Origin of the sequence: Mesorhizobium sp. CCNWLY176 (assembly GCF_037153935.1) — a bacterium.
GTDB lineage: Bacteria > Pseudomonadota > Alphaproteobacteria > Rhizobiales > Rhizobiaceae > Mesorhizobium_M > Mesorhizobium_M zhangyense.
In genome coordinates this window covers 277871-388401 of record NZ_JBBBDZ010000005.1, presented here as the reverse complement: position 1 = coordinate 388401, position 110531 = coordinate 277871, and the positions used below count along the sequence as shown (strand labels likewise).

At 61.9% G+C, this 110531-nt stretch carries 114 protein-coding genes and 1 tRNA gene (2 of these 115 running past the window's edge); 51 read left to right on the top strand and 64 right to left on the bottom strand.

Features of this window, described 5'->3' with window-relative positions; translation table 11 throughout:
* From WBQ96_RS11685 to WBQ96_RS11675, 3 genes are all read left to right on the top strand, one after another.
* Positions 1–658, top strand: the 3' portion of a protein-coding gene (locus tag WBQ96_RS11685) for an ABC transporter permease (protein WP_091909761.1). The gene continues 164 nt to the left of window position 1, outside the view; 658 of the gene's 822 nt are visible here — the last part of the coding sequence; its start codon lies beyond the left edge, outside the window; its stop codon occupies positions 656–658.
* 22 nt (positions 659–680) lie between these two features.
* Positions 681–1754 (top strand): ABC transporter ATP-binding protein, encoded by a 1074-nt coding sequence (locus WBQ96_RS11680; protein WP_336550279.1) that lies wholly within the window; start codon positions 681–683, stop codon positions 1752–1754.
* Between the two features lie 277 nt (positions 1755–2031).
* On the top strand, positions 2032–2403 hold the full coding sequence (locus tag WBQ96_RS11675; protein ID WP_336549567.1) for a VOC family protein: 372 nt from the start codon (positions 2032–2034) through the stop codon (positions 2401–2403).
* A gap of 14 nt (positions 2404–2417) precedes the next feature.
* Here the strand turns inward: WBQ96_RS11675 and WBQ96_RS11670 are convergent, their stop codons facing one another.
* Genes WBQ96_RS11670 through WBQ96_RS11660 form a run of 3 tightly spaced genes read right to left on the bottom strand, consistent with a single transcriptional unit; the run spans position 2418 to position 4922 of the window.
* Positions 2418–3500, bottom strand: coding sequence for an ABC transporter substrate-binding protein (locus WBQ96_RS11670; RefSeq protein ID WP_336549569.1), 1083 nt, complete (start codon positions 3498–3500; stop codon positions 2418–2420).
* Positions 3501–3530: 30 nt separating this feature from the next.
* Entirely contained in the window at positions 3531–4229 is a 699-nt protein-coding gene (betI, locus tag WBQ96_RS11665; protein ID WP_336549570.1) for a transcriptional regulator BetI, read from the bottom strand.
* Positions 4230–4235: 6 nt separating this feature from the next.
* A complete protein-coding gene (locus WBQ96_RS11660) occupies positions 4236–4922 on the bottom strand; it encodes a class I SAM-dependent methyltransferase (protein ID WP_336549571.1) in 687 nt (228 codons plus the stop codon).
* A 273-nt stretch (positions 4923–5195) separates the two neighbouring features.
* Here WBQ96_RS11660 and WBQ96_RS11655 point away from each other — a divergent pair, with 273 nt between their 5' ends.
* The 4 genes from WBQ96_RS11655 to WBQ96_RS11640 are packed head-to-tail and all read left to right on the top strand — an operon-like array spanning position 5196 to position 9845.
* The gene (locus WBQ96_RS11655) at positions 5196–6815 is read left to right on the top strand and encodes a phytoene desaturase family protein (protein WP_336549572.1); all 1620 of its coding nucleotides are present in this window, start codon (positions 5196–5198) and stop codon (positions 6813–6815) included.
* Positions 6802–8358, top strand: a complete 1557-nt coding sequence (locus WBQ96_RS11650; protein WP_336549573.1) for a phytoene desaturase family protein — start codon at positions 6802–6804, stop codon at positions 8356–8358. Before WBQ96_RS11655 ends, WBQ96_RS11650 begins: the two co-directional genes overlap by 14 nt.
* 12 nt (positions 8359–8370) lie before the next feature.
* On the top strand, positions 8371–9591 hold the full coding sequence (locus tag WBQ96_RS11645; protein WP_442920817.1) for an aminomethyltransferase family protein: 1221 nt from the start codon (positions 8371–8373) through the stop codon (positions 9589–9591).
* Between the two features lie 2 nt (positions 9592–9593).
* Entirely contained in the window at positions 9594–9845 is a 252-nt protein-coding gene (locus WBQ96_RS11640; protein ID WP_336549577.1) for a hypothetical protein, read from the top strand.
* Between the two features lie 263 nt (positions 9846–10108).
* Here WBQ96_RS11640 and WBQ96_RS11635 read toward each other — a convergent pair whose 3' ends face one another.
* The 3 genes from WBQ96_RS11635 to WBQ96_RS11625 form a co-directional block, all read right to left on the bottom strand.
* A complete protein-coding gene (locus WBQ96_RS11635) occupies positions 10109–10408 on the bottom strand; it encodes a GNAT family N-acetyltransferase (RefSeq protein ID WP_165118696.1) in 300 nt (99 codons plus the stop codon).
* Positions 10405–11046, bottom strand: a complete 642-nt coding sequence (locus WBQ96_RS11630) for an alpha/beta hydrolase (protein ID WP_336549579.1) — start codon at positions 11044–11046, stop codon at positions 10405–10407. The genes WBQ96_RS11635 and WBQ96_RS11630 overlap by 4 nt, the downstream gene beginning before the upstream one ends.
* Positions 11047–11117: 71 nt before the next feature.
* Entirely contained in the window at positions 11118–12050 is a 933-nt protein-coding gene (locus tag WBQ96_RS11625; protein ID WP_336549581.1) for a VOC family protein, read from the bottom strand.
* Between the two features lie 218 nt (positions 12051–12268).
* Between WBQ96_RS11625 and WBQ96_RS11620 the strand changes: the two genes are divergently transcribed.
* Positions 12269–13807: an alkaline phosphatase family protein gene (locus WBQ96_RS11620; protein WP_336549582.1), complete on the top strand. Its 1539-nt coding sequence runs from the start codon at positions 12269–12271 to the stop codon at positions 13805–13807.
* A 60-nt stretch (positions 13808–13867) separates the two neighbouring features.
* On the opposite strand, the gene WBQ96_RS11615 is transcribed toward WBQ96_RS11620, so the two are convergent.
* Together WBQ96_RS11615 and WBQ96_RS11610 are read right to left on the bottom strand one after the other, a co-directional pair.
* Positions 13868–14821 (bottom strand): PRC-barrel domain-containing protein, encoded by a 954-nt coding sequence (locus WBQ96_RS11615; RefSeq protein ID WP_336549585.1) that lies wholly within the window; start codon positions 14819–14821, stop codon positions 13868–13870.
* A 423-nt stretch (positions 14822–15244) separates the two neighbouring features.
* Positions 15245–15421: a hypothetical protein gene (locus WBQ96_RS11610; protein WP_336549589.1), complete on the bottom strand. Its 177-nt coding sequence runs from the start codon at positions 15419–15421 to the stop codon at positions 15245–15247.
* A 121-nt stretch (positions 15422–15542) separates the two neighbouring features.
* Between WBQ96_RS11610 and WBQ96_RS11605 the strand changes: the two genes are divergently transcribed.
* Complete coding sequence (locus WBQ96_RS11605) at positions 15543–17087, top strand: sensor histidine kinase (protein WP_336549591.1); 1545 nt, start codon at positions 15543–15545, stop codon at positions 17085–17087.
* Positions 17088–17095: 8 nt separating this feature from the next.
* Here WBQ96_RS11605 and WBQ96_RS11600 read toward each other — a convergent pair whose 3' ends face one another.
* On the bottom strand, positions 17096–17560 hold the full coding sequence (locus WBQ96_RS11600; RefSeq protein WP_336549592.1) for a hypothetical protein: 465 nt from the start codon (positions 17558–17560) through the stop codon (positions 17096–17098).
* Between the two features lie 23 nt (positions 17561–17583).
* The gene (locus WBQ96_RS11595) at positions 17584–17919 is read right to left on the bottom strand and encodes a DUF883 family protein (protein WP_336549593.1); all 336 of its coding nucleotides are present in this window, start codon (positions 17917–17919) and stop codon (positions 17584–17586) included.
* Between the two features lie 119 nt (positions 17920–18038).
* On the opposite strand from WBQ96_RS11595, the gene WBQ96_RS11590 reads away from it, so the two are divergent.
* Positions 18039–19127 carry an AI-2E family transporter gene (locus tag WBQ96_RS11590; protein ID WP_336549594.1) on the top strand — a complete coding sequence of 363 codons (1089 nt, stop codon included), beginning with the start codon at positions 18039–18041 and terminating at the stop codon, positions 19125–19127.
* Between the two features lie 39 nt (positions 19128–19166).
* On the opposite strand, the gene WBQ96_RS11585 is transcribed toward WBQ96_RS11590, so the two are convergent.
* Positions 19167–19928, bottom strand: a complete 762-nt coding sequence (locus WBQ96_RS11585) for a Crp/Fnr family transcriptional regulator (RefSeq protein WP_165118676.1) — start codon at positions 19926–19928, stop codon at positions 19167–19169.
* 144 nt (positions 19929–20072) lie between these two features.
* On the opposite strand from WBQ96_RS11585, the gene WBQ96_RS11580 reads away from it, so the two are divergent.
* A complete protein-coding gene (locus WBQ96_RS11580) occupies positions 20073–20462 on the top strand; it encodes a response regulator (RefSeq protein ID WP_246245759.1) in 390 nt (129 codons plus the stop codon).
* On the opposite strand, the gene WBQ96_RS11575 is transcribed toward WBQ96_RS11580, so the two are convergent.
* The gene (locus WBQ96_RS11575) at positions 20448–20996 is read right to left on the bottom strand and encodes an RNA polymerase sigma factor (protein WP_091910293.1); all 549 of its coding nucleotides are present in this window, start codon (positions 20994–20996) and stop codon (positions 20448–20450) included. The two genes, WBQ96_RS11580 and WBQ96_RS11575, sit on opposite strands and share 15 nt — an antisense overlap.
* A 5-nt stretch (positions 20997–21001) precedes the next feature.
* Complete coding sequence (locus tag WBQ96_RS11570; protein ID WP_165118674.1) at positions 21002–21199, bottom strand: NepR family anti-sigma factor; 198 nt, start codon at positions 21197–21199, stop codon at positions 21002–21004.
* 221 nt (positions 21200–21420) lie between these two features.
* On the opposite strand from WBQ96_RS11570, the gene WBQ96_RS11565 reads away from it, so the two are divergent.
* The 4 genes from WBQ96_RS11565 to WBQ96_RS11550 all read left to right on the top strand — a co-directional run bounded on the left by WBQ96_RS11565 (position 21421) and on the right by WBQ96_RS11550 (position 24149).
* The gene (locus WBQ96_RS11565; RefSeq protein WP_336549600.1) at positions 21421–22215 is read left to right on the top strand and encodes a response regulator; all 795 of its coding nucleotides are present in this window, start codon (positions 21421–21423) and stop codon (positions 22213–22215) included.
* A gap of 126 nt (positions 22216–22341) precedes the next feature.
* A complete protein-coding gene (locus WBQ96_RS11560) occupies positions 22342–22506 on the top strand; it encodes a DUF1328 domain-containing protein (protein ID WP_018429836.1) in 165 nt (54 codons plus the stop codon).
* A 193-nt stretch (positions 22507–22699) separates the two neighbouring features.
* The gene (locus WBQ96_RS11555; RefSeq protein ID WP_336549620.1) at positions 22700–23740 is read left to right on the top strand and encodes a sensor histidine kinase; all 1041 of its coding nucleotides are present in this window, start codon (positions 22700–22702) and stop codon (positions 23738–23740) included.
* 82 nt (positions 23741–23822) lie between these two features.
* The gene (locus tag WBQ96_RS11550) at positions 23823–24149 is read left to right on the top strand and encodes a hypothetical protein (RefSeq protein ID WP_165118668.1); all 327 of its coding nucleotides are present in this window, start codon (positions 23823–23825) and stop codon (positions 24147–24149) included.
* 34 nt (positions 24150–24183) lie between these two features.
* Here the strand turns inward: WBQ96_RS11550 and WBQ96_RS11545 are convergent, their stop codons facing one another.
* The 4 genes from WBQ96_RS11545 to xylF form a co-directional block, all read right to left on the bottom strand.
* A complete protein-coding gene (locus WBQ96_RS11545) occupies positions 24184–25824 on the bottom strand; it encodes a CHASE domain-containing protein (protein ID WP_442920814.1) in 1641 nt (546 codons plus the stop codon).
* A gap of 108 nt (positions 25825–25932) precedes the next feature.
* Positions 25933–26721: an ATP-binding cassette domain-containing protein gene (locus WBQ96_RS11540; protein ID WP_165118664.1), complete on the bottom strand. Its 789-nt coding sequence runs from the start codon at positions 26719–26721 to the stop codon at positions 25933–25935.
* Positions 26722–26743: 22 nt separating this feature from the next.
* The gene (locus tag WBQ96_RS11535; protein WP_165118662.1) at positions 26744–28063 is read right to left on the bottom strand and encodes a sugar ABC transporter permease; all 1320 of its coding nucleotides are present in this window, start codon (positions 28061–28063) and stop codon (positions 26744–26746) included.
* 193 nt (positions 28064–28256) lie between these two features.
* Complete coding sequence (gene xylF, locus WBQ96_RS11530; RefSeq protein ID WP_336549631.1) at positions 28257–29300, bottom strand: D-xylose ABC transporter substrate-binding protein; 1044 nt, start codon at positions 29298–29300, stop codon at positions 28257–28259.
* A 286-nt stretch (positions 29301–29586) separates the two neighbouring features.
* Here xylF and WBQ96_RS11525 point away from each other — a divergent pair, with 286 nt between their 5' ends.
* Positions 29587–30828, top strand: coding sequence for an ROK family protein (locus WBQ96_RS11525; protein WP_336549632.1), 1242 nt, complete (start codon positions 29587–29589; stop codon positions 30826–30828).
* 3 nt (positions 30829–30831) lie between these two features.
* Here the strand turns inward: WBQ96_RS11525 and phoB are convergent, their stop codons facing one another.
* The 7 genes from phoB to WBQ96_RS11490 all read right to left on the bottom strand — a co-directional run bounded on the left by phoB (position 30832) and on the right by WBQ96_RS11490 (position 40619).
* Positions 30832–31521 carry a phosphate regulon transcriptional regulator PhoB gene (phoB, locus tag WBQ96_RS11520; RefSeq protein ID WP_091909675.1) on the bottom strand — a complete coding sequence of 230 codons (690 nt, stop codon included), beginning with the start codon at positions 31519–31521 and terminating at the stop codon, positions 30832–30834.
* A gap of 122 nt (positions 31522–31643) precedes the next feature.
* Positions 31644–32351: a phosphate signaling complex protein PhoU gene (gene phoU / locus WBQ96_RS11515; protein WP_336549637.1), complete on the bottom strand. Its 708-nt coding sequence runs from the start codon at positions 32349–32351 to the stop codon at positions 31644–31646.
* A gap of 33 nt (positions 32352–32384) precedes the next feature.
* Positions 32385–33209, bottom strand: a complete 825-nt coding sequence (gene pstB / locus WBQ96_RS11510; protein ID WP_165118654.1) for a phosphate ABC transporter ATP-binding protein PstB — start codon at positions 33207–33209, stop codon at positions 32385–32387.
* A gap of 14 nt (positions 33210–33223) precedes the next feature.
* A complete protein-coding gene (pstA, locus tag WBQ96_RS11505) occupies positions 33224–34540 on the bottom strand; it encodes a phosphate ABC transporter permease PstA (protein WP_336549640.1) in 1317 nt (438 codons plus the stop codon).
* Complete coding sequence (pstC, locus tag WBQ96_RS11500) at positions 34537–36003, bottom strand: phosphate ABC transporter permease subunit PstC (RefSeq protein ID WP_336549642.1); 1467 nt, start codon at positions 36001–36003, stop codon at positions 34537–34539. The genes pstA and pstC overlap by 4 nt, the downstream gene beginning before the upstream one ends.
* Before the next feature lie 66 nt (positions 36004–36069).
* Positions 36070–37107 carry a PstS family phosphate ABC transporter substrate-binding protein gene (locus WBQ96_RS11495; RefSeq protein WP_336549644.1) on the bottom strand — a complete coding sequence of 346 codons (1038 nt, stop codon included), beginning with the start codon at positions 37105–37107 and terminating at the stop codon, positions 36070–36072.
* A gap of 245 nt (positions 37108–37352) precedes the next feature.
* A complete protein-coding gene (locus tag WBQ96_RS11490) occupies positions 37353–40619 on the bottom strand; it encodes a response regulator (protein WP_336549646.1) in 3267 nt (1088 codons plus the stop codon).
* Between the two features lie 164 nt (positions 40620–40783).
* Here WBQ96_RS11490 and WBQ96_RS11485 point away from each other — a divergent pair, with 164 nt between their 5' ends.
* From WBQ96_RS11485 to WBQ96_RS11450, 8 genes are all read left to right on the top strand, one after another.
* A complete protein-coding gene (locus WBQ96_RS11485) occupies positions 40784–41029 on the top strand; it encodes a hypothetical protein (protein WP_336549647.1) in 246 nt (81 codons plus the stop codon).
* 162 nt (positions 41030–41191) lie between these two features.
* The gene (locus WBQ96_RS11480; protein ID WP_336549649.1) at positions 41192–42244 is read left to right on the top strand and encodes a dipeptidase; all 1053 of its coding nucleotides are present in this window, start codon (positions 41192–41194) and stop codon (positions 42242–42244) included.
* Positions 42245–42295: 51 nt separating this feature from the next.
* Complete coding sequence (locus tag WBQ96_RS11475; RefSeq protein WP_336549651.1) at positions 42296–43936, top strand: ABC transporter substrate-binding protein; 1641 nt, start codon at positions 42296–42298, stop codon at positions 43934–43936.
* Positions 43937–43958: 22 nt separating this feature from the next.
* Entirely contained in the window at positions 43959–45026 is a 1068-nt protein-coding gene (locus tag WBQ96_RS11470; RefSeq protein ID WP_336549653.1) for an ABC transporter permease, read from the top strand.
* A complete protein-coding gene (locus WBQ96_RS11465) occupies positions 45023–45940 on the top strand; it encodes an ABC transporter permease (RefSeq protein WP_336549655.1) in 918 nt (305 codons plus the stop codon). Before WBQ96_RS11470 ends, WBQ96_RS11465 begins: the two co-directional genes overlap by 4 nt.
* On the top strand, positions 45937–46770 hold the full coding sequence (locus WBQ96_RS11460; protein WP_336549657.1) for an ABC transporter ATP-binding protein: 834 nt from the start codon (positions 45937–45939) through the stop codon (positions 46768–46770). The genes WBQ96_RS11465 and WBQ96_RS11460 overlap by 4 nt, the downstream gene beginning before the upstream one ends.
* Positions 46758–47519: an ABC transporter ATP-binding protein gene (locus WBQ96_RS11455; protein WP_336549660.1), complete on the top strand. Its 762-nt coding sequence runs from the start codon at positions 46758–46760 to the stop codon at positions 47517–47519. Before WBQ96_RS11460 ends, WBQ96_RS11455 begins: the two co-directional genes overlap by 13 nt.
* 158 nt (positions 47520–47677) lie before the next feature.
* Positions 47678–49189: an ATP-binding protein gene (locus WBQ96_RS11450; protein WP_336549662.1), complete on the top strand. Its 1512-nt coding sequence runs from the start codon at positions 47678–47680 to the stop codon at positions 49187–49189.
* Positions 49190–49216: 27 nt separating this feature from the next.
* Here the strand turns inward: WBQ96_RS11450 and WBQ96_RS11445 are convergent, their stop codons facing one another.
* Entirely contained in the window at positions 49217–49393 is a 177-nt protein-coding gene (locus WBQ96_RS11445) for a hypothetical protein (RefSeq protein WP_336549664.1), read from the bottom strand.
* 154 nt (positions 49394–49547) lie between these two features.
* Positions 49548–50471 (bottom strand): hypothetical protein, encoded by a 924-nt coding sequence (locus tag WBQ96_RS11440; RefSeq protein WP_336549665.1) that lies wholly within the window; start codon positions 50469–50471, stop codon positions 49548–49550.
* A 421-nt stretch (positions 50472–50892) separates the two neighbouring features.
* On the opposite strand from WBQ96_RS11440, the gene WBQ96_RS11435 reads away from it, so the two are divergent.
* On the top strand, positions 50893–51045 hold the full coding sequence (locus WBQ96_RS11435; protein WP_165118623.1) for a hypothetical protein: 153 nt from the start codon (positions 50893–50895) through the stop codon (positions 51043–51045).
* Between the two features lie 553 nt (positions 51046–51598).
* On the opposite strand, the gene WBQ96_RS11430 is transcribed toward WBQ96_RS11435, so the two are convergent.
* Positions 51599–52018 (bottom strand): hypothetical protein, encoded by a 420-nt coding sequence (locus WBQ96_RS11430; protein ID WP_336549669.1) that lies wholly within the window; start codon positions 52016–52018, stop codon positions 51599–51601.
* Between the two features lie 232 nt (positions 52019–52250).
* Between WBQ96_RS11430 and alkB the strand changes: the two genes are divergently transcribed.
* The 4 genes from alkB to WBQ96_RS11410 all read left to right on the top strand — a co-directional run bounded on the left by alkB (position 52251) and on the right by WBQ96_RS11410 (position 54892).
* The gene (alkB, locus tag WBQ96_RS11425; RefSeq protein ID WP_336549671.1) at positions 52251–52901 is read left to right on the top strand and encodes a DNA oxidative demethylase AlkB; all 651 of its coding nucleotides are present in this window, start codon (positions 52251–52253) and stop codon (positions 52899–52901) included.
* A 90-nt stretch (positions 52902–52991) separates the two neighbouring features.
* Entirely contained in the window at positions 52992–53741 is a 750-nt protein-coding gene (locus WBQ96_RS11420; protein ID WP_336549673.1) for a 2OG-Fe(II) oxygenase, read from the top strand.
* Positions 53742–53791: 50 nt separating this feature from the next.
* Positions 53792–54307 carry a methylated-DNA--[protein]-cysteine S-methyltransferase gene (locus WBQ96_RS11415; protein WP_336549674.1) on the top strand — a complete coding sequence of 172 codons (516 nt, stop codon included), beginning with the start codon at positions 53792–53794 and terminating at the stop codon, positions 54305–54307.
* Between the two features lie 69 nt (positions 54308–54376).
* A complete protein-coding gene (locus WBQ96_RS11410) occupies positions 54377–54892 on the top strand; it encodes a methylated-DNA--[protein]-cysteine S-methyltransferase (RefSeq protein WP_336549676.1) in 516 nt (171 codons plus the stop codon).
* Positions 54893–55148: 256 nt separating this feature from the next.
* Here the strand turns inward: WBQ96_RS11410 and pcaF are convergent, their stop codons facing one another.
* From pcaF to WBQ96_RS11395, 3 genes are read right to left on the bottom strand one after another with little or no spacing between them, the layout of a single operon-like run.
* Complete coding sequence (gene pcaF / locus WBQ96_RS11405) at positions 55149–56357, bottom strand: 3-oxoadipyl-CoA thiolase (RefSeq protein ID WP_336549678.1); 1209 nt, start codon at positions 56355–56357, stop codon at positions 55149–55151.
* Between the two features lie 3 nt (positions 56358–56360).
* Entirely contained in the window at positions 56361–57032 is a 672-nt protein-coding gene (locus tag WBQ96_RS11400; RefSeq protein WP_336549680.1) for a 3-oxoacid CoA-transferase subunit B, read from the bottom strand.
* Positions 57032–57748 carry a 3-oxoacid CoA-transferase subunit A gene (locus WBQ96_RS11395; protein WP_336549682.1) on the bottom strand — a complete coding sequence of 239 codons (717 nt, stop codon included), beginning with the start codon at positions 57746–57748 and terminating at the stop codon, positions 57032–57034. Before WBQ96_RS11395 ends, WBQ96_RS11400 begins: the two co-directional genes overlap by 1 nt.
* Positions 57749–57949: 201 nt before the next feature.
* Here WBQ96_RS11395 and WBQ96_RS11390 point away from each other — a divergent pair, with 201 nt between their 5' ends.
* A complete protein-coding gene (locus tag WBQ96_RS11390) occupies positions 57950–58717 on the top strand; it encodes an IclR family transcriptional regulator domain-containing protein (RefSeq protein ID WP_336549685.1) in 768 nt (255 codons plus the stop codon).
* 208 nt (positions 58718–58925) lie between these two features.
* Here the strand turns inward: WBQ96_RS11390 and WBQ96_RS11385 are convergent, their stop codons facing one another.
* The 11 genes from WBQ96_RS11385 to pcaD form a co-directional block, all read right to left on the bottom strand.
* Complete coding sequence (locus WBQ96_RS11385; protein WP_336549687.1) at positions 58926–59642, bottom strand: ABC transporter ATP-binding protein; 717 nt, start codon at positions 59640–59642, stop codon at positions 58926–58928.
* Positions 59623–60387 (bottom strand): ABC transporter ATP-binding protein, encoded by a 765-nt coding sequence (locus WBQ96_RS11380; RefSeq protein WP_336549689.1) that lies wholly within the window; start codon positions 60385–60387, stop codon positions 59623–59625. The genes WBQ96_RS11385 and WBQ96_RS11380 overlap by 20 nt, the downstream gene beginning before the upstream one ends.
* Positions 60384–61388: a branched-chain amino acid ABC transporter permease gene (locus tag WBQ96_RS11375; protein WP_336549691.1), complete on the bottom strand. Its 1005-nt coding sequence runs from the start codon at positions 61386–61388 to the stop codon at positions 60384–60386. The genes WBQ96_RS11380 and WBQ96_RS11375 overlap by 4 nt, the downstream gene beginning before the upstream one ends.
* Positions 61389–62252: a branched-chain amino acid ABC transporter permease gene (locus WBQ96_RS11370; protein WP_336549692.1), complete on the bottom strand. Its 864-nt coding sequence runs from the start codon at positions 62250–62252 to the stop codon at positions 61389–61391.
* A gap of 64 nt (positions 62253–62316) precedes the next feature.
* Positions 62317–63489 (bottom strand): ABC transporter substrate-binding protein, encoded by a 1173-nt coding sequence (locus WBQ96_RS11365; RefSeq protein WP_165118597.1) that lies wholly within the window; start codon positions 63487–63489, stop codon positions 62317–62319.
* 150 nt (positions 63490–63639) lie between these two features.
* Entirely contained in the window at positions 63640–64812 is a 1173-nt protein-coding gene (pobA, locus tag WBQ96_RS11360) for a 4-hydroxybenzoate 3-monooxygenase (protein ID WP_336549695.1), read from the bottom strand.
* A 28-nt stretch (positions 64813–64840) separates the two neighbouring features.
* A complete protein-coding gene (locus WBQ96_RS11355) occupies positions 64841–65893 on the bottom strand; it encodes a 3-carboxy-cis,cis-muconate cycloisomerase (protein WP_336549697.1) in 1053 nt (350 codons plus the stop codon).
* A 3-nt stretch (positions 65894–65896) separates the two neighbouring features.
* Entirely contained in the window at positions 65897–66514 is a 618-nt protein-coding gene (pcaG, locus tag WBQ96_RS11350; protein WP_336549698.1) for a protocatechuate 3,4-dioxygenase subunit alpha, read from the bottom strand.
* On the bottom strand, positions 66514–67269 hold the full coding sequence (gene pcaH / locus WBQ96_RS11345; RefSeq protein WP_336549700.1) for a protocatechuate 3,4-dioxygenase subunit beta: 756 nt from the start codon (positions 67267–67269) through the stop codon (positions 66514–66516). The genes pcaG and pcaH overlap by 1 nt, the downstream gene beginning before the upstream one ends.
* Positions 67266–67676: a 4-carboxymuconolactone decarboxylase gene (gene pcaC / locus WBQ96_RS11340; protein ID WP_336549702.1), complete on the bottom strand. Its 411-nt coding sequence runs from the start codon at positions 67674–67676 to the stop codon at positions 67266–67268. The genes pcaH and pcaC overlap by 4 nt, the downstream gene beginning before the upstream one ends.
* Positions 67677–67680: 4 nt before the next feature.
* On the bottom strand, positions 67681–68481 hold the full coding sequence (pcaD, locus tag WBQ96_RS11335) for a 3-oxoadipate enol-lactonase (RefSeq protein ID WP_336549705.1): 801 nt from the start codon (positions 68479–68481) through the stop codon (positions 67681–67683).
* Positions 68482–68576: 95 nt separating this feature from the next.
* On the opposite strand from pcaD, the gene pcaQ reads away from it, so the two are divergent.
* Entirely contained in the window at positions 68577–69494 is a 918-nt protein-coding gene (pcaQ, locus tag WBQ96_RS11330; protein ID WP_336549707.1) for a pca operon transcription factor PcaQ, read from the top strand.
* 124 nt (positions 69495–69618) lie between these two features.
* On the opposite strand, the gene WBQ96_RS11325 is transcribed toward pcaQ, so the two are convergent.
* Complete coding sequence (locus WBQ96_RS11325; protein WP_336549709.1) at positions 69619–71457, bottom strand: calcium-binding protein; 1839 nt, start codon at positions 71455–71457, stop codon at positions 69619–69621.
* A 331-nt stretch (positions 71458–71788) separates the two neighbouring features.
* Here WBQ96_RS11325 and WBQ96_RS11320 point away from each other — a divergent pair, with 331 nt between their 5' ends.
* The 3 genes from WBQ96_RS11320 (at position 71789) to yidC (ending at position 75501) form a co-directional block, all read left to right on the top strand.
* A complete protein-coding gene (locus WBQ96_RS11320; RefSeq protein WP_336549711.1) occupies positions 71789–72742 on the top strand; it encodes a helix-turn-helix transcriptional regulator in 954 nt (317 codons plus the stop codon).
* Positions 72743–73468: 726 nt separating this feature from the next.
* The gene (locus WBQ96_RS11315) at positions 73469–74758 is read left to right on the top strand and encodes a class I SAM-dependent methyltransferase (protein ID WP_337035891.1); all 1290 of its coding nucleotides are present in this window, start codon (positions 73469–73471) and stop codon (positions 74756–74758) included.
* 41 nt (positions 74759–74799) lie between these two features.
* Complete coding sequence (yidC, locus tag WBQ96_RS11310; protein WP_336549715.1) at positions 74800–75501, top strand: membrane protein insertase YidC; 702 nt, start codon at positions 74800–74802, stop codon at positions 75499–75501.
* 78 nt (positions 75502–75579) lie between these two features.
* On the opposite strand, the gene WBQ96_RS11305 is transcribed toward yidC, so the two are convergent.
* The 5 genes from WBQ96_RS11305 to WBQ96_RS11285 form a co-directional block, all read right to left on the bottom strand.
* A complete protein-coding gene (locus tag WBQ96_RS11305; protein ID WP_336549717.1) occupies positions 75580–77205 on the bottom strand; it encodes a sulfatase-like hydrolase/transferase in 1626 nt (541 codons plus the stop codon).
* 219 nt (positions 77206–77424) lie between these two features.
* Entirely contained in the window at positions 77425–78174 is a 750-nt protein-coding gene (locus WBQ96_RS11300) for a hypothetical protein (RefSeq protein WP_336549719.1), read from the bottom strand.
* Between the two features lie 155 nt (positions 78175–78329).
* A tRNA-Glu gene (locus tag WBQ96_RS11295) sits at positions 78330–78404 on the bottom strand.
* Positions 78405–78515: 111 nt separating this feature from the next.
* On the bottom strand, positions 78516–78914 hold the full coding sequence (locus tag WBQ96_RS11290) for a VOC family protein (RefSeq protein WP_336549721.1): 399 nt from the start codon (positions 78912–78914) through the stop codon (positions 78516–78518).
* Positions 78911–79300 (bottom strand): fimbrial protein, encoded by a 390-nt coding sequence (locus WBQ96_RS11285; protein ID WP_336549723.1) that lies wholly within the window; start codon positions 79298–79300, stop codon positions 78911–78913. The genes WBQ96_RS11290 and WBQ96_RS11285 overlap by 4 nt, the downstream gene beginning before the upstream one ends.
* 32 nt (positions 79301–79332) lie before the next feature.
* Here WBQ96_RS11285 and WBQ96_RS11280 point away from each other — a divergent pair, with 32 nt between their 5' ends.
* The gene (locus WBQ96_RS11280; protein WP_336549725.1) at positions 79333–80361 is read left to right on the top strand and encodes an RluA family pseudouridine synthase; all 1029 of its coding nucleotides are present in this window, start codon (positions 79333–79335) and stop codon (positions 80359–80361) included.
* A gap of 179 nt (positions 80362–80540) precedes the next feature.
* Positions 80541–81452, top strand: coding sequence for an RNA polymerase sigma factor RpoH (rpoH, locus tag WBQ96_RS11270; protein WP_165118565.1), 912 nt, complete (start codon positions 80541–80543; stop codon positions 81450–81452).
* 63 nt (positions 81453–81515) lie between these two features.
* Here rpoH and WBQ96_RS11265 read toward each other — a convergent pair whose 3' ends face one another.
* Both WBQ96_RS11265 and WBQ96_RS11260 read right to left on the bottom strand, forming a co-directional pair.
* Positions 81516–81893: a cell division protein ZapA gene (locus WBQ96_RS11265; RefSeq protein WP_336549728.1), complete on the bottom strand. Its 378-nt coding sequence runs from the start codon at positions 81891–81893 to the stop codon at positions 81516–81518.
* A gap of 7 nt (positions 81894–81900) precedes the next feature.
* Positions 81901–82173 carry a DUF4164 domain-containing protein gene (locus WBQ96_RS11260; RefSeq protein WP_165118560.1) on the bottom strand — a complete coding sequence of 91 codons (273 nt, stop codon included), beginning with the start codon at positions 82171–82173 and terminating at the stop codon, positions 81901–81903.
* Between the two features lie 260 nt (positions 82174–82433).
* Here WBQ96_RS11260 and tkt point away from each other — a divergent pair, with 260 nt between their 5' ends.
* From tkt to WBQ96_RS11235, 5 genes are all read left to right on the top strand, one after another.
* On the top strand, positions 82434–84431 hold the full coding sequence (gene tkt / locus WBQ96_RS11255; RefSeq protein ID WP_336549730.1) for a transketolase: 1998 nt from the start codon (positions 82434–82436) through the stop codon (positions 84429–84431).
* A gap of 26 nt (positions 84432–84457) precedes the next feature.
* Positions 84458–85468 (top strand): type I glyceraldehyde-3-phosphate dehydrogenase, encoded by a 1011-nt coding sequence (gap, locus tag WBQ96_RS11250; protein ID WP_336549732.1) that lies wholly within the window; start codon positions 84458–84460, stop codon positions 85466–85468.
* 184 nt (positions 85469–85652) lie between these two features.
* The gene (locus tag WBQ96_RS11245) at positions 85653–87476 is read left to right on the top strand and encodes a potassium/proton antiporter (RefSeq protein WP_336549734.1); all 1824 of its coding nucleotides are present in this window, start codon (positions 85653–85655) and stop codon (positions 87474–87476) included.
* A 99-nt stretch (positions 87477–87575) separates the two neighbouring features.
* Positions 87576–88772: a phosphoglycerate kinase gene (locus WBQ96_RS11240; RefSeq protein ID WP_336549736.1), complete on the top strand. Its 1197-nt coding sequence runs from the start codon at positions 87576–87578 to the stop codon at positions 88770–88772.
* A 146-nt stretch (positions 88773–88918) separates the two neighbouring features.
* The gene (locus WBQ96_RS11235; RefSeq protein ID WP_336549738.1) at positions 88919–89944 is read left to right on the top strand and encodes a class I fructose-bisphosphate aldolase; all 1026 of its coding nucleotides are present in this window, start codon (positions 88919–88921) and stop codon (positions 89942–89944) included.
* 44 nt (positions 89945–89988) lie between these two features.
* Here the strand turns inward: WBQ96_RS11235 and ybgC are convergent, their stop codons facing one another.
* On the bottom strand, positions 89989–90477 hold the full coding sequence (ybgC, locus tag WBQ96_RS11230; RefSeq protein WP_336549740.1) for a tol-pal system-associated acyl-CoA thioesterase: 489 nt from the start codon (positions 90475–90477) through the stop codon (positions 89989–89991).
* Positions 90478–90585: 108 nt separating this feature from the next.
* On the opposite strand from ybgC, the gene WBQ96_RS11225 reads away from it, so the two are divergent.
* On the top strand, positions 90586–91818 hold the full coding sequence (locus WBQ96_RS11225) for a glycoside hydrolase family 5 protein (RefSeq protein ID WP_336550281.1): 1233 nt from the start codon (positions 90586–90588) through the stop codon (positions 91816–91818).
* Positions 91819–91824: 6 nt separating this feature from the next.
* Here WBQ96_RS11225 and WBQ96_RS11220 read toward each other — a convergent pair whose 3' ends face one another.
* From WBQ96_RS11220 to WBQ96_RS11160, 13 genes are all read right to left on the bottom strand, one after another.
* Positions 91825–92166 carry a hypothetical protein gene (locus WBQ96_RS11220; RefSeq protein ID WP_336549743.1) on the bottom strand — a complete coding sequence of 114 codons (342 nt, stop codon included), beginning with the start codon at positions 92164–92166 and terminating at the stop codon, positions 91825–91827.
* 36 nt (positions 92167–92202) lie between these two features.
* A complete protein-coding gene (ruvB, locus tag WBQ96_RS11215) occupies positions 92203–93234 on the bottom strand; it encodes a Holliday junction branch migration DNA helicase RuvB (RefSeq protein ID WP_336549745.1) in 1032 nt (343 codons plus the stop codon).
* Positions 93231–93629 carry a PIN domain-containing protein gene (locus WBQ96_RS11210; protein ID WP_336549746.1) on the bottom strand — a complete coding sequence of 133 codons (399 nt, stop codon included), beginning with the start codon at positions 93627–93629 and terminating at the stop codon, positions 93231–93233. The genes ruvB and WBQ96_RS11210 overlap by 4 nt, the downstream gene beginning before the upstream one ends.
* Positions 93626–93919, bottom strand: a complete 294-nt coding sequence (locus WBQ96_RS11205) for an AbrB/MazE/SpoVT family DNA-binding domain-containing protein (protein WP_336549748.1) — start codon at positions 93917–93919, stop codon at positions 93626–93628. The genes WBQ96_RS11210 and WBQ96_RS11205 overlap by 4 nt, the downstream gene beginning before the upstream one ends.
* A gap of 66 nt (positions 93920–93985) precedes the next feature.
* Positions 93986–94606, bottom strand: a complete 621-nt coding sequence (ruvA, locus tag WBQ96_RS11200; protein WP_336549749.1) for a Holliday junction branch migration protein RuvA — start codon at positions 94604–94606, stop codon at positions 93986–93988.
* Between the two features lie 13 nt (positions 94607–94619).
* Positions 94620–95033 carry a type II toxin-antitoxin system VapC family toxin gene (locus WBQ96_RS11195; RefSeq protein ID WP_165118535.1) on the bottom strand — a complete coding sequence of 138 codons (414 nt, stop codon included), beginning with the start codon at positions 95031–95033 and terminating at the stop codon, positions 94620–94622.
* A complete protein-coding gene (locus WBQ96_RS11190; protein WP_165118533.1) occupies positions 95033–95275 on the bottom strand; it encodes an AbrB/MazE/SpoVT family DNA-binding domain-containing protein in 243 nt (80 codons plus the stop codon). The genes WBQ96_RS11195 and WBQ96_RS11190 overlap by 1 nt, the downstream gene beginning before the upstream one ends.
* A gap of 64 nt (positions 95276–95339) precedes the next feature.
* Positions 95340–95852: a crossover junction endodeoxyribonuclease RuvC gene (ruvC, locus tag WBQ96_RS11185; RefSeq protein ID WP_336549753.1), complete on the bottom strand. Its 513-nt coding sequence runs from the start codon at positions 95850–95852 to the stop codon at positions 95340–95342.
* Between the two features lie 222 nt (positions 95853–96074).
* On the bottom strand, positions 96075–96608 hold the full coding sequence (gene rcdA, locus WBQ96_RS11180; protein WP_165118870.1) for a protease adaptor protein RcdA: 534 nt from the start codon (positions 96606–96608) through the stop codon (positions 96075–96077).
* A gap of 340 nt (positions 96609–96948) precedes the next feature.
* Positions 96949–97362, bottom strand: coding sequence for a hypothetical protein (locus tag WBQ96_RS11175; RefSeq protein ID WP_165118529.1), 414 nt, complete (start codon positions 97360–97362; stop codon positions 96949–96951).
* A gap of 150 nt (positions 97363–97512) precedes the next feature.
* Positions 97513–99153, bottom strand: a complete 1641-nt coding sequence (locus WBQ96_RS11170) for an acyl-CoA synthetase (protein ID WP_336549755.1) — start codon at positions 99151–99153, stop codon at positions 97513–97515.
* Between the two features lie 141 nt (positions 99154–99294).
* Entirely contained in the window at positions 99295–100497 is a 1203-nt protein-coding gene (locus WBQ96_RS11165; protein ID WP_336549757.1) for an OpgC family protein, read from the bottom strand.
* Positions 100498–100631: 134 nt separating this feature from the next.
* On the bottom strand, positions 100632–101408 hold the full coding sequence (locus WBQ96_RS11160; RefSeq protein ID WP_336549759.1) for a sulfite exporter TauE/SafE family protein: 777 nt from the start codon (positions 101406–101408) through the stop codon (positions 100632–100634).
* A gap of 212 nt (positions 101409–101620) precedes the next feature.
* Here WBQ96_RS11160 and WBQ96_RS11155 point away from each other — a divergent pair, with 212 nt between their 5' ends.
* From WBQ96_RS11155 to WBQ96_RS11120, 8 genes are all read left to right on the top strand, one after another.
* Complete coding sequence (locus WBQ96_RS11155) at positions 101621–102289, top strand: thiamine phosphate synthase (RefSeq protein WP_336549761.1); 669 nt, start codon at positions 101621–101623, stop codon at positions 102287–102289.
* A gap of 14 nt (positions 102290–102303) precedes the next feature.
* Positions 102304–103377 carry a tetratricopeptide repeat protein gene (locus WBQ96_RS11150; protein ID WP_336549763.1) on the top strand — a complete coding sequence of 358 codons (1074 nt, stop codon included), beginning with the start codon at positions 102304–102306 and terminating at the stop codon, positions 103375–103377.
* A 127-nt stretch (positions 103378–103504) separates the two neighbouring features.
* Complete coding sequence (gene efp, locus WBQ96_RS11145; RefSeq protein ID WP_336549765.1) at positions 103505–104071, top strand: elongation factor P; 567 nt, start codon at positions 103505–103507, stop codon at positions 104069–104071.
* A 23-nt stretch (positions 104072–104094) separates the two neighbouring features.
* Positions 104095–104895, top strand: a complete 801-nt coding sequence (locus WBQ96_RS11140) for an inositol monophosphatase family protein (RefSeq protein WP_336549767.1) — start codon at positions 104095–104097, stop codon at positions 104893–104895.
* A 98-nt stretch (positions 104896–104993) separates the two neighbouring features.
* Positions 104994–105698 carry a PAQR family membrane homeostasis protein TrhA gene (gene trhA / locus WBQ96_RS11135; RefSeq protein ID WP_336549769.1) on the top strand — a complete coding sequence of 235 codons (705 nt, stop codon included), beginning with the start codon at positions 104994–104996 and terminating at the stop codon, positions 105696–105698.
* 107 nt (positions 105699–105805) lie between these two features.
* Positions 105806–106828 (top strand): MotA/TolQ/ExbB proton channel family protein, encoded by a 1023-nt coding sequence (locus WBQ96_RS11130; protein ID WP_336549771.1) that lies wholly within the window; start codon positions 105806–105808, stop codon positions 106826–106828.
* Positions 106828–107856, top strand: coding sequence for a peptidoglycan -binding protein (locus tag WBQ96_RS11125; protein ID WP_336549772.1), 1029 nt, complete (start codon positions 106828–106830; stop codon positions 107854–107856). The genes WBQ96_RS11130 and WBQ96_RS11125 overlap by 1 nt, the downstream gene beginning before the upstream one ends.
* Before the next feature lie 235 nt (positions 107857–108091).
* On the top strand, positions 108092–108574 hold the full coding sequence (locus tag WBQ96_RS11120) for a hypothetical protein (protein WP_336549774.1): 483 nt from the start codon (positions 108092–108094) through the stop codon (positions 108572–108574).
* A 62-nt stretch (positions 108575–108636) separates the two neighbouring features.
* On the opposite strand, the gene WBQ96_RS11115 is transcribed toward WBQ96_RS11120, so the two are convergent.
* On the bottom strand, positions 108637–108990 hold the full coding sequence (locus tag WBQ96_RS11115; RefSeq protein WP_336549776.1) for a DUF1304 domain-containing protein: 354 nt from the start codon (positions 108988–108990) through the stop codon (positions 108637–108639).
* 178 nt (positions 108991–109168) lie between these two features.
* Here WBQ96_RS11115 and WBQ96_RS11110 point away from each other — a divergent pair, with 178 nt between their 5' ends.
* Positions 109169–110531, top strand: the 5' portion of a protein-coding gene (locus tag WBQ96_RS11110; RefSeq protein WP_336549778.1) for a carboxypeptidase M32. Its footprint extends 122 nt past the window's final position; only the first 1363 of its 1485 coding nucleotides appear in the window; its start codon is at positions 109169–109171; its stop codon lies off the right edge, out of view.

Sequence of the window (110531 nt, the reverse complement as noted above, 5' to 3'; positions counted from 1 at the left end):
ACTGCCACACACGCCGGCGCTGTTGGACGCGGCCTGGAACAGCCTGATGGTCGGTGTTTCCGCTGCCATCCTCTCGACCGTGCTCGGCATATGCGCGGCGCGCGCCATCACGCGCTACCGCTTTCCCGGCCGCCGCACCATCAACGGCCTGCTGATGGCGCCGCTGGTTCTGCCGGAAATCATCGTCGCGGTTTCCATGCTGCTGGTGATGCTGCAGCTGGGCCTCAGCCTGTCGCTGGTCACCGTGGTGCTCGGCCATGTGCTGGTCTGCATCCCCTATTCGCTCAGCGTGCTGACCTCCGGCTTCGAAGGTTTTGACCGCAGCCTTGAGGAAGCCTCCGCCGACCTCGGCGAATCCGCCTTCGGCACATTTCGCCGGGTGACGCTGCCGATGGTGGCGCCCGCGATCATCTCCAGCCTGCTCGTCTCCTTCACCATCTCGCTCGACGAATTCATCATGGCCTTCTTCCTCACCGGCACGGAATCGACCTTGCCGGTCTATATCTGGGGCCAGTTGCGCTTCGCCTCGAAGCTGCCCGGCGTGCTGGCGCTCGGCACGCTGCTTCTGGTCGGCTCCTTCGTCCTTCTGACCCTTGCCGAAATCCTGCGCCGCCGTGCCGCGCGACGCACCCAGAACACGGGAGGCGTCTTTGCCTGAACGTTCCAAATCCGAACGGCCGATGATCGAGATTTCGCATGTCACGCGCAGTTACGGCGCCTTCAAGGCACTGGACGACGCCTCGCTGACGATCCGGGAAGGCGAGTTCTTCTCGCTGCTCGGCCCCTCCGGTTGCGGCAAGACCACGCTTCTCAGAATGATCGCCGGCTTCGACAACCCGACCAGCGGCAGCATTGCGGTGGACGGGCAGGAGATGCTGGGTATCCCGGCCAACCGCCGCCCGACCAACATGGTGTTCCAGAGCTACGCCATCTTCCCGCATCTCAATGTCGAGCAGAATGTCGGCTACGGCCTGAAGCGCCTGCGGCTTGACGCAACGGAAGAAAAGCGCCGCGTCGAGGAAGCCTTGGCACAGGTGTCGTTGACCGGGCTCGGCAAGCGCGGCGCGACCGAACTCTCCGGCGGCCAGCGCCAGCGCGTGGCGCTGGCCCGCGCGCTGGTCATGCGGCCGAAGGTGCTGCTGCTCGACGAGCCGCTGTCGGCGCTCGACAAGAAACTGCGCGAGCAGATGCAGGTCGAACTGCGCCGGTTGCAGCAGGCCGTTGGCATCACCTTCATCCTCGTCACCCATGACCAGTATGAGGCGCTCGCCATGTCCGACCGCATCGCCGTGATGTTCGGCGGAAAGATCGCGCAGGTCGCCTCGCCCAAGGAAATCTACCAGCGCCCGGTCAACCGGCAGGTCGCCGATTTCCTCGGCGGCATGAATTTCGTGAAAGCCGAGATCGTCGAGGAGAACGGCGCGTCCATGACCGTCGACACGCTCGGCTTCGGCCGCGTGAAAACCGACAAGCCGGCAGCCTTCGTGCGCAACGGCAAAGCCGCCACACTCGGCATCCGCCCCGAACGGCTGCGCGTGCTGTGGGACGACGCCAAGGACAAGCACGAGGTCGCCGGCACGGTCGTCGACCGGCATTATTTCGGTGAGATCACCCATCTCATCGTCGACATCCCCGGACTGGAAAAACCGCTGTCGGTGACCGAAACCAACAATTTCGGCGCCGACGACATCCCAGTCGGCGCGCCCATCCGCCTCGCTTATGATCCCGACGCGCTGGTGGCGATGGCGGATTGATTGCGGCCTCTCTTTTCCGGTTTTGCCCTTCGAACTCCCCTCTCCGTCTCGGCTTCGCCGAGCCACCTCTCCCCGCAAGCGGGGCGAGGAACCCAAGTTTTGATAGGCCGCTGCATTTCAGGATTTAGGTTCCTCGCCCCATGAAATGGGGAGAGGTGGCTCGGCGAAGCCGAGACGGAGAGGGGATTACTGCGGCAGCCAGTTGCGTTACCACGCCTGACGGACGATCCTGACAAGGAGCCCCATCGCTACGCGGTCAATCATTGATGGACACGCCATGACCATAACCGGCATCGACCACGTCCAGATCGCCATGCCGACCGGTGAAGAAAACGCGGCGCGGCGTTTCTACGGCGAACTGCTCGGCATCCCCGAAGCCGCAAAACCCGCCCCGCTCGCGGCGCGTGGCGGCTGCTGGTTCGAACAGGGGGCGGTGAAAATCCATCTCGGCGTCGAGGCCGGCTTCCAGCCTGCCCGCAAAGCACATCCGGCATTGCTGGTGGACGATCTTGCGACCTTGTCAAAGAAACTCCACGCAGCCGGATTCCCAGTGACCCCGGATGACACGCTGGAAGGGGTCGAGAGATGTTTTGTCAGCGACCCGTTCGGCAACCGCATCGAACTTATTCAGGACGAAGCGAGCCGCTGACAGCGGGTCGTGCCTCAATACCCCGCCTTGATCTTCTCGAACTCGGCGATCATCTTCTGCTTAAGTTCGCTCGGCACCGGCGACTGGAACAGCGTCTTGTCGATGAACTTGTCGACATCGGCATAGCCTTTTTCCGCCAGCACTTCGGGATCGACGGTCGCCATGCCCTTGGCATTGGCATGGCCGTAACCCCAGTCGCCGACCATATATTGCGCAACCTTGGGATCGTTCACCGCATTGAGATAATCATAGGCCTTTTCTTCCGAGCCCGGAGCATCCTTGTAGCGGACATAGCCGCAGACCCAGGTGGAAATGCCTTCTGCCGTGTCACGCTTGTTCTTGATCGGCGCGCCGGCGGCTGCCGACTGCACCGCAGCGTCGTTCCAGGCCCAGGCGAGATCGACCTCGCCGCCGCTCAACCCCTGAACGATCTCGGTGGTGTCGGTCCAGTACATGCGGACATTCTTGTGCACTTCGCGCAGAAAATCGGACGCCTGCTTGAACTGCTCGTCGGTCATCTGCGTCCAGTCCTTCAGGCCGATGACGAGGCTGGCCAGCGCATAAGCGTCGTCGACATTGTCGCCGATCGAGACGCGGTCCTTGAATTTCGGATCGGCAAAGGCTTTCAGCGACTGGATGTCCTTCTCGTCGACCTTTTCGGAATTGTAGGTGAGCGCGGTATTGCCCCAGTCCCACGGCATGAACCAGGCCTTGCCGTCCTCCGTGGTGGCAAGGTTCTTCATCGCCATGATGCCGGGGTTGAGATCGTTCCAGCCGGTGATCTTCGACGTATCCAGCGGCTGCAGCAGGCCGGCCTCGCGCCATTTGGTCACGCTTTGCGAGCAGGGATGGCCGAGATCGGCCTTGAAGCCGGCGCGTACTTTCTCAAAGGCTTCATCCTCATCGCCGAAGAAGGTGAAGGTCGGCGAGTCCCCATTTTTCTCGACATAGCCGGGATGGAAAGACGGCTCCTCGTAACCCGACCAGTCGAAGATGATCAGGTCCTTGTCTGCCGCAGTGGCCATGCCCACAGCATAGGCCGAAAGCGCGCCGGCAAGCGCAAGCGTAGTTGAAAGCCTTCCGATAAGTCGCGTCATCGTTCCATCCTCTGTCTTATGATTATGGGGTCATGCGATCCTGCGCGCGCCAGCCTCCTCGCGCGAAAAATGCTTCGGAAAAACCGAAGCGAGATAGTCGGTCGCGGCCTGATGGGCGGTCTCGCGCGTCACGTTTTCGGCAGCCATCATCAGGCGCAGCCACAGTCCCTCGAGCATAGCGCTCAGGCCGAGCGCCGTTGCCTCCGGATCGAAATCGTAGCTGCCGTCATCTTTGAGACGCACGCAGAGATCGACCACCGTCTGCTGGTAATCCTTGTCACGCGAGCCGCTCAGCGCCTGATAGGTCGGGCGCGACTTGGCCTCGCCCCAGAAGGCGCACCATGCGGCGAGCTTGCGCTTGTTGCAGACCGAGCGGTCGAAATCGGCGGCCACCAGCGCCTGAAGCTGACGCGCCGGATCGTCGCCGGCCTTGGTAAGCGCGGCACGCCAATGCGCGGAATATTCGTCATACATGTGCTGCAAGGTGGCGATCAGCAGCTTTTCCTTGCTCTCGAAATGGAAGTTGACGATACCGCGCGAAAGGCTGGCGCCATCGGCCACATCGGCCATGGTGGTGTCGGAATAGCCGCGCTTGGCCAGCGAATCGATCGTCGCCTCGATGAGCTGCAACTGCCGCGTTTCCTTGGACGCCTTGCGCCCGCGCTTTTCGGCCTCGGGGCCTGCTTCCTTCACCGTCGCCGTCTTCATTGCTGCTACCATGCTCCGCATCGCCGGCTAACGTCCCTCGTCCGGCTTCCATCCGCGCAGATGAGTGGGACGGTGCTCGCCGCTGTCAAGAACCTTCTGCATGGCTTCCCAGGTCTTGATGTTCTTGTCGACATAGTCGCAGCCCACCGCAGCTGCGACCGGCTCGTAGAGCGGACCCTTCAGCCGCGCCAGCTCGCCGCGCGCCACTTCGCGATACCAGGGATTGCGGTCGGTTACCGCAATGTCACGGAAACCCGCATCCTCCATCGCTTTTCGATAATGCGCCGGCGAGCGCATGGTGAAGGAAAGTCCCTCAGCGGCGATATAGGCTTTCATCTCCGGCGACGGCTCGCCATCATGGCCGATCATCCAGTTCGACGCGGCAAACACACCGCCCGGTTTAAGCACGCGGAAGATTTCGGCAAACAGCGCATGCTTGTCCGGCACATGCAGAAGCGCATCCTTGGAAAACACCATGTCAAACGAGCCATCGGCAAAAGGCAGCGGTCCCGGCGGCGCCTGCACGAACTTGGTCCGCGCCGAAAGGCCGCGTTCGGCTGCGCGCTTTGTGGCGACGGCAATGACGGGTTCTTCCACATCGAAGCCGGTGACATGCCCGGCGTCATGGCTCTCGACGAAATGCAACGCAATGCCGCCCGCGCCGCAGCCGATATCCAGTATCCGCCTGCCGCCAAGCGAAAGGCCTTCGACCACGCGGTCGGCTTCCCCCGGCCCGCCCGGCGACAGGTAGCCCTCGCCCCACAGCGCCTCCAGGAAGGAATGGCGGTGTCGTCATATTCCGGCGCGGCGTCTGCCGTCTCGATCATTGTTCCCCGTCCAAGCCAAAGGTTTTCAACGTCGAAATTCTTTTGAAGCCTACTCCACTCGCGTCAAAACGCAATGTCATTTGTTGAACATTCATTCAAAATCTCTGGACAGGCGCGGCCCGTCCGTGCCAGATTTGCGGAAAATAAAGCGGGAACCTGCATGAAGAAATGGGACGCCATCGTCATCGGCGCGGGGCACAACGGGCTGGTCAACGCCTGCTATCTCCAGCGCGCCGGGCTCGACGTGCTGGTGGTCGAAAAGAACGACTGGATCGGCGGCGCCGCCGTCAGTAGGTCGCTGACGCCGGGCTTCCTCTACTCCAACTGCTCCTATGTCTGCTCGCTGTTCCGGCCCGAAATCATGCGCGACCTGGAACTGCCACGCTTCGGCCTTCAGGTGATCTCTTATGAGGGCGGCGCGGTGTTCACTAGGGATGGCGACTATCTCGCCAACTACCGTGACCACCATGCCCATCGCCGCGAATTCGCCCGCTTCTCCGCCCGCGACGCCGAAGCCTACGATCGCTACGCCCGCGACGTGACGCGGCAGTGCCGCTTCATCCAGCCGCTGCTGATGCGCACCGCGCCCGACCCGACAAGCTTTCGCCCGCGCGACATTTCCGAACTGCTTTACCTCGGCAAGAAATTCGCCGGGCTGGGAGCGGCTGAAATGGCCGACACGCTGCGCTTCTGGACCATGTCGATCTCCGACTTCCTCGACGAGTATTTCGAGACCGAGGTGATCAAGGCCAATTTCGCACTGTCGGGCATCATCGGCACGGCGCTTGGACCCATGTCGCCCGGCACGGCTTACGTTCTGCTGCACCACTATATGGGCGAGGTCGACGGCTCGGTCGGCGCCTGGGGCTATGCACGCGGCGGCATGGGCGCGGTGACCAAGGCACTGGCCGACAGTTTTCGCGCATCAGGCGGCACGATCCGCACCGGAGCCGAGGTCGAGCAGGTTCTTGTCAGGAGCGGCAAGGCGCGCGGGCTTGTGCTGGCCGACGGTGAAGAAATCTTCGGCAACCTCGTCATCTCCAACGCCGATGTGAAGCGCACCTTTCTCAAGCTGGTCGAGGAAAAGGAATTGCCCGAAATCTTCCTGCGCCGGGTGAAGAATTTCAAGATGCGCGGCTCGTCGGGCAAGGTGAACATCGCGCTGGATTCGCTTCCCGAATTCCCGGCGCTGCCGAAGGATTCGCCCTGCTATCGCGGCGACATGCATTTCACCGACTCGGTCGAGCGCATGGAGCGCGGCTATGACGACTGGAAGGCCGGGCGCTGGTCGGCCGACCCCTTCCTCGACATGGTCATCCCGACGACGCTCGACCCGACCATGGCCCCGCCCGGCCAGCACTTCATGAGCTGCTTCGTGCAATATTGCCCGCCCAAGGTGGAAGGCCGCGACTGGACCGACGCCGACCGCGATGCCTTCGGCGAAACGGTGATCTCGCAGATCGCCGACTACTCGCCCGGTTTTCGCGACCGCATCGTGCATATGGAAGTGCGCACCCCGCGCGAACTGGAGGCCGAAGTCGGTCTCACCGAGGGCAACATTTTTCAGGGCGAACTGACCTTCGACCAGTTGTTGTTCAACCGCCCGGTGCCGGGTTACGCGCAATACCGCTCGCCGGTCGACGGGCTCTATATGTGCGGCTCCTCCACCCATCCCGGCGGCGGCGTGATGGGCGCACCGGGCCGCAATGCCGCTGCCGAAATCCTGCGCGACCTCTCGCGCGGCACCAGACATATGAGCCCGGCCCATGACGTCATTTGATGCAATCGTCATCGGCGGCGGCCACAACGGGCTGGTCGCGGCGGCGACGCTGGCCAAAAGTGGGCGCAAGACGCTGGTGCTGGAAGCGGCAAACGAAGTAGGCGGCGCTGCCCGCACTGAAGAGTTCGCGCCGGGCTTTCGCGTCTCCTCCGCGCATCTGCTGAACCGTCTGCACCCGGACGTGGTGAAGACGCTGGAGCTTGAAAAGCACGGCCTGTCCTTCGGCCCGATCGCGCCCAGCGTGGCGCTGTCGCGCGACGGCAACCCGCTGACATTGCACGGCGCCTATGGCGAGACACTCACCGGCACGTCAGCCTCCGAACAGGCCGCGTGGCAGGATTTCCGCGCACAGCTTCTGCGTTACGCCGGCATATTGAAGCCGCTGCTGGCGCGCCGTCCACCCGACCTCGGCAACATGTCGCTGATGGAGAGTTCCGCCTTCGCCATGACCGGCCTGTCGCTGCGCCGGCTTGGCAAGGAGGACATGCGCGACTTCCTGCGCATGCTCCTGATGAATGTCTCGGACGTCGCCGACGAGCATCTGGCGGACGACCGCCTGAAGGGTCTGCTCGCCTTCGACGCCACGCTCGGCAGCCATCTCGGGCCACGTTCGCCGACCTCGTTGCTCGGCCTCTACTATCGCCTCGCCGGCGAGATTAGCGGCCAGCCCGGCGCTCAGGCGCTGCCAGCCGGCGGCATGGGCGCGGTCATCGCCGCGATCTTGAGTGCGGCGAAATCCGATGGCGTCGGCGTCCGCACCGATGCCCCGGCAATGAAAATCCTGATCGAAAGGGGCCGCGCCGCTGGGGTGGTTCTCGACAGCGGCGAGGAAATCCGGGCCAAAACAGTCATCTCGGCGATCAACCCGCGCTCCACTTTCATCGACCTGGTCGGCACCCGCGAGATCGACACCGGTTTCGTGCGACGGATCAAAAACATCCGCATGAAGGGCAATGTCGCCAAGTTGCATCTGGCGCTCGACAGGCCACCCGAATTCTCCGGCGTCGATGCCGCCGGCCACCGTGGCCGCCTCGTCATCGCGCCGTCGTCCGACCATGTCGAGCGCGCTTTCAATCCGGCGAAGTATGGTGAGTTCTCACCAGAGCCGGTGATGGAGATCACGCTGCCAAGCCTTGCCGACACATCGCTTGCGCCGGACGGTGCCTGTGTGCTTTCGGCGATCGTGCAATATGCGCCTTACGCGCTGAAGGAGGGCTGGGAGACCGGCAAGCCGAAATTCCTCGCTGCCATCATGGCGCAGCTCGAGCATTACGCGCCCGGCATCGGCAAGCTGGTGCGCCATGCCGAACTGTTGACGCCGGCCGACATCGAAACGCGCTACCGCATGCCCGGCGGCCACTGGCACCATGGCGAATTGCAGGCCGATCAGATGATGATGTCGCGCCCAGCCTTCGGCGCCGCTGGCTATGACACCCCGATAGACGGGCTATACCTCTGCGGCGCCGGTTCGCATCCGGGCGGCGGCATCTCCGGCGTGCCGGGACTGAACGCCGCGCGGCGCATCATCGAGATGAGGGGGTAGGCCATGAACCAGATGCCAAAGCTGTCCTCCGCACGCCTCACCGCCCAGTCCCATTTCCGCACGCTGCGCCTCGGTACGCCGTTCCAGCCGCGCATCGACGCGTTGATGAAGACCAACGACTGGTACGACTGGGGTGGCTACCGCGCACCGGCGTCCCTGTGGGACGAGGAACTGGAATATTTCGCCATCCGCAGCCAGGCCGCGCTGTTCGACATCTCGCCGATGGTAAAATACCGCATTGAGGGGCCGGACGCGGAAGACTTTCTCAACCGCGTCACCTTGCGCGACGTGGCCAAGCTGAAGCCCGGCCGCGTTCATTACACTGCATGGTGCAATGATGAAGGCCACGTTCTCGACGACGGCACCCTTTTCCGGCTGGCGTCCGATCGCTTCCGCCTGTGCTGCCAGGAACGGCATTTGCCATGGCTGCTCGACAGCGCCATCGGCTTCGATGTCATCATAACAGAAGAGACCGAGGCCATCGCCGGGCTAGCCCTGCAAGGCCCGACTTCCTTTGCCGTCCTGCGCGAGGCCGGGCTTGCCGGGGTCGAAAAACTGAAAATCTTCGACCTCGCCGAATTTCCCCATGAGAGGGGCAGCATCACCATCTCGCGCACCGGCTTCACCGGCGACCTCGGCTATGAACTTTTCGCGCCGGCTGAACTGGCCCTCTCGCTATGGGACCGTCTCTGGAACGCAGGCGAGTTGCGCGGCATCCGCGCCATCGGCTACACAGCGCTCAACCGCGCAAGGCTGGAGGCAGGGTTGATCGTCGCAAACGCCGATTTCGTCACCGCTGAACACGCGATCCGCCCAGATCGCGTGCGCATGCCCGACGAGATCGGGCTCGGCTTCATGCTCGATCTGGAAAAGGGCCATTTCAATGGTCGCCGCGCCATTGCGCAGGCACGCGCCAAGGGCTCGATGCGCCATATGCTGGTCGGGCTGGAGATCGAGGGCAACATTCCAGCCGAGCACGCCATCGTCTATCACAGGCAGAAGAAAGAGGTCGGGCTGGTCAGCGCCGCGATCTGGTCGCCGATGGCCAAGCGCAACATCGCGCTGGCGAGCCTCACGCGGCCCTATGGCGACACGATCACCGACGATCTCTGGGTCGAGATTTATGCGATGCGCGAACTCAGATATGAGCGGCTGATGAAGCGGGCCAGGATCGTGCCGCGACCCTTCATCAAGCTCGACCGACGCACTGCCAGCCCACCGGCGGATTTCTAACCATGGCCGAGCCCGACGCCGAACTTGCCGAGCAGTGGGCGCTGGTCAACACGCCGCTTGGCGAAGTCTGGTCGGGCCGCACCCGCTATGCGGCGGCGATGTATTTCCACAAGCGCGGCGACATGAGCGCCGAAACGCTCGAAGTCTACCGTATCTGCGCGCGCCTCGACGCCGAAGACCCCCTGCCGATCATCCGCGACCGCGGGGTGGGCAAGGAGTGGCTGAAGACGGTGGAAGAAAGGAAGTTACGCTGAGGGGCAGCTTTTACCGTCTCCTGTAAACTTCGACCCAGAACCCCCTCTCCGTCTCGGCTTCGCCGAGCCACCTCTCCCCCGCTTCGCAGGGGCGAGGAATAGCTAACCGTGAAGGCTGCGACATCACAGAACCTGGGTTCCTCGCCCCCATGAAATGGGGGAGAGGTGGCACGCGAAGCGAGACGGAGAGGGGGAATTCGTCAAGAGAGGACGGGGACGCTTTCGCTCCGGACCTGGCCTGCCCCTCCATCAGAGACACAGCCTCAGCTCTTCAACACATCCGCCCATTCCGGGTGCCGCTTGAACTGCGCATTGGCAAACGGGCAAAGCGGGATGATCTTCTTGCCCGCCGCGCGCGCTTCCTCAACCGCGCGCGTCACCAGCCGCAAGCCCGCGCCTTGCCCGCGAAACGCATCCGGCACTTCGGTATGATCGATGATCATCAGATGCTCGCCAGCCTTGCTGAAGGTCATTTCGGCCTCCGCGCCGCCGGGGCCGCGCAGGAAATAGCGGCCCTTGGAGCCGGTCTCTTCCAGTTGGATTTCGGGTGTCTGGTCGGTCATGTCCGGGCTCCTGCCGTATTTGCCGTGGGGCGATAGGGTGCGAGAAATGCGCGTGCCGCCACGATTTCGTTCTGCCGCATCTCATGGCCGCCTTCGTGCCATTCCAGCGTGACATCGGCACCGTCCGTGCGCAGATAGCTGTCGAGTCGCGCGGTCAGGTTCGGCGGGCAGATCGGGTCGTGATGGCCGGCGGTGATGAGGATGCGTTTGCCGGCAAGGCTTCCCTTAACCTCCGGTTCGAATGGGATCAGCGGGTGCATCAGCACCGCCGCATCGAACAGCTTGGGCTCGGCAAACAGCAGCGACGCCAGAATGTTTGCGCCATTGGAAAAACCGATGCCGATCACCGAAGACGGTTTTGCTTCCTTGATATGAGCCTTGACGAAACCGGCCATTTTTTTGGTCCGCTCGGTCAGATCATCCATGTCGTAGACGCCTTCACCGGTGCGGCGGAAGAAGCGCGCCGCTCCATGTTCGGAGACGTCGCCGCGCGGCGAGATTGCCGCCACGCCGGGCAACAGGTCGAGCGCCAGCCCCAGCATCTGGTTTTCGTTGCCGCCCGTCCCATGGAACAGGAAGGCGAGCGGCCCGCCCGACGTGCCGGGCAATGAGGTGTAGGTATAGGCATCCTTGGACATGATGTTCCTCGCATTATGGGCATAGCCTATCCGAGCCGGAAAAATCCGGCTCGGACTTTTTTGAGCAACCGTCAGTCGCCAAGCGGCTGCAGGTTCTTTTCGAGATAGTCGCGCAGATGCGCATGCTGGCTCGGCAGTTTCAGTGCCTCACCGAGATGGGCCGTATCCTCGTCGCGGTCGAAGCCCGGCTCGTTGGTCGCCACCTCGAACAAGACGCCGCCCGGCGTGCGGAAATAGATCGCCCAGAAATAATCGCGGTCGATCACCGGCGTCACCTGGTGGCCCGTGTCCATCAGCGCCTTGCGCACCTCAAGCTGCTTGGCCCGGTTCTCGACGGCAAAAGCCACGTGATGCACGGAGCCGGCGCCGAGATTGGCAAAGCCGACGCCGGGAAGGCTCTCGATGTCGACGACATCGGCGCCGTTACCGCCCTTCACAGCCAGCCGCTTCACATTGCCGGTGGTGTCGACTTCCTCATAGCCCATGAACTTCAGCAATTCCTCGGTCGCACCGCCATCCTTGAGACGCAGCGACACGGAATGGAACCCGCGGATCGCCTCGTCGCCGGGCACGCCGCCTTTGGTCCAGGGCGCGCGGCTGTCGTTCTTCGCTTCGACAAGCGCAAAGCCGTCGCCATCAGGCCCGTCGAAGGCCAGCCGGCTCTCGCCGAACACCGTCTCGCGCTTCAGGCCGGTAACGCCCTGCTCGGCAAAGCGCTTTTCCCAGTAGCCAAGCGTACCCTCAGGAACCGAATAGACGGTCGTGCCGACCTCGCCGGCACCGTGGCTGCCCTTGCCGATATTCGGGAAGGGAAAATAAGTCATCACCGAACCGGGCGTGCCGAGCTCATCGGCATAGTAGAGATGGTAGACATCCGGCGCGTCGAAATTGACCGTCTTCTTGACGCGGCGCAGGCCGAGTTTGTGGGTGAAGAAGTCGTTGTTCTGGCGCGCATCCTTCGCCATCGAGGTGACGTGGTGCAGGCCTTTGATCTGGTCAAGCATGTTCTTTGCTCCCGTTTTCGCCATGCAGCGCTTGCTGCTTCATGTCCCCATATGTCGGTCAAACCGGCCTGCTGGAAAGACGCCAATGACAGAATGGACTGTATTCATTTTGTGAACGATAGATCAAAGACTGTTCACTATTGACGCCATCCGATCACACTTGCGCCGCCCTGAAAATTCGGCTCCATGAGCGAGACAGCATTCTGAGGGAGCAGCGCGTGGCAGGCAAAGGCAAACGTCAAAACATCCTTCTGATCACCTGCGACCAGTGGCGCGGTGACTGCCTTTCAGCCGCGGGCCACAAGACGGTCAAAACGCCGAACGCCGACGCGCTGGCCACTGAGGGCGTGTTGTTCAGCCGGCATTTCGGCGGGGCAGCACCCTGCTCTCCAGCGCGCGCCTGCCTCTATACCGGCCTCTACCAGATGAACAACCGTGTCTGCCGCAACGGCACGCCGCTGGATGCCCGCCACGACAACATCGCCCTCGCCGCGCGCCGTCTCGGCTACGATCCGACGCTGTTCGGCTATACCGATGTCGCGCCCGACCCGGATTTCCATGCGCCGGGCGACCCGTTCCTGCGCACCTATGAAGGCGTGCTCCCGGGCTTCACGGCGCGCCAGCTTCTGCCCGAACACCAGAAGCAATGGCTGTCCTGGCTCGCTGCCCGCGGCATCGATTCCAGCGCTGGCTTTCCCGATATCCACCGGCCTGCGAACGGCAATGGCAAGCATGTTACCAACGCGCCGCCGGTCTATTCGAAGGACGAGACGCCGGCGGCATTCCTGGCCGGCGAATTCGTCCGCTGGCTGGGCGAGCAGGAGGAGCCCTGGTTCGCGCATGTTTCCTTCCTCAGCCCGCACCCGCCCTTCATCGTGCCGGAGCCTTACAACAGCATGTACGACCCGGCTGACGGCCCGGATTTTCACCGCGCCAAGGACTGGAAGACAGACGCGAAGGCGCATCCATATCTCGCCTATGAATACGAGCAGCAGCAGCGCTCAAAATTCATCCCCGGCGCCAAGGGCAAGGTGCGCGACTGGGGCGAGGACAATTTCCGGCGCATCCGCGCGCTTTATTACGGCATGATCTCAGAGGTCGACGCCCAGCTTGGCCGCATCTGGCAGGCGCTGAAGGCAAACGGTGCGTGGGACGACACGATCATCGTACTGACCTCCGACCATGCAGATATGATGGGCGACCATTTCATGCTCGGCAAGGGCGGCTATTTCGACCAGAGTTTTCACATTCCGCTGATTATCCGCGACCCGGCGCGCAAGAAGTCTGCCGGAACGTCGGTGACGCATTTCACCGAGGCAGTCGACATCATGCCGACGCTGATTGATCTGCTTGGCGAAGATGTGCCCGCTCATCTCGACGGTCATTCCCTTAAACCTTTTCTGAAAGGCAAGCAGCCGGAAGCATGGCGCGACGCTGCGCATTGGGAATTCGACTTCCGCTCGATCTCGGAGGGGACAGCCGAGCGACATTTCGGAATGAAGCCGCAGCAATGCAACCTCGCCGTCGTCCGTTCCGAACGGTTCAAATATGTCCATTTCGGTAGCGGCTTGCCGCCGCTTCTTTTCGATCTCGAACGGGACCCCGGCGAGCTGAATAACCTGGCAAATGAACCAAAATTCCTCGGCGTCCGGCTCGAATTCGCCGAGCGTCTGCTTTCATGGCGCGCGCGCCATCTCGACCAGTCGCTGGCTTTGGTCGAGCTGACGGAGCATGGCGTGATCGCCTATGAGGGGTGACAAAAAGAAGCCCACGCCGTTGCCGGCGCGGGCCAAAATCACTGATACTATGATCGACGGTTAGTTCATCTTCAGAAGCTGCTCATCACGCTTTTCACCGAAGGTCGCCTTGTCGTAAGCGGGCTGCGCTTCGAGCTGCTCCTTGGTGAAGTTGGTGTAGAGATACTTCTTGCCGTCCTTGTCCGTCATGAAGGCCAGCTTATCCATGCCGACGGCGACTTCCTTTGCACCGACGCCAAGGAACCCGCCGACATCGATGATGACGGCATCGACCTTGGCGTCCTTCAGGACGACATCACCGATCTTGCCGACATTGGCGTCTTCAGCACCGTAAACGGTGGTGCCCGTCAGCTCTTCCGAACGGATTTCACCGACCGGCACCTCGGTCAGCTGCGACTTGTCGATCGCACCTGTTTCTGTGGTGTCGGTCGCTGCCGGAGCCTGCGCAGTGTTGTCGTTCGACGGAGCGGCAGGTGCTGCAGCCTTGTTATCGTTCGACGGTGCCGGCGTGGCCGGGGCCATCGCGGTATTGTCGGTTGCCGGTGCGGTCGTATCCGTTGCAGCCGCAGCGGCAGGCTCAGGGTCATAGCCGCGGCGATCGAAGTCCGGCAGGGCCTGGAGCTGTTCCTTGGTGGTGTTCACCACGGCCCAGCGGTCGCCGTTCTGCTCGGCCCAATCGACCTCGGAATAGTTGACGGCAACGTTCTTCGCGCCGAGACCGAGGAAGCCGCCAACGCCGACGACGAGCGCCTCGATAGCGCCGTCCTTGTTGATGACTATGTCGTTGATCTTGCCGATGTTCTCTGCCTGCTCACCAGTGCCGTTGTAGACGGTTTCGCCCATGATATTGCTGGCAAGATGACCGTCAGCGCGGGTGACCGGGGCCTCTGCCGCAGGTGCTTCCTGTGTCATTGGAGCCGGGCTGGCAGGAGCAGGAGTAGCGGATTCCTGCGCATATGCAGCGGTCGCCATCAGCGTGGCGATTGCAGTCGTAGCCAAAAGATTGCGGAACATGATAGTCTCTCCTTGTGCGTGATCTTTATGCACTGCCGCGCCTCGGTCGAACCGTCGCAGGGAAAACTCGGGCGCGGCATCACAACCTCACAACGCCGTTACTTCCATCCAGTTCCGAAATTTGCCGTCCGGCTTATCCTTTTGGACAAGCAGAAAATTTCCGCCGCGACGGAACCATTCCGCGTTCAGCGCGTTTGTGCGCACGGGTTCCTTTTCTGCCGGCGACTGGGGTAGCCGTTTCTTCGATGTATCTGGAGCATTCCCGATGATTTTGTTGCCGTGCTCTACCGGGGTGAGAGCACGATTTGCGTTCCGCGTTCCTTCAGGGTTTCGCCGCACATGAGTGCGGCTTGCGAAATCGTCGGTTCCGCGCAGCACGCTGGAAATTACCTGAAATCTATCATCCCGGGCAAAACGTCGGATCTAGTTCGTCTGGCTGGACGCTGCCGGCTGATCGGCTCCCGGCTCTATCGACTTGCCGTAAAGCTCGACTGCAAACCACGCCGCAGCCGCAAGCAGCAAGGCGCATATCAGAACCACGAGAACTTGCCAGCCACGCCGCCCCTGTCGCGCCTTGTCGGTCGGAATTGTCTTGGGCAAGATAAACCTCCATATGGCGCGCGGGCGCGCCTTTTTCTCCTGGAGGTCAATGCGTCCAGACCGGTGTGGTTCCCGCGACGGTGGTCACGGGATTTTTTCAGTTTGGGCCTGGGCAGTTAGAATGCACGAAGCGGATCGGGACAATTCGGAAACGCTGGACGCCCTGCCGGCAGACGTTCGAGAGGTTGTCGGCGACGAACACAGGCGTGCGGTTCTATACGGCTTACAGACGCTTGATACGTCTTCCGACCCCGATTTCGATCGCCTCACCGGCCTTGCCGCAGCCCTGATGGACGTGCCCATCGCGCTTGTCAGCCTGGTCGATATCGAGCGGCAATGGTTCAAGTCGTGCATCGGCATGGAGGGCAGGGAAACGCCGGTCAGCCTGTCTTTCTGCGCACATGCCATCACCGCCGGCGACGACGTGATGGTGATCCCGGACGCCACGGCCGACCCGCGCTTTGCAACGAACAGCCTCGTCACCGGCGAGCCTCACATCCGTTTCTATGCCGGAGCGCCGATCACTGTTTCCGGCGAACGCATCGGCACGCTCTGCGTCATCGACCGCAAGCCACGACAGCGGCCCTCAACGGAAAAACTTGACCAGCTGAAGATGCTTGCAGGGCTCGCCTCCAGCCTCTTCGCGCTCAAGGAAGGCACACGCACCGGCGCGCTTGCCCGCGCCGAACTGGAGCGCGAAGAAAAACGCCGCACCGTTGCGGTCGAGGCAGCCTCGCTGGCAAGCTGGGCTTGGGACGTACGCACAGGCGCGATCGAATGCGATACGCTTTTCCCGGTCCTGCTCGGTCTGGCGCCAACCACGCGGTTGACCGCACGGCAGATTTTCCGCGCCGTCGACCGCCGCGACGTGCGGCAGGCCGAAAGAAGCTTCAGACAGGCCCTGTCGAGCAATGAAGACTATGTCGGTGAATACCGGATCGCCGACATCGAACCAGCACGATGGCTCGGCGCGCGCGGTCGAGTCGTCGAACGCGACGCGGGGGGCAATGCCACGCTCGTCTTCGGCGTCAATTACGATATCAGCGAAAGAAAGCTGGCTGAAGAACGCCAGCGCCTGCTGCTGCGCGAACTCAACCACCGCGTCAAGAACACGCTGGCGACCGTGCAGGCGCTGGCGACGCAGACCGTGCGCCACGCGCGCGAGCCCGGCGAGTTTCTGGACGCCTTCAGCGCCAGGCTGCAGGCGCTCGGGCTAGCCCACGGCATGCTGTCGGACAGGGAATGGCGCGGCATAGCGCTCAACGAACTGATCCAGCTTGAGGTGAAGCCGTTCGACGACGAAGAAACCCCACGCATCCAAATTTCCGGCGAGGATATCTTCCTGTCGCCCGATCAGGCGCTTGGGCTTGGCCTCATCCTGCACGAACTGGCCAGCAATGCCATGAAATATGGCTCGCTTTCCACCACAAGCGGCACTGTCGACCTTAGCTGGAACGTCGAAAAAAGCCGGCATTCGCGACGCCTGACGCTGACTTGGAAGGAAGCCGGCGGACCGGCGGTCGAAACGCCGCAACGCTTTGGCTTCGGTTCGATCCTGATCCGGCGCAGCCTGTCGAAGATCATTTCGAGCGAGGTGACGCACGAATTCCTGCCGGGCGGCGTGAAGGCCAAAATATCGATGCCGCTCGAGCAGTTCTCCGACTGATGTAGTGATCAGTCCGCGTCGTCTAGCGGTTCTTCGCCGGAACGGCGGCGTGACTTGCGGTTTTCCCGATAGATTTCGTAGGCCACTACCGCCAAAGCGGGCGCTACGATCGCACCCAGACCGGCCTTGCCACGGAACAGCCCCGGCAGCACGGCAAGAGCCGAAGCGGCTGCGAGCGCCGTCAGATCCTTGTTGCGCCTGCGCGTTTCGCGTCGCCGCTGCGCGCCGGATGTCAGCTTGTTGATGAGGAGAACGAGCCCGGCAAGAACGAGAAAGCCGATGCCGAACGCCACGGCTGCCCGTGTCCAGCCATAGTGGTGGGCTGTCCAGATATAGGCCCCGCCGATCAGGAAGCTGACGCCGACCAGCGCGGCAACGCCCGCCAGAAGATAGGCGATCGCCGCGCGCTTTGCGCGACGCACGGCATGGAGCGTCTCGCCCGAAGCGAAACTGGCAATGAGCGATGCGAGCATATTCTACGCCCCTGCCGTGCGATCTAGCGGCGCGACAAGAGCGCGAACAGGAAGCCGACGCCCGCTGCGATGGCGAGCGATGTCACCGGCTTCTCCCGCACGGCGGCGGTGATCTGGTCTTCGATATCCTTGGCATTGCCGCGCAGGCTCTCGATCGTCGCTTCACCTTGCGCGCGGAGCTGGTCCACGCCTTCCTTGGCGGCGCGGCGCGCGGCACCGTAGGAGTGCTCTCCGGTGGTGGCCAATTGTTCGGTCAGCTTGGCGATATCGGCGCGCAACTGACGGATGTCGGCCTCGATATCCGAGGACGTGACCGTGTCGTTGTCGTTCCGGGTGGATTTGCCTGCAGCTGCGGCCATGGTTCAACTCCTTGGGTTTGTACGGTCCAAAACGCCTCATATGCGGCGAGGTTCCGCCGGGAAGGAACGAAACGCGATGAAAGTGCGTTTCCGTGGTCAAATCCAGCCGGAATTATTGAATGACCGAACGAGCGGCCAAGAAGGCGCCAATCGTAAGATTGCCGCCAAAGTCGAATATCGAAATCTTCCTTACCCGATCCTCGCAGGTGTCGGTCATCTTCATTGGGCTGCTCGCCTTCGTGTTCGCATTGTCGGCAGGCCAATATATTCTGGCGCCCGTTTCACTCGGCATCGTCGTCGGCCTTATGCTCGGCCCGCTTGCCTCGAAACTCGAGCGGCGCGGCCTGTTACCCGGCCTTTCCGCCATCCTGGTCGTCCTTCTGTTTGTCGCAGTCGCCTGTCTCTTTGCGCTTGCGGTCGCCGCACCACTTTCGTTCTGGATCGGGCGGCTGCCCCAAATCTGGAGCAATCTCCAGCATCAGCTTTCCGAATTGAAAGGGCCGCTCGACGCCATGCGCGGCATGCGCGACCAGCTGCGCGAATTGACCGGCGGCAAGGGCCTGACCGTATCGGTCGATGAGGGCATGGGCGTGGAAAGCATGGCAACGCTGGCGCCTGCCGTCTTCGGGCAAATCCTGATCTTTTTCGCCAGCCTCTATTTTTTCGTCGCCACCCGCCACCAGACGCGCACGGCAGTGCTGACCCTTTGCTTCAATCGCCGGCTGCGCTGGCGCGTCGCGCATATCTTTCGCGACGTCGAGCAGATGGTGTCGCGCTATCTGCTGTCCATCAGCCTCATCAACATTGGCGAGGGGCTGGCCGTGGGCGTCGGGCTTTATCTTATCGGCGTGCCTTCGGCATTGCTGTGGGGCGCGCTGGCGATACTGACGAATTTCGTCGTCTTCATCGGCCCGGCAGTGATGGTCGTCATCCTGTTTTTGATCGGCCTCTCGGAATTCGATTCGCTGGGCGGAGCCTTCCTGCCGGTCGCGATCTACCTTGCCATCAACACCATTGAGGCGCAGTTCGTCACGCCGATGGTGATCGGTCGAACGATGACGCTGAACCCTTTCCTCGTCGTACTGGCGCTGATTTTCTGGATCTGGCTGTGGGGTGCCCTCGGCGGCTTCATAGCCATTCCGGCGCTGCTGATCGTCTACGCGATCTTCCGCAATATCGTTCCGGGATTGGACTGGGGCGCGGACTGAGCGCCGCCCGGATTCAGGTCAGGCCGTCATCACCTGAATCTATACCAAGGGGCGAAGCACTTCGCTCAGCCCTTCCCAACGGGCCAGCCTCATCAGGCCATCAACGTCGAGGATTTCACAGCCGCCATCCCGCCAGATGATCAACTCGCGGTCCATCAGCTTGCGCAGCGTCTTGTTGGTGTGGACGAGCGACAGGCCAAGCGTATCGGCGATGTGCTGCTGGGTAATCGGTATTTCTATCGCCTGCTTGCCGTTCAGACCGACCGTCTTCGCCCGGCTGCCGATGAAGGCGATGAGATAGGCGGCGCGTTCAAGTGCGGTGCGGCGCCCGACGCTCAGCAGGTTTTCATCGAGCATCTGCTCTTCGCGCGATGCGATCCAGGTGATGTCGTAGGCAAGGCCGGGATAGTTTCGATAGAGCTCGTGCAGCTGGTCGCGCTCGAACATGCACAAAAGCAGCGGCGAAAGCGCCTCGACCGAATGCTGCATCTCTCCCATCAGGCTGCCTTGCAGACCGATCAGGTCACCAGGCATCAGATAGTTGAGTATCTGGCGGCGTCCGTCCGACATCAGCTTGTAGCGGAAACCCCAACCCGAAAGCACGGTATAAAGGTGAGCGCTGTGGTTCCCCTCGACCAGGACCGTCGCGCCCTTGTCCACCGCCAGCTCGCCCTTCTTGAACTTGCTGACGAAAGCGAGCTCTTCTTTCTCGAACTCGCGAAACACCTTTAGCGGCCGCAGCGGGCACTTCTCGCAGGAAAATTGCCGCGCCGAAAATGATCTCGCCTGCTGTGCTGCCACGGAACTCTCCCCAAAAGTCGATTTATTTCAACGCATTGGAGGTCGGAGAGTTCCAATTGCGCGCATTTGGATACATGTCTTTTTTAAATGACAACGCCGGTGTTAGCCGTCATGAATCGCCGCCTTTCAACAGAGTGATTTCCATTGGCAAATTTGCTTTCCGGTATGCGTATCCTGATCCTTGAGGATGAGTTCCTCATTGCGATGGATGTCGAACAGCTTTGCCGGGACAATGGAGCCACTGAGGCGGTGATTGCCCGCAACCTTGACGAGATCGACCAGGAGCAAGCATCGAAAAACTTCGATGCGGCGATCCTCGACGTCATGCTCGGGGGTGCCTCCACACTGCCTTTCGCGAAGAAAATCCATGAGAACGGCGTGCCGTTCATCTTTGCGTCGGGCTATGCGGATGTCGATGAAATCTTTACCGCCTTTCCCGGCATCCCCGTCATCGGCAAGCCCTATTCCGGCACCGACCTGATCGAGGCGCTGGCAGCGACCGCCGGTCGCCTGCCTGATTCAGGCGGCGTTTGAGCCCATGACCTGTGCCGAGATAGCGTCCGGCCCGAACTCGGCCTCACCGGATATGTCCAGGATTTCCTGAAGGCGATTTCTTGCACGGCTGACACGGCTCTTTATGGTGCCGACGGCACAGCCGCAGATCTCTGCCGCTTCCTCGTACGAGAACCCCGACGCGCCGATCAGGATGATCGCCTCGCGCTGGTCTTCGGGAAGCTGTTCCAGCGCACCGCGGAAATCCTTGAGGTCGAGCATGCCGTGCTGACTGGGGTGAACCGCCAGGCGCTCGGTCATCACACCGTCGCTGTCCTGCACTTCACGCCCGCGCTTGCGCATCTGCGAATAGAATTCGTTGCGCAAAATGGTGAAGAGCCAAGCCTTGAGATTGGTCCCCATCTGGAAACTCTCATGCTTGTCCCACGCCTTGACCAGCGTTTCCTGCACCAGATCGTCGGCCTTGTCGGCGCTCTGGGTAAGGGAAACTGCAAAGGCGCGCAGGTTCGGGATGGTCGCGAGCAGTTCCGTCTTGAATGCCGGAGAAACGGCCATGCTGATCAACCCTTCTTCTGAAGAGGTTCAGCCTGTTCCAGCTGGCTGAGCAGCTGAGCGAAACGATCCGGCACCTCGTCGGAGACCAGTTCGTCATAATATTGCTTGAGTTTGCGGCCAATTTCCGAGTTGGTCCCGAGTGGATCACCTGATCCGTTTCGGCGCCGATTGACGGGTTCTGCCCCGGTCTTTTGCTTGGTCATGCTATAATTTCGTCCTGTTTCTTGCCTTGCGTCTTCCGGTCACGCTGTAGAGAAAACAAGGCGAACGGCATCGGCATCTGGTTACCCAAATTCCCCCGGAAACGCCGCAGCCTGAAATTCGTTCCCCGTATGAGGGAACTTTTTCGTAAAAGTCTCGTTGAAGGGACTGGTCATTCAAACTAAGTCAATTTCGACCCATCAGTTGAGGGAAGCATCCTATCATGAGTCTATCTGCAACCATTGCCCCGCATTTGCCTTTTCTCCGGCGTTTTTCCCGTGCGGTTTCCGGATCGCAGCAAAGTGGAGACGCGCTGGTAGCGGCGGTTCTCGAGGCGATCATTGCCGATATAAGCATTTTCCCGGAGGCTTCCAACGATCGCATCGCGCTCTACAAGGTCTTCGCGAAGCTGTTCACGTCGATTGCCATCCGCGTACCGCAGGAGGAAACCAACTCCGCGTGGGAACAGCGCGCCGCCGCCAACCTCACTGCCCTTTCGCCATTGCCCCGTCAGGCCTTCCTGCTGGTCGCGGTCGAAGGCTTCACCAACGAGGAAAGTGCCGAAATCCTTGGCGTTACCGAGGAAAAGTTTATCGAATTGCTGACCCAGGCCAGCAACGAGATTTCGCGGCAGGTGGCCACGGACATCCTTATCATCGAGGACGAGCCGCTGATCGCCATGGACATCGAGGAGATGGTCGAGAGCCTTGGCCATCGCGTCGTCGGCACCGCCCGCACGCACTCTGAAGCAACGGCGATATTCAACAAGACGCGGCCGAAAATGGTGCTGGCCGATATCCAGCTGGCAGATGGCAGTTCGGGCATCGACGCCGTCAACGAAATCCTGACCACCGCCGCCGTGCCGGTCATCTTCATCACCGCCTTTCCCGAGCGCCTGCTGACAGGCGAGCGCCCGGAGCCGGCATTCCTCGTCACCAAGCCGTTCAATCCTGATATGGTCAAGGCGCTGATCAGCCAGGCGCTGTTCTTCGACCGGCAGGCGAAAGCGGCTGCATAGTCGTGACGCAGTTTTAGGCGAAGAAGGTCGTCCCTGCGGCGGCCTTTTTCTTTGAGAATATCTTGTTTCGGGAACCAACAACGCGGAAGCGCGTTTTTCCAACATAGAAATTCAGGGAGTTAGATCATGCTTTACTGGGCCCTTGTATTCCTTGTCGTAGCTATCATTGCCGGCGCGCTCGGCTTTGGCGGTATTGCCGGCACTTCGGCCGGTATTGCGCAGATTCTGTTCTTCATTTTCCTGGCGTTCCTCGTGATCTCGCTGATCGCGGGTCTTTTCCGCCGCGCATAGCGGTCTTCGCCGGAAATGACGGGATGCTGGAAACCGCACCCCTCAAACGGTTTCCAGATAGCCGCCGGGCAGCGCTTCCCAACAGGGCGCCGCTCGGCGGAACTTTTTTCGGCTATATCCTTTCGGGAACTCATCGCAGATCGGGAACTCATAACAGATTGAACCGTTCAGCTTGACCTCATGTCATTGGACAATGAGCACGGCGGAAAGGCAGGCAAGCGTGGGGAAAGATGGGCAGAGGCCTACGTTACCGGGCGACGGTGCGAGAATTGGTCAAAGCCTGCTTCAAGTCCTGAAGAACACCGGTGTCTGCGTACTCTATCAGGATCGTCATCTTCGCTACGTCTGGGTCCATAACCTGCCCGAACCCTGGACCCCGGGTACCGTTATCGGCCACAGCGATGACGAGATAATCCCCGGCCATCAGGCAGGAAGGATAATTTCCGCCAAAAGCCGGGTGCTCGAAACAGGAAACTCCGAAACTCTGGAATTCAGCCTTCCTCATGAGGCTGGCATGAGATGGTTCGATCTCTGGATCGATGCCGATAAAGGCGCAACCGGTGAAGGTGACGTGGTCGGCGTGATGACCACGGTCATCGAAACGACCGACCAGAAACGCCGCGAGCAGACCTTGAAGACCCTGCTTCGCGAACTCAGCCACCGTTCGAAGAATCTTCTCGCCATCATCCAGAGCATCGCCACACAGACCGGCCGCTACTCGGGCACGATCGACAGCTTTCTGTCGCGCTTTCGGGGCAGGCTGCAATCGCTGGCCTCCTCGCAGGATCTGATAACCTCGTCGAACTGGCGCGGCGCTGATCTGCGTGAGCTGGTCACCAGCCAGGTCGGGCGCTACAGCCCGGGAGCGTCCCGTTCGATCGTCTTCGAGGGCATAAATCCCTATCTGAACCCAAATGCAGCACTTCATATCGGTCTGGCGCTGCACGAGCTTGTGGTCAATTCCGTCAGCTACGGCGCGCTCGCCCGCAACGGCGGCTTCGTCACGGTGTCCGCCAAACCGGTCAACGGAGATAACGGCGACGTTGCGCTGTCCTTTTCCTGGACCGAAACGATCGGTCCGGAAGCCAGGGATATGGGCGAGAAAAAGTTCGGCAGCGTGGCACTTGAGCGCGTCGTTCCCGCTTCCATGAACGGCACCGCGAACTTTGCGATCGAGGGCGACACGCTGGAATACCGACTCGAGATTCCCGCCGGCAGCTTCGAGATAGAGTAGAGCAACGGGCGCCTGTTCCTGACGAAACCGCTCTGGAACTTTAAGGGCACATGACTCGTTTACATGGCGAAAGGATCCAGCCATGGAACATATTGCTGCACTGCTGCTGATAATTGGATGCTCCGGCGATCTCAAGCAATGCACCGAAATGCCGGCGCCTGTCACCATTTTCGAAACCGCCGAGGAATGCCAGAGCGTTCTTCCGATGGCTCTGCGTGATGCCAAGGGCAAACATACGCGTACTTTCGCGACATGCGTTCCGGTCGATCCCGCCATGGAAGAGGAAGACGCCGAGCTGACCTGGGATGTCCTCCCTAGTGGCAAGCTGGTCGCCGAAATCGGTGCACCGAATGTGGTGGTCGCCTCAAATCCGGCGCGCTCCGACAAAAACTCCGTTCGCCAGCAGTAGGATCGCACGATCCTCGAAGGGGTGACTGCTGATGTCACTCCCTGGTCTTTGAAAGACCTTTCAGCGGGATATCGATCTGGACCAGAAGACCGTCGGCGCGATAATCGCGTTCGATGGTGCCGTAGAGTTCCCTGGTGATGTTCATGTCGATGAGCTTGGTGCCGAACCCTGTTCTTGTCGGCGGCGAGATCGCCTTGTTGCCGCTTTCCGTCCAGGTCAAGCCAAGGCGCCGTTCGCCGCCTTCTTCATGAACCCGCCATTTCACTTTCAATGCACCCACCGTGTTGCCAGCCTCGCCATATTTCAGCGCATTGGTGGCAAGCTCGTGGAATGTCAGGCCGAGCGCCTGCGTCGTGGTCTCGTTCAACAGGACGACCGGACCCGATAGCATGTCGTCGGGTAGATCCTTGCCGAAGACCTGCCCGAGTTCGATGCGCAGGAGTTCGCCGAGATCGGCCTTCTGCCAGCGAGAACGCGTCAGCATGTCCTGCGAGGCGGCCATCGCCTGCAGCCTCGCGGCAAAGGACGTGGAGAACTCGTTGACGTCGGTCGCGTGCGCCGCCGTCTGCCGCGCCATCGCCAGCACCCGCGTGATCGAGTTCTTGATGCGATGCTTCATTTCCTGAAGCATCAGATCCTTTTCCAGCAGGCTCTTTTCCGTCGTTTCATGCAGGCGCTCTGCGGCATTGTAGGCACGCTCCTGATAGCGGGCGACCATCGCAATGGCGCCGGCGAGCAGGAGCCCGAACAGGCCAAGCATGACGGGAATGGTAGGCGACGACGGCTCGGAAAACCCTTCCGTCGGACGGAAGCGCACCGTCCATGGCCGGCCGGCCAGAACGATGCTGCGCGTCACGCGAAAATCTTCGCTGTAGGCAGCGCCGGGCGGTGTCGGCGAGCGGTAGAACAGATTGTCGTCGCTGGCGTCGCCGTCGAACACTTCGGCATGAACAGGCAATATCGGAGCCGAGCCGAGCGCCGCCTCGAACAGGTCGCCGGTGCGAAACGCGACATACACCAGTCCCGAGACGGTCGGCTTGACGCCTCCCGTGGCGATATCCGATCCATCTTCATCCACGCTTGCGAACACCAGAAACCCGGGCACCTTTTCTGCCGAACCGGTATTTTCGCCGAGAACGATCCGCGCAGTCGCCCGGGGAACCCCGCTGGTCATCGCCATTTCGATGGCAGCGCGCCGCGCTTCTTCCGTGAACATATCGTAGCCAAGGCTGGATATGTTGGCCTCACTCAACGGCTCGTAGAGCACTATCGGCGTCCGCCATTCCAGCTCCGATGGCGGGTAGATCGACCCTTCGATACCCCCGATCCTGCGGATGTCCTGCTCGAGCTGAGCTTCATCGCCGCGTTTGGCTATCCCAAGAAACCCGATGCCCCTCAGGCCCTTGAAGTTGTTTTCAACGTCGAGCGCATCGAAGAATGCCTTGAACTCCGTTCGCCCGATCTCACGCCCCCGAACCTTGAAAAGGGCCTGCGTGGAACGCAGCAGCGAGAGGTGGAGGTTGAGACGGCTCTCGATGCGGTTCATGGCATCGTCCACCGTCGCGGCGAATTTGAAACGCGCGGCCTCCTGGGACGAATGATAGGCAAAGCCAGCCATCGCCAGGCTCGCAGCCGCGACGGCCAGAAAAACCGCGACAGAGAGAAATTTCTTCAAGGGCCGGGCCTGCGAATTGCTCATACCAGACCCTTATTAAAGGGTGCCGGGGGTAATGCAATGCACAGGCCCATGCGATGGATTGCGCGTGGCCTCAGCGCAACAGGTTCAGGCAGCGATGGCCATCGCCCCCGGTCCCGGGATTGCACCGGGAGGGCATTTGCCGAGGATGATCATGCCCAGAACCTCGTCCTTGGTGACGTCCTGGGTGCGTGCGGTGCCGACGACCTGCCCGTTCTTCATGACGCAGACGCGGTCGGCGAGATCGAACACGTCATGAATGTCGTGGCTGATCAGAAAGATGCCGATACCGTCGGCCTTGAGCTGCTTGACCAGTTCGCCGACCTGCGCGGTCTCCTGGGGGCCGAGGGCTGCCGTCGGCTCATCCATGATCAGGATGCGGGCGTTGAACAGTATGGCGCGCGCGATCGCCACCGACTGGCGCTGACCACCGGAAAGCTTGCTCACCGGCTCCTTGAAGCGCTGGAAGCGCGGATTGAGCCGTCCCATCACATTGCGCGCTTCGGCTTCCATGGCGACGTCATCGAGCGTGCCCCAGGCCGTCCTGAGCTCGCGGCCGAGGAACAGATTGGCGGCGGCATCGACATTGTCGGCCAGAGCCAACGTCTGGTAGATCGTCTCGATGCCGTATTTCTTGGCATCGCGCGGGTTGCCTATGGAGACTTCCTCGCCATTGACGAAGATCGAGCCGCCGTCGCGCTTGTAGGCGCCCGACAGTATCTTGATGAGCGTCGACTTGCCGGCGCCGTTGTGGCCGAGCAGGGCAACGACCTCGCCGGCATGGAGATCGACCGACGCATCATCGACGGCGCGGATGCCGCCGAAGGCGATCGAGATGTTCTTCATGTCGACGAGCGGGGTGCTGGTCTGATCCATATGATTGCCTCCCGGTTTCTTCTTACTGGACGCGGCGGCGGTAGAGCGTGTCGAGCCAGACGGCCACGACCAGCACGAGGCCGACGACGATGTTCTGCAGCGGTGTGTCGACGCCAAGCAGCACCATGCCCGATTGCAACGACTGCATCAGCAGGGCACCCAGCATGGCGCCGGCGACCGTGCCGACGCCACCTGCCAGCGACGTGCCGCCGATGACGGCTGCCGCAATCACCAGAAGCTCGTCGAGCGTGCCCTGGGCGTTGGTCGCGGCATTGAGGCGCGCGGTCGAGATCGCAGCACTGATGGCGGCAAGGAAGCCCATGACCATGAAGATCTTCATGGTCACCCAGCGCGTGTTGATGCCGGCGAGTTCGGCTGCTTCCGGGTTGCCGCCGATGGCGAAGACGTAGCGGCCAAAGCGCGTTCGCGTGGTGACGAAGGTCATGATGATGCCGGCGGCGATCGCCATCAGCACCGGAATGGCGATGCCATGGGCGATGAACAGCCCGCCTTCGGGAATGGTTATGTTGTTGGCCTCGGCATATTTCTTCACCGTGCCTGCCGGCCACGGATAGGAATTCGCGACCCAGACGGCTCCGAGGATGACGGCGCAAGTAACGGTGCCAAGGAACACTTCGGCCCAGACCGGCCGCAGCGGGAACTTGAAGCGCTTGCGCTGGCGGCGGCCCGAAAGCAGCATCAGGATGACGGCAACACACGCGACCAGCCCGATGACCCAGCTCCACGTCGCGCCGATCGCGCCCTCAGGGCCGCCGCCCATCAGGCGGAACGTCGCGTCCATGGGTGCGACCGTCTGGCCGCTGGTGACCCACCAGGCAGCACCGCGCCAGACGAGCAGGCCGCCGAGGGTAACGATGAAGGCCGGAATGCCGAGATAGGCGATGAGAAAGCCCTGGAAGGCGCCGATCACGACGCCGACGACAAGGCCGGCAGCAAGCGCGATCATCCAGATCGTGGGGTCGCCAAGCGAAAAGCCCATCACCCGCGGCAGGAACACCGTCTGGGTGACGCCCATGATCATGGCGACGAAGCCGAGCAGCGAGCCGACGGAGAGGTCGATGTTGCGCGTAACGATGACCAGCACCATGCCGGTGGCCATGACCGCGACCGACGAGGACTGCACCGAGAGGTTCCACAGATTGCGGGGCGTGAGAAACAGCCCGTTCGACAGGATATGGAAGCCGATCCAGATAACCAGAAGCGCGCCGACCATGCCGAGCATGCGGGTGTCGATTTCGGTGGCCTTGAGAAACCGGGCGACAGCGCCGAGTTCGGATGCTCGAGCCCGATCCGCAGATTCGCTCGTTGTCACGTCCGTCATGACTTCCTCCCGCCGGCCTTCACGGTCTTTCGCCGATAGCCGGGCTTCATCCTAGCGCATGCCCCTGAAAACCGGAACGATTTCCCGACCGAGATCACGCGTCGTTTCAAAACGGTAGGCCTTCTTGCAAAAGCCCTTAAGAAAACGCCGCGGTTCTCTTCAAACCGCGGCGTCGCTATTCAAGCCGATTGGCTTAGTTGCAGGCCGGAACCGACCCTGCCTTCACGCCCTGGCAGACGACGTCCTTGGAAACCCAGCCGGCGTCGATGACGACGTTCAGATTGTCCTTGGTGACTGCAACCGGCTTCAGGAACACCGAGGTCATCTCGACCTTGTTCGGGCCGCCGTCGAACTTCACGGCGTTCGCGATCTTGTCCATCGCGGTGCCGTCGGCGAGCTGCGAGGCGATTTCTGCCGCAGTCTTGCCGAGTTCGCGGGAGTCCTTCCAGACCGAAACGGTCTGGGTGCCGAGCGCGATGCGGTTGAGTGCTGCATGGTCCGCATCCTGTCCCGAAACCGGGACCGAGCCTGCCAGGCCCTGCGCGTCGAGAGCGGCAATCGCGCCGCCGGCAGTGCCGTCATTGGCAGCAACGACTGCATCGACCTTGTTGTCATTGGCGGTCAGGAACTGCTCCATGTTCTTCTGCGCGTTGGCGGGCAGCCAGCCATCGGTATAGGCCTCGCCGACATTCTTGATCTTGCCGCTATCGATCGCGTCCTTGAGCACTTCCATCGCACCCGCGAACAGGAAGTCGGCGTTCGGATCGGAGCCCGAGCCCTTGATGAAGACGTAGTTGCCTTCCGGCTTGACGTCGAAGACGCCCTTGGCCTGCATGCGCCCGACTTCCTTGTTGTCGAAGGTCAGGTAGAAGGCGTCCTTGTTTTCGATCAGGCGGTCATAGCCGACGACCGGAATGCCTTCGGCAACGGCCTTTTCGACGGCCGGTCCGATGGCGCTCGAATCCTGTGCCAGGATGATGAGCGCGTTGGCGCCCTGGCTGATCAGGCTTTCGACGTCGGTGAGCTGCTTGGCAGCCGACGACTGCGCGTCGGCGGAGATGTACTTGTCGCCGGATGCTTCGAGAGCAGCCTTGATCGCCGCTTCGTCGGTCTTCCAGCGCTCTTCCTGGAAATTCGACCAGGACACGCCGACGATCTTGTCCTTCGCATGCGCGACAGCGCCCAGCGACATGGACAGCGCAACACCCGCCAGCATGGCGGTTGCAAACTTCTTCATGATTTCCTCCCTGGCGCCAAGACAGCGCAACGATACTTTGGCCTTCGGGCCTACCCAGAAGCTCTTTTTTTCGAGCCTCGAAAAAAAGAATGACGCATGCGCAGAGTTCTGTCAATATCCTTGTGCCGCTGTTGACGGGCCTGCCCTGTGAAGGGATGGTTCACGATGGTTGCAAAGGCTAGGATCCCTTGTCCGAACAGCCTTCGGAAGGATCACGGTCCAACAACAAGGCAGGGGCCGTTCCGCTTCAGCGGAATGAACAGGCTCCCGGGAGGAATACGAAAACATGTCGGTCGCGATCCGTCACGACGATCTGCGCAAGCGCAACCGCGCCATGGTCATTGCCGCCGTGCGCCAGGCGCAACAGCCGTCGCGTACCGAGATCGCCGGTTCGACCGGGCTCAGCCACTCGACCATCTCCGCAATCTCGTCGGACCTTATCGCCGAGGGGATTCTGCTGGAAGCCAAGGGGCCGGAAGCGTCGTCACAAAAGCGCGGGCGGCCACAGGTGGCGCTGGAACTGAATCCCGATGCCGCCGAAATCGTCACCGTCGTCCTTTCCCTGAACTTCCTTTCGGTCGCGATCGTCGACTATTCCGGCAAGGTCGTGTCCGAAGAAGAACGCAGGCTCGAAACGCTGACCATGTCGCGCGACGGCTTGATCGGCGAATGCGTGGCCATGGTGCGCCGGCAGATCGCGCTGCGTAAATCGGCCGGCCGGCGGGTGATGCGCATCGGCATGGCCGTGCAGGGCATCACCGATTCCACGTCCCGCGCGATGCTGTGGACGCCGATCACAGCGCATACCCACATCGCTTTCGCCGACATCATCGAGGAAGCAACCGGCATTCCCGTGACCGTCGAGAACGACTGCAACATGATTGCGGTGGCGCTGAGATGGCGCAAGCCCGAGCGCTACCACAATGACTTCATCGCCGTGCTGCTTTCGCACGGCATCGGCATGGGCATGGTGCTGAAGGGCGAGCTCTTCACCGGCACGCAATCCTCCGGTGGCGAGTTCGGCCATATGATCCATCGGCCCGATGGCGCGCTCTGCCGCTGCGGCCGGCGCGGCTGCGTCGAAGCCTATGCCGGCAACTATGCCATCTGGCGCAAGGCAAAACAGGCAAGCGAAGACGATGCGCCGCTCGCCGACATCAGCGATGGCGACATGCGCATGCTGGCAGATAGCGCACGCGCGAGCGACGGCCCCGAGCGCGAAGCGTTCCGCAAGGCTGGCGAAGCGATCGGCTTCGGCCTTGGCAGCCTGTTCGCGCTGATCGATCCCGCTCCGGTCGCCGTCGTCGGCATTGGCGCCACCGCTTTCGACCTGATCGAGCCGGCGCTGCGCGAAGCGATCGACAGGACCGCCGGCGGCCAGCACAACAAGGCGATCTCCTTCGACACCGAGCCGAACGAGCTTCCGCTTATCCGCGAAGGCTGCACCATGCAGGCGCTGACCTTCGTCGATCAGGAAATTTTTGCACCGGGCGCAAGCCCGGCAGCAGCGGGCAGGAACGTAGCCTGAAAATCAGTCCTCGCGGATCGCGTAGCCAGAGCCGCGGATGGTGCGGATGACGTCGGGCATTCGGCCTGTATTGACGGCCTTGCGCAGCCGGCCGACATGCACGTCCACGGTGCGCTCGTCGATATAGATCGTCTCGCCCCAGACATTGTCGAGAAGCTGGCTGCGCGAGAAGACGCGGCCGGGATGGCGCATCATGAATTCGAGCAGGCGGAATTCCGTCGGCCCGAGCTTGATCTCGCTCTTCTTGCGATAGACGCGGTGCGCCTCGCGGTCGAGCACGATATCGCCGACCTTGAGCACGCTGGAAAGCACTTCCGGCTTGGCGCGGCGCAGCAGTGCGCGCACCCGCGCCATGAATTCCGGCGTCGAGAACGGCTTGACCAGATAGTCGTCGGCGCCGGTGGAAAGGCCACGCACGCGGTCGCTTTCCTCGCCACGCGCCGTCAGCATGATGATCGGCAGGCGTTCGGTTTCGGGACGCATTCTCAGCCGGCGGCAAAGTTCGATGCCGGAAACCGCCGGCAGCATCCAGTCGAGCACCAGAAGATCGGGCACGTTTTCCTGAAGCCTGATTTCGGCCTCGTCGCCGCGCGGCACGATCTCGACCTGATAGCCTTCCGATTCGAGATTATAGCGAAGCAGCACGCCCAGCGGCTCTTCGTCTTCCACCACCATGACTTTGGGTGCGATCATCAATTTGCCGTCCTGTTAACGCGATCCGGTTCGAGCCCCCTCGCCTTTCGCATGGTGTCCGGCGGGTTTCGCACCGCCGGTGGAGCAAGCTTACCCTTTTAAATCTCCGCTATCGACACGCCTCAGGCGGCGGGTGCGGTCATCGACGTCTCGTCCTGCTTCGGCCGATTGAGCGGAAGCTGCTTTCCGGTCATCACATAATAGGCGTTTTCGGCAATGTTGGTGACATGGTCGCCGATGCGCTCCAGATTCTTGGCGCAGAACAGAAGGTGCGTGCAAGCGGTAATGTTGCGCGGGTCTTCCATCATGTAGGTCAGGAGCTCGCGGAACACGGCGGTGTATTTGACGTCGATCTTCTCGTCAGCGGCGCGCAGCGCCTGCAGTTCGTCAGGCCGGCGCGACACATAGTGGTCGACCACTTCCCGAACCTGATCCAGCACCATGCCCGACATCGCCTCGATCGAATGGGCAAGGTCGCGCGGCGTGGCGCTCTGGCCGACTGCGCTGACGCGCTTGGCGATGTTCTTGGCGAGATCGCCGATCCGCTCCAGATCACCGGCCATGCGGATGGCGCCGACAACCGCGCGCAGGTCCTGCGCCATCGGCTGGCGCTTGGCGATCAACGTGATCGCGCGCTCGTCCAGCTCGCGCTGGCGCGCATCCATGATGGCGTCGTCAGAAACGACGCGCTGGCCGAGCGCATTGTCGGACTGAACCAGCGCCTGGATCGAAGCGCTGACCATCGCGCCGGCCAGGTCGCCCATGTCCCGGATGAGACGGTCGATATGTCCCAGATCTTCATCGAAAGAGGTGACGGTATGTTCGCCCATGATGCTGTCCTTGCAATCCGCGTCGTGTTCGCGTCAGCCGAAGCGGCCGGTGATGTAGTCCTGGGTTCGCTTGTCGTCGGGGTTGGTGAACATCTTGTCGGTCGCACCCTCCTCGACGAGATAGCCGAGATGGAACATCGCCGTGCGCTGCGAAACGCGCGCTGCCTGCTGCATCGAGTGAGTGACGATGACGATCGTGTAGTTCTGGCGCAGTTCGTCGATCAGTTCCTCGACCCTTGCGGTGGCGATCGGATCAAGCGCAGAGCACGGCTCGTCCATCAGGATCACCTCGGGCGACACCGCGATGGCGCGCGCGATGCACAGGCGCTGCTGCTGGCCGCCGGAAAGCCCGGTGCCGGGTTCGAGCAGGCGGTCCTTGACCTCGTTGAACAGGCCGGCCTTCTTCAGGCTGGTCTCGACGACATGATCCATATCGGACTTCTTCTTGGCCAGCCCATGGATGCGCGGCCCGTAGGCGACGTTCTCGTAGATCGACTTCGGGAACGGGTTCGGCTTCTGGAAGACCATGCCGACGCGGGCGCGCAGTTCGACCACGTCGATGTTCTTGTCGTAGATGTCTTCATTGTCGAGCGTGATCTTGCCGGTCACCCGCGCGCTGTCGATCGTGTCGTTCATGCGGTTGAGGCAGCGCAGGAAGGTCGACTTGCCGCAGCCCGAAGGGCCGATCAGCGCCGTCACCTGGTTTTCGCGCACGTCGAGATCGACATCGAACAGCGCCTGCTTCTCGCCGTAAAACACGCCGACCTTGTTGCCGCGCATCTTGATGATTTCGTTGGGTGTGCCGCTCATTTTATCGCTCACTGCGCTTTCGAGTGCTTTCTCGGTCATGATGTTCATAACATGGTCCTTTTCTACCAGCGCCGTTCGAAGCGGCGGCGCAGCACGATCGCGGTGATGTTCATCGCCATCAGGAAGATGAGCAGGATAATGATGGCGCCCGACATGCGCTCGACGAAGGCGCGCTCGGCCTCGTTTGCCCACATATAGATCTGCACCGGCAAGGCCGTCGCCGGCTCAAAGGGCGTTGTCGGATAATTGGCAACGAAGGCGACCATGCCGATCAAGAGCAGTGGTGCCGTCTCGCCCAGTGCACGCGCCAGGCCTATGATGGTGCCGGTCAGGATGCCGGGGGCAGCCAGCGGCAATATGTGCTGGAACACCATCTGCATCTTGGATGCCCCGAGACCCAACGCTGCCGAACGGATCGACGGCGGCACGGCGGCAAGGGCTGCGCGGGTGGCGATGATGATCGTCGGAAGCGTCATCAGGGTCAGAACGAGACCGCCGACGAAAGCGGCCGAACGCGGCAGGCCGAGGAAGTTGATGAACACCGACAGGCCGAGCAGGCCGAAGACAATCGATGGCACGGCGGCGAGATTGTTGATGTTGACCTCGATCAGGTCGGTCAGACGGCCCTTCTTGGCGAATTCCTCGAGATAGATCGAGGCTGCGACGCCGATCGGCAAAGCAAGCAGAAGCACGATCACCATCATGTAAAAGGAACCGATGATCGCCACGCCCATGCCCGAGGTCTCAGGACGGCTGGAAGCGCCGAAGGTGAACAGGCCCTTGTTGAAACGCTCGGCCATCGAACCGTCGGCCGTGAGTTGCTTCATCCAGATGACCTGCTGGTCGGAAACCTTGCGCCGCGCCTCATCGACGTTGAGATCGATCTGGCCCTTGAAGGCCGAGTCGAGATTGGCGGCGGCTAGGATGTCGACGTTGCGGGTCGTGCCGATGACCGATGGATCGGCCGCAACCACGTCACGCAGCTGCGTGCGGGCGCCGTCCGACAGGAAGCCCTTGAGCTTGCGGATCGTCACCTTGTCATCCGGGTTGATCCCCAGCTTGGCGACCAGCGCGTTCTCGGCAAGCTTCGGATAGTTTGCCGAAATCAGCACGCTCGGATCGGTGGCGCGCTTGTTGTCCGGATCGAGGATCTTCTCGTCGAAATTGATCGGCAGCGACACCGTCGTCTGCCAGAACGCCGTGTAGCCCTTGGAGACGATCGAAAACAGCATGATCGCCAGGAAGATGAGGCCGACAGAGATCGCCAGCATGCCGTAGATGCGGAAGCGGCGTTCGGCGGCGTAGCGGCGCTTCAGCCCGATATCGCGGCGCGGACGGGGGACGGCGCCGGCAACTGTGTCCATGGAAATGTCGGTCATTCGTACTGTTCCCGGTACTTGCGCACGATGTAGAGGGCGAAGATGTTCATGATCAGCGTCAGGAAGAAGAGCGTGATGCCGAGCGCGAAGGCGACGAGCGTCTGCGGCGAGTTGAACTCGAGGTCGCCGGTGAGCTGATTGACGATCTTGACGGTGATGGTGGTCATCGCTTCGAACGGGTTGAGCGTCAGGTTGGCGGCCACGCCCGCGGCAAGCACCACGATCATCGTTTCGCCGATGGCGCGCGAGGCGGTGAGCAGGATGGCGCCGACGATGCCCGGCAGCGCGGCAGGCAGGATGACCTTGCGGATCGTCTCCGAACGCGTAGCACCGAGGCCGAGCGAGCCGTCACGCATGGCCCTCGGCACCGCGGTGATGATGTCGTCGGAAAGCGAAGACACGACCGGGATGAGCATGACGCCCATGACGAGACCGGCCGTCAGAATGCTCTGCGCCTGGATGAAGGAGGTGCCGCCGGCAAGGGCTGCACTGAGGTCGCGCAGGAAGGGTCCAAGCGTCACCAGCGCGAAAATACCGTAGACGATGGTCGGGATGCCGGCGAGCAGTTCCAGCGCCGGCTTGACCACGGCACGAACCTTCGGCGAAGCGTATTCGGCCATGTAGACCGCAGACATCAGGCCGACCGGCACGGCAACCAGCATGGCGACCAGCGCGATATAGAGTGTGCCGGCGAGAAGCGGGATCAGGCCGAACTGGCCAGCCGACTCGCCCGCACCGGCGGCAGCGAAGCGCGGGTCCCAGACGGTGCCGAAGAAGAAGCTGAAGAAGGGTACGCGCTCGAAGAAGTTGATCGACTGGAACAGCATCGAAAGCACGATGCCGACCGTCGTCAGGATGGCGATGGTCGAGGCGCCGAGCAGGCCCCAGAGAATGAGCCGTTCGACATTGTTGCGCGCACGCGCCCTGACTTTGATCTGAGAAAGGCCGAAGACGGCACCAGCGACGGCAAGCGCGAGAACCAGGACGCCGCCGATCAGTTGCATCGTATCCTGCGTGCGGTTGGCATCCACCGCGATCGGTATCATGTAGTCCTGCGTATCCGGCGCCAGTGCTACGCCGCGCGCCGCAAGCATGGGCTGCAGCTCGGCGAAGGTAGCCGGCAAATTGTTGGCCGCTTCCGGCTCAAGCTTACGCAAACCGTTGGCGAGGCTCTTGGTCAGGCTGGCGGCCAATGTGCGGCTGGCAATGGCGCTTTCAGCGGTCTGTGCCGGCAACTGGCCGTTGATATGACTGTTGAGATAGACGCTGGAGCCGATGCTCCAGATGGCCAGCAGGAGAAGTGCTGGCAGCGTGGCGAGCAGGAAGGCCCACCAGCCATGATAGTGAGCGCGGGAGTGCGGCTTGACCTTGCCGTTGTCGTGGGCGGCGGCACGCTGTCGTCCGATGAAAAAGGCGACGGCGCCTATGACGAATACGAGCGCGAAGACGAGCATCAAGGACATGGACTACTCCGGGATGGCAGGCATTTCGGGGCGCGGGATAATCCCGCGCCCCGAAATATCGTCTGATTACATGGTCTTGCCGGCGTCGAAGGCTTCGCGCTGTTCCTTGCGCTCGCCTTCCGGAGCCGCAACCAGGCCGTAATCGGCCAGCGGGCTCTCAGGGCCGACCATCTGGTCGTCGAGGAAGAAGTCGACATATTCCTTCAGGCCCGGAACGACGCCGAGGTGAGCCTTCTTCACGTAGAAGTAAAGCGGACGCGACACCGGATATTCACCCTTGGCGATGGTCTCGGTCGAAGGAACGATGCCCTCGACGGTCGCGACCTTCAGCTTGTCGGCGTTGTTTTCGTAGAAGGAGAGGCCGAACACGCCAACGCCGGTCTTGTTGGAAGCGATGCGGGCAAGCGTCTCGGTGTAATCGCCGTCGATGTCGACAGCCTTGCCGTCCTTGCGCACGGCCACGCAGGTCTTGGCGGCAGCCTTGTCATCCTGGCCGGCGGCCTTGATGGCTTCGAGCGCGCCCGAGGACTTGCAGCCTTCGGCAAGGAGCTTTTCTTCGAACACTTCGCGAGTGCCGTGCTTTTCGCCCGGGATGTAGGCAGCGATGTCCCAGTCGGGCAGGTTCGGATTGACCTGGTTCCACTTGGTGTTCGGGTTGTTGACGAGCTTGCCGTCGACGACGATCTGGGCAGCAAGCGCCTTGTAGACGTCTTCCGGCACCAGCGCCCAATCCGGGCCGTTCAGGTCGGTGGCGAACACGATGCCGTCATAGCCGATCTTGACTTCCTGGATGTCCTTGACGCCGGCGTCGACGCAGGACTTCACTTCGTCTGTCTTGATCTTGCGCGAGGAATTGGCGATGTCGATGGTGTTCTCGCCGACGCCCTTGCAGAATTCCTTGATGCCGGCGCCGCTGCCGCCGGACTCGACCACGGGGGTCTTGAAGTTGGTGAAGGTCTCGCCGAAGTTCTCGGCAACGATCTTTGCATAGGGCAGAACGGTCGAGGAGCCAGCGACCTGGATCTGGTCGCGGGCTGCTGCGTAGCCGGCGGAAGCGGCAAGCGCGATCGCTGCGGCCGACGCCGTAAGAAAGAATTTGGTCATTGGGGCCTAACTCCTGTCGGGGAATTTTCTTCGACGCGTTTCTTTGCGTCGGGAGAGGCATTAACGACCATTTGTAACAGTCAGATGACAGTTTCATGTCACCTCGGTAACGCCTGAAAACGGCGGTTCCGATGCCCGTCCGAATACGCGGACGCGTTGCCTGAAAGAATCAAGCAGTTACGCGGCAAGCGATGCTCGCCGCGCCATGTGGAAACAAAGATCGCTCCCGCGGGAAAAATAATGCCCTAGACCGCCTCGCGCTGGTCCTGATCATCGAGCCATGCCCAGCGCTGGACTTTTTCGAGCAGGGCCTTGGGGCTGATCGGCTTGGCGAGATAGTCGTCCATGCCGGCTTCGATGCAGCGATCGCGGTCGCCCTTCAGCGCGTGTGCCGTCACGCCGATGATCGGAATGCGCGTTCCGGACTGCGCTTCCAGCTCGCGGATTGCGGCGGTCGCCTCCAGCCCGTTCATCTCCGGCATGGAAACGTCCATCAGGATCATGCGTGGCCGCATCTCGGTGAAAGCGGCCAGCGCTTTCCTGCCATTGCCGACGATCTCGAAGGTGAAATCGGTTTCGCCCAGTATCTGGGTGAAGACGAGTTGGTTCACCTCATTGTCCTCGGCCACGAGGATATCGAGCCGGTGTTCGCCGGACTTGGCCGGACGGCTGCGCGTCCGCAGGCTCACGGCAGGTTGGGACACCGGCTTCATCGCCGCATCGGCAATGGCGCCGCGCCTTGGTTCGCCGGCAAAATAGGCGCTGCGCCGGCGCTGTATGGTCGAGACCAGCGCTTCGAGAAGCGTCGAGGAACGCGCCGGCTTGATCAGTTGCGCATCGATCGCCAGATCGCGGTAGCTGGCATTGACGAGCGACTGGTCGACCGATGTCAGCATGACGATCGGGGTGTTTGCAAGGCCGGGCGTGTTGCGCACGATGCGCGCCATTTCAGCGCCCGACATGTTCGGCATCTGATAGTCGAGAACCACGCAATCGACAGGAACGCCGAGGGTTGCAGCGGCGTGCAGCACTTTCAGGCCCTCCGCCCCACTCTGCGCAGCGCAGGCATCGAAGGTCCAGGACGCCATCTGCTCGATCAGGATCGCGCGATTGACCGCATTGTCATCGACGATGAGGATGCGCGCGCCGGTGACGTCGACCGGCGTCACCTTGCGGCCTTCCGGCCGTCCCGCATTCGGCAGGGACAGCGTGAACCAGAAGGTCGAGCCCTTGCCCTCGGTGCTTTCAACGCCGATGTCGCCGTCCATCAGGCCGACCAGCCGCGATGTGATCGCAAGACCGAGACCCGTTCCCTCGTGCCGTCTCGTCGACGAGGCATCGACCTGGCTGAATTTCTCGAACACCTGCTTCAGCTTGTCCGCCGGGATGCCGATACCCGTATCGGTCACCGCAATGCGCAGATTGGCGATGCCATCCACCGTCTCGCCGGTAACGTCGATCAGAACATGGCCGGAATCGGTGAACTTGACGGCATTACCGACCAGATTGGTGATGATCTGGCGAATGCGGCCAACGTCGCCGACGAAAAGATCGTAGAGATTGGGCGCAACACGCACGATCAGCTCAAGGTCTTTTTCCTTGGCGCGCGTCGACACCAGCGTGGCGACATCCTCGATGGCTTCGGCCAGATTGAACGGCGCGGGATCGAGCACCAGCTGCCCGGCATCGATCTTGGAGAAGTCGAGAATGTCGTTGATGATGGTCAGCAGCGCGTTGCCCGATTTCACGATGATGTCGGTGAACGTCTTCTGCTTCGGGTCGAGGTCGGACTTGGCCAGCAGCTCGGCCATGCCGAGCACGCCATTCATTGGCGTGCGGATCTCGTGGCTCATATTGGCGAGGAATTCGGACTTCGCACGGTCGGCCAGCACCGCCCGGCGCTGCGCCTCCTGAAGCTCCGCCTCGCGCTCCTTCAGCTCCGTCACGTCGGTGCTGGAGCCGATCAGATGCAACGAGCCATCGATGGAAACGAGCCGGCTTTTCTTGGCATAAAGCTGGCGCACGGTACCGTCGGCATGGGTCAACGTCTCCTCCGTCTCGTTCAGCTTGCCGCTGCGCAGCACGTCGAGATCGCGTTCGGCAAAGCCCTCGCCTTCCTCGCCGAAGAAATCGCGGTCGCTTCGCCCGATCGCCGCCTGCTGCGAAACCCCGGTGATCGTGCTCCAGGCCTTGTTGACGAACTCGAACGTCAGGTCGGCATTCTTGACATAGGTCGAGACCGGCAGTTCATCGAGAACGTGCCGGAAAAGATCGATCTGGCGCATGCTGTCGCGCAGCGCCTTTTCACGTGTCTTCAGTTCCGTGATGTCGACGCGCACACCGATATAGGTGCCGTCGTCCATGCGCATATCGAACACCTGATGCCACCGGCCATCCGGGTTGATGCGCTCATAGACCGCCTGCTTGATGTGATAGCGCCCCATATAGCGACGGACCCAGGTCTCGGGATCGCTGTCATAGAGCGCATCCAGTTCGGCATCGCCGCTTTGGCGGAAATAACCGGCACGATGGGCGATCTCCATCGCCTCGCGCAGCGTGCAACCGGGCACCCAGGCAGCCGCCATCGCCGGCAGCGAGGCTTGCAGCTTGCGGTTTGCCAGCACGAACTTGTCGTGGCGATCGTAGATGATGACGCCGGCAGGCAGCGATTCCAGAACATTGGCCAGCCGCCGTCGCGCTTCGTCGGCTTCGTTCTCGCGCGACTTGATATCCGTCACATCGAAAAGAAAGCCGGCAACGAAATTCTTGCCGCTGTCGACGCTGACGCGGTTCTTGCGCACGATGCGCGACTTGGCCTTGCCGAGAAATTCGAAATTCTCCTCGACTTCGTAAGGCTGGCCGGTCAGCAGCACATGGCGCTCGCTATCCTCGAAACCCTCTGCCTGTTCGGTAGCAAAGAAATCGCCGCCGACCTTGCCCAGCATGTCCTGCGGCTTCCTGCCGAACAGGGCCGAAAAGGCCTCGTTGACGAAGACGAAACGCAGGTCTGCGTCCTTGACGAAGATCGGGTCCTTGATGCCGTTGATGACGGCTTCGGAGAGGCGCGTCTTTTCCACCGTCTCGGCGAGCCGCTGTTCGCGCTCCTTCATCTCGCTGATGTCGTAATAGGAAACGAGACGCTTGCCGCCGGAAAGTGCCGTCACCGAATAGATCATGGTGCAGCCGTCAGCGCGCTTGAATTCGCGCGGGGCGACATCGCCGGCGCGGATTTCATTCAGCCGATAGGCGACGTAGCTTTCCCACTTCTCGTCGTTGACGTCGTAGATGCCGTTGTGACGGTTGAAGTCCATCACCGCCCGAAACGATGAACCGACGCCGATATCGTCCGGCGTCATCTTCCAGAGCTTGTAGAATTCAGTGTTGACGACCAGCGCGTTGAGGTCGGCGTCGAGAAGCACGACGCCCATTTTCATGGAATCGAGGACCCGCTCCAGGTCCGACGCCAATTCGCCCATTCCCGGCGAAACTCCCGCGCCTACGATATCCAGCATACTTACCCCACCGCGAATCCATCGCCGACCGCCCCCGCGGTCGTCCCGTCAGCGGACTGTGCCCGACAAGTTTTAACGATCGACTAACCTTAACCGGTTGTCGTCAAAGCGATTGCCATTCGCGAATTCGGCCTTACCTTCATGCGGATATCAGGAGGAACAAAATGCCGAATCCCAAGCCCATCGCCACCGCCCCCAGGAACGGCAGCAAGGTCCGCGTCTTCTGGACCGACGCCGACGGTCAGGAGAATGAATCCATCGCGCAATATCGCTCGGCCGAGATGCTGAAAGCGCTTGGCGGCGAAGGCGACGAGACTGATGTCGGCTGGTGGGCGTTCACCGATTCCAGCACGCAGAAGAAGATCAACCCGCATTCATGGGCGTCCGCTACCGATGACGAAGAGGAGTAGCTCAGCTCTTTGCTTTGCCGTGCTTGTGCAAATATCGGCCGGCATTGACGCAACGGCAGTGAGACCAGCCGGCTTGTTTCGGTCGAGCCAGTAAAGGCGGCGCGCCGATATCTCTTGATCTTGCCCGAACCATTTGCATCATCAATGCAAAAAGGGTTGCCCATGCACGCAGTCTTCGACGGCCATAACGACGTTCTGCTTCGCCTCTGGCGGCATGAAAAGGATGGCGGCGACGCCGTCGCCGAGTTCGCCAAGGGCACGGCCAAAGGCCATATCGATCTGCCCCGCGCCCGTGCTGGCGGGCTCGCTGGCGGCCTGTGTGCGATCTACATTCCCTCCGGCCATCTGGTGCTCAAGGAACCGGGCGCCGACGGCAGCTATGTGACCCCGCTTTCCAAGCCGCTCGAGCGCGCGCCCTCCCTCGACATCGCACTGGAGATGGCGGCTGTCGCGCTGAAGCTGGAGCGCGCCGGCGCATGGCGTCTGTGCCGCTCGATGGCCGATATCGACAATGCGTTCGCCGATGAAGCCTTCGCCGCCGTACTTCACATGGAAGGCTGCGAGGCGATCGGACCGGACCTTGCGGCGCTCGAAGTGTTCTACGCTGCGGGCCTGCGCTCGCTCGGGCCGGTCTGGAGCCGCAACAACATCTTCGGCCACGGCGTGCCCTTCGCCTATCCGATGAGCCCGGACACCGGCCCCGGCCTGACCGACGCCGGCTGCGAACTCGTGCGCGAGTGCAATCGCCTCGGCATCATGATCGACCTGTCGCACATCACCGAAAAAGGTTTTTGGGACGTCGCAAAGCTCAGCGACCAGCCGCTCGTCGCGAGCCATTCCAATCCGCATACGCTGGTGCCGGTCGCGCGCAATCTCACCGACAAACAGCTTGACGCCATTCGCGAAAGCAACGGGCTGGTCGGGCTGAATTTTGCCGTCACCATGCTGCGCGCCGATGGCCGCGAAAACGCCGACACGCCGATTTCGGACATGGTCCGCCATATCGACTACCTCGTCGACAAGCTCGGCATCGATGGCGTCGCCATCGGCTCGGATTTCGACGGCGCCCTGATCCCCAGGGAAATCGGCACCGCGGCGGGCCTTCAGAACCTCGTTGTAGCCTTGCAGGGTGCGGGCTATGGTGGCGCGGAACTGGCGAAACTATGCCGCGAAAACTGGTTCCGTGTCCTGCGCTCCGCCTGGCACGAGAACTGAAGCCGCCTAACAAAAACAATAACTTCGTCAACAAAACAGGGAACGAACAAGATGATGATGGGAAAAATGAACGCTCGCTTCCGCCCGCTGCTTGCCGGCGCGGCAATGTCGATGCTGGTCTTCTCCGCCGCTCCTTCATTCGCCGAAACGCCGGCCGACACGCTGGTGCTGGCCTGGGCCATCGACGACACCATCACGCTCGATCCGGGCGAGTCCTTCGAGATCAGCCCCGCGGAATTCATCGGCAATTCCTATGACATGCTTGTGCGCCTCGATATCGCCGACACCACCAAGGTCAAGGGCGGCATTGCCGAAAGCTGGACCGTTTCCGACGACGGCCTGACCTACACCTTCAAGCTCAAGCCCGGCCTCAAATTCGCCTCCGGCAACCCCATCACCGCCGAAGACGTCGCCTGGTCCTTCGAGCGCGTCGTCAAGATGGACAAGAGCCCCGCCTTCATCCTCACCCAGTTCGGCCTGACCGGCGAGAACGTGGCTGAAAAGGCCAAGGCCGCCGACGAAAACACCTTCGTCTTCACCGTCGACAAGGCCTATGCCCCAAGCTTCGTACTCAACTGCCTCACCGCCACCGTGGGCGCAGTCGTCGACAAGAAGCTGGTGCTGGAACACGTCGCGCCGGTCACGCCGACCGACGACTACAAATTCGACAATGATTTCGGCAATGGCTGGCTCAAGACCGGCTTTGCCGGTTCCGGCCCGTTCAAGATCCGCGACTGGCGCGCCAATGAGCTGCTCGTTCTCGAGCGCAACGACAATTACTACGGCGACAAGCCGGCACTGGCCCGCATCATCTATCGCCATGTCAAGGAAAGCGCCACGCAGCGCCTGATGCTGGAAACCGGCGATATCGACGTCGCCCGCAACCTCGAACCCGGCGACCTCGATGCCGTTTCCAAAAACGACAAGCTCGCCACCACCAGCGCGCCGAAGGGCACGGTCTATTACATCAGCCTGAACCAGAAGAACGAGACGCTGGCCAAGCCGGAAGTACGCCAGGCCTTCAAATATCTGGTCGACTATGACGCGATCGGCTCGACGCTGATCAAGGGCATCGGCGAAATCCGCCAGACCTACCAGCCCAAGGGCGTGCTCGGTTCGCTCGACGAAGCCCCGTTCAAGCTCGATGTCGCCAAGGCCAAGGAGCTTCTGGAAAAGGCTGGGCTGAAGGACGGCTTCTCCGTCACCATGGACGTGCGCAGCAGCCAGCCGGTGACTGGCATTGCCGAATCCATCCAGCAGACCGTCGGCCAGGCCGGCATCAAGCTGGAGATCATCCCCGGCGACGGCAAGCAGACGCTGACCAAGTACCGCGCCCGCAACCACGACATCTATATCGGCCAGTGGGGCATGGATTACTGGGATCCGAACTCCAATGCGGAAACCTTCACCAGCAATCCCGACAACAAGGACGACGCCGCCACCAAGACGCTGGCCTGGCGCAATTCCTGGGACGTGCCGGAACTGACGGCGCAGACCAAGGCCGCCCTTCTGGAACGAGACAACGCCAAGCGCGCCGAAATGTACCAGAAACTGCAGAAGGAATCGCTGGAGACGAGCCCCTTCGTGATGATCTTCCAGCAGACGGAAGTCGCCGGCCTGCGCGGCAACGTCAAGAACTACAAGCTCGGACCGAGCTTCGACAGCAACTTCCTGGCGCCGGTCTCGAAGTAACAGAACCGAGAAGATCGGTTCGTTGAGCAACACGCAAACACGCGCGGAGGCGAAACGCGAAAGCGGTCGCGCCTCCGCCCGCGCCGCCGCGATCGCCCGTTTCGTGGTGATCGTGGTGACGACCTATCTCGGCCTTCTGGCCGTCACCTTCTTCATCGGCCGCGTCATTCCGATCGACCCGGTTCTGGCGATCGTCGGCGACCGCGCGCCAGCGCATGTGGTCGAGCGCACGCGCATCGAGATGGGGCTCAACCTGCCCTACTATCAGCAGTTCTTCCTCTATGTGAAAGGCGCGCTGCAGGGCGATTTCGGCACCTCGGTGCTGACCACGAACCCGGTGATGTCGGACATAAGGCGCGTCTTCCCGGCAACCATGGAACTGGCCTCGCTCGGCACCGTCATCGGCGCGCTGTTCGGCATTCCGCTCGGCGTTCTCGCCGCCGTCAGGCGCGGCAGCATCGTCGACCAGATCGTCCGCATCATCGGATTGGTCGGCTATTCTGTGCCGATCTTCTGGCTCGGGCTTCTGGGGCTGCTGGTGTTCTATGCGCGTCTGAGATGGACGGCCGGCCCCGGCCGCATCGACGTCGTCTTTGAATACACCTTCACGCCGATCACCGGCTTTTACCTCCTCGATTCGATCCTGCGCAGGGACTGGGCGGCGTTTCGCGATATCTTCGCCCACATCATCCTGCCGGCCTCCCTGCTCGGCTATTTTTCGCTCGCCTATATCAGCCGCATGACGCGTTCCTTCATGCTGAACGAACTGCAGCAGGAATACATCGTCGCGGCGCGCGCCAAGGGCCTGTCGGAAACCCGCATCATCTGGGGCCACGCACTGCGCAACGCCGCCGTGCCGCTGGTGACGGTGATTGCGCTGTCCTACGCCAACCTGCTTGAAGGCTCGGTGCTGACCGAAACCGTCTTCGCCTGGCCGGGCCTCGGCCTCTACATCACCAATTCGTTGCAGAACGCCGACATGAACGCCGTTCTCGGCGGCACGCTCGTCATCGGCTCGGTGTTCATCGCGCTCAATCTGTTCTCCGACCTGCTCTACCGCGTTCTCGATCCAAGGACGCGGATACGATGAGCGAGACCGTGCAATCCCGCCGCGACTGGCTGCTTTCCGAGCGCCCGGCCTCGCGCCTGCAAGCCCGGCTCGGCCGGGCCTATCTGACCTGGCGGCGCTTCACCGCCAACAAACTCGCCGTCGTCGGGCTGCTGATCATCATCGCTTTGCTTCTGGTCGCCGCCTTCGCCAATTTTCTGGCGCCCTATTCCCCGGTCATCGGCGATCTTGCCGACTCCCGCCTTCTGTTCCCCGACGCCAATCACTGGCTCGGCACCGACGGACAGGGCCGCGACATCCTCTCGCGCCTCATCTACGGCTCACGGCTGACTTTGCAGGTGGTCGTCCTCGTCGCCATCATCGCCGCGCCGATCGGCCTGTTGGTCGGCACTGTAGCCGGCTATGCCGGCGGCTGGGTCGATGCGGTGCTGATGCGCATCACCGACATTTTCCTCGCCTTTCCCAAGCTGGTGCTGGCGCTGGCTTTCGTCGCCGCCCTCGGGCCAGGCATAGGCAACGCCATCATCGCCATCGCCATCACCTCATGGCCACCCTATGCCCGCATCGCCCGGGCCGAAACGCTGACGGTGCGCAATTCCGACTACATCGCCGCCGTGCAGCTCATGGGCGCGTCGCCGACGCGCATCGTGCTGCGCCACATCATGCCGCTCTGCGTCTCCTCGCTGATCGTGCGCGTCACGCTGGACATGGCCGGCATCATCCTAACCGCCGCCGGCCTCGGCTTCCTCGGCCTCGGCGCGCAGCCGCCACTGCCTGAATGGGGTGCGATGATCGCGGCGGGACGTCTGTTCATCCTCGACCAGTGGTGGGTGGCAGCCGCACCCGGTTTCGCCATCCTGATCGTCAGCCTCGGCTTCAACCTTCTCGGCGACGGTCTGCGCGACGCGCTCGACCCCCGCGGAGGCAGTCAATGAGCGCGCTGCTGGAGGTGGAGGACCTGCGCGTCAGCTTCCCGACCCGCACCGGCGTCATCGAGGCGGTGCGCGGCGTTTCCTTCTCGCTCGGCAAGGAACGGCTCGGCATCGTCGGCGAGAGCGGTTCCGGCAAGTCGCAGACCGGCCGCGCCATCATGGGGTTGACGCCGGAGCATGCGGAAATTTCGGCCAAAAAGCTGGCGTTCAGCGGCATCGACCTCCTGCGCGTACCGGCACGAGAACGCCGCACCCTGCGCGGCAAGCGCATCGCCATGGTACTGCAGGATCCGAAATATTCGCTCGACCCGGTCATGACCATCGGCCGCCAGATCGTCGAGACCTTGCGTACCCATGAAAGGGTCGGCAAGGCCGAAGCGCGCAAGCGGGCGCTGGACATGCTACAGGCCGTGCAGATCCGCGACCCGGAACGGGTCTACAAGCTCTATCCGCACGAGGTTTCCGGCGGCATGGGCCAGCGCGCCATGATCGCCATGATGCTGATCGCCGGACCCGAACTGCTGATCGCCGACGAACCGACATCGGCGCTCGACGTCACGGTCCAGCTCGAAGTCCTCGGCATTCTCGACCGCCTCGTTCGCGATCGCGGCATGGGCCTGATCTTTATTTCGCACGACCTGCGGCTGGTCTCGTCCTTCTGCGACCGCGTCATCGTCATGTATGCCGGCAGGATCGTCGAGGAACTGCCGGCCACCGAGCTTGCCAATGCGCAGCACCCCTATACGCGCGGCCTGCTCAACTGCATGCCGCAGATCGACGCCGACCGGCACCCGCTGCCGGTTCTCGACCGCAAGCCGGAATGGGCGCTATGACGGCTGCTGCTCTCGCCTTGGACAAGCTGCGCGTCACCTTCGACGGCTTCGTCGCGCTGAACGATGTCAGCCTGAATGTCGCTTCGGGCGAATCCTTCGGCCTTGTCGGCGAATCCGGTTCCGGCAAGTCGACGCTGCTGCGGGCCGTGGCTGGGCTGGCGCCGGTGGCAGGCGGGACCATAGTGGTCAACGGCAAGCCGCTGGGGCGAAAGCGCGACAAGGCCTTCTACCGGCAGGTGCAGATGGTGTTCCAGGACCCATACGGCTCGCTGCATCCGCGCCAGACCGTCGACCGTCTGCTGCTGGAACCTCTGGCTATCCATGGTTTCGAAGACACCGAAAAGCGCATCCTGCGCGCACTGGACGAGGTCGGTCTCGGCTCGGGCTTCCGCTTCCGCTATTCGCACCAGCTTTCCGGCGGCCAGCGCCAGCGCATCGCCATCGCACGCGCCCTGATCCTGGAACCGTCGATCCTGCTGCTCGACGAGCCGACCTCTGCGCTCGACGCTTCGGTGCAGGCCGAGGTGCTCAACCTGCTCGAGCAGATTCGCGCCGACCGTAAACTGACCTTTATCATGGTCAGCCACGATCTCGCCGTCATCACCCATATGTGCGACCGTCTGATGGTCATGCAGAATGGCGAAGAGGTCGAGCGCCTGACCGCATCAGACCTCGTCGCGCGGCGCGTCACCAAGGATTATACACGCAATCTGCTCGTCGCCAGCGAGGGCTTCAAGCGCAGCGCGTGACTCATCTGTGGGTTTCGGCAAAACCGCCACCCTTCAATATCGCGACAATGCTAAGAGCTATAAAAATTCAGGCTTGAACTCCGTCACGCCTGTTCCCGCCCGCTGTGCTAGACCCCTAAAATGGACAAGAGAATCATGCGGCGCGTCGAGGAGGCGCAATGAAGGTAGGCATCGATATGGGCGCGACGTCCAACGGGACGCCGGCTATGCTCGACCTCGAGGAATTGCTGGCGACCCGCCTGCTCGTGCAGGGCAATTCGGGCTCCGGCAAATCGCATCTGCTGCGCCGCCTGCTCGAACAGAGCGCGCCGTGGGTGCAGCAATGCATTGTCGATCCGGAAGGCGATTTCGTCTCGCTGGCCGATAAATTCGGCCATGTCGTCGTTGACGCGGCCCGCACCGAGGCCGAACTCACCCGCATTGCCGCGCGCATTCGCCAGCATCGCGTTTCCGTCGTGCTCAATCTCGAAGGCCTCGATGTCGAGCAGCAGATGCGTGCCGCCGCTGCCTTCCTCGGCGGCATGTTCGATGCCGAGCGCGACCACTGGTATCCGGTTCTCGTCGTCGTCGATGAAGCCCAGCTTTTCGCACCGTCCGCCGCCGGCGAGGTTGCCGACGAGGCGAGAAAAATTTCGCTCGCCGCCATGACCAACCTCATGTGTCGCGGCCGCAAGCGTGGGCTGGCCGGCGTCATCGCCACGCAGCGCCTTGCCAAGCTCGCCAAGAACGTCGCGGCAGAAGCCTCCAACTTCCTGATGGGCCGTACCTTCCTCGACATCGATATGGCGCGCGCCGCCGACCTGCTCGGCATGGAGCGTCGGCAGGCAGAAATGTTCCGCGACCTCGGCCGCGGCCATTTCGTGGCGCTCGGCCCCGCCATCGCGCGGCGGCCCCTGCCCGTCACCATCGGTAATGTCGAGACCGCGCCACGTTCTACCAGCCCGAAGCTGATGCCGCTGCCGGAGACTGGCGAAGACCTCAGCGAGCTGATTTTCACGCCCGGCCCGGAGGAACGACGCCCGCTCGTGCGGCGCACGCCACCACCACCGGCACCCACACCGACCGCCGATATCCTGGCCCAGCTGTCGCAGCCCAAGCCGGCAATGGAAGCACCAGCAGAACCGGTCTTCGCCATCATCGACGAAGCCGAGCGCGACATGCAGATCGAAGGCGTGCTGCGCGAAATCCTTGAGGACGTGGACGCCTCCTTCCGCTCCGACGCTATCCTCTATCAGGATTTTCTCGTCCGCTGCCGCATCCGGCGCGTGGCTGGTGAACCGCTGTCACTGCCGGCCTTCCGGCGCAAGCTGGCGGTTGCGCGTGCCGGCGTCGATGGTGCGACGGCCGAAAGCGAGACATGGCAGCATGCACTGGAACTGTCGGCGGGTGTGCCGGACGACATGCAGGGCGTTTTCCTGTCGGTCGCACAGGCAGCCGTCAACAGCTTGCCCTGCCCCTCCGACGCTGCGATCGCCCGCGTATTCGGCAGTCACTCGGCGCGGCGCGCGCGGCGGCTGCTGACCTATTTCGAGGAACGCGGCCTATTGGTCGTGCGCACCGATTTCCGTAACAATCGCGTTGTCGCCTTCCCCGATCTCGGCTGCGAAACCGCGCCGGGCGATCCGAACCTGCCGGACGACGCGGTCGACAGCCAGTTCGCGGCGGAATAGCCGATTAAACGCCTGCTGCCCGGGGTTTCAGCTTTCGCTTTCGCGCAGCCTGTTCAAGGCTTCCTGCTCTGCCACCGACAGCAGCGCGCCAAGGTCGTGCAGCACATAATCTGCGTCCGCCGCTGCAAGGGATTTACGCAAATCCTTCAGGGTGCCGTAGGTTTGCCGCAGCGTTTCTCGAAGCTGTCTGCGATCTTCCTGCATTTTCCGTCCCTTCCTACGCTACTCGGTACTTGCCAGGACAACTGCCCCGCCCAGCGAACGTTCCAGAAAAGCTCATGTTTTCATGATCGAGCGTTCCTTAAACAAATGCCCGCCCCGGTGAAGGGGCGGGCATTTGCATCCACTCGCACGTCGGTTATCGAACGATCATGACGTCCGGATTTTCGTCGCGTCCGCGCCCGCCGATAAGTGCGGCGACCGAGGCGATGAAAGCACCGAGCAGTAAGGACAGCGCCGTCACCAGCGAGAATGTCGCGGCCGCCTTTCTGGCGGTATCCGCAGCCTGTTTCGCGTCGGTCTTGGCCGTTTCGATCCGCTGCAGAACGCCGTTCACGCGCGCTTCCGCATCGGCCTGGGAAAGCCCGGCGCGCGCAGCAACGAGCTGAGCGAGATAGGTGCGATCCTCGGCTGACACTTCACCGGATGCCGCGCTGGAGAGCAGGATGCGCGTGGCCTGGCCCGCTGCCGCCGCATTGCCTTCGGCACCTTGCGCATTGGCTGCTGCGGCATCGGCAGGACGGAATAGCGAATCGACGAAGTAGGAGGTCATGTCGTTTGCCTGCGAAGCCATGCCGCTCTGGCTGGGCGCACTTGCACCCGCGCCAGCGGCCGACGTTGCGCCCGAAACCACCGTCGACGCCGCCTGCACGCCGCCGCCCACAACCGAGGTCAGGGCCGAGCCCATCACGCCGGCGACGACCAGCGTTGCCAGCGCCCAGGACAGGAACCCGTGCGCGGTATCTCGGAAATAGATCTCGTCGTCATGCACGCCCGACCATTTCGTGCGCAGCCGCCCGGCGATATAGCCGCCGAAGGCTGACGAAAACCACTGCACGATGATAAGCCAGATTGCGGTTGATACGGCGAAGGTCGTCATCGAGACGCCGGAGCCGGACCATGGCGAAACGGAGCTCAGGCCGAGACCGGAACCCAGTACGATCAAAAGAAGCGTCAGCGAGGATGCTGCCACCGCTCCTGCGATGATTGCAGCCCAGGACACAGCGGATGACGAGGATTCGCTCGGAACGACTGCCTCGGTCGATGAAATTGTTTGTTGCATGACCACCCCCTTATCGAACGAAGAGAAGGATGAGAATGATGATCGGGATAGGTATACCGAGCAGCCACAGCAGGATTCCACGACCCATGATTATTCTCCTTGGATTGCTGAGGCACCAATCGCCCCGTGCCTCAGCAACCGCAGCGCGCGATGAAAGTTCCACTGCACGAGCAGTCGCGCAGAACTTCTTTATTTCGCACGCGATGGAACCTTTCGGGCCAAGGCTTGTTGAGCAGCAACGGCGGGTGAAGTCCCCTCCTATCCCGTCGCCTCAAAGAAAAGCCGTCTCTCCCGAGGCGGCTTTTTCTTGTGACGAAACGCAGCGCGTTAAGCTTTTCGTAATTAGATTAAATCTTTAGTGAATCCGGGCGAAGTGACATTGCAAACCGTTGGGGACGGTTGACGGAATCGGAGTGCGGCAATGGTTACCCGGCTAGGCGTGGTTTTCCTGATTTCAGCGCTGTTTGCCGGCGGCTTCGCGGGCGTCGTGCACCTGTCGGACACGTCGGCCCGCTACGATACCGGTTGCCGGGTATCGACCAATCCGGCCTGCTTCGGGCCCTATCAGCGATAGGCACCGCGCCTGATCACAGCGCCGGCCGAAACCTACTTGCAGACATATTTCACGCGGCTGCCTGGCCGGGATACGTTGCTGCAAGAGACGAGCTTGGCAGGAGCGGCTGCCGCCGGCTGCGCTGCCGGGCGGGCAACGGTTCTGTTCTTGCGCGGAGCGGATCTCACACGAGGCTTGGGTTTGCTGGCCGGCGCCGCGACAGCGGGCTCGGTAGGCCGGGCAGGAAAACTTGAATAGACGACCGCGTCGCTCAGGCTCGGTTCCGGCGCACTCCGGCGCTTGAACATGTTGGACCAGTCGGTCGTCTGCCCCTGGAATTCGATGGAGCCATCGGACGTTCGCGAGCATCCGCCCGCCGCCAAGAGCCCACAACAGGTAGCGATAGTCAGCATCGACCAGACGCGGTCTACCATCACGAAGTATCCCCTAAACGATTTCACGACCGACCGACTCACACCGGCCGATCGTTATCATGATAACCGCAGTGGCCCCGCTGGAAAAGAAATGTGATCGCTGCACATTTCACGCCGGGACCACGAAACTGCCTGACGGTTTAGCGGATAACCGGGCAACCGCGTTCGCGGCTGAAGCTGACGATAATCCGCCGGCCTTCCGACCTGCCACCGACATCGATCGTGCGGCGGCCTACATCCATGATCCGTGCGCGCCGGACACCCATGCGCTCGGCCTTCTCAAGCGCCCGGTCCGGGGTACAGGAGCGCGAACCTCTGTCGTCACGGCGAGAGTCGTTGCCGTAGCGCTCGTCCCTGCGGTGGTCTCTCCTGTCGCGGCGATCGCGGCAGCCAGGATCGTAACGATGCCGGCCTTCGCAATCCTGCCGCATCAGGACGCGTGGACCGTCTTGTCCGAGTTCGAGCTGCAATGTCTGGGCCGATGCCAGTGATGGGGCAAACGACAGGCTGCCGATACCTATGAGTGCCGAAAGCGCGCAATTACGAATGAAAGAATGCATGGAAAGGCTCCTCGTTTGTCGACCTCAACGCGCTCAAGGCGGTTTTGTTCATTCGCCTTTCATGCCCTTGATCGATCGATGCCAGCTATCAGATTCTATGGCGGCAGCAACAGCAGTTTGAAAACAGCGTTATCGTTGCGTATTCAGACCCCGAAACCGAAAAGCAGGAAACGGGTTGCCCGGCAATGCATGATCGCTAGGCAATGCCGGGACAGGACACCAGGAGCAAGCCATGCGGGATCTTTTCGGCGACGCAGTCTTCCACGAACCGCCGACCGAGCAGCTCGCCGATGGCGCTATCCTGCTGCGAAGGCGCGCACTGCCTTTCGAGGCCGAATTGCTTGCCGCTCTCGAAAGCGTTGTTGCCAAGGCTCCCTTCCGTCATCTGGTGACGCCGGGCGGCTTCGAGATGTCCGTGGCGATGACCAATTGCGGCACCGCCGGCTGGGTGAGCGACCGGACAGGCTATCGCTACGATTCTCGCGACCCGCTGACGGGAAAGCCGTGGCCGGAAATGCCGGCCTCGTTCCTGAGGCTTGCGACCGAGGCGGCGGCGGATGCCGGTTATCCGGCTTTCGCGCCCGATGCCTGCCTCGTCAATCTCTACGAGCCCGGCGCGAGGCTGTCGCTGCATCAGGACAAGGACGAGCGCGACCTTGCCAATCCGATCGTCTCCGTCTCACTCGGCCTGCCCGCGACCTTCCAGTTCGGCGGCCTGAAACGAACCGACCCGATCCGCAAAATACCGCTGCACCATGGCGACGTTGTCGTGTGGGGCGGCCCCTCACGCCTGTTCTATCACGGCGTTCTGGCACTGAAGGACGGCGACCACGAAACGCTGGGGCGCAGGCGCATCAACCTGACCTTCCGCAAGGCGCTTTGATTTCAGCGTCGTCCGGCAAGGCAGGTTTCGGGTGGTTGCCATCGAGGCAGGCCTCTATCTTGTATAACCAGCTGAACAGGATCAACGGCAATGAACGCACGAGCAAAGATCGCCGAAGCCCCACCCTCAATAAGCACCGCCACCGACCGCGCCGCCGGATATGATTGGGACGCGCTCGCCGGCGATCTGAGCGGCTATGGCTGCGCCGTGCTGGAAAATCTGCTGACGCAGCGGGAATGCCGCGACATCGCAGAGCTCTACCCGCATGAGGAGCATTTTCGCAGCCATATCCATATGGCGCGGCATGGTTTCGGCAAGGGCGAGTACCGCTATTTCCGCTACCCGCTGCCGGATCTTCTTGGCGACCTGCGCACCGTGCTCTATCCCCGTCTCGCGCCCATCGCCAACGACTGGAACGCTCGCATGAGCATTGCTGCGCGCTACCCGGAAACCCATGCCGAATTCCTGAAAGCCTGCCATGACGCCGGCCAGACCCGCCCGACGCCGTTGCTGCTGCAATATGTGCCGGGCGACTTCAACTGCCTGCATCAGGACCTTTACGGCGATCTCGCCTTCCCGCTGCAGGTGGCGATCCTGCTGTCGGAACCGGGCAAGGATTTCACCGGCGGCGAATTCGTGCTGACCGAACAGCGCCCGCGCATGCAGAGCCGCGCCGAGGTCGTGCCGCTCCGCCAGGGCGACGCTGTGGCTTTTGCCGTGCACAACCGGCCGGTTCAGGGTACGAAGGGCAGCTACCGGGTCAATCTGCGCCACGGCGTCAGCCGGGTTCGCTCAGGCAAACGGCACACCGTCGGCATCATCTTTCACGACGCCAAATGAACAGCATGAGAACGAAGGCATCCGCCCCGGCACGAGACGAAAAAGCCCTGGTGGCGCTTACCACAGAGACGATCGACACGCCGATCGGCCATCTCGTGCTGCTGGCGGATGGCGAGGGCAGGCTGTGCGCCGCCGAATTCGAAGATTGCGGCCATCGCCTCGATCGCTGGCTGCGCCGCCGCTTCGGGCCCGATGGCTATGTGCTGGTGCCCGGCCATGTCCCGGCGGCGACCGCAAAAGCATTTTCAGATTACTTTGACGGCAAGATCGAGGCTCTTGACGAGATCACGGTCAAGCTGAGCGGTACCGATTTCCAGAACGAGGTCTGGCAAGCCTTGCGCCAGGTCGAGCCGGGCAAGCCGCTCGCCTATTCGGCCCTTGCCGCGCGCATTGGAAAGCCCAAGGCCATTCGCGCCGTGGGTACCGCCAACGGCGCCAATCCGCTTTCTATCGTCGTCCCCTGTCATCGGCTTGTCGGTGCCGGCGGCGATCTGGTGCGCTATGGCGGCGGCCTCGAGCGCAAGCGCTGGCTGCTTGACCACGAAGCAAATACCGGGAGCGCATGAATCGGGTCGTTTGCGCCGTCGCAGGGGCTTATCTTCCAGTCACGTTGAAAATTTCGAAGGATTGGAAAAATGCACACCACAATTCGCTATGCCTGGGGCCAAAGCTCCCTCGGTGACTTCATCGCCGCACGTTCCGAGCGCGGCCTCGTCATGTTCGAGTTTTCGGATCGGCGCGCGGCTTCGCTCGATGCCCTGCGCGAGCGGTTCGCGGACGCCGATCTTGTCGAGGACTGGCTCGCCGATACGGTCACGAAGCTTGCCGATCTGATAGATCACCCGGAACAGGACATCGATCTGCCGCTAGACCTGCGCGGCAGCGACTACGAGCAACGCGTATGGGAAGCGCTGCGCGCGATCCCCGCCGGCAAGACCACCAGCTATGGCGACATCGCAGCAAAGCTCAGCAATCCACGCGAGGCCCGCGAAGTCGCGGAAGCCTGCGCCGCCAACACGGTAGCCATCCTCGTGCCCTGCCATCGTGTGGTGAAAAAGGACGGCTCGCTGTCCGGCTATCGCTGGGGTTTTCAGCGCAAGCGCGCGCTGCTGTCGCGCGAGCAGAAGGCCGTGGCTTTCGAGCTGGCTTGAGTGTGGCTGTGAGAAGCCCCCTCTCCGTGTCGGCTTTGCCGAGCCACCTTGCCGGGGCGAGCCGCGGGTCTCGCCCGTCCTTCGGACCCCCGCAAGCGGGGCGAGGAACTGGCACTCGCGAAGGTCTCGGCATCGCAGAACTTGAGTTCCTCGCCCCCGCGAAGCGGGGGAGAGGTGGCGCGCGAAGCGCTACGGAGAGGGGTCTTGCGCCGATCTAAACACTCAAACGACCGAACGCTCTAGCTCGACCAACCCCTCACACCCGCTCCAGCGCGATCGCAATCCCCTGCCCGACACCAATGCACATCGTGGCCAGCGCCAGCCTGCCGCCGCGCTCCCGAAGCTCGAGCGCTGCCGTGCCGGCAATGCGTGCGCCCGACATGCCGAGCGGATGGCCGAGCGCGATCGCGCCACCATTCGGGTTGACGTGCTCCGCGTCTTCGGCAATGCCGAGTTCGCGGAGCACGGCGATGCCTTGGGAGGCAAATGCTTCGTTGAGTTCGATGACGTCGAAATCGCTCGGCTTGATGCCGAGCCGGGCGCAGAGCTTTTGCGTCGCCGGCGCCGGGCCCATGCCCATTATGCGCGGCGCAACACCAGCCGCAGCACCACCAAGAACCCGGGCGATCGGCGTCAGGCCGTATTTCTTCACCGCAGCTTCCGAGGCGACGATAAGGGCGGCAGCGCCGTCATTGACGCCCGAGGCGTTGCCCGCCGTCACCGTGCCGCCCTCCTTTTTGAAGGGCGTCGCCAGCTTGGCCAGCGTCTCGACGGTCGTGCCGGCGCGCGGATGCTCGTCCTTGGCAACAACGATCGCATCGCCCTTGCGCTGCGGGATCGTCACCGGCGTGATTTCCTTCGCGAGCCGGCCATTGGCCTGCGCCGCAACTGCCTTGTCCTGGCTGCGCACGGCAAAGGCGTCCTGGTCGGCGCGGCTGACGGAAAAGTCCTCGGCGACGTTCTCGCCGGTCTCCGGCATGGAATCGACGCCATACTGCTTCTTCATCAGCGGGTTGATGAAGCGCCAGCCGATCGTCGTGTCATAGATCTCGGCATTGCGCGAAAAGGCGGTGTCGGCCTTGGGCATGACGAACGGCGCGCGGCTCATGCTCTCGACGCCACCGGCGATCATCAGCTCCGCCTCGCCCGCCTTGATGGCGCGCGCGGCAATCGTCAGCGCATCCATGCCCGAGCCGCACAGCCGGTTGACCGTCGAGCCCGGCACTTCCTTGGGCAGACCGGCCAGCAGCAGCGCCATGCGCGCGACATTGCGGTTGTCCTCGCCGGCCTGGTTGGCGCAGCCATAAATGACATCGTCCACCGCTGCCCAGTCGACCGAGCCGTTGCGCTCGATCAGCGCCTTCAGCGGCACCGCACCGAGATCGTCGGCGCGAACCGACGACAGCGAGCCGCCAAAACGGCCGATCGGCGTGCGGATGTAATCGCAGATATATGCGTCAGCCATTTTTCAAACCTCCGGTACGATAAGATCTTTGACAGTGCCTTCGACCGCCAGGGTGGCTTCGGTCAAGGCCTGCAATTCTTCGAGGCTGATGCTCGGCAGTTTTTCCCGAAGAACGAAGCGGGCATTCACGATGTCGACCACGGCGAGACTGGTATAGACGGTCGTCACGCAGCCGACGCCGGTCAGCGGCAGGCGGCACTGCTTGAGCAGCTTGGGCCGCCCGTCCTTCGTCGTGTGGTCGGTAATGACGCAAACCCGCTTGGCGCCATGGACAAGGTCCATCGCGCCGCCCACCGCCGGCACCGAACCAGGACCCGTGCTCCAGTTGGCCAGATCGCCGTTTTCGGCAACCTCATAGGCGCCCAGGATGGCGACATCCAGATGGCCGCCGCGCACCATGGCAAAGCTGTCGGCGTGGTGGAAGAATGCAGCGCCCGGATTGAGCGTAATGGCCTTCTTGCCGGCGTTGATAAGGTCCCAGTCCTCCTGCCCGGCGGGCGGTGCCTCGCCGAAATCGAGGATGCCGTTCTCGGTGTGATAGATGACCTCGCGGCCCTTGGGCTTGAACTTGGCGACCATCTCGGGAAAGCCGATGCCGAGATTGACATAGGCGCCGTCCGGAATGTCCTGCGCCGCGCGCCATGCGATCTGTGCATTCGTCAGTTTGGCGGTCATCACTTGGTCACCTCGCGCAACAGAGCTTCTTCCTGCTTCGGGTTCGGCACTTCGACGATACGGTTCACGAATATGCCCGGCGTCACGACATGTTCGGGGTCGATCCCGCCCGGCTCAACGATCCGGCTTGCCTGCACGATGGTGATGGCAGCCGCAGTCGCCATCAGCGGCGAGAAATTCCGCGCCGCCATGTGATAGGTGAGATTGCCCTTGTGGTCGGCCAGTTCAGCCTTGATCAACGCCACGTCCGCCTTGAGCCAGCGCTCCTGAACGTATTTCCTGCCGTCGAATTCGCCGACCGGCTTTCCTTCCGCAACCAGCGTGCCGAAGCTCGTCGGCGTGTAGAAGGCGGGGATGCCTGCACCGCCGGCGCGGATGCGCTCGGCCAGCGTTCCCTGCGGCACCAGTTCGAGCTCGATTTCGCCGGCCAGATACTTGTCGGTGAAGGCCTTCGGGTCCGTCGAGCGGGGAAACGAGCAGACCATCTTGGCGACCATGCCGGCATAGATCATCGCCGCAATGCCGACCGCGCCATTGCCGGCATTGTTGTTGACGACGGTAAGCCGGCCCGGCGAGCCGGTCTTCTTGTAGCGCTCGACCAGCGCATGAATGAGCTCGATCGGCGCGCCAGCGCCACCGAACCCACCGATCATCACCACCATGCCGTCCTGAATGTGGGAGACGGCGTCCTCCACGCTTGGACTGATTTTACTCATCGTTGATCCTCACCCATCCCGATTGGTGGTGGCAGCAACCGCAGCCGGAAACCGCACTACCGCCTCATTCGCAACTCACCAGTATCAATCAAAAAGTTCGTATTGCGAACATTTGTTTTGTATGCGATACTTTGTGAATGAAATCCGATGGAAAGTCAATCCGGCCCCTTGGCCGGAAGACCCGTTTTTGGAGCCACGCCAATGCGCGATGAAGAGACCGCCCGCGATCACGTTGGCTCGCTGGAACGCGGCCTCGGCGTGATGGAGATTCTCGCCGCGCACCCGGCTGGGCTGACGCTGACGGAAATGGCCGAAAAGGCCGGGCTGACCCGCGCCGGCGCAAGGCGCTTCCTGCTGACGCTGGTCGCCACCGGCTACGCCACCCAGACCGGCCGCCAGTTCGCCCTCTCGCCGCGCCTGCTTTCGGTGGCGCGCACATGGCTGCAGGGCACGTCGCTATGGGGTTTTGCCGAGCCCTTCATGCGGCAGACGGCGACGGCACTGCAGGAATCCTGCTCGGCGACCATTCTGTCCGGCGAGGATGTCGTCTATGTCGCCCGCGTCCAAGGCCCGCGCATCGTCAGCCTCGATCTGAGTGTCGGCGCGCATCTGCCGGCCTATTGCACCGGTATGGGTCGTGTCCTTCTGTCCGGGCTGAAGCCGGAAGAACTCACGACATTTCTCAACAAGGCGAAACTCACGCCCAAGACGGAAAAGACCGTCACCGACAGGAAGCAGCTCGCCACGATCATCGCCCGGGTGAAGCAGGACGGTTACGCGGTCGTCGACGAGGAACTGGAAATCGGCCTGCGCTCGGTCGCGGTGCCATTGCGCGACCGCTCCGGCGCCGTCGTCGCGGCAATCAACGTCTCGACACAGTCGGCGCGTTATCCAGTTGCGGAGATGGAGCGGAAGTTCCTGCCGCTGTTGCAGGAAACGGCGGCGCGGATTGAGGATTTTTTCGTGTAGTTGCGGATAGGTTTGGGCTGCAGAAGGACCCCTCTCCGTCTCGGCTTCGCCGAGCCACCTCTCCCCATTTCATGGGGCGAGGAACCCAAGTCCTGCCATGCCGCGACCTCGGCGGGTGCCGGTTCCTCTCCCCCGCAAAGCGGGGGAAAGGGGGGTCTGCTGCGTCTACACCTCACCGTTATCTCGATGAACAACGCTTTTTGCCCCCTCAATGCAGCCCACCAATCCCCAGCAACCTCTCCACCACCTCCGGCTGCGCCGCCAGCTCCGCCGGCGTTCCCGACCAAGCCACGCGCCCGCGCTCCAGAATGATCGCGCGGTCGGCGAAATCCAGCGCGCTTTGAATGCGCTGCTCGACCAGAACCACCGTCATCTCACCACCCGAAGCGAGCTTCGAGAACGCCGCCATCAGCTCCTCGCAAATGACCGGCGCCAGCCCTTCCAGCGGCTCGTCCAGCAGCAGCACCGTCGGCTTGCCGAGAATGCTGCGCGCGGTGGTCAGCATCTGCTGCTCGCCGCCCGAAAGCTGCGAGCCGAGATTCTTTCGCCGCTCGGCCAGGCGTGGGAACATCTCATAGGCTTCCGAAATCGCCGAGCGGTCGCGGTCCTTCAAGCCGACGAACAGATTTTCTTCGACCGTCAGCGATGGAAAGATGCAGCGCGCCTGCGGCACATAGCCAAGGCCGCTTCTGGCGCGCGACGAGCTTTCGAGATTGGTCAGCTCGGTATCCCCCATGCGGATCGCGCCGCCATAGCGCTTGGTCTGGCCGGCGATGGTGGCGAGCAGCGTCGTCTTGCCCATGCCGTTGCGGCCGAGCACGGCAAGGCGCGAGCCGGCCGGCACGGAAAAGCTGACGCCCTCCAGCACGCGCGTCGGCCCGTAGCCGGCGCTGAGATCGGTGACTTCAAGCGGCGTGGCTGGCATTGGCATAGTTTCCGAGATAGGCCTCGCGCACGCGCGCATCACTGGTCACATCCTGCGGCGAACCGTCGAAGATGATGGCACCGGCCGCAAGCACGATGACGCGCTTGGCGAAGCGGAAAACGAGGTCCATGTCGTGCTCGATCATCAGCACGGCAAGGTCGGGCGGCAGCCCGGCAAGGGCCGCCTCGATGCGCGGCGTATCGCTCTGCGGCACGCCTGCCGCCGGCTCGTCGAGCAGCAGCACTTTCGGCTTCAGCGCCAGCGCCAGCGCGATTTCCAGCAGGCGCTGCTGGCCATAGGCGATCTCGCTGACCTTGCGCGTGGCGATATGGTCGAGGCCGAGCGTGGCGAGCAGCGCATCGGTTTCCTTCATCACGTCAGGCATGGCGTGGAAATTGCCAAAGACGCGGCCCGAGCGCCCGGTGCGCTGCAGGATCGCAATGGCAATATGCTCCTCCGGCGTCATCTCGGAAAACAGCCGCGTCACCTGAAACGACCGCACCAACCCCTGTCGAACACGACTCGTTGGGCCATGCGCGGTAATGTCCTCGCCGGCGAGCAACACCTTGCCTGCATCCGGCTCCAAATGCCCGGTGACCAGATTGACGAAGGTCGTCTTGCCCGCACCGTTCGGCCCGATCAGCGCGACGCGATCGCCCGGCTGCATCGAGATCGACACGTCCTGCGTTACCGCAAGGCCGCCGAAGGATTTTCGGAGTTTTTCGACCTGGAAGACCGCGCTCATGAACGCCCCCTGTAGCGATCGAGAAGCAAAGCCGCCGTGCCGTAGAGGCCCTTCGGCGCAAACAACACCACCACGATCAGCAGCGCGCCGACGATTGTCAGCCAGTGGAACGGATTTGCTGCCGAGACAGTATCCTCGAACCACATGAAGGTGACCGTGCCGATCAGCGCGCCATAGAGCGAGCCGGTGCCGCCCAGCACCAGCATCACCAGCGCCTCCGCCGATGTGGTGAAGCTCAGACTGTCCAGCCCGACGACCTGCGTGGAGATGGCGTTGAGCGCGCCGCCAACACCGGCGACAGCACCGGAAATGACATACATCTTGATCAGCGTGCCCTGCACCGAAGCGCCCATCGCGCTCACGCGGATCGGGTCTTCCCTAATGCCGCGGCACAGCGTCCCGAAGGGCGAGCGCACCAGAAAGCGCAGCAGGATGAAGACGACGACCAGCAGCGCCACGCCGAAGCCGTAAGCCGTGCGGCCCCAGAGGTCGAAACCGAACATGCCGAACACCGGATCGGGCGAAATGCCGGCAAGGCCGTCGCTGCCGCCGGTGTAGCTCGATGCCTTGTTCGCCGCTTCGTGGAATAGGTGGATCACCGCGATGGAAAGGACGAGTTGCGCCAGCCCATGCCCGCGCAGGATGACGACGCCCGAAAGCAGACCCGCAACCGCTCCGCCAATGGCCCCCACACCGACCATGGCAATCGGGTCGGTTATGCCGAAGTGAACGGCAGCGATGCCTGACGCGTAGGCGCCCGCACCGAACAGCGCTGCATGGCCGAGCGTCGCCACGCCGCAATAGCCGGTGACGAGATCGAGCGACAGCACCAGCAGCGCGATGCCGAGAATGCGCGTCAGCAGCGCCAGGTTGTTGGGGAACAGGAAGTAGCCAATGACAGCAACGACGAGGATGATGGCAAGGCCGGCAAGATCGCGCAGCAACCAGTTCGGGCGCGCAGTTTCGGACTTGGCGGCAGCCGTGTTTTCGATCGCCGCCATCTATTTGTTCCTGCCCAGAAGGCCACGCGGGAAGACGCAGACGATTGCGATCACCGCGAGATAGAAGAAGAACTCGCCATATTCGGGCACGAGATAGCGCCCCGTCGTGTCGATGGCGCCGAGCACGAGGCAGGCGAGCAGCGCGCCAGGGATGGAACCTGCCCCGCCGACCGAGACGACGACCAGGAACGTCACCATGTAGCGCAGGGCGTAGTAAGGCTCGATCGGCAGCAGTTCCGCCCCGACGATGCCGCCGAAGGCAGCAAGCCCGACGGCGACCGCGAAGCTGACGGCATAGACGATCTTGGTGCGCACGCCGAGCGATGCGGCCATCGCAGCATTGTCGACCGATGCGCGAAGCTTCACGCCAAAGGACGTTTTCTCGATCAGATACCAGAGCGCGCCGGCAACCACGACGCCGCAGGCGATGGCAAACAGCTTATGCGCTGCGATGGAGCGGAAGCCGAGATCGACCGGACCGCGCAGGGTTTCCGGCAGCGGAATGGTCTTCAGCGTCGGGCCGAAGACATAGTTGGCGATGCCGATGACGCAGAAGGTGATGCCGATGGTCATCAGCACCTGCGTCAGTTCCGGCGCACCATAGATGCGGCGGTAGAGAAAACGCTCGATGGGAATGGCGATGATGATCGTGCCGGCAACCGCGATCAGTATTGCAACGCCATAGCCCAAGCCGAGGTCGCGCGCCGCATAGGAGGCGATGTAGCCGCCGATCATGGCGAAGGCGCCATGGGCGAGATTGACCACGCGCATCAGACCCATGGTCACGGACAGTCCTATCGAGATGACGAACAGCACCATGCCGTAGGCAAGCGCGTCCACCCCAACACTTAAAACAGTCTGCATCGCTTGATCCAACAATCGCCCGGAAGCCTGCTCGGCTACCGGGCGGTCTGCCCTGGAACGCGGCTTATTTTACAGCAGCCAGACCCGGATCAGGCTGCTTCTCGAAAGTCGCGATTTCCTTGTTGTAGTAGGTGCCGTCCTCGGCCTTGGTCACCTCGCGCAGATAGATGTTCTGCGTCATGTGGCGGCTTTCGGCGTCGATAGAGACCGGGCCGCGCGGGCTTTCCCACGCCATCCCCTTCACCGCATCGACAGCCTTCTGCGCATCCTGCTTGCCGCCGGTCGCCTCGATCATCTTGTAGATGACATGCATGCCGTCATAGGCGCCGACCGAGGGGAACGACAGTTCCGCCGGGTTGCCGATGGCCTTGTGGGCTGCTTCCACAAACTTCTTGTTCTCGGCTGAGTCATGCGAGATCGCATAGTGGAAGGTCGTCAGCATGCCTTCGGCGGAAGCGCCAAGTGCTGGCAGGTCGGATTCCTGCGTCAGGTCGCCCGGTGCAAGCAGGGTTATGCCGGCATTCTTCAGACCGTTGTCGTTGTAGGCCTTGACGAAGCCGAGCGTCGTCGGGCCGGACGGCAGGAAGGCGAAGACGGCGTCCGCGCCGGAGTCCTTCACGCGTTGCATTATCGGGCTGAAATCGTTGGTCGACAGCGGCATGCGTACCGACTCGGCGATCTCGCCGCCCTCGGCCTTGAACGTCGTGACGAAGGCGTTCTCCGAATCGACACCCGGGCCGTAGTCACTGACCACGGTGATGACCTTCTTGACGCCGCGCTCCTTGGCGACCTTGGCCATCGGCACGGAGGTCTGCCAGGTGGTGAACGACGTGCGCACCACCAGCGGGCTCTTGGTGACGATGGCCGATGTCGCGGCATTCATCACCACCAGCGGCACATTGGCCTGCTCCAGCAGCGGCGTCACCGCCATGGCGTCCGGCGTGAAGTAGAAGCCGGCGAGATACTGCACGCCTTCCTTCACCACCAGTTCCTGCGCCAGCGCCTTGGACTGCGCCGGATCGGCCTGCGGCACGTCACGATAGACGATCTCGATGTCGTCGTCACCGACCTTGCTGCCGTTCAGCGCCATCCAGGCATCAATGCCCGCCTTGAAATTCTTGCCCTGGATGGCGAACGGCCCGGAGAACGGGCCGACGACGCCGACCTTGATCGTATCGGCATAGGCCGAGCCGCATAGCGCGAGTGCCGCAGTCGCGGCCAAGAGAAGCTTTTTCATATTTTCCTCCACCAGATCACAGCGGCTCCTCCCAACGAGCCACACCAAACCCACCATCGCAACTGTCATGCTCGAAACGGTAATGTAAAATGAAAAGAAACAAGCAATGCATAATCACCGGGATATATGTCCCGACGTCATCGACGGCTTTTAATAAGGCAACCCGACATAGTTCTCTGCAAGTGACGTAGCGGCCGCCTGGGAATGGACGAGATAATCCAGCTCGGCCTCCTGAATGCGCTGACCGAAGGCGTCCGTATCGGGAAAGCGATGCAGCATCGTCGTCATCCACCAGGAAAAGCGCACCGCCTTCCACACCCGCGAAAGCGCCTTGCCGGAATACGCGTCCATGCCCGCCGGTGACTTGTCGAGATAGAACTCTTTTAAGCCCGAAAACAGGTAGCGCACATCGCTTGCCGCAAGGTTCAGGCCCTTGGCGCCGGTCGGCGGCACGATGTGGGCAGCATCGCCCACCAGCGACAATCGTCCGAACTGCATCGGCTCGGCCACGAACGAGCGCAACGGTGCTATCGACTTCTCGAAGGACGGGCCAACCGTGACCTTTTCGGCCGCTTCCTTCGGCAGACGCAGGCGCAGCTCGTCCCAAAAGCGCTCGTCGCTCCAGTTCTCGACCTTGTCGTCAATCGGGCATTGCACATAGTAGCGGCTGCGATGCTCCGACCGCATCGAGCAGAGCGCGAAGCCGCGCGGGTGATTGGCATAGATCAGCTCATGGTCGGCCGGCGGCACTTCGGCCAGAATGCCGAGCCAGCCGAACGGATAGGCGCGCTCGAACAGTTTCAGCGCATCCTGCGGCACCGACTTGCGGCTGACGCCGTGAAACCCGTCGCAGCCAGCGATGAAATCGCAATCGATGCGATGGGTGACGCCGTCCTTTTCATAAGTGACGAACGGTGAAGCCGTATCGAAGCCTTGCGGCAGCACATTCTTGGCGTCGTAGACGGTCATCAGCCCAGCTGCGCTGCGCTTGTCCATAAGGTCGTGGGTCACCTCGGTCTGGCCGTATACCGTCACGCGCTTGCCGCCGGTCAGCGCCGCCAGATCGATACGGTGCAGCCGGTTGTCGAATGCAAGCGAGATACCGTCATGCGGCAGGCCCTCGGCACGCATGCGGGCGCCCGCGCCGGCCTCGTCCAGCAGATCGACAGTCCCCTGCTCCAGCACGCCGGCGCGCACGCGGCCAAGCACATAGTCGCGGTCGACGCGTTCGAGGATGACATTCTCGACGCCGATGCCAGCCAGAAGCTGCCCGAGCAGAAGGCCGGACGGACCCGAGCCGATGATGACGACCTGCGTGCGCATTCTTTTCCTTTCGCCAGGGGCGAGGAGTCTAAACGCCGATGCTTTCGATCTGTCCCGCAAGCTCGCCGGCAAGCCGCAGCGAGGCGGCCGTCGTCGCCGCCATCTGCGGCAGGATCAGCCATTCCAGCGTCCAGGCCGAGCCCGAGCGCTCCTGCTCATGAACCAGCGCCTGATGCATGCCCGAAAGCTGGGTCGCATTGAACCGTGCCAGCGAGACAAGAACCTCCGCGGCCACCGGGTTCTGCTTGTGCGGCATGGCCGACGAGCCGCCACCGCCCTTCAGCGCAATCTCGCCGCCGGCCTGCGCCATCAGCGCGACGTCCTGCCCGAACTTGCCGAGGCTGCCGCAGACCAGCGACAGCCAGTTGGCGAGATCCGCCAGCCGGTCGCGCTGGCTGTGCCATTGCGGCGCGTCGGCCAGTCCGAGCTTTGTCGCCAGCGCCTTGCGCAGGGATAACGCCTTGTCGCCGAATTTCTCCAGCGTGCCGGCTGCTCCGCCAAACTGGACGACGAGCAATTCCTGTTTCTGCTGCACCAGTCGCGCGCGATGCCGGACCAACGGCTCCCGCCACGCCCTGATGCGATCCGAAACGGATATCCCGATCGCCGCCTGCATCCGCGTCTTGCCCATCAAGGGCCTTGCGCCGAAACGGTCTTCAACCGCCGCAAACGCATCGACCAGCGCCGCAAGCAGCCGGTCGAAATGCTCGATCACCGGCTTCAGCCGCAGGATCAGCCCGGTATCGATCACGTCCTGGCTGGTCGCGCCGAAATGCACGGCTTTGTCATGCGGCTTGCCGACAGCCGCGCGAAGCTGGCGTACCAGTTCCGGCACCACGACACCGTCGCGCGCGACGCCTGCCTTCAGCGCTACCATATCCGGCTTGAACGAACCTAGCGCCGACACGATTGCCGAAGCCGCCTCCGTCGAAACGATCCCCTCGCCCGCTTCCGCTTCGGCCAATGCCCGCTCGAAATCGACCATCGCCGCGATCTCGGCTTCCACCGAAAAATGCCGCGCCGTCTCCGCGTCGCCGAGCAGACCAGACAAAAAGGGGTGATCGAAGGGGGACACGGTCATGGTTCAGATATCGAAGAAGACCGTTTCCTTCTCCCCCTGGAGATGGATGTCGAAGATGTAGGAGCCGTCGCCCTGCCGAACGGCAATCAGCGTCGGCACGCGCACGCGGTGTTCGATCCGGGCCAGCACCGGGTCCTCCGCATTGGCCTTTTCCTCCTCGGGAAAATACATGCGGGTATGCAGCCCGATATTGATGCCGCGCGCCACGATCCACACCGTGATGTGCGGCGCCATCAGCCGGCCGTCCTTGAACGGTACCCGGCCCGGCTTGACCGTCTCGAACATGCACTCGCCCGTGTCCATGTCAGTTGCCTTGCGGCCCCAGCCGACGAAATTCGGATCTGCCGCGCCGCGCATTTCCGACGGCGAATTGTAGAGCCCGTCGGTGTCTGCCTGCCAGATCTCGACAAGCGCATCCTTCAGCGGCGTGCCGGTGCCGTCGAGCACCCGCATGCGCACGTTGATGCGCTCGCCTTTGGTCTTGTCGTTGACCATGCCGGCGCCAAGATCGTTCTCGTAGACCCCGCCAATGCCACAAAAGTTAGGCGTCAGGCCTATATGGACGTAAGGCCCCGCGGTCTGCGAGGCGCTTTCCCTGAGGCGATCGAGTGACTGCGCCATCAATTGCCCTCCAGCCTGTTTTCGAACAGCGACGAACGCCGACCGCGCAGCACGATGTCGAACTTGTAGGCGCGCGCATCCATCGGGATGGTCGCCTGCATATCGAGCGCGGCGATCAGCGTTTCGACAGCCGCCCTGTCGGGAATGGTCTTCACGATCGGGCACTGCCAGATCATCGGGTCGCCCTCGAAATACATCTGCGTGATCAGCCGCTGCGCAAAGCCGTGGCCGAAGACCGAGAAATGGATATGCGCCGGCCGCCAGTCGTTCGGGCCGTTCGGCCAGGGATAAGGCCCGGGCTGGATGGTGCGGAAGGCATAGCCGCCATCCTCATCCGTGATGGTGCGCCCGCAGCCGCCGAAATTCGGGTCGAGGGCGGCGACATAGCCTTCCTTTTTGTGGCGGTAGCGGCCGCCGGCATTGGCCTGCCAGAATTCGAGCAGCGCGCCCGGCACGCCCTTGCCGCGTTCGTCCAGCACGCGGCCATAGACGACAATGCGCGGGCCGATGGCGCTTTCGCCGGGCCTGGCGAAATTGTGGATCAGGTCGTTGTCGAGCTCGCCCAGTATGTCATGGCCGAAGGCCGGCCCGGTGATTTCCGACAGCGTGTTGTCGAGCGACAGCAGCGCCTTCTGCGGCGAGCGCAGCACGGAGGTCTTGTAGCCGGGCGTGAAAGCCGCCGGATGCCAGGCGCGGTCGCGCTGGAAGAAGGCGCCGGTTTCCGGCTTGCGGTTCGACAGGGGATCGGCAGTCATTTTGCGTTATCGCCCTGCGCGTCCATTTCGGCAAACACTTCCTTGGCGATCTTGATGGCCCGGTTCGCCGCCGGCACGCCGGCATAGATCGCGACATGCAGGAAGGCTTCACAGATGTCCTCGCGCGTGGCCCCGGTGTTGGCAGTGGCGCGCACATGCATGGCAACCTCCTCGTCGTGGCCGAGGGCTGCCAGCAGTGCCAGCGTCACCATCGAACGCTCCCGCTTGCTCCAGCCCGGCCGTGCCCAGACGGTGCCCCATGCCGCTTCCGTTATCAACTGCTGGAACGGCTGGTCGAAATCGGTCGAAGCCTTCGAGGCGCGGTCGACATGGGCATCGCCGAGCACGGACCGCCTGACGGCGAGCCCTTCGCGATACCTCGCCGAGTGCTGAGCCGGTTGATGCATGGTTTTATTCTCCGGATGGAAGATCGGCGATGAAGCCGCGAATGAGATCGACCAGCGCTTCCGGCTGCTCGACGCAAGGAATGTGGCCGGCCCCGGAAATTATCTCGAACCGGCTGCCTGGAATGAGATCGGCCATCGAGCGCACGAGGTCGGGTGGCGTGGAGCCGTCCTGGTCGCCGACGACGCAGAGCGTCGGCACCGCGATTGCCTTGGCCGCTTGCGTATAGTCGGCGTCGCGAAGTGCAGCGCAGGTCCCGGTGTATCCGGCGACGGGCTGGCGCATCAGCATGTTGCTGTAGCCGGTCAGTTCGTCCTTGCGGTCCATGTGGAAGGCCGGCGTGAACCACAGCCGCATCACCGGCTCGACCAGAACCTCGATGCCCTTGCTTTCGACCGTCGCAATGCGGGTGTTCCAACTATCGGCGGTGCCGATCTTGTGGGCCGTGTCGCAAAGCGCCAGCGCGCGCACCAGATCGGGGCGCTTGGCATAGAGGCCCTGCGCGATCAGCCCGCCCACCGAGAGGCCGCAGATAATCGCATTCTTGACCTTCAGATGATCGAGCAACCCGGCAAGATCGTCGACATGATCCTCGATCGAATAGGGCGCAGCACCCACGTCCGACAGGCCGTGACCGCGCTTGTCATAGGTTACGATCGGGAAATCGCCGGCAAGCTGGATGATCACGTCACGCCAGATGCGAAAATCCGTGCCGAGCGAATTGGCGAAGACGATGACCGGCTTGTCCGCAGGCCCGCCGATAAGCTGGTAGTGCAGCGTAACGCCGCTGATTTCGATGAATTGCAATGGCTTGGCTCCTCGCTTCGGAAAATGACCTAGTTGTTTGGTTTGGTAAAATGATATTTTGTGGCATTCTCTTAACTCAGGGGTTATGAAAATCCATGATCGAGAGCCGCGTCAGGTTTCGTCACCTCCAGACCTTCCTTGAAGTCGCGCGTCAGAAAAGCGTGGTCAAGGCGGCGGGGCTGCTCAATGTCAGCCAGCCGGCCGTCACCAAGACCATCCGCGAGCTTGAGCAGGCGCTCGGCGTTGCCGTTTTCGAGCGTGACGGGCGCGGCATCAAGATCACGCGTTCGGGCGAGATCTTCATGCAGCATGCCGGCATGGCGATCACGGCGCTCAGGCAAGGCATCGATTCCGTTTCCAATGCCGGCACCGATGGCGGGCCGCCGATCCGCATCGGCGCACTGCCCACGGTCTCGGCGCATATCATGCCCCGCGCCATGACCCTGTTCCTGAAGGAGAAGACCGGCGCGACGATCAAGATCGTCACCGGCGAGAATTCCGTGCTGCTCGATCAACTGCGTCTCGGTGAACTCGACCTCGTCGTCGGGCGGCTGGCCGCGCCCGAGAAGATGACGGGCTTCTTCTTCGAGCATCTCTATTCCGAACAGGTGGTCTTCGCGGTTCGGCCAAAACACCCGCTGCTGCGCGCCGGCCAGGACGTATTCGAGCAACTGAGCAATTATCCGGTGCTGATGCCGACGCGTGGCTCGATCATCCGGCCCTTCGTCGAACGCTTTTTCATCACCAATGGCGTCGCAGCCATCCCGACCGAGATCGAAACCGTCTCCGATTCCTTCGGCCGCGCCTTCGTTCGCCAGAGCGACGCGGTCTGGATCATCTCCGCCGGCGTCGTCGCCGACGACCTGAAGACCGGCGTGCTCACGACGCTTCCCATCGACACCAGCGAAACAAAAGGTCCGGTCGGCCTGACCATGCGCACCGACACCGCAACCTCGGCCGCCTTTTCCATCCTGCTCAAGACGGTGCGCGAGGCGGCGCAAGGACAAGGGTAGATTTCTCAAGCAGCGTAGGAACCCCTGCACTCTTGAGGCCCGGCACAGGGCGCTAACGCCTGTGCCGGGCCTCTTCAACTCGCTGCTAGAAACTCCGGCACGATGGCCTGAAACGCGCGCCGTCCTAGATCACGAAGAACTCACCAGCCGACATCGCCAGCCCAGTGGAGAGCGTGGCGAATTGCACGGCAGCCGCACCTCCTGCACCGTCCTTGTCGAACAGAAGCGCACCGGTCGTTGCGTTGTAGATGATGCGGTCAGATGCATCGTGAGCTGCGGTGCCGGCGTAGAAGGCACCCGCCGTCAACACACCGCCGGCGAGACCGGTAAAGATGCTGTTCTCCAGCTGGATCGTATCCTGCGCGACATTGTAGTCGTTGATCTTGTCGATGTTGTTCGAGCCAAGCGGTTTGTTGAAGACGAAGCTGTCATTGCCATCGCCGCCGACCAGCGTGTCCGCGCCTTTGCCGCCATCCAGCGTGTCATTCCCGATGCCACCGCGAAGAATGTTCTTCCCGTCATTGCCAATAAGCGTGTTGTTGAGGGTGTTGCCGTTCCCGGTGAGATCGGCCGTACCGAGAAACTCCAGCCGCTCGACATTGGCATCGAGTATCCAGTCGATGTAGGAGCGCACGGTGTCCGAGCCCTCCGCCGCGTTTTCGATCGTACGGTCATCCGCGGATGACACTACATAGATGTCGTTTCCGGTACCGCCATACATATTGTCCTTGCCGGCCTGTCCGTTTAGGACGTCGTGACCGCTTTCGCCGTAGAGCTTGTCATTGCCCGCGCCGCCTTCCAGCGTGTCGCCGCCGCCCCCGCCCTTCATCAAGTCAACGAGTTCGTATCCGACAATGACATCATCGGCTCCATCGCCGGTCGAAACCCGCACGGACTGATGTATCTCGGCGATGACATCGTTGTTTGCACCGTCGTGCCAGGACATCACGAACTTGCCGTCGTTCAGTGCCGCGATCGACGTCTTGACCTCGTTGCCGGTGCCGGCGTTGACCCGAAGCCCGCCGGGCGACAGCACCGCGCCGGTATCGCCGTCGACAAAGGACACCATGGGATCGGTGTCGCCGAAAAGATTGTCATGATAGCTGATCGCGACCACACCGTTCGAAAGCTGGACTGCGCTTGGCTGGAACTCCGACTGCGAGTTGTCAGTGATTTGCGTCAGACCCTGATAGGTGCCGGTGCTGCTGTAACGTGCAAAGCTGATTTCGCGTTCGCTGCCCCAGCCATTGTCCTCATAGACGATGCCGAAGCCGCCATTGGCGAGCGCCACGACATCGGGATTCTCGTTGATCGTGCCGACAGTATCGAGGAGTGCCGGAGGTTTGCGAACACTGCCGTTCGCATTGTAGATCGCCGACCAGAGTTCGGTCTCCCCATTGAATTCTTTCTGCCACGCCACGGCAAAACCGCCGTCGGCCAACGCGGCAACCTTGGCGTTGGTATGCTTTCCGGTGGCATCTATCGTGAACGTGGAAACGGCGGGGCCATTGTTGAGCCTGACCGACACGACGATGTCGGATTCGGTCGCGCTGATCGTATCCTGCCCGACGATGACGAAGCCGCCCCCGGTCAGTGCGGCCACGTCCGGATTGCTGGTATTGGGATTTCCCAGGTCGATATCGGCCAGGATGTCGCTGCCATCCGGCGCGCTGATCTCGAAAACGAGGCTGTCGCTGTCCTGGAAAACCACGACATTGTTGCCGTTCGACAATTGGGCGATCACCGGATTGGCGGCGGTAACCCCGATGTTGCTGATCGGGAAGCTAGCCCCGACCGCATTGCCCGCGGAATCGAACATCTTTGCATAGACGTTGTTGTCGGCAGTTGTGTAAGTCGCGGCGAAACCGCCGCCGGGCAGGCTTGTCAGCTGTCCGCCCGAACCATCCAGGCTGATCGTCACGGATTTGAGCAGTTCGCTTGTGAAAGTCGTCGTTACAGTCATTACAGCCCCCCTTGTGGCTCGCTAGATTCTCGTCCGGTCGGCGACGATGAGGATTGGTTGTTCGATGCGGCGCAGCGCGGATGATGTCGGCCATCGCAACTGCGATCTGGGCCTCGAACCGTTCTGCGTAACCGCATGCAGCGCCTGTCGTCTGGTTTTGACCGCGCCGCGATGCCGGAGACCGCTAGCATGGAACCGGAGCCGGCGTATGGACGAGACGGAACACGCTATTGCAGCAGCGGAACTGCACGGCTGAAATCTGCCATCAACTCTTGATGGAAACCCAAAATTCCGGCAATTTCCGCTTCGGATCTTGTGGGGGCAGGCGACGTTGCTTCCGGACGCGGCTGAACAGGTTGCCTCATTTTCATCTGACGACATTCCCGAGCATTTCCGGGATGAATTCGTTCGCGACTTTTATGGGCGTATCCAGATGCGCCTCCAGGTCAAACCGCATCAGGACCACCCGCTGAACTTCAAGGCCCGCACGCTGATCCTTCCGGACATGATGTGTACGATGGGTTCGGTATCGCCCATGACATGGGATCGAACGCCGGATCTGATGTCGGACGACAACGACGACATCATTCTTTCGTGGAACAAGGGCGGCTATCGTTTCACCATGCCCGGACGCGGAGACTACGAGACAAAGCCCGGAACGGCCGCCATCTTGCCGCTCGACCAGCGATTCTCGATAGAAACCGAAGATTCCAGCTGGACAATGGCGCTCCAGTTCAAGCGATCGCTTCTGGCGCCGCTGGTGAAGAACCTGGATGACGTCAGCCCAGACAGCATCGCGCGCCTCCAGCCGGCTCATTGCCTCCTGTTCGATTATCTCCGGTCGGTTCTCCAGGCGTCGTCGGTCAACGGGCTCGCGCCGATGGCGTCCCGGCACATTACCGACCTGCTCGCCCTGTCGTTCGGCAGCGTCCAGCATGGCGTGCCGAACTCGGGCGTTCGCGCGGCGCGCCTGGCCGCGATCAAACAGCATGTCGCCAGGCACCTTCGCGACCCCCGGCTCAGCGCAGAACAGGTATCGCGGAAATATGCGATCAGTTCACGCTACATCCGCCAGCTCTTTTTCGAGGAAGGCACGAGTTTCTCCGACTATGTGACCGAGCGACGCCTTGCCTACGTCCACAGCTGCCTTCTCGATCGCCGGCAGGCGCTGCGGCAAATTGCCGATATAGCCTTTGAAGTCGGCTTCATCGAGCCATCCACATTCTACCGCCAGTTCAGGCTCCGCTACGGCAAGACGCCAACGGAGGTCAGGGGATCGATATAGCGTCTTGACGGAGCGGCGGCGTATCACCGCGCCGTTGTTTTGGCAGGATCGATTGCTGTTCGCTGCGGAAAGCCGTTCCCAAGCCGGCGCATTGAACCGCACCCCGACGAAACACGACCACTGCACCGAAATGCCCGACCGAAGCTTGCCTGCGGCCTCTATGCCACCGCCTGCATCTTCTTTCCGCTCGGCGCGCGCTATGCCGATCAAAATACGGGTATGACCCTAGACCTCGATAGCAACCCATGGTAGTCGCCATCGTTATGTGACAGTTTTATGACATATTTATTACTACTGGCACATACAAAGACTTCAACGAATGAGCGGGGGCTCACACGTGCAATATGCAATATCCACGGCCGTTCTGGCCGCAATAGTCCTTTTTTCAACTGCAAGCAGCGCGCACGCCTACATTGATCCGGGCTCCGGCAGCGTCATTACCACCGCAATTCTCGGATTCTTCGCAGCCATCGCATACACATTCCGGAAATATTTCTACAAGCTCACGGATATGTTGACTGGTCGAAACAAGTCCAAGAACAGCGAAGGACGTGACGACCAGTGAAGCAGGAAACAAGCGCCGCAAAATCACTCAGTCCTGACCGTGGTTCTTTCCGCGATCGTAACAATCGCGTCTACGACGACGGTACCCGTATTTATCGCGGTATCAGCGATGAAGCGCTGCATAATTGGACAAAGATTTCTTCGGAAAATTTCTTCAAGTCCATGATGCGCCATTCGAAGGTCGTGCCGACCGAACTCGTGGACGGGATGGAAATTCCCCACAACTCGGCCGCATCGAAATGGCCGGCAGTGATGTCCCATGAACGCGTGCCGTTCATTTCATATCCGTATGAATGGTCGTTCGGCATGCTCAAGGATGCCGCATTGCTCACGCTTGACCTGCTCGAGCGTTCAATTCCCAATGGATGGACGCTGAAGGACGCATCCGCCTACAACGTCCAATGGGTCAATTGCCGCCCCGTTTTCATCGATGTTCCGTCGTTCGAACCTTACACGGCCGGTGATCCATGGCGGGGCTACCGCCAGTTTTGCATGATGTTCCTGTTTCCCTTGATGCTTCGCGCCTACAAGGAGATCGACTACATTCCCCTGCTTCGAAGCAGTCTCGACGGCATCGACCCGTCACTGGCATCGAAAATCCTGACCGGTTTCAGCCGGTTCCGGAAGGGCGTTTTCGGCAATGTCTATTTGCACGCCAAGATGCAGGAGCGGGCGGCAAGCCGGGATCTCAACGAGGCGAAATCGCTTACGGAAACAGCTCAGGGCAACGTCTCCAGGTCGCGTTCCTTCAAGCATTCGGAAGCGATGGTGCTCGGAACGATCCAGGGGCTGCGCCGGACGATCAACAAGCTTCAGACCCCCGAATCCCGAACGACATGGGGAAGCTACGACACCGATCACAGCTACGCAGAAGCTTCGTTTGACAGCAAGAAGAGCTTCGTGGAGCGTCACGCCGCCGAAAAACACCGGAAGATGGTGTGGGATATCGGGTGCAACACCGGGACCTTCTCTCGTTTGGCAGGAAAAGGCGCCGACGTGGTGATTTCGATCGATGGCGATGCCAAGGCGATCGATCGTCTCTACAATTATGAAAAAGCACAGCCGGCTTCGAATATACTTCCGCTGATCATGGACCTGAGCAACGTATCGCCCAACCAGGGTTGGCGCGGCGCCGAGCGAAAGGCGCTGGATGGAAGGGGCACGCCCGACCTAGTGCTCTGCCTGGCGCTCATCCACCACATCGTCATTTCCGCCAACATCCCGTTGTCGGAATTCGTCGATTGGCTGCACAGTCTCGGAAGCGACTTGATCATCGAGTTCGTCAGCGTGTCCGACGACATGTCGCAGATGCTGCTGCGCAACAAGGTCAACCAGTACGACGACTTTACGGAGGCTCACTTCGAAGAGATCGTCAAGAAGAAATACGCCATCATCGATGCCGAGTCGCTCAAGGGCGGGGCTCGCAAAATCTACTATCTACGCCCTCTCTGACCCCTTTAGGTTAGCCGGCGTCGCGACAAAGGTGCAAACGGATGCAGCTTCTGGAATTCATCATTTCCCCGCTCACCTGGGTCTTCCAGACTGTTTACGAAGGCATATTCGCGGCGACCGGCAACTACGGCATTTCCATTATTCTTCTGAGCCTGGCTGCCACCCTCATCACATCCCCGATCGCGCGCAAGGCTCGCGAGCTCGAACAGAAAGAGAAGGTTCGGCAGGATGAAATGGCGCCGCTGGTTGCAGCCGCCCGCGAGCGCTACAAGGGACGGGATCGTTTTGAGAAGATAGACGAGATTTACCAGGCGCACGGCTACCATCCGATAAAGTCGATGGCGTCACTGGCCCCCCTGCTGCTCCAGCTGCCATTCCTGCTTGCAGCACTTTTTATGCTGGTGAACTACCCGCCGTTGGCAGGCCAGGGATTTCTCTTCGTACAGGATCTTAGCAAGCCTGACGCTCTCGCCCTCCTGCCAGGCTCCTATGCGCTGAACATCCTGCCGATAGCACTGACGGCGATCGCGCTGCTCGATTCCTTTACGAAACCGGAGGCCACCGCACAGTCGCGGCGCCGGTTCCTCATAGTTTCACTCGTCCTGCTGGCTCTGATTTATCCCTTCCCCGCGGCCGTCTGTCTCTACTGGCTGTGCAGCAACTTCTGGTCGCTGATCAGGTCACAGTTTTCAGCCGTTACCGCGTCAAACCGCGAACCTGCGCCTGCGAAGAGCGATAGTTAGAGCAGGCCTGGGGGGGAGCCCCTGACCCGAATAGAATCGCAGGACAAACCCGATCGCCTAGCGGAGAAAGTTGTCCGACTAGTCTGCCAACTTTCTCTTGTTGATGATGTCCGTCACTTCCCTGATCATGCCGCTCGGCTGCCAGCCAAGATAATACATGAGAAAGTGACGCGCGGGCAGCAACTCCGGCTCCCGGTTGTCGAGGCACGCAAAAACGACCCGGAACGTATTCACCGGAGACATGTCCGGCCCCAGGCTCTGCTGGCAGCGTTCCGGCAAGCGGTAGGCGCTGATGGCGCTCAGGTTCTGCGCAACCATATCGTCCGTCAGCGCCTTGATGTTCGCACCGGTTTCCTGACCGCGATAATTCACGCCGTGATCCGCCTGGAACACGATCATTGCATCGGGATCCTCTTTTAGAATCGCGTCGATCAGTTGCGGATAGAGCTTGCTCGCGCAATCGACCTGGTTGGCATAGGCTCGCACGGAGCCTTCGTACTTGTTCTTTCGGATCGGCGGATAGGCGTCATAATAGGTGCAATCAGCCGTAAAGCGATAAGGCGAATGCGGCAAACCGGAATGAATATAGGTGAAATGCGGCGAAGCGCCCTTCTTTGGCAGCGATGCCAGTATTTCGGGAATCTCGTACCTGCCTGAATACGTCAAAAGACGCCGCCAGATAGCAAGCTTGTCGCTGCCGCTCAGCAGCACAAGATCGAAGAACGGCGCACGCTCAAGGAATACGAGATCCTGATTTCCGATAAAACTCGCCTTGCTGAAACAAAAGTCGGCCAGCTTGTCGCATTCGGGATTCACATAAGCGTCAATATAATTGAATATGTTATAACCGCGCTTGCGAAACTCGGCCGTTACATCGTTGTTGATGCGCCACGGCAGGAATTTCTGCATCTCTGCCGTTATTTTTGGTTTACCCCCCTCCTCTACAAAATACTTCTGCCCGAACACATGGGCGAGAGAAAATCTTGTAACCGGCGCATTGGAATAGTGGTTGTCGAGGACTTTAAACCCCTGATTGCGTAGATAATCGTCCATTTCATACGGCTTGCCGGTCATCCGAACATATTCATTTTCGCTCATGAACATGTCCGGAATGATGAAATAAACGTTCGCGGGCCGCTCGGCGGCAGAGCCTTTATAGTGGCGATTGACGGACAGGCGCGAAACGTCGCTTGGCCAATTGCGAGTCTTGGCGGCAGAGCTCGCAAGCGAAGCCCGTCCGGCTTCGCTGAAAAACAGGTGTTTTCCGACGACAAAGCCATTGTGGGCGGTCATGATACCGAGGCCAAAAACAACAGCCGCGATGATGGAGCCCTTCCGCGACAGGAATGTCACCAATGTCACTGCAGCCAGGAAGAAGATCACGAATGCAATGAGTGACAGGACTTCGCCGTTGAACTTTGTCGGCAGGACCTCCACCGTTCTGGCAATCAGGTTATAGTTGAACAGGACGGCAAGCCCACCCCCTGCGGCCGAGAATACTGTACCCAGATTCCAGCGCGGCCGTACCAGCTTGGCAAGAAGGCTGACCACAACTCCCATTGCCAGCAATGCGCCGAAATAGACGATCAGCTTTGCCGGCTGGAAACTTTGATCCGACAGGTTTGCAACTGCGAAATCCAATACTGGCCATGCCGCGCAAAGCGTCAGCATGGCAAGTCCCTGCGCGCGACTTGCCGGCTTCATTTCTACCCCTTAACCCACCCCGAGTTATTAGCCGACGCTCATAACAACCCCTGGTATACGTTTCAAGGATAAATGCCGCCCCACTGCGCAAGTCGTCGCCGATCACATCGTGCGATTCGCGTTTCGAAAGACGCTGGCCTTCCACTGGAAGCCGATAGCGACGTAGAGCGCGATATGTGGATAGAGACATCGAGCGATTGAACAGGCGTCCGTGTTTTCCTAACCCGGCTCCAGAAATGGAGGCTGCACCACTCTTGCATTCAAAATGGGCGAGAAGTCGGAGTTCTCCTTTCGCGAAATGCTAGGCTGGCCAATGCTTTCACGATAGTCGAACCACGCCTTTCCTAAGCCATCAATGAATTGTTGAAGTTCGTCGCCGTGCTCATTCGCGATGGGAACCCATAGTTCGTAAGGCACGCCGTCGCCCATGTCGTGGTACACGTTAGGCGTGAAGTACACGATGCCGTCCTTCTTGCGATCGTTGAGACGTTCAAAGCCTTTCAGTACGACATTCATTAGCTGGAGAGGCGGGAAGCCGAAGTTGCCGCTATTGGCAACCAGTATGAGCCCCTTTGCCTCGGGCTTTCCGAGCAAGCGTCGAGAAGAAATTATCTGCTTGTTGGCCTTTCTCACGCAATCGATGATCGGGCGCGAGATGATGGAAAAGACCCGCTTATTTACATCATCGGGAAGGTATTTTTTGCCGAATAAAAAGTCCGTATAGTCTTTCAATTGATAACCAAGCCACTTGTAGCTAGCCATGATCCTCCGATCTATTGTTTCAAGATCGAGAGCATCAACCTCCAGCGTCTTTAGCTCAGCGATTACGTTATCTTCTGGAAAATAGTAATCAGCATTCAGTGTGCTTTTCGGGATGCTTGGTACGAAACGAGACAGAACGTCCGCGCCACGGAATGTCCGAACGAACTCCGTGAAAGTCTCCTCTGTTTCGATTGTCGCAGGCGGCATTACAAATCTCCAGTGAACGCTGCTCCCGCAACGCAACAGACTTAGCTGTCCAAGAGCGGGCGAGAACAGTCATGGAACAGAAATCTGCTAACCTGCACACCCGGTTAGCGCAACCCGCCCACAAGTCCTTGATCTACATGGGGGATGCGAGGGGATGGTACGCCCAAGGGGAATCGAACCCCTGTTCCCGCCGTGAGAGGGCGGTGTCCTGACCGCTAGACGATGGGCGCGGAAGACTTCCGCGATATAGGCGAGCATTCGGGAAAAGGCAACCGCCATTCTGGAATGGAGAATACTCAGCGCGCGGCGTGGAAAATCCAGCCCGGAATTCGCCCGCTTCTCTACCGCTTCGGCTCGATCAGGTCCCAGAGATTGCCGTAGAGATCGGCAAAGACCGCAACCGTGCCATAGCCTTCGCGACGCGGTTCTTCCCTGAACGTCACGCCTCGATCGCGCATCGCCTTATGGTCGCGGTCGAAATCGTCGGTTTCCAGAAACAGGAAGACGCGGCCGCCGGTCTGGTCGCCGACGCGCGAAAGCTCGTGCTCGTCCTTGGCCTGTGCCAGAAGCACCCTTGCGCCTTCGCCTTCCGGCCCGACGACAACCCAGCGCTTGCCCTCACCGAGATCGATATCCTGATGCAGCGAGAAACCGAGCTTTTCGACATACCAGGCGATCGCCTCGTCATAGTCGCGCACGACAAGGGCAACCGTCGCGATGCGGCGCGCGGGCGCACTCATTGCGCGGTTATCGCAAAGCGGCCGATCACGCGACGCTCGGCAATGTCGTAGAGGAAGATGGCGCGGCTACCGTCGGCAAGCTCGGCGTCGATCGAGATGCGATTTCCTGACAGCGACTGCGAAACGATCTTTGCGCCCAAAGGCAGCGCGATGTCGCCGGACAGGAACGCGCCTTCGGCCGGCGACGGCACGGTCGCGCCATTGACGGCAACCGGCGTTTCGCTCTTCGAACCGGATTTGTAGACAATCGCCCCCAGCACGGCCATAAGGGCAAGAAACAGCAGGCCGAGATTGATGGCAACGAAGCGCACCAGCTTGCGCCTGACCTTTTCGACCGCAGGGTCGAGCGGCTTTTCGTCTTCGTCGTTCAGGTTCGGCGATGCCATTGTCTCAACAGTTCCGGATTTTTGAAGCGCAAATGAGCGACCCTGATAGCGAAGCCGGCGGCGTATTGAAAGAGCTCAGCGCCGATGCGGCAGCCGCCGGCACCCGGCTCGACCAGTGGCTTTCCGCCGCACTCGGCCCCGATTTCTCGCGAAACCGCGTCCAGACGCTGATCCGGCAAGGGGCGGTCCTCGTCAACGGCACCGCCGTTCTCGAGACCAAGCGCAAGATGTCGGCCGGCGAAACGGTGACCATCGAGATGCCCGAGGCCGAACCGGCCGAGCCGCAGGGCGAGGACATTCCCCTCGACATTCTTTACGAGGACGACCAGCTCATCGTCATCAACAAGCCGTCTGGCCTCGTCGTCCATCCCGGCGCCGGAAACTGGACCGGCACGCTCGTCAACGCGCTGATCCACCATTGCGGCGACAGCCTGTCCGGCATCGGCGGCGTCAAGCGCCCCGGCATCGTCCATCGCCTCGACAAGGACACTTCCGGCGTCATGGTTGTCGCCAAGACCGACAAGGCCCACAAGTCGCTGTCGGAGGCCTTCGCCGACCACGGCGCGACGGGCGATCTTGAGCGCGCCTATGTCGCGCTTGTCTGGAACATCCCTGCGCGGGTCAGCGGCGTCATCGACGCACCGCTCGGCCGTGCCTCCGACCGCGTTCGGCGAGCGGTCGTGCCAGCAGGCCGCGACGACGCCCGCCACGCCATCACGCATTACACCATGCTGGAGCGTTTCGGTGAAAAGGACAAGGAAACGGTGAAGGCAGCCCTCGTCGAATGCCGCCTGGAAACCGGCCGCACGCACCAGATCCGCGTGCACATGGCCCATATCGGCCACCCGGTCGTCGGCGACCCCGATTACGGCCAGGCCTTCCGCACCAAGGCCAACCGCCTGCCCGAACAATTGAAGGCGCTGGTCGACAATCTTTCACGGCAGATGTTGCATGCCAGGCTACTGGCATTTCGCCATCCCACCACCCATATATTGATGAGGTTCGAGGCGCCTCTGCCGGGGGATATGGACGAGATCGTCCGGGGTTTCCGCATTTTGTGAAAACTTGACAACCATTGTTCACTTCGGCGTGACACACTGTTTCGTGTTGAACAATATGGATGCGTTTCTTGATTTGTTCCTGTATAAAGGTAGCTGTCGCAGGAGTGCATGAGGCACCTGTGACACATGCCTGCCTTTATCAGGGGGCACATTCCGCTTCAAAGAGGGAGGGCGCTATTATGGCCCAGTCACTACCCAGTATTGTCTCCGGCGAAGGCGGCCTCAGCCGCTACCTGGAGGAAATCCGTCGGTTCCCGATGCTTCAGCCGCAGGAAGAGTACATGCTCGCCAAGCGGTATCAGGAGCATGAGGACACCGGCGCTGCCCACAAGCTCGTCACCAGCCATCTCAGACTCGTGGCCAAGATCGCCATGGGCTATCGCGGCTATGGCCTGCCGATCGGCGAAGTCATTTCCGAGGGCAATGTCGGCCTGATGCAGGCCGTGAAGAAATTCGAACCGGAGCGCGGCTTTCGCCTGGCGACCTATGCCATGTGGTGGATCAAGGCCTCGATCCAGGAATACATCCTGCGCTCGTGGAGCCTCGTGAAAATGGGCACCACCGCCAACCAGAAGCGCCTGTTCTTCAACCTGCGCAAGGTCAAAGGCAAGATCCAGGCGCTCGAAGACGGCGATTTGAAGCCCGAGCAGATCACCGAGATCGCCACCAGGCTGAACGTCAGCGAGGCGGAAGTCGTCTCGATGAACCGCCGCCTGTCGGGCGATGCCTCGCTCAATGCGCCGATCCGGGCAACGGAAGGCGAGTCGGGCGAATGGCAGGACTGGCTGGTCGACGACCACGAAAGCCAGGAAGCCATGCTGATCGAGCAGGACGAGCTGGAAAATCGGCGCGGCATGCTCGCCGGCGCCATGGCTGTGCTCAACGATCGCGAACGGCGCATCTTCGAGGCGCGCCGCCTCTCGGACGAGCCGATGACGCTTGAGGAACTGTCGAGCGAATTCGACATCAGCCGCGAACGCGTTCGCCAGATCGAGGTTCGCGCCTTCGAGAAGGTTCAGGATGCCGTCAAGGCGGCAGCCAAGCGTCAGATGCAGTCGCTGCGCACCATCGAAGCCCAGCCGGCCGCTTGATCTTACGATCGGCAGCAAAGGCCTGAAAAACAAAATCGCGTCGGCTTCGGCCGGCGCGATTTTTTATGTCTCGGGCTGAACTTTCCGCACCACCAGCTTATGGGCCAGCTCTTCCATGCGCTGGGCAAGTCCGCTGAGCGCACCGGTAAGCGCTGCATCGTTCTTGTCGGCCTTCAGCAGGGCTTCGTCGCGGGTCTTGCGCAGCGTGCTGATCTCGCTTTCCATGCCCTTGAGGCGCTTCGAAAGTTCCGACAGCTCGTCCATGACCATGATGCCGGCCATGACGGTGACGCGCTGGTCGCCGATCTCGCCGAAGGATTCCTTCAGATGCGAGACATAACGGTCGAACCGCTCGGCCAGGCTGATCAGATGTTCTTCCTGGCCCTCGTCGCAGGCCATTCGATAGGCCTTGCCGTCGATCGTGACAGTAACCTGTGCCATGGCGTACCTACCTGTCCAGCACCGCGCGGATGGTTTCCATCGCCGTAACCAGCCTGCGCGATACTTCCTTGTTGGCTTCCTCCAGTCGCTCGGCGCGCGCTTCGGAATTGTCGAGTTCCTGCGCGAGCCGGCCACGGTCGGCATTCATGCGCTGCACTTCGGCCTCGGCTTCGGAGTAATCCTGCTCATTCTCCAGCCGCGATGCGACATTGTGCTCAAGCACATCGATCGCCTTGCCGAGCCGGCTTATGACTTCCTTGAGTGTCGTTTCCCCGGTCATGGCTCCGTCAAACTCCCGCCCATCACCGAATCGTTCGCATTCAGAACGACTTACCAGTGAAACATTAGGCATCGTGCAAACGAACCGTCAACAAAGCGATTCGTCCTTTCCCCCGCTATCGTGCGACGACGTGTCCAATCACGGTCATCTCTGCGTCCAGAAACCATGCTTTTGTTGACTCACGCGGCGCGCCTGCTATGTGTCCCCGTGCTTTCTCCAGGGGGCCGCACCCCCAAAAAATCAAGGCTTGGCGAGCAATCATGACATCACGCGAAAAACACGACCGGATGGCCAACGCGATCCGCTTTCTGTCCATGGACGCCGTCGAGAAGGCCAATTCCGGCCATCCCGGCCTGCCGATGGGCGCGGCCGACATTGCCACGGTGCTCTACACCCGCTTCATGAAGCATGACCCCAAGGCGCCGCACTGGGCCGACCGCGACCGTTTTGTGCTGTCGGCCGGCCACGGCTCGATGCTGCTCTACTCGCTGCTCTATCTGACTGGCTACGAGGACATCACCCTCGACGAGATCAAGAATTTCCGCCAGCTCGGCTCCCGCACTGCCGGCCACCCGGAATATGGTCATGCCGCCGGCATCGAGACCACCACCGGCCCGCTCGGCCAGGGTCTTGCCAATTCGGTCGGCATGGCGCTCGCCGAGCGCATCATGAACGCCAAGTTCGGTGATGACCTCGTCGACCACTATACCTATGTGCTGTCCGGCGACGGCTGCCTCATGGAAGGGATCTCGCAGGAAGCCATCGCGCTTGCCGGGCACCTGAAGCTCAACAAGCTGATCGTTATGTGGGACGACAACAACATCTCGATCGACGGCGCCGTGTCGCTGTCGGATTCGACCGACCAGCTCGCCCGCTTCGCCGCTTCCGGCTGGAACGCCTCGCGCGTCGACGGCCATGATCCCGAAGCGATCGCCGACGCTCTGGAAGCCGCACGCCGCTCCGACCGCCCGACGCTGATCGCCTGCAAGACCACCATCGGCTTCGGCGCACCGCACAAGGCCGGCACCAACAAGGCCCATGGCTCGCCGCTGGGCGCGGAAGAAATCGCCGGCGCCCGCAAGGCGCTGGGCTGGGACTACCCGCCCTTCGAGGTTCCGTCCGACATTCTCGACGCCTGGCGCCTTTCCGGCCTCAACGCGGCCAAGAAGCGCAAGGAATGGGAAACCCGCCTCGCCGCTGCTGAAAGCGAAATCCGCGCCGAGTTCGAGCGCCGCATGCGCGGCGAGCTGCCGGGCAATTTCGACACCGTGATTGCCGACTACAAGAAGAAGCTCGCAGCCGACAAGCCGAAGGTCGCGACCCGCAAGTCGTCGGAAATGGCGCTGGAAGTCATCAACGGCGCTGTGCCTGAGACGATCGGCGGCTCGGCCGACCTGACCGGCTCCAACAACACCAAGACCAGCCAGACCAACCCGATCGCGCCGGGCCAGTATGACGGCCGCTATGTCTATTACGGCATCCGTGAGCACGGCATGGCCGCTGCGATGAACGGCATGGCGCTGCATGGCGGCGTCATCCCTTACTCCGGCACGTTCCTCACCTTCTCCGACTATGCCCGCCCGGCGATGCGCCTTGCCTCGCTGATGGGCATCCGCGTGATCTTCGTCATGACCCATGATTCCATCGGTCTCGGCGAAGACGGCCCGACCCACCAGCCGGTCGAGCATCTGGCCGCACTGCGCGCCATCCCGAACCACAATGTCTACCGCCCCGCAGACGCGACCGAATCCGCCGAATGCTGGCAGCTTGCGCTGGAAGACACCAAGACGCCTTCGACCATCGCGCTGACCCGCCAGAACCTGCCGGCCGTGCGCACCGAATTCGTCGAGGAAAACCTCTGCGGATACGGCGCCTACGAACTGGCCACCGCCGACGGCGACGCAGCCGTGACGATCTTCGCCAGCGGCTCCGAAGTCGAGATCGCGCTTTCCGCCCGCACGGCATTGCAGGCACATGGCCACCCGACGCGCGTCGTATCGGTTCCTGTGTTCGAACTGTTCGAGAAGCAGAGCGAGAAGTACCAGGCCGCCATCATCGGCAATGCCCCGGTCAAGGTCGCGATCGAAGCCGCCATCCGCCTCGGCTGGGACCGCTTTATCGGCCAGGACGGCATCTTCATCGGCATGCATGTCTTCGGCGCCAGCGGCACGATCGAACAGCTCTACCCGCATTTCGGCATCACTGCCGATGCGACCGTGAAGGCCGCCGAAGCGCGCCTGCACAAGAAGTCGAACTGATTTTTGGCTCCAATGGAGAAACAAGCATGACTGTCAGAGTTGCCATCAACGGATTTGGCCGCATCGGCCGCAACATCGTGCGCGCCATCTATGAATCCGGCCGCAAGGACATCGACGTCGTCGCCGTCAACGATCTCGGCCCGGTCGAGACCAACGCCCACCTGCTGCGCTACGACTCGGTCCATGGCCGCTTCCCGCATGAGGTCAAGGTCGATGGCGATTCCATCAGCATCGGCTCGGAAAAGTTCAAGGTCACCGCGATCAAGGATCCGTCGCAGCTGCCGTGGAAGGAACTCGGCGTCGACATCGCGCTCGAATGCACCGGCATCTTCACCTCGAAGGACAAGGCCTCGGCCCACCTGACCGCCGGCGCCAAGCGCGTGCTGGTTTCCGCGCCTGCCGACGGCGCCGACCTCACCGTCGTCTACGGCGTCAACCACGACAAGCTCACCAAAGATCATATCGTGGTCTCCAACGCCTCCTGCACCACCAACTGCCTGGCGCCGGTCGCCATGGTCCTCAACAATGCCTTCGGCATCGAAAAGGGCTTCATGACCACGATCCACGCCTATACCGGTGATCAGCCGACGCTGGACACTATGCACAAGGATCTCTACCGCGCCCGCGCTGCCGCCATGTCGATGATCCCGACGTCGACCGGTGCTGCCAAGGCCGTCGGCCTGGTTCTGCCGGAACTCAAGGGCAAGCTCGACGGTGTCTCGATCCGCGTGCCGACCCCGAACGTCTCGGTCATCGACTTCAAGTTCGTAGCCAAGAAGAATGTGACCGTCGATGAGGTCAACGCAGCCCTCGTCGCTGCCGCTGACGGCCCGCTCAAGGGCATCCTCGCCTACACCAACGAGCCGCTGGTCTCGATCGACCTGAACCACAACCCGGCCTCGTCGACCTTCGCGCTCGACCAGACCAAGGTCATCGAGGGCAACCTCGTCCGCGTCATGTCCTGGTACGACAATGAATGGGGTTTTTCGAACCGCATGGCCGACACGGCCGTCGCGGTCGGCAAGCTTATCGCCTGATAGCCTGACGCCCTGCAGCTTCTGGAACGCCCGGCTTCGGCCGGGCGTTTTCGTTTGCGCTGAGAGCAGAGCCTGAGCCGGACAAATTTCTCAAAGAAATGCGCAACTTGCTTGCGCATGGCCATGTCTTCGCCGCACTGTGCATTGAACTGGAGATTTCAAACGGTAGGAAAACAGGCCGCCTATGGATCATGTTATCTATCTCGCAACGCTGGTAGGTACGGCCCTGGTCCTGGCCGCAGCGTTTTCGAGCCTGATAGCCTTCCGTTTCGGCGCTCCCCTGCTGCTCCTGTTCCTCGGCATCGGCCTTGCCAGCGGCGTCGACGGCCTCGGCCTGCGCTTCGACAATGCCCCTGTCGCTTATTTTGCCGGCTCACTGGCACTTGCTGTCATCCTGTTCGATTCCGGCTTCGGCACGCCGGTCAATGTGCTCCGGCAGGCAGCTTTGCCCGCCGTCACCCTGGCGACGGTCGGCGTTACCGTGACGATGGCCATTTTCGGCGTCGCCACCCACTATCTCACCAATTTCACCTGGCTCGAATCCTTCCTGCTTGGCGCTGCCGTCGCCTCCACCGACGCGGCGGCGGTGTTCTTCCTGCTGCGCGCCGGCAATATCCATCTGCGCGACCGGGTGCGCTCCACGCTCGAAATCGAATCCGGCACCAACGACCCGATCGCCATCTTCCTCACCATCACGCTGGTCGAAGTCATCGCCATGGGCGTCGATCCCGAAGCCAAGGTGCTGGTCACCGACCTCATCGTCGGCTTCTTCCTCACCATGGGCCTAGGCGCCGCCGTCGGCATTCTCGGCGGTTTCGGCATCGTGCGTCTCGTCGAAAGGCTCAATCTCGACCACGGCCTGCTGCCGATCTTCGTGCTGACGCTGTCGTTGCTCGTCTTCGCCGGAGCGGGCGCCCTCGGCGGTTCTGGTTTCCTCGCCGTCTATCTGGCGGGCCTTGTCGCCGGCAATTCGCAAATCCGCGCTGCCTCGGTGCTGAAGCGCTTTCAGGACGGCATGTCCTGGCTGGCGCAGATCATCATGTTCCTGGTGCTCGGCCTGTTTGCCACGCCGTCGCAGTTTCCAGCCATCCTCGGCGTCTCCGTCGTGCTGGGCCTGTTCCTGATCTTCATCGCCCGGCCGTTTGCAGTGTGGCTCTGCCTCAAGCCGTTCCGCTTTCCCAAGACCGAAACGGCGTTCATTTCCTGGGTCGGCCTGCGCGGTGCGGTTTCCATCCTGCTGGCCATCACGCCGCTGCTCAGCGGGCTGGAGCACGGCCGCGATATCTTCAACTCCGCCTTCATCGTCGTGCTCGTCTCGCTCATCGTGCAGGGCTGGACGGTCGGGCCGCTGGCGCGCCGTCTCGGCCTGATCGTGCCGCCCCGTCCCGGCCCGATCGAAAAGGTCGAGCTGGAACTGCCCGGCTCGGCGCACCATGAACTGCTGAGCTACCGCGTCGTGCCCGGCAGCCCGGTGCTGCGCGGCGAGCGGCTGCCGCGCTGGGCGCGGCCCTCGCTGGTCGTCCGTGAAGGGCGCTCGATGAAATTCCCGGACTTCGGCCGCCTGGTCGCCGGCGACCGCGTCTACATCTTCGTTTCAGATCGCTATCCGGCCCTCCTCGACCGATTGTTCGCCAGCCGCGTCGATGTCGATCCCGAGGATGCCGATTTCTTCGGCGCCTTCGCGGTCGACCCGGAAAGGCCTGCATCCGAGCTGGAGGCAGCATACGGGCCTGGCCTGGCTGAAGCCGAAATGAACATGACCATCGGCGAACTTATGCTGTCGCGGCTCGGCGGCCGCGCCGAATATGCCGACCGCCTCACGCTCGGCCCGATCGAACTCATCGTCCGCGACATCGACGAGAAGGGCAAGATCATCGGCGTCGGCCTGTCCTTCGAGCCGACACCGCCGCAGCCGGTGATCCCGGAAAACCTGCGCGAACGTGTCGGCGGGTTGTTCGACCGGTTGCTCGGCCGCCCCGTGAAAGAGAAAGCCGGCGAGGAAGCATAGCTTGCTGCGATTCGCCGCGTCCCCTGCACCAAAGCCAATCTTGCATCATGCGCCCGGCACGCTAAGGTTCCGCCGATTTCAGCGAGGAGATAAATTGCCATGGCCGGTTTCAAGACGCTCGACGATATCGGTGATGTCAAAGGCAAACGCATCCTCGTGCGCGTCGATCTCAATGTCCCCGTCGCCGACGGCAAGGTGACCGACGCCACCCGCATCGAGCGCGTCGCGCCCACCATCACGGAACTCTCCGGCAAAGGCGCCAAGGTCATCCTGCTCGCCCATTTCGGTCGCCCGAAGGACGGTCCCGATCCCGCCCTCTCGCTTGAACCAATCGCAAAGGCCACGGGCGACGTGATCGGCAAGCCGGTCGCCTTCGCCGCAGACTGCATCGGCGACAAGGCTTCCGTCGCGGTCGCCGCCATGAAGGACGGCGATATTCTGCTCCTCGAAAACACCCGCTTCTACAAGGGCGAGGAAAAGAACGATCCTGACTTCACCAAGCAGCTCGCCGCCAATGGCGATCTCTACGTCAACGACGCCTTCTCCGCCGCCCACCGCGCCCATGCCTCGACGGAGGGCCTTGCCCATCTGCTGCCCGCCTATGCCGGCCGCACCATGCAGGCCGAGCTGGAAGCGCTGGAAAAGGGCCTCGGCAATCCGGTCCGCCCGGTCGTCGCCATCGTCGGCGGCGCAAAGGTGTCGAGCAAGATCGACCTGCTCATGAATCTCGTGAAGAAGGTCGACGCGCTGGTCATCGGCGGCGGCATGGCCAACACCTTCCTGGCGGCACGCGGCAGCGATGTCGGCAAATCGCTGTGCGAGCATGACCTTGCCCCGACCGCCAAGCAGATCATGATCGAAGCGGCACAATCGGGCTGCGCCATCATCCTGCCCTCGGACGGCGTCGTCGCCCGCGAGTTCAAGGCCAACGCCGCCAACGAGATCGTCGCCATCGATGCGGTGCCTTCCGACGCGATGATCCTCGATGTCGGCCCCAAGACCATCGAGACCGTCAACCAGTGGATCGACCGCGCCGCAACGCTGGTCTGGAATGGCCCGCTCGGCGCCTTCGAGATCGCCCCCTTCGACCGCGCCACGGTCGCAGCCGCGAAGCATGCGGCAAGCCGCACCAGGGAAGGCAAGCTCGTCTCGGTCGCCGGCGGCGGCGATACGGTGGCAGCGCTGAACCACGCGGGTGCCGCTGACGATTTCAGCTATGTCTCAACCGCCGGCGGCGCATTCCTGGAATGGATGGAGGGCAAACCCTTGCCCGGCGTCGACGTTCTGAAGGCGTAACGACAAAATCATCTGGCCTGCCCGCCGACGAGGTGAAATACTTCGTTGGCAGGTGTGATCGAGTTTCAATCGATTCAAGCACTTCGGCGGCATTCCGTTCGTCACACACTTCTGTTATTCGCCGCTGATCACAGAGGAGATTATGAATGAGCGAACGTCTCGAAGATATCGCAGCCGCAATGGTTGCCGACGGCAAGGGTATTCTGGCTGCGGACGAAAGCAGCGGCACGATCAAGAAGCGTTTTGACGTGATCGGGGTCGAATCCACCGCCGACTCCCGCCGCGATTACCGCGAGATGCTGTTCCGTTCCACCAACGCCATGAAGAACCATATTTCCGGCGTCATCCTCTATGACGAGACGATCCGCCAGAAGGCCGCCGACGGCACGTCGCTGGTCGATCTCATCCGGGCTTCCGGCGCAATTCCGGGCATCAAGGTCGATGCCGGCGCCAAGCCGCTGGCCGGCTTTCCGGGCGACACCATCACCGAAGGCCTCGACGGCCTGCGCGAGCGCCTCGCCGAATACTACAAGCTCGGCGCCCGCTTCGCCAAATGGCGCGGCGTGATCGACATCAATGAAGAAGAAAACGTTCCGTCCTCGACCGCGATCGACGCCAACTGCCATGCGCTCGCCCGCTACGCCGCACTTTGCCAGGAAGCCGGTATCGTGCCGATCGTCGAGCCGGAAGTGCTGATGGACGGTTCGCACGACATCGACACCTGCTACGAGATCACCAAGGTCACGCTGCTGCAGCTCTATTCCGAGCTCTACGCGGCAAACGTATCGCTGGAAGGCACGATCCTGAAGCCGAACATGATCATTGGCGGCAAGAAGTCGGGCATCAAGAACAGCCCCGAGGAAGTTGCCGAAAAGACCATCAAGCTTTTCCGTGAGACGGTTCCGGTCGCAGTGCCGGGCATCGCCTTCCTGTCGGGCGGCCAGTCCGATGAGGAGGCCACCGCCAACCTCAACGCGATCAATGCCATCGGCCCGCATCCGTGGAAGCTGACCTTCTCCTATGGCCGTGCGCTGCAGGCAGCACCGCAGAAGGCATGGAGCGGTAAGGCGGAAAACATCGCCGCCGGCCAGGCAGCCTTCGCCCACCGCGCCAAGATGAACAGCCTCGCCGCCCTCGGCAAATGGCAGCAGACTGCCGAAAAGGCCGCCTGAACCAACAGATTTAAATGAAAAGCCCCGCTTCGGCGGGGCTTTTTTCATTCGGTATCCAGACTGGCTTGCCCCTTCGGCAAAAATGCTTCGATCCATTCCTTCGGGAAGCGTCGCGGACGGCCACTTTCGCCGATGATGGCGGCTTCGACCCGAGCCTCCACCAGCACATCGTCACCGCGCTTCAATTGCTGCGCCATCCAGATGCGCGCGCCGGAAATCTTTTCGGTGCGCGTGTCGACCGTGAGGATGTCGTCGATGCGAGCGGGGCCGCGAAAATCGATCTCCATGCGCCGCACCACCCAGACGATCTTCTCGCCATGCTTGCCGTCGGCAAGCTCGGTGTGGTGGACGCCTGCCAGCCGCAGGAAATCGGAACGGCCGCGTTCGAAGAATTCGAGATAGCGCGCATGGTAGACGACGCCGGAGAAATCGGTGTCGGCATAATAGACCCGCGCCATGATGCGGTGGCCGAACGACGTCAGCTCGCCCGAAAGCCCCGCCATCAGCCTTTCGCGTTCACCATGATCATCCATCGCTCTTTCCTTTTCGCCGGCGACCTGACAGGAATTACATGAGGGTAATTCCGTCGAATTGGGCTTGGGGCAAACCCGATGACTTCCCGGATGACATCATTGGCGTCGATGTTCAAGGCTGGCCTTCTGGGGCTCGCCCTGCTTTCCGTCGCCGTGACCGCCGCCGATGCGGCCAGCTTCTCGATGAAGCGCGGCATCAATCTCGACATCTGGGTCACCTGGCCCGACGAAAGCCAATGGGGCGACGAGAAGGCCATCCTGCCCTTTCCCGAATGGCGCAAATCGGTGACCGAGGCCGACCTGAAAAGCTTGAAGGATAACGGCTTCGATTTCGTCCGCATGCCGGTCGACCCCTCACCCTTCCTGTCTGCCAAGACGGTCGGCCTTCGTGACAAGCTGTTTGCCTCGGTGCTGGAATCAGTCCGGCTGGTCAACGCGGCCGGGCTGAAAGTCATCGTCGACATGCATCTGGTGCCGGCCGGCGGCAACCGCTCGCTCGGCATGGCCGAGGTGATGAACGATCCGAAACTCTTCGACACCTATGTCGATCTCATCCGCGCCATGGCCAAAAGCCTGTCGAAGGAAGACCCCACGCTCGTAGCCTTCGAGGCGATGAACGAACCGGTGATCGACTGCGGCGACGAGAAGACCAGCCTCTGGCCGGAAAAACTGCAGCGCCTGTTCGCTGCCGCGCGCGCTTCGGCCACGCGGCTGACGCTGGTGCTTACCGGCGCCTGCTATTCCAACGCTGAAAGCCTCGCCAGGCTCGACCCGAAGATGATCCCCGACGACAACGTCATCTGGACCTTCCATTCCTACGACCCCTTCCTGTTGACACATCAGGGCGCAACCTGGGCCGGCGATTTCATTCCCTATGTCACCGGCCTGCCCTACCCGCCCTATGCCGTGCCGCGCGCCGAGCTTGACGCCGCGCTCGACCAGGTGCGCGCCAAGATCAAGGCCGAAGCGCCGTGGACGCGGCGCAGCGGCATGCTCGCCTATCTCGGCGAACAGATCGCGACGATGGACACCGAAGACAAGCTGCTGTCCATCCTCGATGCACCGTTCAAGACGGTAGATGCCTGGGCCGAGAAGCACGGCATCAAGCCGAAAAACATCTTCCTCGGCGAATTCGGCATGATCCGCCAGGAATATGGCAACCCCTATGTCATGCCGGCCAAATACCGCGCCGCCTATGTCCGCGATATGAGTGCCCGCGCCGAAGCGCACGGCTTCGCATGGTCGGTGTGGTCCTATGGCGGCGCATTCGGCGTCGTCGAGCAATTCGACGGCAAGAGGGCCGAGCCGGACGTTCTGGAGATGGTGCGGGGGTTGAAGTAAGCCCTGTCAGCAGCTACCGCCGAACCGGGGCTTGTTGGCTGTCAGATTCCTGGTTTTGACTTTAGCCTTCGCCTTGATTGTGGAGACATGTGCCCCTTTGGCGATCTGTGCTTTTGTGTAGGAAGATACGACACCGGGATAAACACGCCTGGTGTTCTTTGCCTCTTGCATGATCGTCGATTTAAGTGGGGTGCTCGCGCATAAGCCCATACAATCCCAGATTATCTCTTCCGTTACCTTGACCTGATCCTTCGTGCAGCCGGTATGTTCGTAGACGCGGTACTCGGCCCACGAAGAGGATGGAACAAGCCCCATCAACAAGATAATTCCTGCAAGTTTACTGCGCATCAACTCCCCCTTTGCTTAGCCTGAAGCCTGGCATCATCACTCCTCCTGAAACAGGTTGATCTGCTGCTGTATCAGGTCCTTCGGCACATCCAGCCCGAGATGCTTCCAGGCATTGGCCGTCAGCATGCGGCCGCGTGGCGTGCGCTGGATGAAGCCTTGCTGGATCAGGTAGGGCTCGATGATATCCTCGATGGCATCGCGCGGCTCCGACAGACCCGCCGCGATGGTCTCGATACCGACCGGGCCGCCGCCGAAATTCAGCGCGATCATCGAGAGATAGCGGCGATCGAGCTGGTCGAGGCCGAGCGCATCGACCTCCAGCCGCGACAGCGCCTCATCGGCGATCTTGCGGTTGACGTGATCCGCCCCGGCCACGCTGGCAAAATCGCGCACCCGGCGCAGCAGGCGGCCGGCAATGCGCGGCGTGCCGCGCGCACGCCGCGCGATCTCCAGCGCGCCGTCGTCGCCCAGCGGCATGCCGAGGATGCGCGCCCCGCGCCGCACGATCTGCTCAAGCTCTTCCACCGTGTAGAAATTGAGCCGGACCGGAATACCAAAGCGGTCGCGCAGCGGGTTGGTCAGCAGGCCGAGCCGCGTGGTGGCCGCAACCAGCGTGAACTTTGCCAGGTCGATCTTGACCGACCTCGCCGCCGGCCCCTCGCCGATGATCAGGTCGAGCTGATAATCCTCCATCGCCGGATAGAGGATTTCCTCGACCGCCGGACTCAACCGGTGGATCTCGTCGATGAAAAGCACGTCGCGCTCTTCGAGATTGGTGAGCAGGGCCGCGAGATCGCCGGCCTTGGCGATGACCGGGCCGGAGGTAGAGCGGAAATTGACGCCGAGCTCGCGCGCCATGATCTGCGCAAGCGTCGTCTTGCCGAGACCCGGCGGGCCAACGAACAGCACATGGTCAAGCGCCTCGCCACGCCCTTTGGCGGCTTCGACAAAAACCTTCAGATTGGCCCGCGCCGCCGCCTGCCCGACGAATTCGTCCAGGCTCTGCGGCCGCAGCGTCGTGTCGGTGTCTTCGCCGCGCTTGTCGGGCGTGATGAGGCGGTCGTTCACGCAAGGAGTTCCATGGATGGGATGACCTTTGCTGCGCGCTGGTCGAAGGTGACGGTGTGGGTGCAGCCAGCGCGCGTCGCGGAGTAAGCTATCAGGTGATCGGCAACATCGCCCCTGCCGGACTCGGCGCTGTTGAAAAGATCGACAAGCAGTGCTTCCTCCTCGAAGATGAACTCTCTTGCCTCGAGCATGGCCGACAACAGTCTGCGTATATCCTTCATGGGGTAGTCATATCGCTGCCGCAAGGCCCAAACCAACTCGGCAACCACGATCAGACTGACGAAAGCCGGGTCGTCGGGAGTTCGGCTTTCTATGAACTCCAAGGCATTGCGCGTTTGCTCGGGCTCATCGCGCACGAGGATACGCAAGAGCACATTCGTATCCACACCGATCACTGGCTGTTCCCATACGTCTCATTCCATTCGCGGACGATCCGCTCATCGTCCTCGGCAATGGCACTTCCAATGGCCTCGTCAATGTCTTCCACGCTTGCCCCGGCCCCGCGAGGCGGTGGCCCAAGAATCGCGGCAAGATCGGCAGCGCGCCTGTTCTTGGCCAGAATTCTCACCCCGGTTTCGTCGACGACATAGTTGATGCGGTCACCCGGCTTCAGACCGAGATGGTCCCGAACTTCAACCGGGATCGTCGTCTGCCCCTTTGCCGTGACCTTGGATTGATAGCCCAAATCATTGCCCCCGCGCAAATTCCTTACCACAAATGAATAGCAAGGAATGTTCGTAAAAACAAGGAATCATCGCGCCAATTCCTTCAACCCAAACCGGATCAGCTTCGAGGAATCGGCATCCTCGCCCGCCGTCTTCAGGGCGGCCGAGACCGCATTGGCAGCGATGTCGCGCGAGTAGCCGAGATTGACCAGCGCCGAGACGGCATCGGCGATTGGCGCAGGCGCAACGCCCTCGCCCAGTTCCTGCTTAAGCCCGATCGTGCCGGAAGCCTCCCCGGCATAGGCCGGCGCCTTGTTCTTCAACTCGGTGACGATGCGCTCGGCGACCTTCCTGCCGACGCCCGGTGCGCGCGAAACCATGGCGATGTCGCGCAGCGCAATCGCGTTGGCGAGATCGGCCGGCGCCAGCGTCGACAGGATCGCCAGCGCCACCTTGGCGCCGACGCCCTGCACATTGTTCTGTAAGAGGCGGAACCATTCGCGCTCCAGCGTCGTCTTGAAGCCGTAGAGCCGGATCATGTCCTCGCGCACATAAGTCTCGATGAACAGCACCACCGCCTCGCCCGGCCCGGCAAGGGCTGCCAGCGTGCGTGCCGAGCAATAGGCGACATAGCCGACGCCATGCACGTCGACGACGCAATAATCCTCGGCGATTTCGTCGACGGTGCCCTTGAGCTTGCCGATCATGAATGGCGTCCTGTCATGGGTGCGTATCCGGCGCGATTATGCGCAGCATCGGGAAATAAGCTCGATAGCGGCCCTGATCCCGCGTCAGCAACGAGTAGCCGCGTATGGCCGCGTGCGCGCCGATATAGAAGTCCGGCAAAGGCGACCGTTTTGGACCGCCGTCGCGACGATATGCGAGGAACGCATGGCCGGCCGCGAATGCCGCTTCCCAGGGCAAATCCTCCCTGAAAAAACGAGAGGGCGACAGCGCTGACTCCAGTGCCGATTCCAGCGGATAGCCCGCAGCCATTTCCGCGTAAATGATCGGGTTGATGACGATCGGACCTTCCGCCCGAAGCTTTTCGATATGCCGATTTGACCAGTCTTCCCACGGGCTGCCCGTATCGAAGAGGTCAATCAGAACATTGGTGTCGACAAGCGTCGGCATCAGTCCCTCAGAAGTTTGAAGAATTCATCCCCGGTCATACCCCCTAGATCCATCGATCCCTTATGGCGGCGGATGTGATCCATGAAATCGGCAACCTCGCGATCGCCGTCCTGCGGCGAGGCCGGGCGTAAAATGGCGACGTCGTCCTGCAAGCTGAACTCCACCTCACTGCCGGGGACAATTCCCAGCTTGCGGCGAACATTCTTCGGGATGGTGACCTGACCTTTTTCGGTGACGCGCATGGTAATACCTCTCTGGTATTACTTATCGGCAATCCCAGAACAAGTCAAGAACATCGACTGCAGACTAACCGGCCAGCACGGCCAGTCTCGACATCGCGCTCTGGCGATGATGAGCGTGGCAGATGGCGATGGCGAGCGCGTCGGCAGCGTCGTCGCTGTCGTAGACGGCCTTGGGCATCAGCACCTTTACCATCATCTGGATCTGCTTCTTGTCGCCATGACCGACACCGATCACCGCCTTTTTCACCGCGTTGGGCGCATATTCGGCAACCACCAGCCCGGCGCGGGCCGGCACCAGCATGGCGATGCCGCGCGCCTGGCCGAGCTTGAGCGTGGCGCCGGCATCCTTGTTGACGAAGGTGATCTCGATCGCCGCCTCGTGCGGCGTCTGCTGATGGAGGATATCGACAAGCCCGTCATGCAACTGACAAAGCCTTGTCGCCAATGCCGCCTTGTCGTCGGACCGCACCGTGCCGGCCGCCACGAAACGCAGCGAATTGCCAAGTGTCTCGACGATGCCCCAGCCCATGCGCCGAAGCCCCGGATCGATGCCGATAATGCGAATCGCTTCCCTCATGCGGCGACTGTACCTCCACCTCACCGGCATGTCAGGAAATTGTGAACAAACCGGAAACAACCAAGCCAAGAGACTGCTTGATAACTCGCCCTGCCGAGTCATATGGGGTGGTTTTCGGGATCGCCGAAGGCGACGAACGGAACGTACATTTAGTACGTGAGCACCGGAAGCGCAGAAAACCGCGTCAGATGGCCGGCAGGGTAGAATTAGCAGGCGGTCTCTTCAGCCGCGCGCGAAGGCCGTGTTGAGAAGGCTGATCTGGTCGGAGACGGGATTGGTCCGGCGCATCGAAGCTGCCGTGGAAAGCTCGGTGCGTTCGCCGTAGATCTCGTCATCCATGCGGCGCACCAATGCCTGCAAGCTGAGCGAACGGTTGACCAGATCGAGAAAGGCAGCGGGCAGTTCGCTCCAGCCGGCTGCGTCTTCCCGGGCCGAGGCCGTATCCAGCCGCACCTTGGATTTTTCTGACGCGACCTGATCGCGTGTCATCTCGCCGGAATTGGCGGCGCGCTGCAGCAGCAGCCAGGATGCGACCTGCATCAGCCGGGTCGTCAGGCGCATCGATTCGGCGGCATAGAGCGTGGCGGCCAGCCGCGACAGCTTCTTGGCCTCAGCGCGGCCCTTGCCGTCGAGATATTCGGCAGTCTGTTCGACCAGGCCCATGCCTTCGTCGTAAAGCGGCTTGAAGGAGTGCGAGAAAACCCGCCGCTCCGCCAATTTGATTGTATTGCCGCTTTCTTTGGAAGGCTCGATCATCATTACGCCTCTGTACTCACGCTCTTGCCGCGCACTGGTGCCACAACAGGCTGCCCCAGGTCGCGTGCCCCATCCTCATTGGCTGTGGAAAATGCGCCCGCGCCCGCGCGAACGCAAGCACATGTTTAACAAAAGGTTAATATGACAAAAGCGTGGACGCCTGGATAAGAACGGGCAAAAAAAGAGCCGCGGAAAGCGGCTCTCAGAAGTTAACAGGGAGGCGTCAAACGAAGTGGCTCCAGCCACTCGGTAAGAATCCAGGTAAACTGGATGAACATAGTAAACGCCCGTAAAGCTTAATGACCGGTTAACCGGCTCGATATTTTTCGAGATAACGCCCTTACCTGTCCCATAAGGGCACATTTTCGCGAGCCGGCCGCGATCCGTAGATCACCGGAAGGGCGATCCATGCAAACAGCAGCATGCCGAGGAAGAAGCCAATAGAACTGACCGCGACGAAGGGCTCGATCGCCTCATGTCCGGCAAGCAGGAAATAAAGTCCGACGACAAGGCCAATGCCGCTCAAAGCCGTCAGCCAGAAGTGCACCACAGCCAGCCGCGAGGCCCGCGCCGCCGGAAACAGATGATAGAAGAAGGCGAACACGGCCGACATCAGCCAGCCCGCAACCATGATATGCGCGTGTGTCGGCATTTCGGTGTGATCCTGGCTCATCGCCATCGACAGCCCGAGCATCATCCCGCAGATTGCGTAGATGATCGCCAAGGTGAAGAAATTGCGTGCAACGCCTTGCATTTCGGTCCCCTCAATTGCCTTTTCCCGAAGCGGGAATGGGTTGATTGCCCGGAGAACGCCTGTCCCCCGGCGGGGCGAAATATTAGCACGCGCGCAAAAAGCCAGACAGTCAGCCAAAAGGGTGTCCGGCCCTGAACCCGCGCGGCTGCGTCAGAGTTCCTTCGCCAGCTCCCGCAGCCGGAATTTCTGGATCTTGCCCGTCGAGGTCTTCGGGATTTCGGCGAAGATCACTGTCTTGGGCATCTTGAACCGCGCCAGAAGCTTGCGGCAATGCTCGAGGAGTTCGGCTTCTGTCGCTTCCTTGCCCGGCTTGAGCTCAACATAGGCGACGGGCGTCTCGCCCCATTTGTCGTCGGCCTTGGCAACGACGCCGCAGAAAGCCACCGCCGGGTGCTTGTAGAGCGCATCCTCGACCTCGATGGAAGAAATGTTTTCGCCGCCCGAGATGATGATGTCCTTGGAGCGGTCCTTGAGCTGGATGTACCCGTCCGGGTGCATGACTCCGAGGTCGCCGGAATGGAACCAGCCGCCGGCGAACGCCTCGTCGGTGGCAGGTCGGTTCTTCAGATAGCCCTTCATGACGATGTTGCCGCGGAACATGACCTCGCCGATGGTCTCGCCGTCACGCGGCGTCTCGACCATGGTCTGCGGGTCCATCACGGTCAGTCCCTCGAGCGCGGCATAGCGCACGCCCTGCCGCGCCTTCTTTGCCGAGCGCTCTGCTGGAGGCAGCGCGTCCCATTCGCCGTGCCATTCATTGACCACGGCGGGGCCGTAGGTCTCGGTCAGGCCGTAGAGATGGTTCACGGCAAAGCCGGCCTCGGCCATGCCCGAAAGCACTGCCTCGGGCGGCGGAGCGGCAGCCGTGTTGAAGGTAACAACCTGCGGAAACTCGCGCTTCTCCTCGTCCTTGGCGTTGATCAGCGCCGACATGACGATCGGTGCGCCGCACAGATGCGTCACGCCATGGTCTGCGATGGCGTCATATATCGCACCTGGCCGCACCCAGCGCAGGCAGACATGGGTGCCGGCCTGCACGGCAACCGTCCAGGGAAAGCACCAGCCGTTGCAATGGAACATCGGCAGCGTCCAGAGATAGACGGCGTGCTTGCCCATGCCGGCATGAATGGTGTTGGCATAGGCCATCAAAGCAGCGCCCCGGTGATGATAGACGACGCCTTTGGGATTACCGGTCGTACCGGAGGTGTAGTTGAGCGCTATCGAATCCCATTCGTCGTCTGGCATCGACCACGAAAAATCGGGATCGCCCGACGCGACGAAATCCTCATAATCCAGCGTGCCGATGCGCTCGCCCTTCGGGTAGGGCGCATCCGCGGCATAGTCCGGGTCGTCATAATCGATCACTAGCGGCTTCACCTTGGCCAGTGCCAGCGCCTCCTTCATGACGCCTGAAAATTCGCGGTCGACGATGACGATGCGGCTTTCCGCATGGTCGAGTTGGAAGGCGAGGACGGCAGCATCGAGCCGGGTGTTGAGCGAATGCAGGACGGCTTTCGTCATCGGCACGCCGAAATGCGCTTCCAGCATCGGCGGCGTGTTCGAAAGCATCACCGTCACCGTGTCGCCCTTGCCGATGCCCTGGCCAGCGAGCGCCGAAGCCAGCTGGCGCGAACGGCGCCAGAAATCGCGATAGGTAACGCGCTGGGCGCCATGAATGATCGCTACGTGATTTGGGTATGTGGCAGCCGCCCGCTCCAGATAGGTCAGCGGCGTCAGCGGCTGATGGTTTGCGGGGTTGCGGTCCAGACCGCTGTCATAAATGCTTGCCACGATACCTCCCGAAGGCGACGAATTCGGGCGGACATTAGACCATGACCCCGCGCGGTGGGAACATGGTTTCGGCAGTGCTTTTGGTCAAAGTGGAGAACGCCAATCCCTCCCGGCGGGCCGGAAGGGATTTCTTTTCCAGTCTTAACGATCCGGCGCGCGCGTTGCGGCCACTGCCGGCGTCTTGCCGCCCATCGGTCGCTGCGTAACAGCGGTCTTCGAGGACTGCGCGGCAGGCTTGCCGCCCCAGCCGATCTTCGGCAGCCATTCGAGATAGTAGGCGAAGGCGAACTGCAGCGCGATGCCGGTGGAGATAAGCACCGTGTCGTAGAACAGCCCGCCGGGGCTGACCATCTTCATCACCTGCGCCACCATCGCCAGCAGCGTGCCGGCAATGAACACCGGCAGCGAATGCTTGCCGAGAATGGCCAGCGGATGATCTGCACGAGTCCGCGCCAGATTGGAAAGCGCGGGGATGACTGTGATCAGATAGGCGAGCGACAGAACGTGGGCGAGACGCGACAGCGACAGGAAGGTCTTGTCGAAGCCGGTCAGCACCATCGGCAGGCCGAGCGAGGTATCGACACCCCAGAACGGGACCCGCACCCAGGCCAGCGACAACAGCACATAGGACGCCGCTATACCGGCCAGCCACGGGCTGAAGCGGATCTCGCCGCCGCGCTTTACGTGCATCGTCGCGGCGATGCCGATGACGAACAGGAACTGCCACGACAGCGGGTTGAGGAACCACAGGCCGTCACCGGGGAAATTGCCTGGCGCGATCTGGTAGACGCCCGCCACCAGCCAGATGGCGCCTGAAACGCAGACCATCAGAAGCAGGCTGATATTCCCGAGAAGCAGGAACAGCGGCATCATCAGGAGCACGATGGCATACATCGACAATATGTTGTTGTAGCCGACCTGATGGCTGAGCGTGGCGATGCCGACAAGCGCTTCTGGCGTGTCCTCGATGATCATCTGGATGTTGATCAGCTTGAGCAGGTCCGGCCGCGCGAAATGGAGTGCTGCACCCGAAAAGATCGCCAGCGTCGCCACCGTCGTCATGATGTGCGAGACATAGAGCACACCGGCCCGCCGCCACGCCTTCAGCGCGATCAGAAGCCGGTTGCCCGGCTTGAATTTCGACCCATAGGCGAGCCCGACGGCGATGCCCGAGATCAGCACGAAAGCCTCGGCCGAATCCGAGAAGCCGAAGTTCTTGTGCGTGGCGAACTCGTAGATGGTGCCCGGAACATGGTTGATGAAGATCGTGAGCAGGGCCAGAGCCCGAAACACGTCGATGCGGGTATCCCGTTGATTTGATACGATATTCGTCATGACTGCCATAAAACTCGTTGCGTATTACAGGTTTGCGACAGCCTGGCGCCCACGGCGCAACGCATGCCAGTTCGAACCCGTGCCTATGGGTTGGAAATGCACAAATGAAGGCAAGGTTCGACGGGTTCCCGTCAAAAAATGTTTTAAGGCTGCAACAATTGCGCCCCGCCATCCCAGATCAGTTTTACCGCGATCAGCGCCACCGTCGCGTAGGTAAAGGGATAGAAGAGCTCCGGCCGCATCCGTCTCACCAGCCAGGCGCCGGCAAGAGTTGATAGCGGCGCAAGCGGCATCAGCGCTGCCGAGGCAGTCAGGTTCGTCGTGTCGAACTGCCCGAGAGCGAAGTAGGGAATGAGCTTCACCGCATTGGTGATGGCAAAGAATATCGCGGCAGTGCCCGACAGCACTTTCGGGTCGAGCTTCAGCGGCAACGTATAAACCTGGAAGGGTGGTCCGCCGACATGGGCGACGAAGCTGGTGAAGCCCGAAACCGTGCCCCAGAAACCGCCTACCACGCGATTGGGTGCCGCCGAATACTCGGCGCCAAGGCGAAATTGCTGCCAGGCCCCGCGCGAGACGAAGACGATAGCAACCGCGCCGACGATGAAGCGCACCATGTCTGCCGTCACCACCGCGGCCGTCAGCCATCCGATGCCGATGCCGATCAGCGCTCCGGGCATCATGTAGAAAAGCGTCTGCTTGTCGAACACGCCGCGCCATGTCCACAGCGATACCATGTCCATCAGCACCAGGATGGGCAGCAGGATTGCGGCTGCCTGCACCGGTGGCATCACCAGCGCCATCAGCGGCACGCCGACGAAGCCGACGGCGCCGCCAAAACCGCCCTTGGACAGGCCGACAAGAAACACGGCAGGCAGAGCAGCCGCGTAGAACCACGGATCAAGAAGCAGCGCATTCATGGGAGGGATGCCTTTCGCCGGATGAAATAACCCGGTTCCTTCGTCTTGGCGAGATCGATCAAAGCATGATCCCGAAAAGTTGCAGACTTTTCGGATGAGATCATGCTTCATCTCGCTCTAGCCTCGCGACTGTTCAAGCCGCCCGTCTTCCTCTATGCCCAAATGCAACCACGATCACCCTGCATGGGGTCTGGCATTCTGGAAAGACGACAATGACCGAAGCATCCTCACCCAATCGCTGCCGCATCGTGCTGATCGCCCCTTCGGGCGAGAAACCCGACCATTTTGTCGAGCGGCTGCGCCAGGCGATTGCCGGGGGCGACATCGCCTCGATCATCCTGCCGCCCTATGATCTCGACGAGGCCTCGTTCCAGGCCTTTGCGGAAAAGGTCGTGCCGGTCGCCCAGGAAGCCGGCATCGCAGCGATCATCGCCGATGACACCCGCGCCGCCGGCCGCGTCGGGGCGGACGGCCTTCATCTGGAAACGAAGAAGGCAGAGCTCGAGGAAGCGATCGAGCACTACCAGCAGAAAATGATGGTCGGCGCCGGTGGTGCCAAGACGCGCGACGACGCGCTGGAGCTCGGCGAATTGCGCCCCGACTACATCTTCTTCGGCCGCTTCGGCTACGACAACAAACCCGAGCCGCATAACCGCAACCTGTCGCTCGGCCAATGGTGGGCGGAGGTGATCGAGATCCCCTGCATCGTCTTGGCCGGCTCCGACGTCGCTTCGGTCGAGGCGGTCGCCGCCACCGGCGCCGAATTCGTCGCGCTGTCGAGCGCGGTATTCGGCGACGGCGTGGACCCCAAAGATGCGATCGCCCGCGCCAATGCCATTCTCGATGAAACCGCGCCGAGCTTCTTGTCGGCGGGTAATTGAGGAGTGGGCGAACCGTGAGGGGCCAGAAGACTTCCCGCGCCATCTTTTGCCTGACGCTGGCTTTATGCCTTGCGCCGGCGGCAGCACTTGCCGTGGACGACCCGAAGACGACGCCGACCGAACCGAAGCCCCTGCCGACAACGACGCCGGCTCCCACCGAAATGAAGCGCCTGCCGGCGCCCACCGATATGGTCGACCCGCAGCGTTTCGGCGGCGGCAAGGGCAATGGCGGCGAGCCTGATCTGGATCGCTTCGGCGGCGCGAAAACCGATCCCGCCTACGGGGCGTTCCAGCGCGGCCTCTATATGACAGCTTATAATCTGGCCCTGCCGCGCGCCACGGCAGGCGATGCCGCCGCGCAGACGCTGGTCGCCGAAATCCTGTCGCGCGGGCTCGGCGTGCCGCGCAACGACAAGGAAGCTGCCAAATGGTACGCGCTCGCCGCCGAGCAGGGCATTCCCGAAGCGCAGTTCCAATATGCCCTGATGCTGCTCGATGGCGATTTCGTCAAAAAGGATGCGCAGGCAGCCTACGCGCTGATGCAATCGGCGGCCGAGGCCGGCAACCGGCTTGCCCAGTTCAATTTCGCGCAGATGCTGGTCGGGCGCGAATCCGAAGGCAAGGGGATGGACGACGCCGTCGTCTACTACCAGCGCGCCGCTGACGCCGGGCTGGCCGATGCGCAATATGCGATGTCGCAGATCTTCGCCAACGGCGTCGGCGGCAAGAAACACGACGACGTCGAAGCGCGGCGCTGGCTGCTGCGCGCCGCCATCCAGGGTTACGATACCGCCCAGCTCGATCTCGGCACATGGCTGATGGACGGGCGCGGCGGCGACCGCGACCGCAAGGCCGGTTTCAACTGGATGCGGATCGCAGCCCTTGACGGCAACGTCGCCGCACAGAACCGCCTCGCCAAACTCTATATGCAGGGCCTTGGCACCGATCCCGATTCCATCAGCGCCGCCGCATGGTACATGCTCGCTCGCCGCGCCGGCTTGAGGGATGCGGCGATGGAGGATTTTCTCGACGGCCTGACCGACGAGGAGATGAAAACGGCGCTGCAGCGGGCCAACCGTTTGCGCTGACATGGGTGGTTTCAGGCCGTAAACACCGCGTTTTCAGGCCTCTCTCTTGCCTCTCCACGCAAATTGTGGTCTTGGAAGCGCCGAAACCGTCGACCAGACGGATAAACCTCTCCGGAACTTTACAACAATGGCCAAGATCAACGGCAACGAAATCCGTCCCGGCAATGTCATCGAACACGATGGCGGCCTCTGGGTGGCGGTCAGGACCAACCACGTCAAGCCCGGCAAGGGCGGCGCCTACAACCAGGTTGAACTGAAGAACCTCATCAACGGCACCAAGCTCAACGAGCGCTTCCGTTCGGCCGAGACTGTCGAAAAAGTGCGGCTGGAACAGAAGGACTTTTCGTTCCTCTACGAACAGGGCGATGCGCTGGTGTTCATGGACACCCAGAGCTACGAGCAGCTCGAACTCCTGAAGGACTTCGTCGGCGATCGCGCCGCCTTCCTGCAGGACGGCATGATGGTGACCGTCGAGCTTTACGACGAACGTCCCATCGGCATCGCGCTGCCCGACCAGGTAACGCTGACGATCACCGAGGCTGACCCGGTGGTGAAGGGCCAGACGGCCGCATCGTCCTACAAGCCGGCAGTGCTGGAAAACGGCGTGCGCGTTCTGGTTCCGCCCTTCATCGGTTCGGGCGAACGCATCGTCGTCGACACCAACGAAATCACCTACATCCGCCGCGCCGACTAAGCGCAGCGTTCGGAGTCTAGTAAATGGCGCGTTCGGCGATCCTCAATGTCATGGTCCAGGCCGCTATGAAGGCCGGCCGCTCGCTGTCGCGCGACTTCGGCGAAGTGCAGAACCTTCAGGTCTCTATGAAAGGCCCCGGCGACTATGTCTCGCAGGCCGATCGCAAGGCCGAAGAGATCATCCATGCCGAGCTGGCCAAGGGGCGGCCGGGTTACGCTTTCCTGATGGAAGAGCGTGGCGTGGTGGCAGGCGAGGACGACCAGCACCGCTGGATCGTAGATCCGCTCGACGGCACCACCAACTTCCTGCACGGCATCCCGATCTTCTCGATCTCGATCGCGCTGGAGCGTCAGGGCCAGATCGTCGCCGGCGTCATCTACAACCCGGCAATGGACGAACTCTACACCGCCGAGCGCGGCGGCGGCGCCTTCATGAACGATCGCCGCCTGCGGGTCGCCGGTCGCACCAAGCTCACCGACTGCGTTATCGGCACCGGCGTGCCGCATCTCGGCCGGGGCCACCACGGCAACTACCTCGTCGAGTTGCGCAACGTCATGGGCGAAGTGTCCGGCATCCGCCGCCTGGGTTCGGCAGCGCTCGACCTCGCCTATGTCGCGGCAGGCCGCATGGACGGTTTCTGGGAAGAATCGCTCTCGCCCTGGGACGTCGCAGCCGGCATCCTGATGATCCGCGAGGCCGGCGGCTTCGTCTCCGACAAGAATGGCGGCAATGACATGTTCGACACCGGCGCGATCGTCGCCGGCAACGAAACGATCCATCGCGCCCTGCTCAAGACGCTGAAGAAGCCGGTAACGGCGCGCTGAAACGCCCCCTGTCTCCGCCGGAAGGCGCAAAGCGTCGCCCTGTCTTCTCCCAATTGGCGTCTTGAAAAAGCCTGCCTCGGTCGTTCATATCGTCTGGTATGACGAAAGCCGCGCAACCGAACACTGATCGGAATGCAGAAAGCGCCCTCCCCCTACCTGGGCGCTTTCATTATTCGCGCGCCGAACTGATCGCCGACGGCATCGTCCATGCGGTCGGCATCGTGCTCGCCATCGCAGCCGGCTCCGCACTTCTCGCAATCTCCGCCTTCCACGCCGGTCCGGGCGAATATGTCGCCGCGGTCTTCTACGTCGTGTCGCTGCTCACGGTCCTGTCGATTTCGCTCGCCTACAATCTCTGGCCGATATCGCCGGCGAAATGGATCCTTCGCCGCTTCGACCACGCAGCCATCTATCTTCTCATCGCCGCGACCTACACGCCGTTCCTGGCCCAGTTGAACGACGCCGCGCTGACGCGCTCGATGCTCATTCTCGTCTGGTCAGCGGCAGCCCTCGGCATTGCCCTCAAGATGCTTTTCCCCGGTCGTTTCGACCGCATCGCCGTTGGCTTCTATCTCGCCATCGGCTGGAGCGGCGTCGTGGTGCTTCAGCCCCTGCTGCATACCCTGCCGCCGGCAACACTCATGCTGCTGCTGGCAGGCGGCATCGTCTATTCCTGCGGCGTGGTCTTCTTCGCGTGGAGAGGCCTGCGTTTCCAGAACGCCGTCTGGCACGGCTTCGTGGTGACCGGCGCCGGGCTGCATTTCGCCGCCGTACTGGATGTTCTGGTCGTCAACCGGCTCTGATTATCTGGCCTTGCTTGCGACAAGCTGCACCTTGCGTCTTTCAATTTCGTCACATTTCCGTTTAGAGTCGCGGGCAAGTTGATTGCGGGCACGGAATCGGAGCGGCAATGGCGTTCATGAGAATTTTCGGGATAGGCGAAGCCTCCAATGCCGAAGGCTACGATCCCTACAAGCTGTCGAGCCCGCAGGTCTTTCTTCTCTCCATGGTGGTGTTTTTGGCCATCGTCGCCTTCATCGCGGCGATCCTGACGCGGCAGATTTCGTCGGCCTTCACCACCAATCCCGGCCTCAACGGCCTGATCCTCGGCGTGCTTCTCATCGGCATCCTGCTCGCCTTCCTTCAGGTGACGCGGCTGTTCCGCGAAGTGCGCTGGGTCAACACCTTCCGCGCTGGCTCCGAGGAAGCCGAACCGGTGCTGCTGGCGCCGATGAAGGCACTGCTCAGCCGCTCATCATCGATGGCCTTCTCGACCAGTTCGATGCGCACCATGCTCGATTCGATTGCCACCCGCCTCGACGAAACCCGCGACATCTCGCGTTATCTCATCGGCCTCCTGGTCTTCCTCGGCCTGCTCGGCACCTTCTGGGGCCTGCTGCACACCATCGGCTCGATCGGCGACACCATCCAGTCGCTGGACCCGGGCACCGGCGACACCGCCGCCGTGCTCGATGCACTCAAGGCCGGCCTGGCCGCCCCGCTGGAAGGCATGGGCACGGCGTTCTCCTCCTCGCTGTTCGGCCTTGCCGGCTCGCTGGTGCTCGGCTTCCTCGACCTGCAGGCCGGCCGGGCGCAGACGCGTTTCTACACCGAGCTTGAAAACTGGCTCTCCTCCGTCACCGACCTCTCCTCCGATATCCAGGTGGTCGCGCCGACCGGCAGTGGGTCCTCCGACGAGATCAGGGCGCTGTCGGAAAAGCTGCGCAACATGCAGGAAACCGGCGGCTCCAGCCCGCGCGTCGCCACCGCCATGGCAAATCTCGCCGACGGGATTTCCGGCCTGGTCAAGAACATGCGCTCCGAGCAGCAGATCATGCGCGACTGGGTCGAGGCGCAATCGCAGGAGCAGAAGGCGATGCGCAACACGCTGGAAAAAATCGCCGACGCGCTCAAGAAGCGGGAACATAACTGATGGCTCTGTCGCGTCGGCGCACCGACCGCCGTATCGACTACTGGCCGGGTTTCGTCGACGCACTGTCGACGCTGCTTCTGGCCATCATGTTCCTGCTATCGGTGTTCGTGCTGGCGCAGTTCCTGCTCAGCCGAGAAATCACCGGCAAGGACGCGGTGCTGAACCGCCTGAACTCGCAGATCAACGAGCTGACGCAGCTTCTCGCGCTGGAGAAATCCAGCACTCAGGACGCGCAGGATTCACTTGCCAACCTGCAAGCCTCCCTGTCCGCCGCCGAAGCCGAGAAAAGCCGGCTCGAACAGCTCCTGTCGCAAGGTGCTGGCGCGGGCGCTGCCGCCACCGCCCAGATCGGCAACCTGTCGGGCCAGCTCGACAATGAACGCCAGGTTAGCCAGCGCGCGCTGAGCCAGGTCGAGCTTCTCAACCAGCAGATCGCAGCCCTGCGCAAGCAGATCGGCGCGCTCGAACAGGCGCTGGACGCATCCGAGGCCAAGGACCGTGATTCCAACGTCAAGATCGCCGATCTCGGCAAACGGCTGAATGTCGCGCTCGCCCAGCGCGTCCAGGAACTGAACCGCTACCGCTCCGACTTCTTCGGGCGCCTGCGCGAAATCCTGTCCGACCGCGAAAACATCCGCATCGTCGGCGACCGCTTCGTCTTCCAGTCGGAAGTGCTGTTCCCGGTCGGCTCGGAGGTCATCAACGATGCCGGCCGCGGTGAAATGAAGAAGCTCGCTGACGCGATCATCGAACTGCAGAAGGAAATCCCGCCGGAGATCAACTGGGTGCTGCGCGTCGACGGCCACACCGACAATCGCCCACTTTCCGGCACCGGCCGATATCGCGACAACTGGGAGCTTTCTTCCGCCCGCGCAACCTCCGTGGTGAAATTCCTGATCGAAAACGGCGTGCCGGCAAACCGGCTGGTGGCGGCCGGCTTCGGCGAATTCCAGCCGCTCGACACCGCCGATACGGACGACGCGCGCAACAAGAACCGCCGCATCGAGCTGAAACTGACTGAGCGCTAGATCGCGAAAACAACGCCGGATTCATGCCATATTCGCTCAAATATGTCCGCGAATGCGGCATTTCCCATCAAACGCGAATTATCTTTTTGTAATTTGCGCGTGACGGGAGGCCGGGCGTAGCTTCGCCGTACAGGTCGGGAACTGCCGGCGATACTCCCAATCGCGACGCGACAGAACCGGACGACCTGGCTTGCGGGCGACATTGCCCGCCCGCGCAGAACAGAGGACGCAAATCATGCGCTCTTTTCTCATCAAGGCGGCTCTCGCCGCAGCTCTCGCTTCAACTTCCTTCGCCGGCGCCTACGCAGCAGATCACTCCGGCGGCCATGGACATGAACACAACTTCGATGGTGATCGATTCAGCAGCGGGGACGACTCGCCCGCTCCGGATTCGATCACCTCACAAACCGACGCCGCCCTGGGAGTGCAGGCAATGCCTGCCCCGCAAACCATGGCTGCGGTTCACCACGAACGGCTTGCCCGGATCGATCGTGAAATCAGCCGGGTAAACCACCGCATCATGCTCGATCGGCGGGATGGATACCTGAACAATGCCGAGGCACGTAACCTGGAAAACCGCTCCCGGATGATACGGACTGACGCGGCACGGGTTGCCGAAAATCATCGCGGCGCCCTGCCTGAAGCCCGCTTCGACAGGCTTCAAACGCGCATCGCAAACCTTAACCGCACCATCCACCGGGATGTCGCCAACGCCTGACGGCGTCCGCATTGCGGGCCGCTCCCAGTTGGCGGGGAGCGGCCTGCAATGCCGGTCGCAAATCACCAGCCGGCAAACAACGCCACCAGCCCAAGTGCCGCCGGCAGCGCCTGAATGAAGAGTATCTTGCGGCTGACGGTCGCCGCCCCAAACAGGCCGGCAACCACCACGCAGATCAGGAAGAATGTCTTGACGGCAAAGCCGGTCTCGCCAAGCCACAGCCCCCAGATCAGCCCGGCTGCGAGAAACCCGTTATAAAGCCCCTGATTGGCCGCCAGCACTTTCGAAGCGGTGGCAAACTCCGGTGTCAGGTTGAACGCCTTTCGCCCCGCCGGCGTGTCCCAGGCGAGCATCTCCAGATACATGAAATAAAGATGCAGCGCCGCCACCAGCGCGATCAGAATGTTGGCGATCATCTTTTGTCTTCCCCCTCACGACATGCGGCAGGTCCCGCCCGCACCATGATGATCACGCGGGATAGCGGTTCGGCAAGACCTCATCGGCGGCCTGGCGCATCACACGAGAAAGCTTCCCGCTTGCGATCGCGCCCGACTTGGTGTCCTCTCCGGCCTTCCAAAAAACTCCGGAGCAGCCATGTCTTTCGCCAAACTCGACCAACTCGGCCACAAGCTCGAAGCGCTGGAGCATGCGCTCGCCATACTCGGCGCCGACGAGGCCACGCATATGGCCGTCGGCGGCGGCGAGAAGCGGGCCGAGGCGATGGCGGCCCTTGCCGGCATGCATCACCGCCAGGCGACAGCGCCCGAGATTGCCGACTGGATCGATGCGGCCGAAGGCGAGACGCTCAGCGAGGAACAGCAGACGGCTTTGCGCGAATTCCGGCGGCAATACACCAACATGACCTGCCTGCCGACCGAATTCGTAGAGCGCCAGACCACCGCGCGCATGCGCTGCGAGCAGCTTTGGCGCGACCTGCGCGCCAAGAACGATTGGGCAGGCTTCCTGCCGGCACTGGAGGGCGTCATTGCGCTGGTGCGCGAAGAGGCCGCCATGCGCGCCGAAGCGCTCGGCCTCGCCCCCTATGACGCGCTGATGGAGCAATACGATCCCGGCCATCGCGCCGCCGATATTTCTCCCATCTTTGCCGAACTGAAGACCTTTTTAAAAGGCTTCGTGCCGGAAGCGCTCGCGGTGCAGGAGGAGCGGCTGGCCAAGACGCCGCTGCGGCCGCTGTCCGGCGTCTATGCCATCGAGCGCCAGCGCGAGCTTGGCCTTGCCATGATGGCGGCGGTCGGCTTCGACCTCACCCATGGCAGCCTCTCGGTTTCGCATCACCCCTTCTGCGGCGGCGTGCCGAGCGACGTACGCATCACCACGCGCTACAAGACGACCGAATTCCTGTCGTCGCTTATGGGCGTGCTGCACGAGACCGGCCACGCCATGTATGAGCAGAACCTGCCCAAGCAATGGTCGCACTGGCCGCTCGGCAAGGCGCGCGGCATGGCCATGCATGAGAGCCAGAGCCTGTTCGTGGAAAAGCAGCTCGGTCGCAACCCGGCCTTCTGGGACTGGGCACTGCCGCTGGTCGAGCAGCATCTCGGCGAAAGCTGGAGCAAGGCTGACATCCTGCCCCATGTCCATCTGGTCAAGCCCGGCCTGATCCGCGTCGATGCCGACGAGGTGACCTATCCCCTGCATGTCATCCTGCGCTTCGAACTGGAACAGGATCTGGTTTCGGGCAAGCTCAACGCCGTCGATCTGCCGGAAGCCTGGGATGCCAAGATGCGCGACTATCTCGGCCTGTCCACCATCGACACGCCGCAGGACGGCCCGATGCAGGACGTGCACTGGCCAGGCGGCGCCTTCGGCTATTTCCCCTCCTACACCCTCGGCGCCATGATGGCCGCGCAGCAATGGGCAGCACTGGAAAAGCAGCATCCCGCCGTCAATGACGATGTCGCCAAGGGCAGGTTCGACGCCGTCACCGACTGGCGGC

Excerpts from the sequence above, each read along its gene's own strand:
- xylF (WP_336549631.1), bottom strand. The coding sequence starts at position 29,300 with ATGAAGAAGTTTGCAACCGCCATGCTGGCGGGTGTTGCGCTGTCCATG.
- WBQ96_RS11635 (WP_165118696.1), bottom strand. The coding sequence starts at position 10,408 with ATGACCGACCAGACACCCGAAATCCAACTGGAAGAGACCGGCTCCAAG.
- WBQ96_RS11315 (WP_337035891.1), top strand. The coding sequence starts at position 73,469 with ATGATGCGCCATTCGAAGGTCGTGCCGACCGAACTCGTGGACGGGATG.
- WBQ96_RS11400 (WP_336549680.1), bottom strand. The coding sequence starts at position 57,032 with ATGACCGCCAAACTGACGAATGCACAGATCGCATGGCGCGCGGCGCAG.
- WBQ96_RS11395 (WP_336549682.1), bottom strand. The coding sequence starts at position 57,748 with ATGAGTAAAATCAGTCCAAGCGTGGAGGACGCCGTCTCCCACATTCAG.
- WBQ96_RS11475 (WP_336549651.1), top strand. The coding sequence starts at position 42,296 with ATGATGATGGGAAAAATGAACGCTCGCTTCCGCCCGCTGCTTGCCGGC.
- WBQ96_RS11465 (WP_336549655.1), top strand. The coding sequence starts at position 45,023 with ATGAGCGAGACCGTGCAATCCCGCCGCGACTGGCTGCTTTCCGAGCGC.
- WBQ96_RS11625 (WP_336549581.1), bottom strand. The coding sequence starts at position 12,050 with ATGCTTGACCAGATCAAAGGCCTGCACCACGTCACCTCGATGGCGAAG.
- WBQ96_RS11460 (WP_336549657.1), top strand. The coding sequence starts at position 45,937 with ATGAGCGCGCTGCTGGAGGTGGAGGACCTGCGCGTCAGCTTCCCGACC.
- ruvC (WP_336549753.1), bottom strand. The coding sequence starts at position 95,852 with ATGAGGGAAGCGATTCGCATTATCGGCATCGATCCGGGGCTTCGGCGC.
- WBQ96_RS11195 (WP_165118535.1), bottom strand. The coding sequence starts at position 95,033 with ATGCCGACGCTTGTCGACACCAATGTTCTGATTGACCTCTTCGATACG.
- WBQ96_RS11115 (WP_336549776.1), bottom strand. The coding sequence starts at position 108,990 with ATGATCGCCAACATTCTGATCGCGCTGGTGGCGGCGCTGCATCTTTAT.
- WBQ96_RS11445 (WP_336549664.1), bottom strand. The coding sequence starts at position 49,393 with ATGCAGGAAGATCGCAGACAGCTTCGAGAAACGCTGCGGCAAACCTAC.
- WBQ96_RS11370 (WP_336549692.1), bottom strand. The coding sequence starts at position 62,252 with ATGCAGACTGTTTTAAGTGTTGGGGTGGACGCGCTTGCCTACGGCATG.
- WBQ96_RS11410 (WP_336549676.1), top strand. The coding sequence starts at position 54,377 with ATGCACACCACAATTCGCTATGCCTGGGGCCAAAGCTCCCTCGGTGAC.
- WBQ96_RS11590 (WP_336549594.1), top strand. The coding sequence starts at position 18,039 with ATGACCGAACGAGCGGCCAAGAAGGCGCCAATCGTAAGATTGCCGCCA.
- WBQ96_RS11120 (WP_336549774.1), top strand. The coding sequence starts at position 108,092 with ATGCGCTCTTTTCTCATCAAGGCGGCTCTCGCCGCAGCTCTCGCTTCA.
- efp (WP_336549765.1), top strand. The coding sequence starts at position 103,505 with ATGGCCAAGATCAACGGCAACGAAATCCGTCCCGGCAATGTCATCGAA.
- WBQ96_RS11385 (WP_336549687.1), bottom strand. The coding sequence starts at position 59,642 with ATGCCAGCCACGCCGCTTGAAGTCACCGATCTCAGCGCCGGCTACGGG.
- WBQ96_RS11435 (WP_165118623.1), top strand. The coding sequence starts at position 50,893 with ATGGTTACCCGGCTAGGCGTGGTTTTCCTGATTTCAGCGCTGTTTGCC.
- WBQ96_RS11490 (WP_336549646.1), bottom strand. The coding sequence starts at position 40,619 with ATGCTGGATATCGTAGGCGCGGGAGTTTCGCCGGGAATGGGCGAATTG.
- WBQ96_RS11650 (WP_336549573.1), top strand. The coding sequence starts at position 6,802 with ATGACGTCATTTGATGCAATCGTCATCGGCGGCGGCCACAACGGGCTG.
- WBQ96_RS11260 (WP_165118560.1), bottom strand. The coding sequence starts at position 82,173 with ATGACCGGGGAAACGACACTCAAGGAAGTCATAAGCCGGCTCGGCAAG.
- WBQ96_RS11220 (WP_336549743.1), bottom strand. The coding sequence starts at position 92,166 with ATGCGCAGTAAACTTGCAGGAATTATCTTGTTGATGGGGCTTGTTCCA.
- ruvA (WP_336549749.1), bottom strand. The coding sequence starts at position 94,606 with ATGATCGGCAAGCTCAAGGGCACCGTCGACGAAATCGCCGAGGATTAT.
- betI (WP_336549570.1), bottom strand. The coding sequence starts at position 4,229 with ATGCGGAGCATGGTAGCAGCAATGAAGACGGCGACGGTGAAGGAAGCA.
- WBQ96_RS11305 (WP_336549717.1), bottom strand. The coding sequence starts at position 77,205 with ATGAAGCCGGCAAGTCGCGCGCAGGGACTTGCCATGCTGACGCTTTGC.
- WBQ96_RS11560 (WP_018429836.1), top strand. The coding sequence starts at position 22,342 with ATGCTTTACTGGGCCCTTGTATTCCTTGTCGTAGCTATCATTGCCGGC.
- WBQ96_RS11140 (WP_336549767.1), top strand. The coding sequence starts at position 104,095 with ATGGCGCGTTCGGCGATCCTCAATGTCATGGTCCAGGCCGCTATGAAG.
- WBQ96_RS11615 (WP_336549585.1), bottom strand. The coding sequence starts at position 14,821 with ATGTTCCGCAATCTTTTGGCTACGACTGCAATCGCCACGCTGATGGCG.
- WBQ96_RS11680 (WP_336550279.1), top strand. The coding sequence starts at position 681 with ATGATCGAGATTTCGCATGTCACGCGCAGTTACGGCGCCTTCAAGGCA.
- WBQ96_RS11570 (WP_165118674.1), bottom strand. The coding sequence starts at position 21,199 with ATGACCAAGCAAAAGACCGGGGCAGAACCCGTCAATCGGCGCCGAAAC.
- ybgC (WP_336549740.1), bottom strand. The coding sequence starts at position 90,477 with ATGGATGATCATGGTGAACGCGAAAGGCTGATGGCGGGGCTTTCGGGC.
- WBQ96_RS11165 (WP_336549757.1), bottom strand. The coding sequence starts at position 100,497 with ATGGCAGTCATGACGAATATCGTATCAAATCAACGGGATACCCGCATC.
- WBQ96_RS11245 (WP_336549734.1), top strand. The coding sequence starts at position 85,653 with ATGGATCATGTTATCTATCTCGCAACGCTGGTAGGTACGGCCCTGGTC.
- WBQ96_RS11600 (WP_336549592.1), bottom strand. The coding sequence starts at position 17,560 with ATGCTCGCATCGCTCATTGCCAGTTTCGCTTCGGGCGAGACGCTCCAT.
- WBQ96_RS11655 (WP_336549572.1), top strand. The coding sequence starts at position 5,196 with ATGAAGAAATGGGACGCCATCGTCATCGGCGCGGGGCACAACGGGCTG.
- WBQ96_RS11285 (WP_336549723.1), bottom strand. The coding sequence starts at position 79,300 with ATGGCATCGCCGAACCTGAACGACGAAGACGAAAAGCCGCTCGACCCT.
- gap (WP_336549732.1), top strand. The coding sequence starts at position 84,458 with ATGACTGTCAGAGTTGCCATCAACGGATTTGGCCGCATCGGCCGCAAC.
- pstC (WP_336549642.1), bottom strand. The coding sequence starts at position 36,003 with ATGTCCTTGATGCTCGTCTTCGCGCTCGTATTCGTCATAGGCGCCGTC.
- pcaF (WP_336549678.1), bottom strand. The coding sequence starts at position 56,357 with ATGGCTGACGCATATATCTGCGATTACATCCGCACGCCGATCGGCCGT.
- WBQ96_RS11595 (WP_336549593.1), bottom strand. The coding sequence starts at position 17,919 with ATGGCCGCAGCTGCAGGCAAATCCACCCGGAACGACAACGACACGGTC.
- WBQ96_RS11390 (WP_336549685.1), top strand. The coding sequence starts at position 57,950 with ATGCGCGATGAAGAGACCGCCCGCGATCACGTTGGCTCGCTGGAACGC.
- WBQ96_RS11365 (WP_165118597.1), bottom strand. The coding sequence starts at position 63,489 with ATGAAAAAGCTTCTCTTGGCCGCGACTGCGGCACTCGCGCTATGCGGC.
- rpoH (WP_165118565.1), top strand. The coding sequence starts at position 80,541 with ATGGCCCAGTCACTACCCAGTATTGTCTCCGGCGAAGGCGGCCTCAGC.
- pcaG (WP_336549698.1), bottom strand. The coding sequence starts at position 66,514 with ATGGCGCAGTCACTCGATCGCCTCAGGGAAAGCGCCTCGCAGACCGCG.
- WBQ96_RS11155 (WP_336549761.1), top strand. The coding sequence starts at position 101,621 with ATGACCGAAGCATCCTCACCCAATCGCTGCCGCATCGTGCTGATCGCC.
- WBQ96_RS11190 (WP_165118533.1), bottom strand. The coding sequence starts at position 95,275 with ATGCGCGTCACCGAAAAAGGTCAGGTCACCATCCCGAAGAATGTTCGC.
- WBQ96_RS11375 (WP_336549691.1), bottom strand. The coding sequence starts at position 61,388 with ATGGCGGCGATCGAAAACACGGCTGCCGCCAAGTCCGAAACTGCGCGC.
- WBQ96_RS11380 (WP_336549689.1), bottom strand. The coding sequence starts at position 60,387 with ATGAGCGCGGTCTTCCAGGTCGAAAAACTCCGAAAATCCTTCGGCGGC.
- WBQ96_RS11450 (WP_336549662.1), top strand. The coding sequence starts at position 47,678 with ATGAAGGTAGGCATCGATATGGGCGCGACGTCCAACGGGACGCCGGCT.
- WBQ96_RS11440 (WP_336549665.1), bottom strand. The coding sequence starts at position 50,471 with ATGCAACAAACAATTTCATCGACCGAGGCAGTCGTTCCGAGCGAATCC.
- WBQ96_RS11160 (WP_336549759.1), bottom strand. The coding sequence starts at position 101,408 with ATGAATGCGCTGCTTCTTGATCCGTGGTTCTACGCGGCTGCTCTGCCT.
- WBQ96_RS11575 (WP_091910293.1), bottom strand. The coding sequence starts at position 20,996 with ATGGCCGTTTCTCCGGCATTCAAGACGGAACTGCTCGCGACCATCCCG.
- WBQ96_RS11565 (WP_336549600.1), top strand. The coding sequence starts at position 21,421 with ATGAGTCTATCTGCAACCATTGCCCCGCATTTGCCTTTTCTCCGGCGT.
- WBQ96_RS11555 (WP_336549620.1), top strand. The coding sequence starts at position 22,700 with ATGAGCACGGCGGAAAGGCAGGCAAGCGTGGGGAAAGATGGGCAGAGG.
- WBQ96_RS11640 (WP_336549577.1), top strand. The coding sequence starts at position 9,594 with ATGGCCGAGCCCGACGCCGAACTTGCCGAGCAGTGGGCGCTGGTCAAC.
- WBQ96_RS11550 (WP_165118668.1), top strand. The coding sequence starts at position 23,823 with ATGGAACATATTGCTGCACTGCTGCTGATAATTGGATGCTCCGGCGAT.
- WBQ96_RS11485 (WP_336549647.1), top strand. The coding sequence starts at position 40,784 with ATGCCGAATCCCAAGCCCATCGCCACCGCCCCCAGGAACGGCAGCAAG.
- WBQ96_RS11670 (WP_336549569.1), bottom strand. The coding sequence starts at position 3,500 with ATGACGCGACTTATCGGAAGGCTTTCAACTACGCTTGCGCTTGCCGGC.
- pstB (WP_165118654.1), bottom strand. The coding sequence starts at position 33,209 with ATGAACATCATGACCGAGAAAGCACTCGAAAGCGCAGTGAGCGATAAA.
- WBQ96_RS11630 (WP_336549579.1), bottom strand. The coding sequence starts at position 11,046 with ATGTCCAAGGATGCCTATACCTACACCTCATTGCCCGGCACGTCGGGC.
- WBQ96_RS11675 (WP_336549567.1), top strand. The coding sequence starts at position 2,032 with ATGACCATAACCGGCATCGACCACGTCCAGATCGCCATGCCGACCGGT.
- WBQ96_RS11605 (WP_336549591.1), top strand. The coding sequence starts at position 15,543 with ATGCACGAAGCGGATCGGGACAATTCGGAAACGCTGGACGCCCTGCCG.
- rcdA (WP_165118870.1), bottom strand. The coding sequence starts at position 96,608 with ATGATCGAGCCTTCCAAAGAAAGCGGCAATACAATCAAATTGGCGGAG.
- phoU (WP_336549637.1), bottom strand. The coding sequence starts at position 32,351 with ATGGGCGAACATACCGTCACCTCTTTCGATGAAGATCTGGGACATATC.
- WBQ96_RS11300 (WP_336549719.1), bottom strand. The coding sequence starts at position 78,174 with ATGCCGCCTGCGACAATCGAAACAGAGGAGACTTTCACGGAGTTCGTT.
- yidC (WP_336549715.1), top strand. The coding sequence starts at position 74,800 with ATGCAGCTTCTGGAATTCATCATTTCCCCGCTCACCTGGGTCTTCCAG.
- WBQ96_RS11525 (WP_336549632.1), top strand. The coding sequence starts at position 29,587 with ATGTCGGTCGCGATCCGTCACGACGATCTGCGCAAGCGCAACCGCGCC.
- WBQ96_RS11125 (WP_336549772.1), top strand. The coding sequence starts at position 106,828 with ATGGCTCTGTCGCGTCGGCGCACCGACCGCCGTATCGACTACTGGCCG.
- pcaQ (WP_336549707.1), top strand. The coding sequence starts at position 68,577 with ATGATCGAGAGCCGCGTCAGGTTTCGTCACCTCCAGACCTTCCTTGAA.
- WBQ96_RS11175 (WP_165118529.1), bottom strand. The coding sequence starts at position 97,362 with ATGCAAGGCGTTGCACGCAATTTCTTCACCTTGGCGATCATCTACGCA.
- WBQ96_RS11540 (WP_165118664.1), bottom strand. The coding sequence starts at position 26,721 with ATGGATCAGACCAGCACCCCGCTCGTCGACATGAAGAACATCTCGATC.
- pcaH (WP_336549700.1), bottom strand. The coding sequence starts at position 67,269 with ATGACTGCCGATCCCCTGTCGAACCGCAAGCCGGAAACCGGCGCCTTC.
- WBQ96_RS11225 (WP_336550281.1), top strand. The coding sequence starts at position 90,586 with ATGTTCAAGGCTGGCCTTCTGGGGCTCGCCCTGCTTTCCGTCGCCGTG.
- WBQ96_RS11280 (WP_336549725.1), top strand. The coding sequence starts at position 79,333 with ATGAGCGACCCTGATAGCGAAGCCGGCGGCGTATTGAAAGAGCTCAGC.
- WBQ96_RS11480 (WP_336549649.1), top strand. The coding sequence starts at position 41,192 with ATGCACGCAGTCTTCGACGGCCATAACGACGTTCTGCTTCGCCTCTGG.
- WBQ96_RS11325 (WP_336549709.1), bottom strand. The coding sequence starts at position 71,457 with ATGACTGTAACGACGACTTTCACAAGCGAACTGCTCAAATCCGTGACG.
- tkt (WP_336549730.1), top strand. The coding sequence starts at position 82,434 with ATGACATCACGCGAAAAACACGACCGGATGGCCAACGCGATCCGCTTT.
- WBQ96_RS11130 (WP_336549771.1), top strand. The coding sequence starts at position 105,806 with ATGGCGTTCATGAGAATTTTCGGGATAGGCGAAGCCTCCAATGCCGAA.
- pstA (WP_336549640.1), bottom strand. The coding sequence starts at position 34,540 with ATGACCGACATTTCCATGGACACAGTTGCCGGCGCCGTCCCCCGTCCG.
- pcaC (WP_336549702.1), bottom strand. The coding sequence starts at position 67,676 with ATGCATCAACCGGCTCAGCACTCGGCGAGGTATCGCGAAGGGCTCGCC.
- phoB (WP_091909675.1), bottom strand. The coding sequence starts at position 31,521 with ATGATCGCACCCAAAGTCATGGTGGTGGAAGACGAAGAGCCGCTGGGC.
- WBQ96_RS11355 (WP_336549697.1), bottom strand. The coding sequence starts at position 65,893 with ATGACCGTGTCCCCCTTCGATCACCCCTTTTTGTCTGGTCTGCTCGGC.
- WBQ96_RS11235 (WP_336549738.1), top strand. The coding sequence starts at position 88,919 with ATGAGCGAACGTCTCGAAGATATCGCAGCCGCAATGGTTGCCGACGGC.
- WBQ96_RS11420 (WP_336549673.1), top strand. The coding sequence starts at position 52,992 with ATGAACGCACGAGCAAAGATCGCCGAAGCCCCACCCTCAATAAGCACC.
- alkB (WP_336549671.1), top strand. The coding sequence starts at position 52,251 with ATGCGGGATCTTTTCGGCGACGCAGTCTTCCACGAACCGCCGACCGAG.
- WBQ96_RS11495 (WP_336549644.1), bottom strand. The coding sequence starts at position 37,107 with ATGACCAAATTCTTTCTTACGGCGTCGGCCGCAGCGATCGCGCTTGCC.
- WBQ96_RS11290 (WP_336549721.1), bottom strand. The coding sequence starts at position 78,914 with ATGAGTGCGCCCGCGCGCCGCATCGCGACGGTTGCCCTTGTCGTGCGC.
- WBQ96_RS11535 (WP_165118662.1), bottom strand. The coding sequence starts at position 28,063 with ATGACGGACGTGACAACGAGCGAATCTGCGGATCGGGCTCGAGCATCC.
- WBQ96_RS11240 (WP_336549736.1), top strand. The coding sequence starts at position 87,576 with ATGGCCGGTTTCAAGACGCTCGACGATATCGGTGATGTCAAAGGCAAA.
- pobA (WP_336549695.1), bottom strand. The coding sequence starts at position 64,812 with ATGCGCACGCAGGTCGTCATCATCGGCTCGGGTCCGTCCGGCCTTCTG.
- WBQ96_RS11430 (WP_336549669.1), bottom strand. The coding sequence starts at position 52,018 with ATGCATTCTTTCATTCGTAATTGCGCGCTTTCGGCACTCATAGGTATC.
- WBQ96_RS11265 (WP_336549728.1), bottom strand. The coding sequence starts at position 81,893 with ATGGCACAGGTTACTGTCACGATCGACGGCAAGGCCTATCGAATGGCC.
- trhA (WP_336549769.1), top strand. The coding sequence starts at position 104,994 with ATGACGAAAGCCGCGCAACCGAACACTGATCGGAATGCAGAAAGCGCC.
- WBQ96_RS11645 (WP_442920817.1), top strand. The coding sequence starts at position 8,371 with ATGCCAAAGCTGTCCTCCGCACGCCTCACCGCCCAGTCCCATTTCCGC.
- WBQ96_RS11455 (WP_336549660.1), top strand. The coding sequence starts at position 46,758 with ATGGGCGCTATGACGGCTGCTGCTCTCGCCTTGGACAAGCTGCGCGTC.